Source organism: Colwellia sp. BRX8-5, from assembly GCF_014077325.1.
Taxonomy (GTDB): Bacteria; Pseudomonadota; Gammaproteobacteria; order Enterobacterales; family Alteromonadaceae; genus Colwellia_A.
Window position 1 is genome coordinate 1 of sequence record NZ_JACGVR010000011.1, and the last position, 115,343, is coordinate 115,343.

The following is a 115,343-nucleotide window of genomic DNA, read 5'->3' on the forward strand; positions in this document are numbered from 1 at the left end:
CACACGGTAAAGCAAATGCCCAAGCTTGTTTGAATAGCGCGTAAACATAGCTACATTCAAAAACAGCAAGAAAAATACAGCTACCTTGGGGGAGAAGTAAAGCTTGCCTGAAATTCACTCATTTAGTCAATATCTATAAAAATCGATATACAAAGGCTTACAAGATGAAGTACATGCATTGTTGTTGGCCAATGGATAGCATTGTTTCAGAGCATTATTACTGCGGAGAATTATCATGGGTGGCATGGTAATAATCATTCAGGATAACGCACGGCTAAGACATCACATTTTGCCCCATGTAAAATAGCATTGCAGGTAGATCCTAGTAGTAATTGCAAGCCATGTACACCATGACTTCCGGTGATAATTAAATCAACGTTTTCTTTCTCTGCAAAAGCAAAGACTTCGCCACTAATATGTCCTATTGGTATATGCAAATCTTGCTCTAGAATATTGAACCTTTTAGCCAAAGGCTGAAGTATCTCTTTGGCACGCTCTGCTAGTGCTCTAGTAGTTCCTATACTATCTATGGGGTCCAAACCCTGCATAGTACCGTATACACCAGCATAGTAAGCGTTTGGTATAGGCTCAACTACATGAATAACACTCAGTTTTGCCTGAGTGAGTTCTTGTAGTTGCGTGACTTTATCTTCGATATAACTCTTCGTCTCATTAAGTTCTGCGGCAAATAAAATATGCTTATACATTAATTTCTCCTTTATTTTAAATAATAATATTTTGCTTATAGCTTGCTTGCGTAACATCAACTTGATATTGATGTTTTAATTTTTGCGCAAGTATATCCATGGCTTCTACTTCCCCATGTACGAGAACTACAGGTGGTTTGTTTTCGAAGCCTTGATACCACTCAAGTAAGCCTTGTTGGTCAGCATGTGCAGAGAATCCGCCAACGGTGTGAATATTTGCTTTAACTTGTACCTTTTCTCCCCACAACTTTATGTGTTCACAGCCATCAACAAGCGATCGACCTAATGTTCCTCTAGCTTGAAAGCCAACAATAAGCACATGAGCATTCTCACGCCAAATATTATGTTTGAAATGGTGTTTAATTCGCCCCCCTGTACACATGCCGCTACCCGCTATAATAATGGCGCCTGAAGATATTTGATTTATTTTCATCGAATATTCAGTTGTTTCTGACATATGCAAGTTAGGTAAATTAAATATCCCATTATCTTGTAGTTGGACATCAATTGCTTCCTTATCGTAAACTTCGCGGTGCTTGGCATAAACATTAGTAGCTTTTATTCCCATAGGACTATCGAGAAAAATTTGCCAATCGCCTAATTGCCACTCCTCAAAATGTTGCTTAAATTCATAAAGTAACTCTTGTGTTCTGCCAACGGTAAAAGCAGGAATTAATATGTTTCCTTTACTACTTTTAGCATTAGCAATAATATTACCCATTTCTTGCCAAGTATCCTGCCAACTACGATGTAATCTGTCACCATATGTACTTTCCATAATAACCAAGTCAGCATGTTTAATCGTGAACGGATCACGTAAAATAGGGGCGTTTTTATGGCCTAAATCGCCACTAAAGACAATCTTTTTACTAACGCCGTTTTCAGTGAGTGCTAATTCAACAATAGCCGAACCAATAATATGACCCGCATCTCTAAGGGTTAGTTTAACGCCTTGGCATACTTCTAACTCGGCATCATAGGTAAGTCCTTTAAAATACTGACAGGTTGTCTCCGCTTCTGCTCTCGTATAAAGGGGGTCTACTAATGCTAAACCTTTACGCTCACGTTTTTTATTTTCCCAGCGGGCTTCCTTTTCGTGAATATAGCCTGAGTCTAGGAGCATAATTTTACATAAATCTACCGTGGTATTATGAGTATAGATACAACCATGAAAACCTTCTTTTATGAGCATGGGTAATCGACCTGTGTGGTCAAGGTGTGCGTGACTGACGATCACCGCATCTAGCTCACTAACATCAAAAGGGAAGGGGTCGTGATTGTGTTTTTCATGCTCATGAGAGCCCTGAAACATCCCACATTCAATAAGTATATTTTTGTTGTTTACTTGCACCAAATAGCAAGAACCCGTGACTTCACGAGTGGCACCGAAAAATTTAATATTCATTTTAGCTCCCATAAGGATTAGTGTGGGTAATACGGATATCTGGTTTGTTGATAAGGTTTTAATGTGTAATTTGGCTGTAAAAAGGACACCAAATCAATAAGCTCGGTCACGGTCATAACATCGTTAAAGACCTTCATCTTTGATTTTCCTTCAGGTGTTCTTAGCTTAGGCGAATGCGGGTTGGAGAATTTATGAGATGGATTAATTATTGAAGTAACTAATTCAGCGTAAGTTATGATTTTAGTTTTCTCACCCCCAAGGGAAACAGAGATATCTTGTTGTTTTACAATACTGGAGTCCTCAACACCTTTTAGTGTGTGGCACGCTAAACATTGGTACTTTAAGAAAACTGTTTTACCTGTTTCAATATTACCTTTAGGCAGGCTAAATCCTCGTGGGGAATCAACCCCTTTATCACAACTGAATAGCGTTAATGACAAAACGATAAGTAAAGTGAATAGAATGTATTTCATTGTTATTCCTTAATTACTTTTTTAAGTTGAATTAATTAAAGCGCTGATCAAAACCATGAGTAAAGTCACACTAGTATTAGAATTTTTTCTTGCTTATTGATATCTACAAATTGTATAGATAAGCATTTTTCTGGTGATATCAAAGACTCTTCTGGGATAGCAGTACAAGTTAAAAAGCAGATGATTCCAAAAAAATTACACATAGCGCTTTCCACTATTAGGTTGATTTTTAGTCTAGTTGTTCTTACTTGAGGATTCTATTTTTTCTTGGAAGGACGTTGATATAGATCAATGATGTAGACGTTAATGAAAAACTAACAGCTTATGAATAAAGTAGGTAAATAACTTTGTCTATCCGATAACACTGAATAAATCATTCAGTGCGCAGCGCTTTTATGGGGGCTAATTTAGCGGCACTTTTTGCCGGGTGAATGCCAGCTAACAAACCAATAAGTGCAGAAAAGCTTAACGAACCTTTAATACATAAATATTAAGGTCAACTGATAGCGCAGGCTGTGTGAAAACTATTTTGAACTTGCGTAATTTGAAAATATCAACGACAAAAGGCTCTGTAGATTTAAATCTGTAGTAAGTTTGGTGTCAAACTACCTTTGAATTTACATAGCGTTGCATAAAAATTGTAAGCTGAGTGTTTTCACACAGCCTGAGCGAACAGTCTACCTAAAGAAAAACCAAAAGCTAACTTCTGCAATACTTATCAAAGTAAGCTTTAATTATTAGATGATGAACGACCGCTGTGGTGGCTAAGCGGACTACTTATTAAAATTAAGATAGGTCGTCTTTGTAGTAAAAGTGATCTGAAGAGATCAATATCAGACATTATGCGTGTAACACATGAAAGCTCGATTTTAGGTTGTCATTTCGCCATGCTGATACTGAAATGAATTCAGCATGACGGAGTTGGTATCAACATGACGTAGTTGTTATCAACATGACGTAGTTGGTATCAACATGGCTGAGTTATTACCAATCAATACCTTTTTGTGCTTTTATATTATTATCAAAAGCATGTTTAATCGATTGCACTTCACTAACCGTATCAGCTAATTCTAAGAGTGAACGATGTGCGCCACGGCCTGTGGCTATTACATGTTGCATCGGCGGGCGATTAGCGATGGCGTCTAGTACTTCATCAAGATCAAGGTATTTAAACGACAGCATGTAAGTCAGTTCATCAAGTAGCACAACATCAATGGTTTCGTCAGCTAATAGTTTCTTTGCTTCTTTCCAAACAAGTTGAGCAGCCGCAATATCGGTTGACTTATCTTGTGTATTCCAAGTAAACCCTGTTGCCATCACGTGAAAAGGTACGCCGAGCTTTTCTAGGACATTTCTTTCGCCACAAGCCCAAGTGCCTTTTATAAACTGAATGGCTGCTGCGTTTAGACCGTGTCCTACTGCGCGAGTTAGCGTGCCAAATCCTGATGTTGACTTACCCTTACCGTTACCTGTAATTACAATTAATATACCGCGTTCATCAGTGGCAGCATCAACTCTTGCATCAACTTTATCTTTTACTTTTTGCATGCGTGCTTGGTGTTTTTCACTTTTTTGTGTTTCGTCAACCATGAGTATTCCTATGGGTAATTATAGTTTTTTTAAAGAGGAGAAAAGGCAAGGCTAACGTTAAGGGGGTCCCTTAAAAAATAGCAATTTACCGTGTATTCCCGCACGATTTTATTGATGTTAATGGTGGTGATTTTATTGTGGATAGGTATGCTGACTCATTGGCAACTCTTAAGTCACTACAATTTACAGTTGCGGGAACAGTCAAGGTTTCTCACCTTATTCCCTAAACACGTTTACGTTGCGTTAGTTTACGAGATTTTTAATTATTTACAATATCTAGCGGCATTAAACATCATTGATTTTATGTTTTTGATAAATAGAATCTAAGGCAAGGAATTTTCAGTAATAAAAATGCCAACAATAGTTGTTGGCATTTTAGTGTTTTCTAATAATAACGTTATTTAACTAAGCCATTGGCTTACCAAATTTTTACACGTTTCTCAGGGGCGATATACATAGCATCACCTTCTTTAACGTTAAACGCTTTGTAGAATTCAGGCATGTTAGATAAAGAGCCTAATGCACGGAACTCACCAGGTGAATGAGGGTCAGTTGCTACTTGATTACGTAATGATTTCTCAACCTTTTTTCCACGCCATACTTGAGCAAAGCCCATGAAGAAACGTTGATCGCCAGTTAGTCCGTCAATTACCGGTGCTTCTTTACCATTTAATGAAGCAATATAAGCTTTATACGCGATAGTTACCCCTGATAAATCACCAATATTCTCGCCCAGTGTTAAAGAACCGTTTACATTTAAGTCTTCAAATACTGAATAGCCATCGTATTGTTTTACCAAGTCATCGGTGCGAACTTTAAAGGCCGCTAAATCTGCTTCAGTCCACCAGTTACGCATGTTACCGTCGCCATCATACTTACTCCCTTGGTCGTCAAATCCGTGACCCATTTCATGACCGATAACCGCGCCAATACCGCCATAGTTAACCGCATCGTCAGCAGCTAAGTTGAAAAATGGTGGCTGTAATATGGCTGCAGGGAAAACAATTTCATTCTTAGTTGGATTGTAATAAGCATTAACAGTTTGCGGCGTCATGCCCCATTCTTGCTTATCAATTGGACCACCTAACTTAGCGACTTCTTTTTGATGAGAAACACTACCAGAACGCATTTTATTGCCAACTAAGTCATCACCTTTAATAACAAGTGCGGAGTAATCTTCCCACTTATTTGGGTAACCAATTTTAGGATCAAAGCTTGCTAGTTTTACATGGGCAGCTTTTTTAGTTGAATCAGACATCCACTCTAGTTCATCAATACTTGCACCATATGCTCCGCGTAAGTTTTCAACAAGTTGTGTCATACGGGTTTTAGCTTCAGGCTTAAAGTGACGGCTCACATAAACTTTACCAATAACCTCACCTAAATTGCTGTTAACTACGCCAACACCACGCTTCCACATTGGACGTTGTTCTTTTTGTCCTCTTAACTGCTGAGAATAAAAGTCAAAATTTTCATTATCTAAATCAGCGGTTAAAGAACCAGCAAAGTTACTTAAGGTATGGAAAGTTAAGTAAGTTTGCCAATCAGCTAATGAGGTTGCTGCAAATATTTCGCCAAAACCTTTAACAAATGAAGGTTGGTTAATAATGATGTCTTTTTGGGCTGATACGCCTTGAGCAGCAAGGTAAGCATTCCAGTTAAATGCATCAGTAACTGTGTTTAAGTCAGCGACATCGAATTTATTGTAAGTTTTACTGCTGTCACGAGTTTCAACTTTTGTCCAATGAAAACCTGCTAATTTAGTTTCAATTGCCATGACCGTTTTCGCAGCAGCTTTACCGTTCTTCAAACCAGCTAAGTTGAACATATTTTCAATATGAGCAACATAACCTTTACGTAATGCGGCAAAACGTTCGGTTTCATCAAAGTAGTAATCTCTGTCGGGTAAGCCTAAACCTGTTTGCCAAATATGAGTGGCATAGCGAGTTGAGTCTTTACCGTCAACGCTGATATAAAACGCTAATGGGCTACCGACACCATTTTTTTGATTTTTACCAAAAAATGTCGCAAGTTCATTCTTGTCTTTTAAACCATTGATGCTATCAAATAATGGTTGGATAGGAGCCGTACCTGCAGTATTACGTGCATCCATGTTCATATATGAACGGAATAAGTCAGCTACTTTTTGCTCGTCGCTGCCCATTTTTAAATTTTCTGTTGCTGCTAATTCTTCAATGATTACTTTTACATTGTCATCAGCTTCGTCACGTAAGTCATAAAAGGCACCAATTGACGTTTTATCTCCAGGGATTTCATTAGCGTTCAACCAAGCACCGTTTACATAACGATAAAAGTTGTCTTGTGGACGAACGGATAAGTCCATTGTTGCTTTGTCGATACCTGAAGCTAATGCAGTTTTTTGCATGATAGGCATTTCTTGCTTAGTTGTCTCAGTGCTTTCTGGATTGTCGTTGCAAGCGGCAAGCAACAATAACGAAGAACAGACTGCACCTGTTATTATTTTTTTCATGGTAATCTCATTATTATTAAGTAAAGAATATGGTTATAAAATGGTAAACGCATTGATACTAAAGGGTTACAGGGCTTTTTACTAGATTTGGACATGAATTTTTACATAATGTATCAGCAGTGCCGTATTTTATTTTGTACATTAAGCCTGATGATTTTTTTATTTTTTTATTTAACTAATTGAAAATAATCGTAATATTTTTCACTTTGATTTTTATCAATATTAATTATTGGCTTTTTTGCTGCCAAATAAAACATTGACTGTGCTATGCTGTGGCTACTTATAGAGTAATCGTTCTCTTACTGAATAACATAAGATGAAGTTTAATTAATGTTTCAACCCGTCAGTTTTTTCATTGGGCTACGCTATAGTCGTAGCCGTAAAAGTTCTGGATTTGTATCCTTTATCACTTTTTTCTCCATTGTCGGTATCGTCCTGGGTGTCGCATCATTGATCACAGTTGTTTCCGTTATGGACGGTTTAGAAGGTGAACAAAAACGGAGAATATTGGGTCTAGTTCCCCATATTGTCGTCGCCAATCAACCTCAGCAAAACAAAAACAATGCTTTACCTACATGGCAAATCCTACGTGAACAATTATTACTTACGCCTAAAGTTAAAGAAGTTACTCCTTTGTTGGAAAGTGAAGCACTCATACAAGCTAATTCTGGCGCATTACGCGGTGTACTCATTCAAGGAATCATGCCTGAATTCGAGCAGCACAATATTGTTAACAACTCTATGGTATCAGGACATTTAGATAATCTATCGACACAGAGCTTTGCCATTGTTATCGGACAGTCGCTAGCAAGGCAACTTGATGTCGATTTGGGTGATAAAATACGTTTAACACTGCCTAATAAAACCGTCTTTACCCCAATGGGGAGAATTCCGGTGCAACGCACCTTTACCATCGCTGGTATTTTTAGTGTTGGCTCACAAGTTGATGAAGGACTGGTCTATATTCACAGTAAAGATGGCGCAAAACTTCATCGACAAAGAGGTGATGGCGTTGAAAAACTTCGTTTGTATCTTGATGATGCTTTTGCTGCTGATCAAGTGGTCAAACGTTTAAAACAACAATATCCACAGTATGATTTTACGACATGGCGCGATACTCAAGGCGCTTTATTTTCTGCTGTGCGCATGGAGAAAAATATGATGTGGTTGATGTTGAGCTTAATTATTGCCGTTGCCGCGTTTAATATTGTTTCCGCTTTAGTGATGGTTGTTATCGAAAAAAAGGGTGAAATTAGTATTTTACAAACACTTGGGCTAGATCGTCTTGGCGTGGTAAAAATATTTATTACTCAAGGTTTAGTTAATGGTTTTTGGGGCGTCACTATCGGTACTGTGGTTGGCGCCATACTAACCTTAAATTTAAACACTATATTTACCCTTCTCGGTGTTAATTTATTGGGAGCAGGGCAGTCTTTGCCCGTCGAACTATCAGTGAACAATGTGTTTAGTATTGTTTTATCAGCGTTAGCGATGAGTTTTATTGCTACATTATATCCCGCTTATCAGGCTTCTTTAACAGAGCCTGCCGAGGTTTTACGAAATGAGTAAAGGTTTACTTTGTCAGCAATTATCAAAGTCATATTATCAAGGTAGCATTGAAACCAAAGTCTTAGACGGGCTTGATTTGTCAGTAGATGCGGGTGAACTTGTTGCTATAGTGGGCAGCTCTGGTTGTGGTAAAAGTACTTTTTTACATATAGCTGGAGCACTAGATTCTCCGTCTTCAGGGCAGGTCTTTATTAGCGGTGTTGATATCCACCAGTTATCTGACAAGCAACGTGCTAAATTTCGCAATAAACATATTGGTTTTATTTATCAATTCCATCATTTAATGATGGAGTTTTCAGCACAAGAAAACGTGGCAATGCCTTTACTGATTCGCGGGGATTCACCTAAATCGGCCCTAGCTGCCGCACAAGAAATGCTCACACAGGTTGGGTTAAGTCACCGCTTTGAGCACCGGCCCTCCGCGCTTTCTGGTGGTGAGCGTCAACGTGTCGCTATTGCTCGGGCATTAGTGACTAAACCTTCATTAATATTAGCTGATGAACCAACAGGTAATTTAGACTTTGATACCGCAGAGCAAATATATCAGTTATTACGTGACCTTAATAAAACGGTAAACACCAGTTTTGTTATTGTTACCCATGACTTAATACTTGCTGCCAGAATGGATCGTCAACTACGTTTATCGCACGGCCGGTTAGCGCCCCTTGAAAGTTAAGGCTTTTAAATGACCAAATCATTAAGTTTATTTTTAGGTTTACGTTATGTGCGTAGCCGAAACGGTAATGGCTTCTCTTCGTTTATTTCAGCATCTTCCACTATCGGTATTGCGCTTGGTGTAATGGTATTGATTATAGTGCTCTCAGCAATGAACGGTTTCGAGCGAGCATTAGCGCAACATTTGCTGTCGGTTATTCCTCACGGTGAGCTAATTGCTATTAATACGCCGATAGATAACTGGCAAAAACACGTGGCGAAAGCACAACAACATCCACAAGTGATAGCCGCTGCACCTGTGATAAAACTTACCGGTATGATGCAACATGGCAGTGAACTCAAAGCCGTTGCTGTGCGTGGTGTCGATGTAAAGTTAGAACAGCAAGTTTCTACCATTGCCGATTATATGATTGCCGGCAGCTGGCAAGCGATCGTTGATAATGAAAATACCGAAAACCCTACGGTTAGTGTTGTTATCGGTTCGGGAGTTGCAAAAAAATTACAACTTGAATTAGGCGACTCACTACAATTGTTACTATCGAGTGTTATTGCCCAAAAAAATAACCAGCAAGCGAGTGCTAAATTTCCTGTGCCGGTTAAGCACCAAGTAAAAGTTGTTGGCATTTTTAAATTTGGCGGTACGATTGACGAAAACTCTGTATATCTTTCACTTGAGCATGCCGAAAAAATGGTTAATCTCGCGAAGGGGCAAGTTCAGGGAATTCGCATAAAAGTAGCTGATGTTTTTCAAGCGCCCCAGGTAACACGTGATGTTGCTTATAGCTTTGATGATACTTATGTTGCCATTTATGATTGGACACGAAGTCACGGCCATATTTTTAATGATATACAACTTGTACGATTAGTGATGTTTATTGTTTTAATATTAGTCATAGCGGTAGCAAGTTTTAATATTGTTTCAACGCTTATTATGGCAGTCAATGAGAAAAAAGGTGATATCGCTATTTTAAAAACTATGGGAGCACCGGCGAGCGTTATAATGATGACCTTTATGTTTCAAGGACTGGTTAATGGAGTCGTGGGTTGTCTAGTGGGGACAGTGTTAGGTATTGTTATCTCATTAAATTTAACTGATATTGTTACTGCAGTAGAAACACTTCTTAACGTAAAAGTGTTATCAGGTGATATCTATTTTATCGACTTTCTTCCCACTCACTTAAGCCAAGCTGACGTTGTAATTACTGTTTTTACTGCTTTACTGATGAGTCTACTGGCGACTATTTACCCCGCATGGCAAGCAACTAAAGTTGAGCCAGCGCAGGTGTTAGGACAAATGTAGCGGGTTTCACTTTTATATTATTAACCGATAATTTTTATCACCTACGCGAGACTAGAGCAGATTTTTACTTTCTACTTTTACGTTTATTCCATTGTTTGATAACAGAATATCGCCATAGACCATGTATGGCAAAATAACCTATTAGCGAGAAAAGTACCGCTAGCACGCCACAGCCAAGTAAAAATGCTGGTCCAATAGTTGATAAACTATCAACCAGCCATTGCCAATTCGCTTCAAATACAAATTCTTTTTCAGATCGGCCTAGTAGCCAGATGCCAACCATATAACAGCCATAAAAAATTGCGGGTATTGTGAGCGGATTAGTTATCCAAACGAGTGCAACAGAAAGTGGCAAATTCGAATGTACTATAATAGCAACACCAGCAGCTAAAACCATTTGAAAAGGTACCGGGATAAAGGCAAAAAATAAACCTACGGCAAAAGCTTTTGCGACAGAATTACGGTTTAAATGCCATAAGTTGGGGTTATGCAATGACGCACCAAAAATTTTTAAATGTTTATTATTTTTTATGGTGTGGTGATCCGGCATATAACGCTTGAAGAGTTTTTTAGGCATATACTTACTTATATTATCTAGGCTTTATTTATCGATTAGACAGATACGGAAATTAATCACTATGGAACGGTGGCTATTTACATTTTTTATCGGTGCTATTTTGTCACTATTCTTACCGATAGTACCAGACATTTCGCAAGTTTATATTTGTTTTTGTTTTGCTGTCATTTTTTGTCTCATCAAAAGGTTACGGAGTTATAGTGGGCTCTTTTTTGGCTGTGCTTGGTTACTCTATGCTGGCTTCGTTTATCAAAATATATGGCAAGTTAATAGCCTAATTACAGATGATTTTTTCGGTACAACCTTAACGGTAAGAGGTGTGGTTGCTAATATTCCAAAGTCATTAACGCGTAAAACAAACAAGGATGAAAGGGTTAAACAAGTATCACGTTTTAATTTTGTTGTTGAAGAAGTCAATCAACAAAAACTTCAATCAAAGATAAATATTCGTCTGCGTTGGGATCATAAGTCTGTTAAACCGGATCACTTAAAAAAAGTTACTAAGATTAACCAAGGCCAGAAATGGCAACTTACGGTGCGAGTAAAACCTGCCCATGGTTTTGCAAATATTGGCGGTTTTAGCTATCAAACATGGTTAAGACAAAAGGAACTCCATGCTACTGGCTATGTAAAACATTCAGCAAAAAATAAATTAATAGCAGCGCAGCCTAGTTATCGTCAACAATTGTACCTGCAACTCAATGCATTAATAGACTCATTGACTTTAACAAACGAGCTGCACCATTTTATTTTTGCTCTTACCTTTGGCGAGCGTGGCAAAATTACGGCTGAGCAATGGCAAGTTTTACAAGCAACAGGAACACAGCATTTAATGGCTATTTCTGGCTTACACTTAGGCTTAATTGCCAGTGGTGCTTTTGGATTCATCTTGATGTTTTTTCGCTATAGTCCGTTTTACTTACTGTTAACTCAAAAAGGCAAGTTATGGTTGGTAAAAAAGAACAGCCGTATCGTGGCTTTCGCTTTTAGTAGCTTAGTCGCACTATTTTATGCTTATCTGGCCGGCTTTTCTTTACCCACATTACGTGCCTTGATCATGATGCAAATATTTATTTGCGCTAAGCTCGTGGGGGTTAAATTAACAATAATACGTTGGTTATTACTGAGTATCGTTTTCATTATATTAATATCACCCTTTAGTCTATTTAGTGTCAGTTTTTGGCTAAGCGTTTATGCGGTATCACTGATATTATTGGTTATCTGGCGATGTCGAAAGTTACTCTTAACATCAGGTGATGGTCAAGTTGACAAAATAAAAGCCTGGCTCCACTCTCTAATTATTATACAGCTAGGTTTAACATTATTTATGTTGCCCGTGGCGGCTTTATTGAATCATCAACTGCCTCTTTCTGCATTACTTGCTAATATTATTGCCGTGCCTTGGATGAGCTTTACCGCTATTCCGTTATGTTTATTGGCTGTGGTTGCTATGCCTTTTAGTGAAACGCTGGCTATGTTTTTTCTTGAGTTATCGTTAATATCATTAACGTTTATTTGGCAGTGGCTAAGTTACTTATCGAGCCAACAATGGCTGTTTATCGACGTTAGCCATCAGACATTAATGATTATTTTGATAATCAGCGGTTTATGCTTCATCAGTTATTTTTTAGCCTTACCCAAAAAAGTACTGGCTGTTGCGCTATTACTGACTTTTTTATTCAGTTATATGTTTTTTAATGGCCAACAAAAAAATGATGATTGGCAAGTAAATGTCCTTGATGTTGGGCAAGGTTTAGCGGTTGTTATTGAAAGGCATGGGCAGGCTATTTTATACGATACTGGGGCAAGTTACCCCAGTGGATTTAACTTGGCAGAAAGTGTGGTTTTTCCTTATTTACAGTATCAAGGTTTGACCACTCTTGACTATTTACTGTTAAGTCATGCAGATAACGACCATGCTGGTGGCTTGGCTTTTATCGATAAAAAAATGGCGCTAAATAAAATTATCGTTAAGCACATCAAATATAATCAACCGGTAGAAGATGTTGGCAGGTATAGTTTTGTTAACATGTACAGTTGTAAACAAGGCGATGACTTTACTTGGCAAGGTCTCACTTTTTCTGTGTTGTGGCCGGTGGTTCTTGAAGATAAAGAAAATGATAATTCGTGCGTGATCCATATTTCTGATGGTAAATATAAGGTGCTATTAACGGGTGATATTCCTCATAAAGTTGAAAAAATACTGGTCGCTAATACTGAAATCGCTAATCAGTTAAAAGCTGATGTTATTGTTGCGCCGCACCATGGCTCTAAAACCTCATCAAGTACGCGTTTTATTAAAGCGGTTTCACCCGAGGCCGTTATCTTTAGTGCGGGTTTTATGAATCGATGGAAGATGCCTAATAAAGCGGTACTTAAACGTTATCATCAGCTTAATGTAACGCCGTATGCAACTGCTGAGCATGGAATGATCCGCATAAACATTACCGAACAAGCCCTTGAAATTCAATCTTATCGTCTGCATATCAAGCCATATTGGTTTGCTAATTAACGTTGTAAATATTATTAGTTGGTTGCAACTAAGAAATAACGCTAAAATGGCTTGGATATGAATAATTAATCGCGAAGTCACAGAGAGACTGAATGTTAGCAAGTAAAAGCAAAGTAGCCGCACAAGCCACAACGTGGCAAAATTTTAAACGCTTAATGAGTTATGCCAAACCTTACAAAGCAGGGTTTGTCATCGCTATATTAGGGATGCTTGGCTATGCCGGTATCGACACTTTATTTTTCTCGCAGTTACAGCCATTAATCGATGATGGTTTAACTGATGCTAATCCTAACTTTATGAAGTGGGCCCCACTTTTTGTTATTGTTTGTTTTATTATCCGAGGTATCTGCCATTTTTTTGGTAATTATTGTTTAGCTTGGGTGGGTAATAATGTCGTTACCGATTTAAGACAAAATTTATTCGAACACATTATGGCGCTACCGGTGACTTTTCATGATAAAGAGTCTACTGGAACGTTAATCTCTAAACTGACCTTTGATACTGAGCAAGTCCTTAATGCAACCAGTAAAGCGTTGCTTACCTTAGTACAACAAGGTGCTATGGTGATTGGCTTTCTCGCGGTTATGTTTTACAACAGTTGGCAGTTATCAGCAATATTCCTCCTTATAACTCCTATTATCGCTATTATTGTTACTGTGGTTTCGAAACGTTTTCGCCAAGTTAGTAAAAAAATTCAAAATGCGATGGGAGAAGTCACTTCTGCTGCCGAGCAGACCTTTAACGCGCATAAGGTTGTCTTAACCTTTGGCGGGCAAGAACGTGAATTCGAACGTTTTGGTCAGATAAATAAACATAATCGCCAACAGCGCATGAAAATGGTGGCCACTAAATCTTTCAGCGTACCCTTAATACAAATTATCGCTTCTTTTGCGTTAGCGTTTGTACTTTACGTTGCTAATTTAGAAAGTATGAAAGCAAGCTTAACGCCAGGGATTTTCATAACGGTGATTACTTGTATGACTATGCTACTGAGACCTTTAAAGTTACTAACTACGGTTAACAGCGACTTTCAAAATGGTATGGCGGCTTGTGTTAGTATTTTTGCGGTGCTTGACCAAGAAAATGAAAAAGACACGGGCCAACAATCTCTTGAGAAAGCCAAAGGAACACTTGCTTTTGAACAAGTTGATTTTTCTTATACTAATGACGAAAAATTAGCGCTTACTCAACTAAGCTTTACCGCGAATGCTGGCGAAACAGTGGCTTTGGTTGGTCGCTCGGGGAGTGGAAAATCAACCGCCAGTGCAATTTTACTGCGCTTCTATGATGCAACAGCGGGTAAAGTATTAATTGATGGAAAAGACATTACCTCATACAAGTTGAAAGACTTACGTGCTCAGTTTGCTTATGTTTCTCAGCAAGTGGTGTTATTCAATGACTCTATCGCTAATAATATTGCCTATGGTAAACCCAGTGCCAGTCGTGACGAAGTTTTAGCTGCGGCTAAAAGTGCTCATGTGCTTGAGTTTGCAGAAAATATGGTTGATGGAATAGATACTAATATTGGTGATAATGGTGCTTTACTTTCTGGTGGACAACGCCAACGTGTTGCTATCGCTCGAGCATTATTGTGTGATGCTCCTTTTTTAATTCTTGATGAAGCAACCAGTGCTTTAGATACCGAGTCAGAACGTCATATTCAAGATGCTTTGCAAGTTTTACAAAAAGATCGTACCTGTATTGTTATTGCTCATCGCTTGTCTACCATTGAAAATGCCGATAAAATTATTGTTATGGAACAAGGGAAAATTCTTGAACAGGGCGATCATCAAACGTTATTAGCAAAAGAAGGTGCTTATGCAAAATTACACAACTTTCAATTTAGCGAATAAAGTGACGGTTGAGATTTTGCTATGCGCTTAATTGAAAAGGTTTGGTTTTTTCAACACCCAGCAAAATGGCTGCTCGTGCCGTTATTGTTACCGTTAACCGTTATTTTTTGGTTACTATCCGCGTTGCGACGAAAATGCTATCAACTGTATTTTTTTAAATCTTTTGGTATCGATATCCCTGTGGTGGTGGTGGGTAATATTGGTATTGGTGGTAACGGAAAAACACCGATGGTTTTGTATTTAATTAAGCAATGCTTAGCACAAAACATGAAAGTTGGCGTTATTAGTCGAGGTTATGGCGGACAAGCACCGCACTATCCCTATTTACTCAATGCAAGCAGTAGTGCAGCTGAAACAGGCGATGAGCCTTTATTAATTTATCAACGCCATGGTATTCCTGTTGTGGTTGGCGGCGATCGAGTGGCGAGTGCCAGGTTGTTAATGCAGCAAGGCTGCGACCTTATTATTGCTGATGATGGTTTACAACACTATCGCTTAGAACGAGATTTTGAGCTTATTGTTATTGACGGTAAACGCGTGTTTGGAAATGGCTTGTTATTACCCGCAGGGCCATTACGTGAAGGTTTATGGCGTTTAAAAACAGTCGACGCGCTTATCTTTAATGGCGCAACGCCAACCGATAATAAAGTCTATCCAGTCGGTATACCACAAATAACAATGACTTTAATGGCAAAAATGGTGGTCAATGTTAAAACCAAGCAGGAACTATCATTAACTGATTTTTATCAACAGTTTAATGATAACGAAAGTAACACTAAGTGTATCAATGCTATCGCCGGTATTGGTGACCCTAGCCGTTTTTTTAAAACCTTAGTTGATAGTGGTTTTAGTCTTGAAGCATCGGTAGGTTTCAAAGATCATCAGCATTATAATGAAGCACAATTTGTCAGTTTTTCTGACGATATTCCACTTTTGATGACAGAAAAAGACGCGGTAAAATGTACGTCTTTTGCTAAAAATAACTGGTGGTATTTACCGGTTGATGCCCATATTGAAAATAAACAAATAACGCCATTTTTAGATGCGCTATTTGACAAAGTAAAAGCAGATAAACTGAGCCGTATTAAGGCTAGATTCACGCTAAGTTAACTAATAAATAAACTGATAAATAAGAGAATAAACATGGCATTTGATGTAAAACTAATGGAAATATTAGCTTGTCCAGCATGCAAGGGCAAACTTGATTACAATAAAGAACAACAAGAATTGATCTGTAGATTCGACCGCCTTGCTTACGCTATTGAAAAAGGTATTCCGGTCTTGTTAGAAAGTGAAGCGCGCCGTATTACTGAAAATGACTAATTAAATATATTTGGAGAATTAAATGTCTTTTATTGTTGTAATACCTGCTCGGTTTGAGTCGTCTCGTTTACCGGGAAAAGTGTTAGCCGATATTAATGGTAAGCCGATGATCCAATGGGTTGTTGAAAAAGCCCAGCAAAGCGGTGCTAGCCAAGTGATTGTAGCCACTGATAATAAGCAGGTTGAAGAAGCGGTATTAGCATTTGGTGGCGAGGTTTGTAAAACTCGTGCCGATCATCAATCGGGTACCGAACGTTTAGCCGAAGTGATGAACATTTATAACTTTGACGATGATCAGGTTATCGTTAATGTTCAGGGGGATGAGCCTTTTATTCCCGCTGAAAATATTGCTCAAGTTGCCAGAAATCTAGCGGACCAGCAAAGAACAAACCAGCAACAAGCTAGAATGGCGACACTTGCTGTGCATATCCACGACGTTGAAGAGGCTTTTAATCCTAACGCGGTTAAAGTGTTAACAGATAAACACGGTTATGCGATGTACTTTAGCCGTTCGACGATCCCTTATGACCGAGACCGCTTTCTTAATGAGGAAAGTGTCGCTGCTATTGGCGATTTTTATTTACGCCATATTGGTATCTACGCCTATCGTGCTGGGTTCATTAAAGATTACGTGCAATGGCCGGCCAGTCAATTAGAGCAAATTGAGTCTTTAGAACAACTGCGCGTATTATGGCAAGGTGAAAAAATTCATGTTGCGGTAGCAGAAACTCGTTTAGCTGTTGAAGGGGTTGATACGCCAGAAGACCTAGAAAAAGCTAGAGCTTACGCTTTAACGCTTTAATTTTTTATAAAATTAAATAAAATAAAAAAAGGCCTTATGTTTTCACATAAGGCCTTTTTATTACGCTAACGAAATATTATTTTAATAGTTCAAGCGCTTTAACACAGCGACCAATTTGTTGATGGCTAGCTTTGACTGTCTTTAACACTTGTGGCTTCATACCACTGTAGTCTTTAATCAGTTGCGCTAATTCTGCTTCACTGACTGCATTACATTGTGTCGGCAACATGCTACCGGCAAAAGACTCTAATAAACCTAAATCACTTCCTTCATTTAATTTAGGAATGTGTGCGAGAATTTTAGCTTTATAAGGCGCTTCTAAAGCTTGTTGCTCACCAGGGAATAAACCCCACATAATATAACGAAGGGTAGAAAGTTTTAGTTTGTCAGGGTTATTAATAACGATGTTAAACCATTTTTCTTTAACTTCAGCCTCAGGTCGAATAACTTCTGCATAAATAGCACTTTTAACACCTGAATCGGTAATGTCTTTTTTGGCTTCAGTGTTCAATAATGCTTGGTAATTACCATGTTGGTAACGGTTCATTTTAGCAATTAATGTCCAGCGCTTGTCTTGATCTATGGTAATACCATCAAAACTTTTTTCACCGTTCAAAATGTTTTGTAAGCGATTTAAATGCTTAGTTGTTTTCGTTACACTAACATAACGGCCATACCAAAGTTTTTGGAAATCTGAACCCGCTTCGGCATTTTCTAATAAACGTAAGTATAAGTTTTCAACGTCCATATAAAGCGCTGTATAATCTTTTTGCTCTAAGCGTGTTGCAACAGTTAGAAAGCCTAAAGCCGAGGTTAAGGTACTCGCAATTTTACGTGATACGTTATAATCGCTTTCACCTTCAATATTAGCCATGGCAAACGTTACCAACTGGTCAGCGGCTAAATTTGCATCGTTGACGCTGTCAGACAAACTCTGCCATAGCATTAAGCGCATAGTGGGGTTATCAATCGCATTAATGTGTTGTTGTGCTGATGCCAATGACTTTTCATCAAGATCTACTTTTACGTAACCCCAATCGGCTTCGTTTGGATAAACCAAATCAGGACATGCTTGACCTATCACGGCCTTAATCTCAGTGGTCGCACCTTTATACATAATAGGTGTTGCAGAGGTTAAGTTCATCGCATTACCATCAGCACTAACATTGTATAAACCTATTTGAACACGTTGTTCACGTAATGTTGGGTAACCTTCTGGTGCTGTTTGGTTTATTGCAAACGCGCTAATCTTATCGTCACTACATTGGTAATTAACTTTGATGGTGTTTAAGCCTGCATTATATAACCAGTCTTGTGTCCACTGGGTCATATCTTTACCTGCAGCTTTGCCTAATTCACCGATAAAATCTTCTAAATCAGTATTTTGGTAAGAAAACTTTTTCAAGTAATTGCTGACACCAATACGGAAATTTTCTTCACCTAAATAATAAGGCAACTGCTTTAATACTGATGCGCCTTTACCGTAGGTAATACCGTCAAAATTTGACAAAGCAACACCCGTAGAAGCAACAGGTAGTTCTATCGCATGAGTGTTCACTGAGTCATCAGTGCGGTAAGCCCATTGTTTAGTACCAGAGTAGAATACATCCCAGTTGTTCTCAAAGTCGCTGGCTTCTGCAATAGCTAAGTTGGCCATATAAGTAGCAAAACTTTCATTTAACCATAAGCCGTTCCACCAGCGCATGGTGACTAAATCACCAAACCACATGTGTGCCATTTCATGAGCAATAACATTAGCAAGACTCATACGAGCACTAGTTGATTTCTCTCCACGTGCAATATAGCCTTCATTGAATGTAACCGCAGCAACGTTTTCCATAGCACCGGCATTAAAGTCAGGTGCGACAATTTGGTCATATTTGCCAAAAGGGTATTGCACATCAAAGTACTTATTGAAGAAGGCAAAACTTTGTTTGGTTGGAATAAACCATTCGTCAGTTTTAACGTATTCGGCTAAACTTTGACGAGCAAATAAACGCAATTTCATCCCTTCAAAATCATCTTCCCATACAGCGTAATTACCCGCATGAAGAGAGAAAACATAAGAAGAGAATCTTGCTGAAGCAGGGAATGACCATACTTTGTTATCACCGCTTTCGCTAATAGTTGTTTCGCGAGTGGCGCTAATTATTTGCCAATGAGCGGGAGCGGTCACTTGTATTTCGTAGCTGGCTTTTAAATCAGGTTGATCAAAGTGAGGAAATAATCGGTTCGCGTCATAAGGTTCAAAATCGGTGTATAAGTAAACTTCACCATTTTTAGGGTCAACAAAACGATGGAAACCAGAGCCGTCAGTAGAGTAAGGACGCTGGTAATCTATAGTAATACTTTGCTTACCCGCAGTTAACTCGCTAGCAGGAATAGTGATAAACCATTTTTCATAGCTAAACTTAACTACTTTGCCATTAACTTTTAATGACTTTATAGTACCTTCATCAAAATCTATGGTTAAATCATTTTGATTGTTCTCTACTAAGTCAAAGAGTAATTCGGTAGAGCCAGAAAAACTTTCGCTTTTATTATCAATCGTCACACTTAATTTATAGCTAACGTTGCTGACTTGTTTAGCACGCATCTCAGCATAAACTGCTTCAAGTGATTCACTTTGAGTGCGTAATAAACTTGTTTGTTGTTGTACGGTTTCAGCGACTGCTGAGTCGCTTGCTGTGTCTGCTTTTTCACAGCCCATCAGTGCAACACTTGAGCCAATAATAGCAATGGACAGCGCCTTAGCTATTTGAGATTTATTTAATATCATTTACCCAGATCCTACTTTATTATTTTTAAGATTTCCTAGTGGAAACACTTTTCATTGTAAATACCTCAGTATTTATATCATATAAGCGGGGGAAATTTACTTCAGTCATCGCGTAAATAATGGAGTTGATCGAATTTCAACTGATTTTTAACAAAGCTTGCTTTTTATCAACTTATTTTTATCTACTTTTTTAATTAAAACAGAGTGGTATTAGTATTTTCTTAGTATTTATTCATGTCAAATAAGTGTTGTTTGTTGTTCACTTTTTATTGTTTCTGTTTGCTGCTTTATGTCAAAAGTTAATTGTGCTGAGTAATATTGATCAACGCGATGAGCATTTATTGTAATAAGGAGATTAAAATGCCGACGTTCATCTTATTTTCTATCTGTTCAAACGAATAAACCTTGTAAGGGGACGTTACTTCTCTTTATTATAATCAGGAGCCATTAATCAAAAGAAATAATAATGAACATAAAAAGAACCCTAACAAGCATCGCAATAATAAGTACTATGGCCCTTTCTGGTCATAGTTATGCAGATACCGCTGAAAAAGATCAAGCAAAGAAAGTTTCACCATCAACCTGGCTAAATTTATCTGAAAGTGAGTTAGTTGCCGTTGAAAAATATGCGACCGATTACAAAACTTTTATTTATCAAACACCAACAGAATTAACCTTTGTTACAGAAACTATAAAACGTGCTGAGAAACAAGGTTTTAAGCGTTTGTCTGAAAAAAGTAACTTAAAGCCAGGTGCTCGTTTTTATGACGTCAATCGTGACCGTACTATTTCATTAATTGTTATTGGTAAAAAAGGCCTTGAGCAAGGTACTCGTATTGTTGGCGCTCATATTGATTCACCTCGCCTAGAACTTAAAGGACGACCGCTTTATGAAAAAGAGAAGTTTGCTATGCTGCAGACTTATGTTCATGGTGGTATTAAAACCTATCAATGGGTCAATATCCCTTTAGCACTGGTTGGCCGCGTTGACAAAAAAGATGGGACAGTTGTTAATATCTCTGTTGGCTTTGATGAAAACGATCCCATCTTTATGGTACCTGATTTAGCCCCGCATGTTGATCATCCAAACAGGGATCGTAAAAGTCGTGATGTGATCAAGAAAGAAGAACTTGATGTTATTATCGCAGCTAAGCCTGACTTAGATAAATCAATAAAAGAATTGATCACCGATTTCTTAAAAACAGAGTATGACATTTCAGTCGAAGACTTAGTGTCTGCTGAATTAGCCTTAGTACCAGCAACTAAACCTCGCGATGTTGGCTTTGATCGCAGCATGATCGCTGCTTATGGCCAAGATGATAAGGCAAGCTCTATTGCCGCTGTTACTGCCATCTTTGAACAGAAAATTCCAGAGTATACCTCGGTTGCCTTTTTAGTGGATAACGAAGAAGTGGGCAATATTAATAATACCGGGGCAAGCTCAACTTATCTTGTTGATATGTTAAGTGGCTTGTTATACAACCAAATGGGTGACGATTATAACGATTACCAGTTACGTAAAGTTTTGCGTAATACCAAAGTTATTTCAGCGGATGTTAACCCGGGTGTTAATCCTAATTGGGCTGGTGTTTGGGAATTAGGCAATGCGCCACGTTTAGGTAACGGTATTAACTTGAAACTTTACGGTGGTGGTTTTAATGCTAATTCAGAGTACATGGCATGGACACGTAATTACTTAGATAATAATAAAATCAAATGGCAAACATCGACTTATAAAGGTAAAGCTTCTGGCGGAACTATTGGTAGCGATTTGTCTAATGACAATATGGAAGTAATTGATTTTGGTGTACCCATTTTGTCAATTCACTCTCCTTATGCGGTAGGTTCAAAAGTTGACTTATATTCATTATATAAAGCTATGTCGGCTTTCTATCAGCAAAAATAAACTTAACACGTTAATTTAAATATCAAAAGATCAGCATTTGCTGATCTTTTTTCTTTATATAAAGCTAAAATATCATTTTTTATAATGAATACAAGACTCGATGATATTAGTGCTTTAAGTCTTAGTGGTGATTACTTTATAATTACTGTAATGGATCGCTAAACTTAGGAAGAATTCTTGATATGCTATTAAAATTATTTCAGCTACAAAACCGCCCAATAAACTCATTGTTAAACAACTATAAAAAAACACTTTTATTACTGCCTATCTTTTTGGGTATACAAGCATGTGGAGGAGGTGGTGGCAGCGATAATACGACCCCAACAGCGCCAAAAAGTTATGCTTTTTCATTAACGTCTACACTGACCAATAAATGTGGCGAAAAACTACCGTTTGTTGATGTTGAGTTGTTTATTCAAAATAATGATTGGAGTGTTGTTACAAAGTTACAGCCAAACGATGATGGACTTTTTAGTTTTTTATCAGACAATGAACTCATCAATTACACACTTGTTGCTAAAACTCAGCAAGTAGGAAAAGTGGAAGGTTTAGATTTTGTTAGTTTTCATCAGGTAAAAGCAACAACGCCCGCTATTTATCAGGCAGAACATATCAGTAAAGTTGTTGATGCTAATTGTGAATGTATTACTCGAAATGTTGAAGTATCGCATACCCCTATCTCTGATATAACTCAAGTAACCAGCTCAGCAACATTTACCAGCACTGAAGCTGTAGACTCACAACGCACTGACTTTATTAATGTTGAAGCTTGCCGAGCAATTGATGGCGCTTGGCCACTACATTCTTTCTCGCTTGTTGGTACTGGAAATAACAGTAACGTTTTGGGTGCTGCTGGCTTTATTGATGATTTTAGTCAAACAGCCGTTAATAGCGACAATCAAGCTGTATGGCAACTTTCAGCTTTTGCCGCTATTGAACAAATTGGCTTAAATAAAAATCATCAGCCTTTTACAACACAACAGTTATTTTTGGGGCAGGCGCATTTTGCAACAAGAGTTCTTGAAGATGATAACTCAGTTGATTTATTTAATAGCCATCTTTACGTTTCAGAAACTGTTTATCAATCAAATGCTGAGGTTATTTTATCTGAAACTGATTCTGCCTTTGGTCAAATAAAAATATCGAGCCAGCACCAAGTTATTTCTTCAGCTTTTAACACTAGTTTTGCCTTAGCGGCTGCAACGAAAAAGCCAGATGTTGATGATATTTATTTCTCAGAAATCAAATCAGACTGGAGTTATGATTACAGTAATGTTGCTAATTATCCTTTGGCTATAATTACCGTCAATTATCAAGCTTACCACCCCGAAAATAATACACCTATGCCAGCTAAATGGACAAGTTATGGGCGAATTACTGGTCAATTACCCGTAACTACAGCTTTACCTGGTTATGAAGGTATTATTAATGATGAGACCCTTGTATTGGGTACCAGTACAGATTTGGTACAAAGTGAAGATACTGATAAATATGAAAATTATTTATTGTATTATCAAAATGAAAATAATAACTCTTTTGCTAATAATGTAAAAAATTATCACATATCAATAAAAAAATAAGGTTATCTTTATATGAAAACGGCGCTATAAAGCGCCGTTTTTTATTAATACACGTTACTGTTAGCCATTAATCTACTGCTTGTTTCGCTCTAACAGGATTTGCATACATAGTTAATAACCAATGCTGCTGCTGTTCAGTTAAATCAGACATCCTGCTATTTAACTGATTCATTACGCTTTGCTTAATGTCATCTTGCTGGTGAAGCTGGGCATAAGCCGTTAAGTTGCTGTCATATAATTTATAGTTACTGATAATCTCTTTATCAATAGCTTTTGCAACGGCTTTACTATCGGCATAGTCGCCTTTAATCGCGTGGCAGAACTCAACATGAACACGACCTTTTTTCCCCATTAACCCTTGTGTAATACTATTTAAGTCTTCGTTTTCTTTCTTTTTATAACACCCCGTTGCTTCTCGTTCTGCAAGTTCGATGGCTTTATCTCTATCACAGGGATCAAATTCATACGAAATTGAAACAGGTACAATATTAATTTCATTTAAATAGTCTGCAAGCGGCGTTTGCTTGTCTTTGTTTAGTAATAACATTGAAATTAAAGCCGAGTTGGTTTTGTCTATCCCGTCTTTAGCACGACCTTCTCGCTGCGCTATCCAGATGTTTTGTTGGCGCTCATAAACTGTATGGTGAATATAGGCTGATAATTGCTTTGACGCATTGAGCATGGCACGTTTTGACTCTTCACTGCGTTTAACAATGAAGCTTTTGTTAATACGCATTAAGTCAGCAACCCAAGGTTGATGCAATAAGTTGTCGCCAACTGCTGCCTCAACGGTATTAATGCCACTGTTGTACAATGCCCAATTAATTAATGCGACATCAAGTACTATGTCTCTATGATTACTGATAAACAGCATAGGTTTACTTGTATCAATTTTCTCTAAGCCATGAAAAGTAAAACCATCGGTACTTTTTTTTACGAGGTGATGCAAGTACTTTGCTACTTCACGTTGAATGTCTTCGATGTTATGAAACTTACTCACGCGTAACTTTAACGTCCATTTTACCACTGAGCGACAAATTACCGGTAGAAGCTTGTACAGTCGAGGCATTTTAAAACTAGCAATAGAAGAAAGTAGCCCTTGGTCATTAATCAGTTTTCGGATCACAGTTGCAACCTCATCATCACGATAAGGGCGAATATCATCAAACATGTAAGGTCTCTTTACTGCTTAACAGCGATTAATTAACTTAAAAATTGGCGGATATTATAACCGCTTTTTAAATGAAAAGACTCCTATTGTTTATGCTTTACTTTTTTAAATAATATAATTTCATTAGCTTAGGGGTAAATAATAATATTAATATAAAAAATGAAGCAAAATCCAAATAAAATGTATAATTTTTGCTACAGTTAATTGTGTAAGCTCTTTTATGAATTAATTTATATTTTTTTCATACTAAGGCCTTGCGTTTTTCGACTTTACCCTCAAGTCTTAAATAGAGCAATAAACAAAAGGAATACCTATGAAAATAAATCTTTCAGGTCACCACGTAGATGTTACCGATGGTGTAAAAGAACATATCGATGAAAAATTCTTAAAAATTTCTAACCATTTTCCAACGCTGATCTCATTAGACATTATTCTTTCAAAAGAGCATGGAAAATATGGAGCAGAAATAACAACAAATTATGAAGGTGGTCGTATTGCTGTATCAGCAGAAGACGATGTCATGTTTCCCGCAATTGCTAGTGTAGCCAAAAAGCTTGATGCCGCACTTAAACATAGAAAAGGCCAATTAAAAGCAAATTTACACAGTAAGCCTGTTTCAGTTACGCCTGAAATTGCCCATGAGAAAGTTCAAGAAATGAATTTGAACTAATTTCAAAGTAGTTATACTTAAATGTTTACGGGAGCTATTGCTCCCGTTTTAGTTTCTAGCTTATTATTCTCATTATGAATGGTATACTTAACGTGTGAATAAATAAGGTAGTAGAAGTAAAATATGTTGGCCCTTTCAAATAATGTCTGGTTAGATCAAAATGAACTCGAGTTAACCGCTATTCGTGCACAAGGGGCGGGTGGTCAAAATGTCAATAAAGTATCATCAGCGATTCATTTACGCTTTGATATTAAGGCATCGTCTTTACCTGATTTTTATAAAGAACGTTTATTAGCGTTAAAAGATAAACGTATCACTAAAGAGGGAATTTTAGTTCTCAAGGCGCAACAGTATAGAACACAAGAGAAAAATCGTGAATCTGCGCTTGAGCGTGTTGTTGAAGTGATTAAATCAGCAATGGTTATTCAAAAGGTTCGAAGAGAAACTAAACCATCAAAAAATTCCAAAAAAAGACGCTTAGCGGGTAAATCTCACCGCGGCAATGTAAAAGCACTCCGCGGCAAGGTCACTGACTAGTTAACATTGGTTAAGATATTTTTATTTTACGTCGTAAGCCGACTAAAGATAATGCCAGTAATGCAAAGTAGGATAAGCTACCGCCACCGCTACTATCACTTGAACTGCTCTCCTGATTAATCAGCGTATTTTTTACCGGAGATAGGCTTTCAGCCGTTGTGGTTGAACTATTTGAAATGGTAACAGTACGAATGGTTACAAAATTTTCATTTGCAGGTACAAAATTACTATTAGAACATTGCTCGTCGGTATAGTCTGGCATTGGTATACTTTGACAAATGGGTAACTGGGCTATTTTATCAATATTATCCATACCTTCAATAACTTCACCAAACACCGTGAAACCACCATTTTGTATATCTAAGTTAGCGCTATTATCTTTATAATTAATAAACCACTGACTGGTTGCACTATTAGGACTGTTTCCTACTTTTGCCATCGCGACAGTTGCTCTAACATTTGAATACAAGGGTTCATTTTCTACGGAACTATCGACATCAATGGCCGTTAATGGAAAGTTTCCGTTAAATTCAAAGCCTCCCGCTTGCATAATAAAGTTAGGCACTAAACGATGAACAACAGTATTGTTGAAATCCCCGTCGTTAATGTACTTTAAAAAATTTTCTACTGTTTTAGGTGTGGTTTGATCGTGTAAGTTAATTTTGAAATTCCCTTGAGAAGTTTCAAATTCAACAATTGTCGCATTACTCGATACTGATAATAATGTCGCAATAGAAAATGCACCCGCTAGTACGAGTGATTTAGGAGAATTTTTATACATAGTAACCTTAAATTTATTAGGGATAATAATAGTTGAATACAATGCTAGAGATACTAAAAGTATTAGTCTAAAACAACAAGAGCTTTTCTTACCTGTAAATTTGATTTTGTGGTTGTAGCATTTTTTTTCAGCATATCAATGAGGCTATAAAAGAGGTGAGAACTGATAACGTATATCGTTATTAACGACATACGTTAAATAAATACCGGAATCATCGTCAGAAAAAGTATACCTTTTAAGCTGATGAACGTTATTACCTTAACAGCCCTCAATAGGTATTTTACTCAGTAGTCACTGGCAATACATTTAATGCATAGGCTTTAACTTGCTCATTTTTAAGTTGTTGGCAAGCGAGTTCATATTGCTCTTGATTGATTTTTTTATAACTATATAAACTTTGCAATTTACTGATAAAGCTCGCTTCTTCAATGAGCGTGGCTAAAGGGGATTTTATCAGTTGTTTATTTTCTTGCTGTTTAATAGTCTCAATGATCATTGGCGGTAAATTCCATTTTGAAACAATCGCGGCGGTTAAGCTAATCGAGTGATATGAAATTAAGGCTTTAAAGGTTTGAGAACTAGGTGTCGCGGATGGGTCAACATGATGAAACGCTTCAACCATTAAGTCGAAGATAATCATTTCGCCTAAATTCCTTAATAAGCCAATCAAATAGGCGGCAGAAGCATTATCTATATTAGAACTTTTGTCAGCTAAGTCTTTTGATATTAGAGCTGTTTGTAAAGCATGTTGCCAAATTTTAGTGCCAAAATATTTGAAATATGGCGTGTTTTTTGGGCTAAAATTATTAATAAACACATAAACAACGCCTTCTAGTAATCTTTGTGACCCCATCACCATAAAAGCTGACTTTAAACTGACTATCGGCACATCACTTCGACGGTATTTAGCCGTATTAGCGAGTTTTATCATGCTGGCCGCCATACTGGGTTCTTTCGCAATGATGTTTAAAATTTCATTAACATTAAAATTTTTGTTATTTATTGCTGTTAATACAGCATCAACAGAAGCTGGCATAACGGGAAGTTCAGAAATTAAATTTTGTGGGCGTAACAGTAAGTCATTTATTTGGTCAGCTACATAATCACTAAGAGGATCAATTTTATTGATATACTGAGTGTCGTCATCCCCAAACAATAAATCAAAAAACAACTTATCGTAATCTATTTCTTGATGATCCTTTATTTGACCAGCTAAGTTATCTATTTGTGAAAGAAACGGTTCCTGAGAGACTGATATATTAGCTGTGTTATTACTTTCTCCTTCACTTTTTAGCAGATGAAAATATTCATAGTTAGGTGTAGTTTTCTTAACAAAAGCTGAAGGAAAAATAGCTCTAAGAAGCGATCTAAACATGAAGGGGAATACCTTTATCAATTCACTGAATATATATATAAGTTTAGGTATAAATTCGTTTATTATCGAGATTAAAATAAAAAAGTCGTCTGAATTTACCTAATGTGATTTAAAATCTGAGCAAAAGGTACCAGTAGTTAACAAACATTTAAAGTGAATGAAAAAAACGATTAGTGCGTGGTAAAAAGTTATTATTATAATCTAGAGAAAAAGCGACTTGACTAGATTTGCCAACAATTTCCTTCCTTGGCACTAAGCCAATTACCCGTGAATCTGCACTATTATCTCGGTTGTCGCCCAGAACTAGATACTGACCAGTAGGCACTATAACTTGGTTGAAGTTATCCAATTGTGACGCCAACTTACTGGTTCGAATAAAATGTGGCTGGCCATTGATCGTCTCAATCTTGTCGTGATAATTGTTCGATGGCAGGTTTGTTGTTGATTCTTTTTTGTAGCTAATCACTTGGTTGTTTATAATTAATTTATTGTTTCTCATAGTAACTGTATCACCTGGAACACCAATTACACGTTTTACTAAACGTTTATCTGAGACCACTGAATCAAAAATAATGATGTCATTGGTTTGTGGTTCGGAAAGTGTAACAAGAGAAATATGAGTGAAAGGTAAGCGAATATCATAAGCCATTTTATTAATAAAAATTCTATCGCCTTCAACAATTGTTGGTTTCATTGAACCTGTAGGTACGTCACTCCAGTCAGCGACAGCGCTACGAAAAACTAACATTAAACCAATAAAAATAAATAATAACTTATTTTCTTTCCATAGTTTTTTGAGACTATTTTTCATTTTCTTTCCTTTTAAATATTGATGACACAGGTATAGTTATTAACAGAAAATCTTAGTTTATTATGACCATTATTTTTTGATTTGTTGCTTATGAAATGTAACGGATTATGACAACTGTACTGTTTAACAAGGAAAGAGCTCATGAATAATGCGTTAATAATAGCTTTGTATAATTTTTAAAAAGTAAACTTCGTTGGTCACTTCACTTGCTAGTGTGAAATTTATTTAGTGTTCATATCACTATAGGTTTCGAGCTTAAACTATGGGTCGCTAAGGTAGAATAGATAAAATCAAACGTTAACTTGAGAACAAATAAAAAATTATTATTTACTTGAATTTTTTATTAAAGCTAAGGAGAATTCCTGTAGAATTTACCTGTATTTGTAAAGTAACTAACCAAAACGATTATATTAATGACTAAAAAGATAAAAGTACCGTTAAAACATAAAAACGCTGAATCAGCTGAGATAACCTTAGGTTTAACCGATCCTAAAAGCCCAAGTAATGTCGGTGCTGTAATGCGCGCAGCAGGATGTTATCAAGTTGATAGCGTACTCTACAGTGGTGTTAGGTATGCAAGAGCCGCGAAATTTCATACCGACACACAAAGTGCCAGTAAAAAAATACCTTTAATTGGTGTTGAATCTTTGGTGGAAAGTTTACCCGAAGGGAGCAAGCTAATATGTGTTGATTTAATTGAAGGAGCGGTGCCATTGCCGGCCTTCATTCACCCTAAAAATGCTATGTATGTGTTTGGCCCTGAAGATGGCACTATTAGTCAGGCTGTTATCGATAAAGCTGATGCTGTGGTATATATTCCAACGAATGGTTGTATGAATTTGGCAGCAACAGTAAATGTTTTACTTTATGACCGCTTAGCAAAGTCTGCAATAGCTATTGGTGACGATGAACTTATCCGAAAAAGTAGAGATACAAATAACACGGTAAAAGTGAAACAGTAAAATGGCTTGTTGATAGTGTTAATCTAACGGTTTGTTCATAAAACAAACAAAAGAATTAATAAAGTCGATAAAAAACTTGACTCTTTCTGTCAACGATATACAATGCACGCAGCTAGAAAGTACTACCTATATTTATGTACCAAGTTTCGAAGTTATGTTAGTAGCTCGTCCTGTTTAATAAGTCATAGCAACACTCTCAGCATCATCGTTTTAGTGAATTAAATTTATTTAATGGCTAAAACAAAATTAAGATTAATTATATTAAACAAATAGGATACTATTATGTCTACAACTACTGGTACAGTAAAATGGTTCAACGAGTCTAAAGGTTTTGGTTTCATCGAGCAAGAATCTGGTCCTGACGTTTTCGCACATTTTTCTGCAATCTCTGGCGACGGTTTCAAAACTCTAGCTGAAGGCCAAAAAGTACAGTTTACTGTAACTCAAGGTCAGAAAGGTCCTCAAGCTGAGAACATTCAAGCTCTTTAATTTTGTATCTTGAGCTAACTTAGGTTACCTCATACAAATAAATTGCTAAAAAGGGTAAGACTTATGTCTCACCCTTTTTTTGTGGGAAAAATTTAGTTTCAACGTTTAAAACTTAAGATATGCTTTCAGCTTACCAAGCTCTATCTACTTCGAATAATTTTAAATACGATTATGCACAAGTTAATGCCGTTGCCAAACTTGATGATCTTTCTGAACAAATCTATCAACATGAGCATAAATCTTGGCTTGCTAAACGACTGAAAAAATCGTCTGCTATTCGTGGGATTTATCTTTATGGGAGAGTCGGTCGTGGTAAAACCATGCTTATGGATCTCTTCTTTCAAAATTTAGCCGTTACTGCTAAAAAACGTATTCACTTTCATCGCTTTATTGAAGAAGTACATCAACAATTAAATTTATGTACAGGACAAAGTGATCCATTAACGTTTATTGCTAAGCAATGGGCTAAAAAGATCAAAGTACTGTGTTTTGATGAGTTTTATGTTTCAGATATTGGTGACGCTATGTTGCTTTCTGGCTTATTTCAGGCGTTCTTTCAACAAGATATTATTTTAATCGCTACCTCTAACTGTCGACCCGAAGAACTTTATCGTAATGGGTTACAGCGCGAAAGATTTATGCCTACCATAGATTTAATTAACGATTATTGCCAAGTATTATCGGTTGATGGTGCTGTAGATCATCGCTTAGACCGTTATGATGAAACCGCAATCGCATATCGTGATTATACTTACCCATTAAATAACAAAACGCTTAGACAAAGGTTTTTAGATATTACGGGTATTGTAGGCACTTCAGGTAATATAACCGTTAATCACCGTAAAATCCCTTTTCAAGCGAAAACAGATACTATTATACTTTTTGATTTTTATGCACTATGTTCTGGTCCTAGAAGTCAGCGAGACTACATTAGCCTAGCTGATCATTTTAAATTAGTATTGCTTGACCAAGTTCCTCAATTTGATGGAGAGCGCATAACGTCTGTTATATCAGGCGTAGAAGATGACTATCAACGCGACGGTAAATTGTTAAGCCAACTTCGCCACTTAGATGATGAAGCTCGGCGCTTTATTGCTGTTGTTGATGAATTTTATGATAGAAATATACGACTTATTATTAATGCTGAAGTTGATATTATTGAGCTTTACCAAGGACAGCAATTAAGTTTTGAGTTTGCTCGCTGCCAATCCCGTCTCATTGAAATGCAACAATTAGCATATTAGCCACAAATGTGTTTATTTCACTAATAAATGGTATTTAATTTTCATTTTATTTTATGTTTATTTTGTATCTTATTGAATTTTATTGGTTTTACTAGTTGGCACTAGTTTTGTAATGTCTATATTAAGTTAGGCATTATTTAATCGATAACAATCGAAGGGCATAATATGAAAACACTCATCGCAACAGCACTTATATTGGCAAGCAGCAGTACGTTCGCTTCCACCGCATCTTTTACAAATGACTCATGCAATGCAACAATATCTGGTGGTATTAAAATTACGCCAACCGCTATTGAATTCTCTAAAAGTAAACTGCCACTCTATAAAATTGTTGATAATGAACGATTATATGTCAATGGTGTTCAAGTTGACTTAACAGATAATCAGCAATCCTTGGTTCATGATTATTCGTCTGGCATTAGGGCTGCAGTTCCACAAGTAAAAAGTGTTGCATTAGATGCTATTGATCTTGCGAATGACGGCATTAATTTAGCGTTTAATGAGTTACTCGGTCAAGATAATACGCTGAGTGCTGAAATTACTAGTCAACTTTCAGAGATACGTAAAGAAGTTGATCTGGGCTTAACCAGTGATAATGACATTTATTTTGACGAGGATGGTTTTTCAGGAGAAAACTTTTTCAACGAAGATTTTGAGCAACGTATTGAAAGTGCAATAGAAAAGACGGTGCAAAATTCGATTGGTAGTTTAATGATAGCGGTAGGGCAACAGATGCTTTTCTCTGGTGGCGATATGAACGCTTTTGAATCTCGTATGGAGGATTTCGGTGAAAAAATGGAAAACGAAATGGAATCTCGTGGCGAACAAATTAAAAAAAATAGTGAAGTACTTTGTCAATCTGTTGTCGACATCGATGCACTTGAAGACAGGTTAACTAACGAAATAATAGTGTTAAAAGACTTTAATTTATTAACCACTACTGTTTCATCTAAAAACACTAAAGAACTTATGTAATTTTAACTAAATATAGATAAAATTCTGTATCGCCTATTATAACATGGGCGCGTTACTCTCTAATCATTGACAATAAAAACAAGTAAATAATTCAGTTACTTGTTTTTTGTCAATCGAACCATTGACTTAATTAACTGCCATTTGTCATCTGTGACTGCTCGTCAGCCCAAGAAAGTGCTTGGTTGTAATCTCTAATGACTTTTTCCTTTTCTATACCTAACTTCTTCATAACAATAGTGGTTTCATCCCATTGTGCATGTTCAATGTACTCTAATAACTGGATTAATTCAGCCAATACGCCTTTCTTAGTGAGTAAAGAAATCTTTATCTCTTGCGCAAGTGGTAACTTTTCTAAAACAGTTTCAAGTTTTTCATCTAAAATGGCATCAATTAATGATAATAAGCCCGTTAAGAAAGCAATAGATGAATCTATTGGAGCATTTATATCCTTTGAGACAAGTTCACAAAATTTAGCACGAGCCATCGCTGAATTAATTAACTCTGAAGGTTTGTCAGGGTTAACATTTATAGCAAACATCAAACCTAAAAATCGCTTTAATTCTTGTGACCCTAGTGTTACAAGTGCTTGTTTTATTGTTGATATTTCATTGCGTCTGCGAAATATTGCCGAGTTAACATATCTTAATAGTTTATAAGAAAGCGTTACATCGCGTTCAAAGACTGAAGTAATACTGATTAAATCTAATTCGGGTTTTGATGTTTCATAAAGTAACTCAGCCATGGCAATCTGTGATGGAGAGAGACTTTTAGTTTTTATCATCTCAGGCTTAGCAAAGAAAAAGCCTTGGAATAGTTCAAAGCCTAATTCTAGTGCTTGATTATACTCGTCGTAAGTTTCAACTTTTTCTGCAAGCAATTTAATATCAGGGAAATTAATAATCGCTTGTTTAACTTCTTTGATTTCTTCAATAGTGGATATTTTCCAATCTATTTTTATTATTTTGATATAAGGGAAAAAATGTATCCACACTTTTTGATGTTCATAATCATCTAGCGCTAGTGTATAACCTTGTTCATAAAGATCTTTGCAAATAGCTAATAGCTTTTTACCCGGCTTAACGGTTTCAAGAATTTCAACGACGACTTCATCAGTGGTCAGCATATTTGCGTAACCAAGACTTAATGTTTCAAGGGTAAAATTAATAAAGGCGGGCTTATTACCAGTAAATTCTCCTATACCTAAGTTAAATTTACTTGCTTCAATCATTTTTGTGGTGGCTTCATCGCCATCGATATCAGGAAAAACGTTGTCAATGCTGTCTCTAAATAGCAATTCATAGGCAAAAAGATTTTTGTCTTTATCTAGAATGGGTTGCCTGGCGGCATAAAAATACATAAAAATTCCTGATATTTTCGTAACTATATTGAATATATTGGAAAAAGGATAAATTAGCATCAACTATTTTTATATATTAGTTGCTGGCATAAAAATATTACATGGATAATACCTTTAATATAGTTGAAAACAATAAAAGTATAGTAATAGCAAAATATCTAGTCATACTAGCTTAATCTATTTTTTGCTTAGTAACAGAAGTTTTTAACATTTTTTTTACTTAGTAAAAATATAATAATACTTTCGGAGGTTAATTTGGCATTTGGTACATTATTTTCTTTAGGTTTATATTTTATTGTTATGATCGGTATAGGTTTATATGCCTTTAAAAAATCGACCAGTGACGCAGCAGGTTATATGCTAGGAGGGCGTAATCTAAGTCCTTCAGTGACGGCTCTTTCCGCTGGGGCTTCTGACATGAGTGGTTGGATGCTAATGGGCATACCAGGTGCTATGTATGTGACAGGTTTAAGCAGTATTTGGATCGCCGTAGGTTTAGTAATTGGTGCTTATTTTAATTATTTAATTGTTGCGCCTCGTTTGAGAACTTATACCGAAGTAGCAAATGATTCGATAACTTTACCTGATTTCTTTGAAAACCGTTTTAATGATAAGCGCCATTTGCTACGCGTAGTTTCATCAATTGTTATTATTGTCTTTTTCACGCTTTATACTTCATCAGGTATCGTTGCTGGTGGTAAATTGTTTGAAAGCTCTTTCGGATTAGATTATGAAGTTGGGCTCTACGTTACCGCAGGTGTTGTTGTACTTTATACTATGTTTGGTGGTTTTTTAGCCGTAAGCTTAACCGATTTTGTGCAAGGGTGTATTATGTTCGTAGCGCTTGTGCTGGTACCTTTTGTGGTTATAAGCGATATTGGTGGCGTACAAACAATGAATGATGTTATTCATTCTATTGATGCTGAAAAGTTTAATATGTTTAATGGTGTTAGTGCGCTGGCGATTATTTCAGCGATGGCTTGGGGCTTAGGTTATTTTGGCCAGCCACATATCATTGTGCGCTTTATGGCAATCCGGTCAGTTAAAGATTTACCTGCTGCTCGTCGTATTGGTATGACTTGGATGATCGTTTCTATTTGTGGTGCTATGGCAACTGGTTTTGCTGGTATTGCTTATGTGGCGAAAACGGGTACAGAATTAACCGATCCAGAAACTATTTTTGTATTATTTTCTCAGGTTTTATTTCACCCTCTCATTTCTGGCTTTTTATTAGCCGCTATTTTAGCTGCTATAATGAGCACCATTTCTTCTCAATTATTAGTGACATCAAGCTCATTAACCGGTGACTTTTATCAAGCGTTTCTAAATAAAGATGCTACTGATAAACAGCTTGTTTTTGTTGGCCGTTTATCTGTACTTCTAGTTGCTATTGTTGCGATATCTTTAGCTTATGACCGAAATAGCTCTATTTTAAGTTTGGTTAGTAATGCTTGGGCAGGATTTGGCGCAGCATTTGGACCACTAGTTATCTTAAGTCTCTACTGGAAAAAAATGAACAAACAAGGCGCTTTAGCAGGTATGTTAACGGGCGCTATAACCGTTCTTATTTGGATTTATGCTCCGATAACTGTCGGTGGTGAACTATTGAGTTCAGTGATGTATGAAATTGTTCCTGGTTTTATACTTTCAACAATAGCGATTGTTGTGGTGAGTAACTTTACCGCGGCACCTGATGAATCTGTTGAAAAGATGTTTGATGAGATGATAGAGCAGCACAATATCGATTAATGGTATTGTAAACTCGCTTAAATAAAGCCCGTTATTGATGTTCAATAACGGGCTTTTTATGTTCTGGATGAACGGTATAGCGTGGTGCCAAGGATGGCAAGGAACGTATATGTTCAGGATGAACGGTCATGATTTTTGTTCCTGACAAATCATAAGCACCTCCATCCCTGGAGGCAATAGCGTGGTGCCAAGGATGGCAAGGAACGTATATGTTATTTTAATCTCTATTTTATTGAGGTCAGTACTAGATACTGAAACGAGTTCAGCATGACGATTATGGTATCTGTGGTTTGAATTGAGGGGATTAAGAACGTCGTCGCCATGGTTTCATGTGCGACGACGTTAACAGTAAAATATTATTTTTATGACTTAAATAGACCAGCTAATATTTCTATCGATGGCTGTTTGCCACTGCGTAAGCGATTCACTTTTGTCAGCAACTACAATAATATTACTGTTTTTAAAGTGTTGGGATTTTCCTATTAATTTATCTGTTGCAAAATCAGCGGTAAATTCAAGCTCTTCATTATTGGGCACAATAAAAACAGTGACCATGCTTGTTGCACCTTGAAAAACTAAGTGGAGGCTTTTCATGCCATCAAACCGGCAATAATTGGCAAACATTAATTTGCCTATGCTATCTGTAAAACTGCCATTAAACGTCGCCATTTTATCGTTAAGAGAGGCTAAGCTCACATTTGCAGTTGAAGTGTTAGAAAAATGTCCTTCTTCATGGGCAATATGAGCTATCGCATAATCTCCTAGGTTGTTATAGGCATTAGAAAACTGCATAAAATTAATCGTTAAACCCATAACAAAGGCAACAGACGCAGCTAAAGCTAAACGCACACGACTTTTACGCTTTTGCTGCTGATGACTGGCCATTGTTTGACGTAAAATAAGTTTATCGCTTAAGCCTTTAGGTACTTCAATATTTAACGCTTGAAAGAGTTTACTGTCTAAACTTTCAAGTTCTTGTGTAAAACTTTGCTTGGCAGGGTCACTGTGAATTGCAGCAAGCATATCTTCATCACGTGTATTTGGATCTGCATAAATACGACGTCTAAATTGCAAATCATCCATTGTATTGACCTCTAACTTTGGGAGTATTATCTAAAGCTTCTTTTAATTGATTACGCGCTCTAAACAACCTTGTCATCACGGTATTCTTATTTAAATCGAGCTGTTTAGCTATTTCTTCACCTGAAAAACCACCAATAATTTGTAAAACTAATGGCTCTCGGTATTCTTCTGGCATTTGTGCTATTTTTTCACGCAGCCAATAGTTTTCAATTTCTTGCTCGCTACTTGTTGATTTAGTATCGGTAATAGTGGCTTCTTCATATTCACTCATATCAAATCGTTTACGTTCGAAACGACGAGCATTCTCTCGTCGTAAAATTGTGATCAACCATGACTTAGCTGCTTTTTCATCTTTTAATGAATCTAAAGCTCGCCATGCCCGTAAAAATGTCTCTTGCACTAAGTCTTCAGCCACATGTTTATCGTGACATAGCCAATAAGCATAACGGAATAAATCGCCATGCAAAGCTTTAACTAGTGCTTCATATCTAACTTGTTTTGTTGCCATGTTGTAAGAGACCTGAGCTGACATTATTTTATTTCGCTTTTAAAAATATATTTCATTTTTATCTTGGATTCAGAGTTAAAACCTTAGCTTCATTAACTTTTAATCCTTGCTTATTAATAGCTTGAATTAAGATTGTTAAGGCCTTTCCTTGCCATTTTTTTTGCTCTTTCCCATAATAACATTGCTGTAACAACTCAATTTCCTCCTGAAATTTATTATCATTAATTTCGATTAACGCATCATCAAGTGTTGCTGTTATTTTGTTACCTGCTTTTGCTTGTAAGGTATTTATCCATGGCGATATTAAAGCGAGCACTTCTAAGCCCTGATTTTTTTTACAGGCGGCTAATAAAGATAAGTAAGGATTATTATTTCTATTATCAATCTTCGTTGTTTTTACTGTCAATGGTTTAGAGCGTTTTGCACTGATAAACCACGCTAAAGCAGTAAGTAGCCATAAGGTTAAAAATAGCCATTGTAGCCAGGATGCTTGAGTAACAACAATTGTCTCCGTTGGAATAAGTACTTTGTTTTGCTGATTTTTCATGACAGCTGGAGCTGTGTTAAGCTCGCTATTAGGTAAAACTGTAATTTTTTGAGCAGCAATTGTAGCGATTTGATAACGGTTAGTGACGGTGTTCCACCACGGAATACTTATCTCCGGTAGCTGATATTCGCCAGGCTTACTGGCAACAATGGCAAAATTTCTAACTTTTTGGCTAACCAAATGGCCACTGCTCATGCCGGTATGTAATTGAGCTTGGTCTGGATAGACTTTCAGGCCTTTGGGCACCGTCATCTCTAAAAGTGGCAATTGTTCTTCGGATAAACCTGCTGCAGTTAAGGTAATGATGCGCGTAATCGGCTCGCCTACTTTGAACGTTGTTAAATCAGGTTGCCAGTCTTGATGAATAGCCAGTAAATTACTCGGTAACCACGTGCCTTGAAATGTTTCAGGGATAGGACGAACTAGCAGTTGAATTTCATCGCCAATGACACTAACAGGTTTAGTTTCTGAAAAGCTAAACATGTTATTTCTTCGCGTTGATGGCACTAATATTTCGCCAGAGAATAGCGGTGACTTTAACGTAAATTCACCACTATTTTTAGGACTTATTGCATAGGTTCTTTCAATAACTCGATAGCGACGGCCATTAATAATAGTATCTTCTTCTTTATCTTTTCCTATTTGAGTAATGCTGGCGCTTTCTAAGGTTGGTTCGCTTAAGCTGCCACGCTTCAATTCTGCAGCAAAGTGCAGCTTTACTGTTAAGGTTAATTGTTGTTGAACATAGACTTCTTTGGCCGATATTTCAGTGGTAATAAAAATGTCTTGTTGTTTGTCAGCAAGCGGATCATTTTCAGCTAATATTTGTACTTTTATGGCTTGAGAGTTTATGCCCGCAATGGTGAAAGGAGGAATAATAAAATCGCCTGCTGATTTGCCTATTAGTAAAGTAGTCCAGGTTGTTGTTTGTGTCGTTTTAAAATTAACCATACTGGTTTGAGAACTCACCGATGTTCTACCAACGACAAAGTCTTTTAATAACGCGGAGGTATTTAAAGCGTTGGTGTCGACATCGTCATCTATGGTGATTTTTAAAATAAAAGACTCATTAACCACGATAGGATTCTTATCAATAGTTGTACTAATTTGAGTTGCCGCAAACGCATTAGAGGTAAAAAGCGTATTACTGAGCAAAATAGTTAATAGGGCTATTATTGTTTGGGTCATTATTTTTACCATTGTTTTTTTCCTTTTGCGCGACTACTTCGACTATTACGGCGCTTTTGATATTCGAGCTGCATTTTGTTTCTCAGTAACATATAAGGATCATCAGTTACTTTGTTGAGTAATTGTTGGTGTTTTTGTTCGGTCTCTTCTGCTAATTGTTCGGCGGCACGAAGCTGAGCAGGTGTTTGCTCGGGTTGGCTTGGGTCGTCTTCTTTACCTTCCTCTTCTTTAGCTCGTTTTTCTTGCTCGGCTTTATCTTTTTGTTCTTGTTGAGACTTTTCTTGTTCGGTCTGCTCTTTGTCAGTCGCTTCTTTTTGATCATCTTGTTGCTCAGATTCACTTGGCTGAGCTGGATCTTCACTGTTTTTCTGCTCTTGATCTTTCCCCTGATTTTCTTGCTCGTTTTGTTCTTGCTGTTCTTGATTTTTGTCGTTGTTTTCTTCGTTGTTCTGTTCTTGGTTTTCTTGTTGCTGCTCTTGTTGTTTTTTTAACTCTTCAAGGTAAGCTTTATTAGCTTTTGCATCTTGATGCTGTGGCTCTTTTAGTAACGCTTGTTCATACGCTTTAATTGCTTCATCAATACGTTTTAATTGCGCTAGAGAATTACCTTGGTTATAAAGAGCTTCGGCAGTGTCTTGGCGTTGAAATGCTTTTAATGCTTGCTCGTAATTTCCTGAGCGATAATAAGAGCTCCCCTGCCAAGATGAATCTTCAAAACTAGTGGCTGCCTGCTCAAAAGCTTCACTGTTGAATTGTTGTTGTCCTTGTTGGTCTTTGGTTTGCCATAAATTTTTCCAAAAATCATCAGTCACCTGTTTGTCTGGGACTGATTCTTTTGTTAGCACTGCATTGGGTTTTGTAGTGCTTGGTAATGTTGTGCTTTGCGCGTAGCTTTTATCAACGGGTGACATTAATAATATTAATGGCAATATCGCTAATAAACGGCCTCGGCGAAAGTAGGGCAATAACAAGGCTAAGACTAAAAATAATAGATAGGGACCCGCTTCTTGCCATTGATCACCCGTATTTGAAGATTCTTTTTGTTGTTGATCTTCAATATCACTGGGTTGTCGAAGTAACGCTTCAATATCACTATTATTGTTAGCGAGTGTTGCATAATAACCACTGCCTCTTTTTGCTGCGCCTGTTAAGGCTGATATTGATAATTTAGGGACGATAATAGAACCACTCGTATCTTTCATCAGTTCACCATTATTAAGCTTTATTGGCGCTCCAGTTGTTGTGCCTATGCCTAAAATATTCAATCGATGATTATTGCTTCTACTCCAATCGGTGATGTCTTGAATGTCATAATTATCGATACCATCAGTAAACCAATATATATCACCTTTGCTATGACCAGCATTAACCAGCATATCGTGAGCGAGCGTTAGCGCAGCTAAAGGGTTACTACCAAGTTCTGGCATTAATTCAGGGGACAAAGATGGCAATAACAATTTAATATTATTAATGTCGGCTGTCAGAGGGCTAATCGTAAAAGCATCACCAGCATAGGCGATTAAGCCTATTTCACCTTCATTTAATTGTTCGAGTAAATCAATCGCTTTGTATCGCGATCTTGTTAATCGATTAGGCGCAATATCAGTAGCATACATAGAATACGACATGTCCATGATCAACACCGACCCGCGTGCTATTTGATAAACGGGTTGTGGCAGTTTTTTCCACGTAGGTCCGGCTAAAGCAACAATTGCTAATAAACCTATGATAAAAGGGAAAGTAAGCGACAACTTTTGCCGACTGTCTTGCTTATCAACCAAGACGCTTGCTAAATGTTTTGGAAGCAATTGTTGCCAGCCAGATTGGCTCAACCGGTATTTTTTGAGGAGTTTTAACGCAAAAAATAAGGCGATGATAGCTAATAACAACCAAGGACGAATAAAGTGAAAGTCAGCCATTTTAATTATTCGCTCCTTTTAATGTGATAGTGGGTAGGTTCAGCCAAATTAGATAAAAAAATGATAATAATAATGCTATAGATAATGGCCAATAAAATAATGCTGTAAGTGGACGCATTTGTTGTTGGTCTTGCTCTATCGGTTCTAGCGCATCGAGTAATTGATATATCTCACTCATATCTTTACTGTCACGGGCACGAAAATAATAACCACCCGTTTCGCTAGCCAATTGTTGCAATGACTCTTCATCTAATTCGCTAGATGGGTTAATGCGACGTTTGCCAAAAATTGAATCTTGAATCATTACATCAGCGCCAATGCCTACTGAATAAATGGTAATATTTTTTGCAACTGCGAGTTCTAATGCTTGTTCTGGGGTTATTTTACCCGCCGTATTTTGACCATCGGTTAACAGTAATAACACACGATTTGATTGTTTTTTTGCATCAAAGCGTTTTACTGCCAAGGCAATAGCATCTCCAATTGCGGTTTGTTTACCGACTAAACCTAATACGGCTTCATCAAGCATCTGCTGCACTGTTTTTCTATCAAAGGTCATTGGTGTTTGCATATAGGCATCATCACCAAAGAGAATAAGACCTAAACGATCACCGGTGCGACGTTCAATAAACTCACCTAATAATACTTTTAACATATCTAGGCGGTTAACGGTGCTGCCATTTATTTGCATGTCTTCAACTTGCATACTGCCAGACAGATCTACAGCTATCATCATTTCGCGCCCTTCGGTGGGTACATTTACTGCTTCGCCGAGCCATTGCGGCTGACTGGCAGATAGAACAATTAAGCTCCAAATCAGTAAAAATAAAATACGTGGAGACTTTTTAGTTTTAGCTGAAAAACGTTCACTAGAGGTATTTTGAATTAGTATTGGCATTTTTAATGCTGCCGCTTGGTTTTGATTCTTTGCTGGTAATAGATACATTAATAATGGTATCGGCAGCGCTAACAATACCCATGGTAGTAGTAGATTAATCATGACTGTTTCTCATGTTTTGTTACCGAATTTTGCTTTAGTAACTGCGGCGGAAGCGCTTGACTGAGCCAAAGATGAGCGGCTTCCTTCAACGTTTCATTTTCTGAATTTTCAGTAAGCTGATATTTATGACTAAATTGCTGTTCAGATAAGGTTAGAAATTTTTCTTGGTGCTTAATTGCTAACGTGTTCTTGAAAAAATCTTTTAATCGTTCGCCATGTAACGAGGCAATTTCATTTCGTGGAAAATACTGAAATGCAGCCCATTTTAATAAAGTGATTATTTCGTCATTATTATCGGTGCTTTGAAGTTTTGATAATGCTAATTTTTTAGCATGAGATAATTTTCGGCGTCTTTGCCATTTTACAACAACGAAAATAAGCGCTATTAATATGGACGCAAGTAATATCCACCAGCCATAAGCGAATGGGTAATTATGAACCTGCTCTGGTAAGTGAATATCTTTTAATTGAGCTAATTGCTCAGACGGTTGTTTTAACGCTTCCATGAGGCGACTCCGTCAGTTAATTGTTGCTCTAAAGTTTGACCTGATGAGAAGTGCAATACTCGGGCGCCTGCTTTAAGTAATAAATCTTTTTTCAATTGAACTCGTTCATTGGCTTGTTGATGATAATTCTTAGTCGCCTTTTCATCACCAATCAATAATTGCTGTCGCGAGTTTCCGTCGGTCACCGTAACGTTCATTTTATGTTTACTATCAGGTAAGTCGTGCTCAAGCGGATCACTTATCAAACAGACAACTAGTTCACAATGACGACTAATATGGGATAAGTGGCGGATAGTTTCTTGGCTAATATAATTACCATCGGTGATTAAATAAACCAAACTTCCAGGGCGAGCAAGTTGTCTTAGTCGTGCACAATTCTCTTCAAAAGCAGCATTAGCAGAATTATGCTGTTGTTCAATAGATAAATGTTCTTCGTGTTTTTGCTGTTCGATAGATAACGTATGTTGATGAGTTTCTACTAAACTGTATAAATAATGAAGCACGCCTTGTTTGCGACTGCGCGGTTTTAATTCACTATGTTTATGTTGATTAAAAACAATACCGCCGACTCTATCGCCTCGGCCTTTAGCATGCCAAGTCACTAATGCCGCTAAGTGTGCAGCTTGTACTGATTTAAATAAAAGCTGACTACCAAACAACATTGAATTACTGAGGTCGGTTACTACGAGTACTGGACGTTCAACTTCTTCACGAAAAATTTTAGTATGGGTTTTACCTGTTCGTGCTGTTACTCGCCAGTCGATGGCACGTATATCATCACCATTTTGATAATGACGTACTTCGTCAAACTCCATACCTCGCCCTTTACTACGAGATAAGTAATTACCTGACATTTGACCATGCTGACTTTTACGCGCAGCGAGATCAATGAGTTTAGTTTTGTTTTGGTATTGAATTAATTCATCGATTGATAATTCAATACCATTACTTAAAACACTACTAAGCAGATTTGCAACGTCTTGCTGGTTTTGTTCTTTTTTTTGATTAAGCCACATAAATTTACTTACAAGATTGATCGTTCATTATTTGATGTTGTTAAAGCGATTAATGCTATTTAAGCAACAGCGACTAAGCTTAGTAAGTGATCAAGAAGTTGATTACTGTTAATACCTTCAGCTTCAGCCTGGTAAGTCAGCAAAATGCGGTGACGTAATACATTATGGAATACGGCTTGTACATCTTCAGGGCTAACAAAATCACGGTTATGTAACCAAGCTCTAGCACGTGAACATCGGTCAAGTGCAATAGTTGCTCGGGGACTTGCGCCATAAGCGAGCCATTTTTTTAATTGGTCATCATATTTTTCTGGAGTACGCGTCGCCATAATTAAATCAACAATATAATTTTCAATGGCCGGTGCCATATGAATTTCCATCACTTGGTCGCGAGCAGCAAAAATATCACTTTGCGATATTTCTTTTACCGGTTTTTTACTTTCTTTGCCATGTTGAAGTGCTTCACCGCGGTTGAGCTTTAAAATAGCTAATTCACTTACAGCATCAGGATAATCAATTTCAATGTGCATTAAGAAGCGATCTAATTGTGCTTCAGGAAGAGGGTAAGTACCTTCTTGTTCAATAGGATTCTGTGTTGCCATCACTAAGAATAAGTCAGGAAGAGGATAAGTATTACGTCCAACCGTAATTTGTCCCTCTGCCATCGCCTCCAATAAAGCGGATTGTACTTTTGCTGGCGCGCGGTTGATTTCATCAGCGAGTACTAAATTTCTAAAAAGAGGACCCGGCTGAAAAACAAAAGTGCCATCTTCAGGGCGATAAATATCGGTGCCGGTTAAATCAGCAGGTAATAAATCGGGGGTAAATTGCACGCGGTGAAAATCAGCTTCAATACCTTCAGCTAATGCATTTACGGCACGAGTTTTTGCTAAGCCGGGAGGACCTTCTACAATTAGGTGACCATTGGCAAGCAATGCAATAAGTAAATTTTCAACAAGGGCGTGTTGACCTATAATTTGTTGAGATAAGTATTCTTTTAGGGATGAAAAATGTTCAATTGCCATGCTAACTACCACTTACTTGTTTTTATTGTTAAACCTGTGGGTATATATATAAGGTTCAGGTACCATAAAACAAGGATTTTTTACAATTTGACATGATTTTTAACAATTTATTTTCGAATGAATAGCTCACGTTTTAGCTGGGAGTTGTATTTATTTCATTTGAGGTTAGAATAAAGCAATCAACAAGTGGTCAGACCTCTTGGTTTGAAGACGATAAAATTAGATATTACGATAGAAGGGTAAAACATGACGAAAATGAATTTAACGACTCGAAACGGAGAACGCATCGCTGTAGTGGCTGGGTTGCGAACACCTTTTGCAAAACAAGCCACTGCTTTTCATGGTGTACCAGCAGTAGATTTAGGAAAAATTGTCGTTAATGAATTGCTAAAAAAGCATGATATTGACCCTACTATTATTGATCAATTAGTTTTTGGCCAAGTGGTACAAATGCCTGAAGCGCCAAACATTGCCCGCGAAATTGTTTTGGGTACTGGCATGAATGTAAATACCGACGCCTATAGTGTCTCAAGGGCTTGTGCAACAAGCTTCCAATCAACGGTTAATGTAACAGAAGCTATTATGGCAGGTTATGTTGATGTGGGTATTGCTGGTGGTGCTGATTCTTCATCAGTTGCGCCTATTGGTGTGTCAAAAAAGTTTGCACGTATCTTACTTGATTTAAGTAAAGCGAGAAGCTTGGGGCAAAAAATATCACTTATTCGTCAGTTGGGCCTAAAAGATATTATGCCTGTTCCACCAGCTGTTGCTGAATACTCTACGGGTATATCGATGGGGCAGACTGCAGAGCAGATGGCAAAAACCCATAATATCTCTCGTGAAGCTCAAGATGAATTAGCACATCGTTCGCATACTTTAGCCACAAAAAGTTGGCAAGAAGGTAAGTTAGCCGGTGAGGTGATGACCGCCTACAGTGAACCTTATAAAAGTTTTATTGAAAAAGATAACTGTATTCGTGAAAACTCAGAACTTGCCAGTTATAAAAAATTACGTCCTTGTTTTGATAGAAAACACGGCACAGTGACTGCAGCAACAAGTACACCATTAACAGATGGTGCCTCTGCCATTATTTTAATGCGTGAAGGGCGTGCAAAAGAATTAGGTTATAAACCGCTTGGTTATATCAAAAGTTATGCTTTTGCTGCCATCGATGTTTGGCAAGATATGCTTATGGGGCCAAGTTATGCGACGCCATTAGCACTTAAGCGTGCAGGTATGGAATTAAAAGATTTAGATTTAATTGAAATGCATGAAGCCTTTGCAGCACAAGCGCTTGCTAATATGAAAATGTTTGCCAGTACAAAATTTGCCCGTGAGCAATTAGGTCAAGATAAAGCGATTGGCGATATTGATATGGCTAAATTTAACGTGATGGGTGGTTCGTTAGCTTATGGTCATCCTTTTGCTGCAACAGGTACCCGTTTAATTGTACAAACCCTTAATGAGTTAAATCGTCGAGGTGGAGGTACCGGTTTAACTACCGCATGTGCCGCTGGTGGTTTAGGCGCTGCAATGATAGTGGAGACTGACTAATGACTGCACCTAATAACACTCAAGCAAACGATGAAGCGCTTAAACAAGAGAGTAACAATATGAGTACGTTTACATTAATTCGCCAAGACAATGGTATTGCTCATTTAGTGATGGACGTGATTGGCGAATCCATGAATACCTTGAAAGCTGAGTTTTCTGAAGAAATTGATACGGTATTAAAAGAAATACGTAATGACAATACGCTTAAAGGTGTTGTCTTAATCAGTGGCAAAAAAGATTCTTTTGTTGCTGGCGCAGATATTAATATGCTGGCGAGCTGTCAAAGTGCGAGTGAAGCAACGGCTCTTTCTCGCAATGGGCAAATGATTTTTGATCAAATTGAAAACCTCTCAATTCCTGTTGTTGCTGCTATTAATGGTGCTTGTCTAGGCGGCGGACTTGAACTTGCTATGGCGTGTCATGCTCGTATTTGTAGTGATAATGGCAAAACAGCCTTGGGATTACCTGAAGTACAGTTAGGCCTATTACCGGGGAGCGGTGGTACGCAGCGTTTACCAAAATTAGTTGGTATTCAAAAAGCATTAGATATGATGCTAACAGGTAAACAATTACGCGCGAAACAAGCCTTGAAGATGGGCTTGGTTGTTGACGTTGTGCCGAACAGTATTTTAATTTCTGCTGCTGAAAACTTAGTGCTAGCGGCACAAGGCAAAGCGAGTAAGATTAAAAAGAGTCAACGCAAAATCAGTGTTTTAGATAAGGCACTTGAAGGAAATGCGGTCGGCCGTAAAATAATTTTCAATCAGGCGACTAAATCTGTCTTGGCTAAAACCAAAGGCAATTACCCTTCACCCCTTAAAATTATTGACAGTGTACGCAGTGGTATCGAAAAATCATCGGTCAGTGGTTACCAAACTGAAGCCGACCATTTTGGTGAACTTGTTATGTCACCAGAATCAGCTCAATTAAGACAAATCTTTTTTGCTACTACCGACATGAAAAAAGAGCAGGGCATTGAAGGTGTTAATGCTAAGCCGATTAGCCAAATTGGCGTTTTAGGTGGCGGCTTAATGGGCGGTGGTATTGCTTTTGTCAGTGCAACTAAAGCAAATGTTGATGTACGTATTAAAGATATTGCGCCGCAAGGTATCAGCCATGCGATGAAATATGGTTACGACATACTCAACAAAAAAGTTAAACGTCGCTTTATGTTGAAAAGTGAAATGCAAAAGCAATTGGCTAAAATTACGGGTTGTGTTGATTATAGCGGCTTTAAAAACGTTGATATGGTTATAGAAGCTGTTTTTGAAGACTTGTCATTAAAGCAAAAAATGGTTGATGACATGGAAAGTATTTGTGCTGAAGACACTATTTTTGCGAGTAATACCTCAAGTTTACCTATCGGACAAATAGCAGCAAAAGCTTTGCGCCCTGAAAATGTCATTGGACTGCATTATTTTTCTCCGGTAGATAAAATGCCGTTAGCCGAAATTATTGCACATTCAAAAACTTCTGATCAAACTATTTCAACGACAGTTGCTTTTGCTAAAAAACAAGGCAAAACGCCGATAGTTGTTAAAGACAAAGCGGGTTTCTATGTTAATCGTATATTAGCGCCTTATATGAATGAAGCCGCCTTATTATTACTCGAAGGCGAATCGATTGGTAAGTTAGATAAAGCACTGGTTAAGTTTGGCTTTCCTGTCGGACCCATACAATTACTAGATGAAGTCGGTATTGATATAGGTGCTAAAATTGGTCCTATTTTACAAGCTGAATTAGGCGAGCGATTTGCTGCACCAGAAGCATTTAATAAACTTATTGCCGATAAACGTTTAGGTAAAAAAGTTCAGAAAGGTTTTTACCTCTATAAAGATAAAAATGGTAAAAAAGTCACCAAAAAACTTGTTGATGAATCTGTCTATCCATTATTAAATATCATCATTAAAGATCAAAAAACAAATGATGAACTTGTTCAGCGTTGTGTTTTTATGATGTTGAATGAGGCTGCTAGGTGTTTAGATGAAGGTATTATTCGTAATGCTAGAGACGGTGATATCGGCGCTATCTTCGGTATCGGATTTCCACCATTTTTAGGTGGACCATTCCATTATATCGATACGTTAGGTGCAGAGGTAATTGTTAATAAGTTGAACCTGTGGAGCAGTGAACTAGGCGAACGCTTCAAGCCTTGCCAGGCATTAATTACCATGGCCGAAACAGGTAATAAATATTATTAGTAACAGGCAATGTTATGCCACCTCGGTGGCAATTTAACGAAAAAGAGGCAATTTAATGCCTCTTTTTTTTATGCTTTTTACCCTTTAAAATAAGTTGAATAAATACTCTAAATTAGTTATATTTCGCCTATAAAGTTTTAGCCATTCTTTTAGTCAGTTTAGCGGTAAATATTATGTTGTTATTTTTAGCGGTTGTCAGTGTTGTTTGTTCGATGTTCTTTTACTGCCAGGCATTACGTAGTGGTTTAGGTTTGAAGCGCTGGGCATGTGCAGGATTAGTTTTTGGGCCTTTTATTTGGCCAATGTTCTGTATGAAGAAACGGATGAAAATGAATAAGATGTTTGGCTTTAATACACTAATTTTAAAAGCTTAGAAGTTTTTAAAATTAATTTTTCTTTATCACTCTAGATAAAATAAGACAGCTACATTCCTTGTAGCAAACAGTGTCTTTCTTCAAACTAACCATTGATAATAGTGACTCAATGATTATTACTTCCACCACTTACTGGCTGGCATTTCTTTAATTTCAATGCTAGCAGCTATAGGGTTTGCTGAGGTCTTTGTTAAAAATAGAGTTTTAAACAAGTTAATCATATTTGAACTCCTAGATACGAACGCCTTTACGACCTGTATTTTCTATTTTTAATTTATGGTCAATTCTAACGCCTTTACGGCCAGTTTTTTCGATTTTCAATTGATTATTAATTCTAACGCCCTTACGGCCAGTTTGAATTATATCTAGAGTATTACTCTCTATTACCGGTGCTGGTGACGCTGACATTGCTAGTGATAAAATAAGTGAGCTAAGCATTCATATTTCCTTAATTGTTATTATTAATTTCATGAATGTTAAAGCATATAGTGTGCCAAAAATTAAAAGCCTTATTTAATAAGGCTTTTAGAGAGGGGGGGGAGTGGAATTGTATTTTTGTCAAAATTTTGTCAAGATTTTGTTAAAGACATTGCCGTTGTTTAGTCACTTTATTTACAAAGTGACATTAACGTGACGTTTTGCCAAAATTAGTCGATTTGTTAGTTATTTGGTGCGAAAGGAGATATTTCTGAAAGTCATTTTCTGGCAAGGGTTTACTATAGAGATAACCCTGTAATTGCTCACAGCGTAAACCAGAGAGGAAGTTGAGCTGTTGATTGGTTTCTACACCCTCTGCGACTACTTGCATGCCTAAGTTGTGCGCAATTGTAACTATAGTCGCAACCATGTTACGTCCTTGTTCAGACTCTTCGATGTCATCCACAAAAGCTTTATCTATTTTTAAGGTGTTCAATGGAAATTTTTTCAGATAAGCGAGCGACGAATAACCCGTGCCAAAATCATCTAACGATAAATGAATACCCATCGCTCGAATTTGCAACATAATATCAATGGCTTTTTGTGGAGAGTCCATTACCGTACCTTCCGTTATTTCTAATTCAAGGTACTTAGCCGGTAATTGACTTTCTTTGAGAATGTCAGCAATCATGCCAACCAAATTAGGCTGGGTAAATTGCACCGCTGATAAATTGACAGCTACCCGACCACTAAACAGCCCAGCATCAACCCATTTTTTAGTCGCAAAACATGATTTTCTTAAAACCACTTCGCCAATGTCAATTATTTGGCCTGTTTCCTCAGAGATAGGGATAAAAGTTACCGGACTGATAATGCCTTTTTTAGGGGTTTCAAAACGCACTAAGGCTTCCATACCCGCAACTTTACCAGTAGAAATTTCAATTTTAGGTTGATAGAAGACTGAGAAAGAATCTTCTTTTAAACCATGGCGTATTAAGCTTTCAACTTGTAAGCGCTTTACGGCTGCCTTATTCATCGAATCACTAAAGAACTGATACTTATTACCACCATTGTTTTTGGCGTGGTACATGGCCGTATCAGCATTTTTCAGTAGCTCTTGCGGGGATATGCCATCTTCAGGATAAAGTACAATACCTAAGCTACTAAAAAGAACTACTTCTTGATTTCTCAGTTTCAGCGGCTGAGCAATAGTAGTTAACACATCTTTAGCAATACTGGTGATCGTATGAATATCGTTGGTGTTTTCAATAATAATACTAAATTCGTCACCACCTAAGCGGTAAACTGTATCTTGCTTTCTACCAACAGCTTGCATTCTCTTTGCTACCTGACATAGAAGTACGTCTCCTACTTCGTGTCCCATAGAGTCATTAATCTTTTTAAAATTATCTAAATCAAAAACCAATAGAGCATGAGGGGCTTTTTTATTAACTAGCAGAGTTTGATTAGCTTGAAAATATGAACGATTAGGTAGGCCTGTTAATGTATCGCTATTGGCGAGTTTTCGCAGTTCGGCTTCTGTTTCTTTGCGTTTAGTTATATCAGAAAACACACCAACAAAATGAGAAATACTTTTATTCTCATCAAGTATCACATCGATATTAAGGTCGGTTAAATACTCCTCGCCATTATCACGTTTACTTTCTATTTCATCGTGCCAACTGCCTTTGGTTATTAAGTGCTTTTTTACATCTCTCGTAAAACTCTTTGGGTATTGGGCAAAATCTAACGTTATGCCAAGCATCTCTTTACGCGTTTTTTGGGTAATGCGTTGGTAAGATTTATTGACATCAACAATATTAAAAGCACGATCGTATATAACAACCGCATCTGAAATATTTTCAATACACTTGGCAAATAACTTTAAACGTTCGTCAGCTTTTTTTATGCGGCTTATATCTTTTAAAGTACCTGTCATACGGGTTGGGGTACCTTTTTCATCGCGTTCAACTATTTTTCCACGGTCAAGTACCCATATCCATTTATCATCTTTATTTTTAACGCGATAGGTCGCTTCAAAATGGTCGGTATCATTATCGAAATGGTCGTTTATTGCATCACGAACTCGCGCGATATCATGTTCGTTAATATTGGTTTTATCAGAGCCGACATTACGCTTTCCATCTTGAGGAAATTCTAAAATCCCCCATATGTTTGAGCGATATATCTTTCCGGTTACTATATTCCAATCCCACATTTCATCACCACTTCCCCATAAGGAAAGCTTCAAACGTTCTTCACTTTTTTGAATTTGTAAGTGAAATAAACGCTTATGGCGCATTTGCTGAACAAAATAAGTAATGACTAATAAGACAAGTAGGGCATAAACACTTATCGCGCTTTTTGATAACCACCAAGGAGCCAGTATATGAATGTTTAAGGTACTTTTTTGACTTGGAACAGTACCTAGTAAATCATAGACTTCAACTTCAAAAATATAGTCACCGTGACTCAGGTTGGTATAGGTCGCTCGGTAGTTATTTTTTCCGGCTTCTATCCAGCCTTTATCTAAACCTTTCAATTGATAACGATAAGCTACTTGATTTGGAAACTTTGTGTTTGGAGAAATAAACTCAATACTAAAGGGGGACTGTTCATGCTTCAAAGTTAATTTTTGTAACTGACTTAAATTTTTTGTCAACGAAAATTCATTTATTTTATGAGTTGAAGTAGATGATAATTTACTGTTGATATCGATACGATTGTTGGCAATGCGTAATTGAGTAAATGTCGGAGGATTAATAGTTTGTGTCATCTTTATGATATTTGATGGGGATAGTTTTAAATATCCATTTTTTATACCAAAATAGATACTATTATCTGATGTTTTAATTGACGAATTTGAATAGAAATCATTGTCTGATATGTAAAAATCTTTACCAAATTCCTTTATTTTCTTAGATTTAGGGGTGATTTGGTTAATCACGCCATTAGATGACAACCATGCGTTTTCTTTACTATCTAGAGTTATTGAATATGTTGAGTTATTTGATAAGCCATTATTTTCATTGAAGTATGTTGTGGTTTTCTTGTCTTTATCATAAAGTAAAATTCCTTGTTCGGAACTTAACCATACCCATGAATTTGAAGATATAATATTACTAATATCAAAATCTGGTACAGCTTTAAATGTTGAAAGTTTAGAGTAAACAAAACTATCTTTTATATTATTGGTTTGAGATAAATCAATACTGATTAATTGGTTGTCTGTTGAAAAGCTCCAAAGAGTTTGGTTGTCATCTATATATATGCCTTTAAGTTTCTCACTGTTGTTGGCTTGTACTCTAAAGAATTTTTTGGAAGTAATATTATAATTTACTAACTTCCCATCATTATCAATGAACCAAATTAACTCACCCATAATTTGAAACTGATAACTCCTATTATACATAGATTTTTTATGCCAATCCTTTAGTTCCTCAGCTACATTTGTGGATGTATCATAAATATAGAGTTTATCAGTTAAGGTATATAACCAAATGTTGTTTTTATTATCTGGAATAGCTTGAAAAATATCTTCATCTTCTAGTACAGCTTTACTATTCGAATCAATTTCACTTTTTATTGGAGAGAGTCCTGATTTTCCCGAGTATACCCATAATTTTTTATCAGCCGAAATTACAAATAATTCTATTGATACATTTGAATCAGATAAAAAATGCTGGAAGTGCTGACTACCGCTAATGAAGAAATTAAGTCCTTTTCCATACGTACCTATCCAGATGTTATCTGAATTATCTTTAAATATTGTTAATAACTCGTTTGTTGAAATACTTTTATTTTGTGAGCTATTTTGTACAGTTTCTATATTGTTAGTATTTAAATTTACAATATTCAAGCCATTTTCTGTAGCAATCCATACTGTTGATAAATCTGTGAGAACTATGCTTCTAATTCTGTTCGAAATTATTTTATTGGTTGGGTGAGTTTTATGGTAACGATCAATTAAATTATAATTTTCATCTAATACGTAAACACCGTTATCAGTGGCTAGCCAATAATTACCATTTATTTCTTTTATATCAAACATTGAGTTAGCAAAAATAGTTATATGCCATTTGTTGTTTTTCTTTTGTAGTGACTCTGCGTAATTTAGGTTTTCATTAACTAAGAAAATACCTTTGTCGTAACTGCCAAACCAAAAGTTTCCTTTTAAATCTTGATAAATAGTCTTTATTTCTTTTAATCGACCTTCAAGTCCGTGAATTTTTATTTGTTTAAAATTATTATTTGCTTCGTTAAATTTATGAATACCGTTTGTGGTAGATACCCAAATATTATTGTCTTTATCTTGATATATATCCCAAACCATATCATCTTGTAAACTTTCATTATTTCCTTCTTGATGATAATAATTCTCAAAGTTATCAAGTAGTACATTATATTTACTTAAACCTTTCCGGGTACCAGCCCACAGCACTCCATCTTTATCAATAAATACTTTACGGATAAAGTTATTGGCTATGGAGTTAGGTTCTTCTAAGTTTTTACGATAATGTACGAAATTTTTTCCATCATATCTATTGAGGCCATCTTCTGTCGCTATCCATATAAAACCATCGAGATCTTGAGCAATATCAAAGACGTTATTATGGCTTAAGCCATTAGAAGTTAATAAATGCTTAAACTTTAAAGCGGCTTGGCTGGATAGTGAGGTGTTTTCTGCAATAAGGTTTTCTGTTGTTGCTGTTGTTTGTTCAGCCAAAGCACTTTGGATACCAAATATTAATGTGATCGTGAGTAAGCATAAAATGCGGAAGAACTGTTGGTATTTTATCAGATAAGTCTTTGGAAAAAAATTAAGCACAAATACAACCTTGGATAGAAGCTTCAATTAGGCTTATTTACACCACTCATAATATAAAATAGAAGAAAAATATTTATAATGAATTATTTGACCGTTTGAACGGTATAAATTAAGCAAGCAATTTTATTATTTTTGTTATTTATATTGCATCAAGCCACATTAAAAATCATGGCTAGAGCTAAGTCAACTTATTTACCCTTATATGAATTAGATACTCAGATAAGTTAATATCATTAGCCCTAATATTTTATCGGCAGGATTAGTATTTTCTTTGACAATTTTTTAATTTTTTTTCAATACTTTCATTGTGCTGCAATGTTTTTTCATCATTTTCTGCAATGTTTTCTTGGTAACTTGCTAAGGTTATCCTGTCGGTATTGTTGTTAAATAAAAGTTGTTGAGTAAAGAAGCGACTAATATCATCAATCGTCAATGATAAAATAACGTTGATCAATTGTTGTTTCTCATCGAAATTCGTTTCTTTATTACAAATAGCGGCCCAAAATCGTTGGCTCTTTATTCGCAAACTAGAGTCTTTTTCTTGTAATTGACTCGCCAAACCTTGTTGAATATGTTGCCAATCTTGCTCAGATAACAGTGTTAAATTGTCCTGTGCTCTATTAATAAACTCGTTTATTTCTTTTACTAAAACAATAGCGTCAACGTGCGGTGACTGTATATAGAAAGCGATACCAGGATAACGATTAATAGGAATGAAGCCAACTCCTACCAGATAACCAAATTGTTTTTCAGTCCGCATTTCTTGAAAAAATAGGGGTGACAATATTTGGCTGGCGATCATAGTTATCGCTATTGTTGTTAAATCTTTTCCTACGAACGGGTAATACACCACGGCAGCATGATCATGTTCTGGTAAATGCAAAGGAAGGTGAATGTCACCTTGGTCTTCAATATCAAGAACAGGTACATTAACGGCATACTTATCTGAATAATGATGACTAAATGCTGCTTTTAATTGTTCACTAAATTTCAATGCATGTTCAGGTAACCAGTTGCCATGCATTAACGCCTCAATAGTTATCTCATCAAACAAGTGTTTTCTAAAGGCGACAAACTCTTCGAAAGAAGTATTTTCTAGCGCGTTAGCGAGTGAACTACTTGTTGGGTTTTTAGGTTGCATTGTTGAGCTAAGAATCGAAAATAATTGCGAAATAGATTTACTGGTTTGCGCGTTATGCCAGTGGTTAATTAATTGTTTTTTAAATAACTCAAACTTTTCTTCAATGAAATTCTCAGTGACTAGACTTATCAATAACTGTTCGAGTAACTTGTCTTGTTTAGTACTAACCCCTGATAGTTGTAGAGTAATACCACCTTGGTGCGAAAATAAATGGTAATGAATTCCAGCTAATTCAGCATCATAATGCTGTTCAATAACAGCATCGCTATACAAATCAACAAATAACCGTGTCATTGCAATATGTTTGCTGTCTTTTATCGTTAGGGGGGCATCAATACCTATGTAAATATAGCCCTTGGGGACAATAAAAGTACTGTCTTGTTTAAACCATACAGATAAACCATCAATTTTTTCAATTAATTTGGGGGTTTTATTACCCTGCTTAGCAACAGGTTGACACGGATATATTTTGGGCTCTTCGACAATATAAGGATTACTTAGCGGCAAAGAAATATTAGCGGTTAATGCTTCATTTTCCCAAGTGTTAATTTGCAGTTGAGTTATTTTTTCAATACTGAAAGGGACTTGGTACCAAAAACTATTTTTATCAAATTCATTTTGCGCACTAATATGAATAATGCGCATATTGCTTGCTGATAAATAGCCCAACAAGACATTGATTTCTTGTTGTTGCATACCATCCATTATGTAGTCACCGTAAATATAATCTTCGGGTCCGTAATGCTGCATGTTAATAACTAACTGACAAACAGAATCTAATGGTTTTAGTTTTTCTTGGTAATTAAACGCTAAATTAGCGATTGCCTGCTTTTCTTGATAATAAAACTCATCAACAGGTTTGCTCTTCATTAAATTTAGGTAAGAAAAAATACTGCTAATGATTTCGTTAATATGCTGCTCACCTAATTCAGTAAGCGAAATACTTAAATTGAAATCTTTAAAGTTTGAACCATTTACTCCTGAACCAGCGGTTAAGCTAAGTGCCCAACGCTGTTTTTTAAGATAAGACAATATACTGCCTTTACCCTCATGACCCAGTAAATAGGTCAAAATAGATTCTGGTTTGTTACGGTAGTAGGGATCAATGCTGGGCATTGCAAAACTAACAATAAGTTGCCTGTCATTCTTCACCGGTTTTACATTAATTTTTATTTGTTGGTGTTCAGGTAAATAAAGCGGTATATCTATTATTTTGGGGCTTGAGGTTGCGGCTTTTATATCGGTAAATTTATTCTTTGCTAATTGTGATAACTCATCAAGTGACTGTGGGCCCTCTAATACAAGTGTCATTATGTTGGCACGATAATGCTGTTGAAAAAAATCACGTATTTCGGTTGTCAGATCGCTTTCTTTTCTGTCGGCTAGTGTATCAATTGAACCAACCGAGAATTTTGAAAAAGGATGGGCTTGATTAATAGTCTCTTTGTGAACATCGTATAGACGACGAATATCGTCTTTAAGTTTAAGTTTAAATTCAGCATCAACATTCTGGCGTTCTTTTTCAACAAACTCTTGTGAGAGTAACGGACTGATAAAGAATTGGCTAAAACGATCTAAAGCGAAAGTAAAATGTTGATGTTGGATATCAAAGAAAAAACAGGTGTGCTCAGTTGCTGTCCATGCATTATTACTGCCGCCATGTTGACTAATATATTTTTGATATTCACTGCCGTCTGGATAAGATTTAGTGCCTAAAAATAGCATGTGTTCTAGAAAATGGGCTAAACCTTCACGGTTGCTGGGGTCACTAAAGTGGCCAATATTTACTGCCAATGCTGCAGCTGATTTATTGGTTTGTTCGTTGTGAACTAATAGAACACGCAAGCCATTAGCTAATGTTAAGGTTTTATATTGCTTGTTGTCATTTGGGCTTTGTTTCAATATCGGCTCCGGCAAACACTGCAGCAACCTCATTTGTGACGAACACTGGAAAGGTAAGCGTTTGTTTCTAAGATTATTTTAATTATCTAGTTAAATTACCTGAAGCACCAACTAGAGTCTATTGTATTCTTAATTTATCTATTAATTATCTATACTATAGACCGAAATAAGCGCTAAAATGCCATCGATTTGAAAAAATGATGTTATTTGGAAAATTTATGCGAATATTTGTAATGCGACATGGTCAAGCTCAAGCAATGGCTCCTTCTGATAAAGGTCGTGAATTAACTGCCGTTGGTCAACGTGAAGCTGAAGTGATGGCAAAGAAATTGGTCCATCAAAAAGAGCACTTTGATGCTATTTTTGTTAGCCCTTATGTTCGCGCTCAACAAACCGCAAAAATTGTAAAAAACATCTTAGCAACAACAACTCTAACCACGCTTGAATTTATAACGCCAGAAGACTCAGCTCAACAAATGCATAATTATATTGATGTCACTTTCATCGATAATGCCCAGGCAAATGTACTTATTGTTTCACATATGCCTTTGGTCTGTTATTTAGTGGAAGAGTTTACCTGTGGTCAACATGCGCCGTTATTTGAAACCGCCTCTATTGCGGTTATTGATTATGATATAAGTACCGCGCAAGGGCGGTTAGTTTCGCATACGACACCCAACAGTCTTTAGTGCTCTGGTTAGATAATATCAGCGAAGCGATCATTAAGTTCAACTAAAACCAATAATGCGCCATTACCACCCCACTCAAGTGGTGCTTGATGAAAAGCCATTACGTCAGGGTGCTGTACCAGCCAATGTGGGACTTTATTCTTTAGTACCTGTGAACCCAAGCCATGTACAATACAAACACACTTCGCATGCTCTTTTTTACAAGCAAACATTAGCGCGGCAATTTCTAACTTGGCTGTTTTCTGATCTAAACCATGTAAATCTAAAATTAAATCGGGTGCGTACTGACCGCGCCTTAAATTTTTAGCCTCAAAGCTGTCAACATCTTCACGCACATATTTCATCGGCCCTTGCTGATTCAGATTTGGTTCAAACTCATCAGAAAAGTAGAACTCAGCATGTTGTTTTTTCTTCGCATCTGCTTTGTTTTTTCCAAGATGTAAAGATTGATTTTGGCTTTGCTTTTTTATAGGCGCAATTTTATCTTGCACAATTGGCTTTACTTTACCAATAGCCTGCATAAATAAATCTTTCTCATCGGGTGTCAATGCGTCTTTAAATTTCATCTTGGAAACTACATTCTTACTTTAAGAGGGAAAACAATTCAAATTCTAAAAACATCTGTGGGCAATAACAAGCAAAAGGTTATAATACCGAGTAAATTAACTCAATGATCAATGTTAATGCTCTAAATATCCAAAAACAGCGTTGCTTTTAATCCCAATAGCCAGCTATTAGTCAATCAATCGTCTTGTTCTTGAAAATTTATCTTCATTTAAATTTGCACCATGAATTAATTTAATTGTTATAGTACCCCTTATAAAACTTGTTAAATAAAGAGAGTAAATGTGAACGAAGTTGATTTTTCACCGATTAAGGATGAACTGTTTACCATAGGTGATTATCTACGGTTTGCCACCAGTGAATTTAATCAAGCCGAGCTTTTTTTTGGTCACGGTACTAATAATGCGTGGCATGAAGCTATAACTTTAGTGATGTTCGCTTTAAACTTGCCAGTAGAGTTAAATGAACAAGTGTTTAATTGTCGTTTAACATCAACTGAAAAATCAGCGGTATTGGCCTTAATTGAACGACGTATCGTCGAACAACTGCCGGCTGCATATTTAACCAATCATGCCCAGTTTGTTGGCTTACCCTTTTATGTCGATGAGCGGGTTTTAGTGCCACGCTCCCCTATTGGTGAATTAATAGAGCAACACTTTTCGCCAAATTTTTCACCCGAAAATCCACCTAAACGTATTCTTGATTTATGTACGGGAAGCGGCTGTATTGCCATTGCTTGTGCGGTAGCGTTCCCTGAATCCGAGGTTGATGCGCTCGACTTATCAATTGATGCATTAAATGTTGCACAAATTAATATTGAAAATCATGGTTTAACAGAACAAGTTATTCCAATTCAATCTGACGTTTTTTCTGGGGTTGAGGGGCTAAGTTATGATTTAATCGTAACCAACCCACCTTATGTTGATCAAGAAGACGTTGACGCATTACCGCAAGAATACTTGCATGAACCTGAAATGGGCTTAGGTTCGGGTGTCGATGGCTTAGATATTGTTCGTGAAATTCTTGCTCAAGCGGCGAGTCATTTAAATGAGAACGGTGTGTTAATTTGTGAAGTAGGTAACTCTCAAATTCATGTTGAGCATGTTTATCCACAGGTGCCTTTTACGTGGTTAACCTTTAAAAATGGTGGTCATGGTGTGTTTATGTTGACTAAAGAACAGTTAACAAGCCATCAGAACAGTTTAACGCAAGCATTTGAACAAAAGTAATTTAGCTTATTTACCGTAATCGTGTATTCAAATAATAGAGAGAAGATATATTCATGTCAGGCAATACCTTTGGAAAATTATTTACCGTAACATCATTTGGTGAAAGCCATGGTTTAGGCTTAGGTGCAATTATTGATGGTTGTCCGCCAGGACTCGCCTTATCAGAAGCTGACTTACAAGATGATCTTGACCGTCGTCGTCCTGGCACTTCTCGTTATACTACGGCACGTCGTGAAGCCGATCAGGTTAAAATAATGTCGGGTGTTTTTGAAGGCAAAACCACAGGAACGCCTATTGGGCTGTTAATTGAAAATACCGATCAACGTTCAAAAGATTATGGAAATATCGCGCAAAGCTTTCGTCCAGGTCATGCCGATTATACCTATTGGCAAAAATATGGTATTCGTGACTATCGTGGCGGCGGAAGATCGTCAGCACGTGAAACCGCTATGCGAGTCGCCGCAGGCGCCGTAGCTAAAAAGTACTTAAAAGAAAAATTTAACGTTGAAATTCAAGGGTGTGTTACCCAAATAGGTGATGTTTGCGCAACTAATATTGATTGGGATATTGTAGAAAATAATCCATTTTTCTTTCCTGACGAAACTAAACTTGAAGCCTTAGACGAATTATTGCGTGGTATTATTCGTGAAAAGGATTCTATTGGCGCTAAAATTATGGTGCGAGCCACTAACGTTCCTGTTGGTTTAGGTGAACCTATCTTTGATCGAATGGACGCAGATATCGCTCATGCGCTTATGGGCATAAATGCTGTTAAAGGTGTTGAGATTGGTGATGGTTTTGCTGTCGTCAATCAAAGAGGCTCTGAGCACCGCGATGAGTTAACGCCTGAGGGTTTTGCAAGTAACCACAGTGGAGGCATTTTAGGCGGAATTTCATCAGGACAAAGTATTGTTGCAAATATTGCGATGAAACCAACTTCAAGTATTGGTGTTAGTGGTAAAACCATTGATTTAGATGGTAAAGCGACTGACTTAGTGACTAAAGGTCGCCACGACCCTTGTGTGGGTATTCGTGCGGTTCCTATTGCTGAAGCTATGTTAGCACTAACCTTGATGGATCATTTTTTACGTCATCGTGGACAAAATGCTGATGTCGTTTGTGTAACACCTGATATAGAAGCCTAAGTCGTCTTTATTATTAAATACCAAAAGTGATGACATCAGTTAAGTTCGTCAGACTGTCTTCGAGTTACTTTTGGTATTTTGCTATATTAGGCTTGATCATTCCCTTCCTACCTGTTTTTCTTGATGCCAAAAGCTTTAGCTCAATTGAAATAGGTGAAATTCTGGCTATTATTACAGCCACTAAAATCATTGGTCCAACCTTTTGGGCTTTTGCCGCCGATAAATCAGGTAAACAATTAGCCATTATTCGCAGTGGTGCCTTGTTGGCATTATTGAGTTTTTCATTACTTTTTTGGCTAAACGGTTATTGGCCTGTTGTTTTTTGTTTAGCGATTTTTAGCTTGTTCTGGACCGCTGTTTTACCTCAGCTTGAAGTGCTTACTCTTAATTCTATTAGACGTAGTGCTAAAATTTATGCGCGTATACGCTTATGGGGTAGTATCGGTTTTATTTTCTTGGCTGTGATAGCTGGGGATTTAATTGAACGATATTCCGCAGATGCTTTTACTTATTTAGGTGTCATTGTGCTAGCGGGATTATTTCTTTCAAGCATGAAACTCACCCCTGCAAAAAAGGCTAAAAATCCTGTGCAGCAGATCGAAAAAATCAGCGATAAAATATTCAGTCGTTCATTTATATTCTTTTTTCTTGCTGGCCTGATGTTACAAATGAGTTTTGGTCCTTATTATGGTTTTTTTGCGCTTTACCTTCGAGAGCTCGCTTATCCGGGATTTGCGGTTGGTATCTTCATTACCATCTCGGTATTGGCTGAAATTCTTATTTTTATCTATGCGAGTATATTCTTTCGATACTTCCGACTAAAAACTTTGCTGGCCATCAGTATATTACTTACCTCGTTACGTTGGTTTATGACGGGTAGTTTTGCCGATGTCATTTGGGTACTTGTTTTAGTACAGTGCATACATGCGCTGAGTTTTGGTTTGTACCATAGTGTTTCTATCCAATTTATCCATCAACATTTTAATCACGACCAACAAAATCGTGGCCAAGCTATTTATATCGGTGGTGTTTATGGTCTAGGTGGTGCGATTGGCGCTTATATTGCCGGTATCGTTTGGCAAGGAGGGCAAGGCAGTGAACTTGCCTATAATCTAGCGGCCTCTGCGGCATTTATTGGCTTTGTGTTAGTGTTATTCATGCAAGATAGGCAACAAATCAATATCAGTGGTTAAGCCTTAAACTCGCTGTCACCCTTTATATCTTTTTGTACTCAATATATTTGTCAGCCTAGTGGTTAATCACTAGGCTGACATTCATCTTTCTTAATTAATTAATTAACATTTAAAAGAATCGGCTCTCCTAACCCTAATCCTTTTAAACGTGGTAGTTGTGATTTTGCATCACCTACCACTAAGTAAATCATTTGTTGATGATGTAAATGTTGATTGGCTAAAGACTTGACGTTAGCCAGAGTTAAGCTTTCAACTGATTTTGCTCGTGCTAATACATAGTTTATCGGCAAGTTGTATTGGCTAATATTTTCTAACATGGTCAGTTTAGCGTTATATGTTTCGAATTTTCTCGCATTACTCTTTAAATAATAGCTTTGAGTGGTTGCTAAATCTTGCTCAGTAAAATCAGTTTGATAATTTTCTACCAGCGATTTTATTAATGCCATAGCCTCTAATGTGACATTGGTGCGCACACCACTGCTAATGATAAACTCGCCACTTGATTTACTGCCGCTAAAACTTGAACGCACGCCGTAGGTATAACCTTTTCCTTCACGTAATTCTTGGGTGAGTTTTGAAGCGAAACTACCACCGCCTAAAATATAATTCATCACTTGAGCACTATAGAAATCTTTATGCATAGCATTTAAGGCTGGGAAGCCAATTCTCAACTGTGATTGCTTAGCATCGGGCACATCATAGAAATATAGGGTTGATGTTGTGGGCAGCGCTGCCGGTAACATCTTAGGCAAAACAGCCTTAGTATTAAGCCAATTTTTTTCTAATTGTTTAAAAGCCGTTAATACGCTTGTTTCATCGATATCGCCAACAATATGAATATCCGTTAAATTTGGCGACAGTTTTGTTTGATAAAATATTTTTAAATCAGCTAAAGTGATTTCCTCAACGGACTGTAAAGTTCCTAATAAGTTATTCGATAAAATATCAGTTTTATCATAAAGTAATTTATTCATTTGGTTATTAGCCAACTGGTTGGGGTTAGTTTGCTGCTGTATTATTTGACTAATAATATCTTGTTTGGTGAGAGTAAACTCTTTTTCATCCCAGCGAGGCGCTAAGAGCATTTCTGTGATCAAGTCGACAGTTGCTTGATAGTTTCTTGCTAAAGTACTGGCTGACAGTTTTATTGACTCTTGAGTCGCATAAATACTAATGGTAGCGCCAAGTTTATTAATCGCTTCTTCTAGTTGTTGAGGACTTTTATACTTAGTCCCTTTATTCATCATTTCAGCGACCAAGTTGGCGACACCGACTTTTTGTATATCATCAAATAATAAGCCACCAGCAAACGTTATCTCAAGCTGTACTAAAGGGACTTCGCTATTTTTTATCCCGTAAAAATGTAGCCCATTGCTTAACTGACTTTGCCAAACGGTAGGTACCGATAGCGTTGGGGCTTCACCATATTTAGGTTCACTGGCTCGATCGAAACTTGAACGCGTATTTACATAACGTGATTGCTGGTCAACATCAAAACTTTGCTCGGCATTAGCGACAATTTTTTCTTCAATAATTTGTGCTTTTATAGAGTTTTTTAATGCCAAGTTTTTTTGGCCTTTCGGTACAAAGCTGGTGGCAACAAAACTTTTGTCTTTAATATATTGATGATAAACACGTAAAACATCTGCTTTGTTGACGGCTAAAATATTTTTAGCTTCTTGGTTAATAAAACCAGGATCTTGAGTAAAGATATTATATTGTGCTAATTTAAAGCCCTTACCTAATACACTTGAAAGCCCACGATAGAAGGCTGTTTCTTGACCTGCCTTAATCGTAGCAAGATCTTCATCACTAAAACCTTTTGTTTCAAACTCGTTAAGTGCTTGACTAATTGCTTGGTCAATCTGGTTTAAATCAGTTTTCTCAAAGCCTCTTACCTTTACCATTAATTGGCCAGCCAACTCTGATTGGTAGTGATACATGGTTACTCGAGAGGTCAAGGTTAATTCATCAATTAGCTTTTTATTGAGTAAGGCTTTCTTGCCCTCACTTAGCAATTGAACTAAAACATTTAATGCGTAACTGTCTGAGTGATATTGTGGGACTGTTGGCCAAGTTAGGCTGAGTTCGGGTAACTTAGCAAAATTATCTTCATGATAAATTTTCTTGGTTATTGTTAGATTTGCCGCTTGCTTGGCAAGGGGCGTTATTTCATTACCCGCCTTAATCTCATCAAAATACTGATGTACCCAAGCTTTTGCTTGTGCTTCATCAAAGTCACCGGCAATAACCAAGGTAACATTATTGGGAACATACCAGCTTCTAAAGAAATCTTTAACATCTTGAAGTGTTGAGTTTTGTAAATCAGATAATGAACCAATCACTTGCCAGTTGTAAGGGTGACTCTCTGGATAAAGATTTTTATCAATAACATACTGTGTATGACCATAAGGTCGGTTGTCATAACTTTGTCTTTTTTCATTTTTAACCACTTGTTTTTCTTTGGCGAGTACTTCTTCGGTCACCGTATTGATAAAAAAACCTAGTTTGTCAGCTTCAGCCCAGATCATTTTTTCTAAAGCATCATTGGGGACAGTTTGATAGTAATTTGTTCTATCGCGGCTAGTGGAGCCGTTTGCACCCGAGCCGCCAATACGGGCACTCATTTTGTCTAATCCACCTTTACCCAGGTTTTCAGACTCAAGAAAGAGCAAATGTTCAAATAAATGAGCAAAGCCTGTTCGTCCTTGTGTTTCACGAGCGGATCCAACATGTGCCGTTAATGCAACAGCAACAACTGGGTCTGAGCGGTCTATATGAAGTACAACTTCTAAGCCGTTAGCTAAGACGAACTTGCTATATTCAATATTGATGGCGTTATCAACCACATTGGTCTGATCAGATTGTTGGCTGATTTTTACTGAATTAATTGATTTTTCTGCTGTATTACAGCCAGTGTTCGCAAGAACGGTTAATAATGAAAAGCTTAGCGCTGCCCACTTCATGAGAGAAACCTTATTTTAATGATTAAATAATATTGCTGATATTGTGCCTTTTATTTATCCAAACACCAATAAAAGTAACGTTACAAAGTAAATTTAATGTTAATAAGTATCACCAAGATATAAAAAAAGCGCCGTAAGCGCTTCTTTCAAATCTGTTTATCTAAACGGTGACTATTTATTTAACGCTTCACCTAAGTGAGGGCGGATATCTTTTAGAATAGTTTTTAATAAACGTGGACAAGCAGCAACAATATTACCTGAAACTGTATGGTTGTGATCGCCAACGAAATCAGTGACTAAACCACCGGCTTCAATAATTAATAATTCACCAGCAGCAGATTCCCAAGGTTTTAAACCAATTTGGAAATATCCATCAACACGTCCGGCAGCGACATAAGCTAAATCTAAAGCTGGAGAGCCCGAGCTGCGAAGATCTGATGATTTAGTAAATAATGTTTTAAACATTTCTAAGTAAGCGTTGCTGTGTTGCTTGTGCTTAAATGGGAAACCTGTGGCAACAATTGCACCAGAGAGTTCTTTATGTTGTTTTACGCGAATACGAAAGCCATTGAGTTGTGCGCCTTTACCACGACTAGCAGTAAAAAGTTCACCGCGAGAAGGATCAAAGATGATGGCTTGATCTAATTTACCTTTGACTTTCAAAGCAATAGACACTGAAAAATGTGGAATGCCTTTAATAAAGTTCGTTGTACCGTTTATTGGATCAATAACCCACTGGAAGTCGTCATCTTTTCCTTTAATCACACCACATTCTTCACCAATAATTGTATGGTTAGGGTATGATTTTTTTAATGTTTCAATAATGGCTTCTTCAGCGCTTAGGTCAGCACTAGTGACAAAATCATTTGTCCCTTTTGCTTGAACTTCAACTTTATCTAACTGTTCGATGGCACGAACAATAACTTTACCTGCGTTACGCGCAGCGCGAATACCAATATTAAGCATAGGATGCATATAGAGACTACCTTTTACATATTTGTAAATAGAATTAAACAGTATAACAACTTTTATAAAGAACGAGGCTTGCCGCCGAGCGGATTTTCAAGCGCGAAAATTATAGCAAAGTTATCAGTAATTAGCGACATTGTTTTTTATATAAAATATCAAAGAAAAAATTTCATAGATGTTTAATAACTAACACATAATTTTTCGCACTAACCATTTTCAATAAATTTGATGATTTTTTCTCAGCACAAGGTTAATGTTCTATGATAATATTATTGTTAATTTTAGCCATCTAGATAGTTAATACCAGTAGGTATAATTTATTTTATAAATTAACTATAAATTGAGTAATTTAAGATAATGTCAGAGCAATCATCACTTTTAAGTAATGTTCGGATTGTATTAGTTAATACTTCCGATTGTCGTAATATTGGTTCAGCCGCACGCGCTATGAAAACAATGGGGTTAAGTGAACTTATATTAGTTGATCCTATTGAAATGCCAAATGGTCAAGCACAAGCTTTAGCTGCAGGGGCTACTGATGTATTAAAAAATGCCAAGGTAGTTGCTACTTTAGCGGAAGCTATTAGTGATTGTGGTTTAGTTGTTGGCACCAGCGCACGTTCTCGTACTTTACCTTGGCCAATGTTGGAGCCAAGAGGCTGTGGAGAAAAACTTGTCGAAGAAGCCTATAACTTTCCAGTTGCTTTAGTTTTTGGTCGTGAAAGCAGTGGTTTAACTAACGACGAATTACAACTTTGTCATTTTCATGTGCAGATCCCAGCCAATCCTGATTACAGTTCATTGAACTTAGCGATGGCGGTTCAAACCTTAAGTTATGAAGTGCGGACCAGTTTTTTAATTGATCAACAAAAAGCATTTCAAACAAAAGGCGAAAATTTAAGTAAAAATTTACCCAAAAAGACGCTTGATGAAGACGAATATCCGATTATGGACGAAACTGAGCGCTTTTATCAACATTTTGAAGATGCTTTAAAAGAAACCGGCTTTATTACACCGAGTCATCCAGGCCTAGTGATGACTAAGTTACGCCGCTTATTTAATCGTGCCCGTCCCGATGTTAAAGAAGTCAAAATGATGCGTGGAATCTTAGCTTCAGTGCAAAGAGCCGCTAAAGCTAATGATAAAGAAGCAAACAAAGAATAATAAAAGTAAGCAATCGTACCCGTTTCGATGCAAAATGCCTTCTAAATTCTGCATTTTGACCGATAACGGGTATATATTGGTACTTGCCTTAACCAATATATAGAAGGATAGAAATATGTTCAGCCGTATCAGAGAAGATATTAAAAGTGTCTTTGATAGAGATCCCGCCGCTCGAAATACGCTAGAAGTTCTCACCAATTATCCTGGTATGCATGCCATTTGGATCCATCGCTTGAGCCATAAGTTGTGGAAAAATAACTGGTATTTACTTGCGCGTAGCTTATCAACATTTTCACGTTGGTTAACCGGTGTTGAAATTCATCCAGGAGCAACACTTGGACGTCGCTTTTTTATTGACCATGGCATGGGGATTGTTATTGGTGAAACCGCTGAGATTGGCAACGATGTTACCTTGTATCACGGTGTTACTCTAGGAGGCACAAGCTGGAATGCCGGTAAACGTCATCCAACATTAGAAGACAACGTGGTTATCGGTGCAGGAGCTCAGGTCCTTGGCCCCATTACTATCGGTAAAGGCGGTAAAGTTGGCTCAAACTCTGTGGTGGTGAAAGATGTGCCTGCTAATGCAACAGCTGTTGGTATTCCGGCACGTATTGTTAATGAAAAAAGCCAGTCAGAAAAAGAACAACGTGACCAAGTGGCTAAAAAGTTTGGTTTCGACGCCTATGCGGTTTCTGCGGATAATCCTGATCCTGTCGCTAAAGCTATTGGGCGAGTCCTTGACCATATGCACTTAATGGATAAAAAAGTTGCTGACTTATGTAAAGAAGTCAATCATCTTGGTGGTGAAGTGTGTCAAGAGGATCTACCTGAACTTCGAGTTGGCGAATTTATTGACGATGAAATAGCGGCAGCTAAACGTCGAGAAAAACGTGTGGAGTCATTTGATCCCGAAATTTAATAGAAAATAATTGATGAGTTACCCGATGTTTGATCCCTATCAAACTAAGGTATTGGCTATTAATTGCTTATTTTTACAACAGGTGTAGAATACTTGAGTAAAACAGTCGGGTATTTAGTTGACTATTTTATAAGGTTATGTAGAATTGCTAACGATTCGATAGGGGCACACAATGAAACTGACTTCAAAAGGGCGTTACGCCGTAACTGCTATGTTAGATGTAGCAATACATGCAGTAACTGGACCCGTACCTTTAGCCGATATTTCAGAGCGACAGGGGATCTCGTTGTCATATTTAGAACAACTATTCTCTCGGTTAAGAAAATATGGCTTAGTAAATAGTATTAGAGGTCCTGGCGGAGGTTATCGCTTAGGGATGTGTTCTGCAAAAATTTCGATTGCTGATGTTATCAATGCTGTTGATGAATCTATTAAAGCGACGAGATGTGACGGTAAAGGTAATTGCCAAAACGGTGACGAATGCTTAACCCATACATTGTGGGAAGGTTTAAGTGACCGAATCGAAGATTTTTTAAAAAACATAACGTTGGCCGAACTTGTCGAGCAACGCAATGTGAAATTAGTGTCTAGACGACAAGACAAAGCGCATGCGCGAGCAAACAAAGTTATGCCGTCATTAGAAACATTAATTAAAACCAAGAATATTATGCACGACATGCACTAAATGCGTGTTGTCAAACTGGAGAACGTTAGCGAATGAAGCTTCCTATTTATTTTGATTACTCAGCTACAACACCTGTAGACAAACGTGTTGCAGAAAAAATGATGCAGTATATGACTACTGACGGTTTTTACGGTAACCCTGCATCTCGTTCACACAAATTTGGCTGGCAAGCTGAAGAAGCGGTTGATATTGCACGAAATCAAGTCGCAGAGCTTCTTAATGCCGACCCTCGTGAGATTGTTTTTACCTCAGGAGCTACCGAGTCAAATAACTTAGCCATTAAAGGCGCTGCCAACTTTTATCGTAAAAAAGGTAAGCATGTTATCACCTGTAAAACAGAACATAAGGCTGTTTTAGATACTTGTCGCGAACTAGAGCGTCAAGGTTTTGAGGTGACTTATTTAGATCCTGAGAGCAATGGCTTGATTGACCTTGATAAATTAGCAGCTGCTATGCGTGATGACACTGTATTAGTGAGCATTATGCATGTTAATAACGAAATTGGTGTTATTCAAGACGTTGCTGCAATCGGCGAAATGTGTCGTGCACGTAAAATTGTTTTCCATGTTGATGGCGCACAAAGTGTTGGCAAAATCGAAGTAGACATGGAAAAGTTGAAAATTGATTTAATGTCAATTTCAGCACATAAATTCTATGGTCCAAAAGGTATGGGCGCTATGTATGTGCGTCGTAAGCCTCGTATTCGTCTTGAAGCTCAAATGCATGGCGGCGGACACGAACGCGGTATGCGTAGTGGAACATTACCAACGCATCAAATCGTTGGTTTAGGTGAAGCTTGTCGCATTGCCAAAGAAGAAATTACTCAAGACATCGCTCACGTAACTGAAATGCGCGATCGTTTATGGGCTGGCTTGAACACAATGGAACAAGTTTTTGTTAACGGAGATTTTGATAATCGCTATCCGGGTAACTTAAACGTAAGTTTTAATTTTGTTGAAGGTGAGTCTTTGATTATGGCGCTTAAAGATTTAGCGGTTTCTTCTGGCTCTGCATGTACTTCAGCTAGTTTAGAGCCTTCGTATGTTCTACGTGCTTTAGGTTTAAATGACGAAATGGCACATAGTTCAATTCGTTTTAGCTTTGGCCGTTTTACCACGACTGAAGAAGTAGACTACGCGATTACACTTATTCAAAAATCAATTGGGCATTTACGTGATATGTCACCACTTTGGGAAATGTTCCAAGACGGTATTGATCTAGACTCAATTGAATGGGCTGCTCACTAAGCATCCCCACTAAAAACTTTACTGATGAGCGGGCATTTTGTTTCGTTCATCGTTATTAGGAGAGAAATCATGGCTTATTCAGAAAAAGTAATTGATCACTATGAAAACCCACGTAATGTTGGCTCAATGGATAAAAATGATCCACAAGTAGCAACAGGAATGGTTGGCGCACCGGCATGTGGTGACGTAATGAAGTTACAACTAAAAATCAACGCTGACGGTATTATTGAAGACGCTAAGTTTAAAACTTATGGTTGTGGTTCTGCGATTGCCTCAAGTTCATTAGTGACTGAATGGGTAAAAGGTAAGTCAATCGACGAAGCAGGGAAAATTAAAAATACTGCTATTGCCGAAGAGCTTGCTTTACCGCCTGTAAAAATTCATTGCTCTATTTTAGCTGAAGATGCTATCAAAGCAGCGATTGAAGATTACCGCAGTAAAACTGCTTAAACATCGGAGTTATTTATGAGTGTTACAATGACGAAAGACGCAGCAGACCGTGTTCAGTCATTTATTACCAATCGAGGCAAAGGTCTCGGTTTACGTCTTGGTATTAAAACAACGGGATGTTCTGGTTTAGCTTATGTGATGGAATTTGTTGATGAGTTAAATGAAGATGATACGTTGTTTTCAATCTCTGATGTGAATATCATTATCGATGGAAAAAGTTTAGTTTACCTTGATGGTATTGAAGTTGATTTTGTTAAGGAAGGTCTAAACGAAGGTTTTAAATTCACAAACCCGAATGCCAAAGGCGAGTGTGGTTGTGGTGAAAGCTTTAACGTTTAATACCAAGTCTCTAAGCCTTTTAAATATTGCTGAGTAGCAAGTAACTTAGTCGCAGTGGTATATATTTTGTGAACGACTTAATGTTAAGTCGTTCGCTGGAGTTTTTGTGAATTATTTTCAGATTTTCGGTTTTACAGAGCAATATGAACTCGATGTTCATAAATTAGCTGATATTTACCAAACACTACAAAAAAAAGTACATCCAGACAAGTTCGCTCATGCTTCTAGTCAAGAGCAATTAGTCGCGGTTAAAAGATCAACCTTAATTAATGATGCCTATCAAACACTAAAACACCCCTTGAAACGTGCACAATATCTATTAACATTGCGAGAAAGTGATCAGCCAAATGAACAAGCTTCATTTAGTGATAACAGTTTTTTAATGCGCCAAATGGAATTACATGAAATGCTTGACGATGTTAAGCATGCTGACGACCATGAAGCTGCCATTCTAAATTATGCTGCAGTATTAAATACCGGCTTTGAAGAACTCGCTTTAGAGATGCATACCTTGCTTGATGAAAACTCCATCCAGTCAAACTTATTGGCAGGTGATAAATTACGAAAGTTAAAGTTTTATCAAAAGTTACGCGTCGATCTCGATAAATTAGAAGATCAACTTTTCAATGACGACTGATCGTTAGTTCATATGAATTTTAGTTTAATAAAATAACAGCAAATCGATGTTTTTTTATTTACAATGAAATATCATACCGCCCGTTAATCGTAATCGAATATAAAAGAGTCTAAAAATGGCGTTATTACAAATAGCTGAACCTGGCCAAAGCACGGTTCCTCATGAACATCGCCTCGCCGCAGGTATTGATTTAGGTACAACTAACTCTCTTATCGCCAGCGTTAAAAGTGGTTTATCTGAAACCTTAGTTGATGGCGAAGGTCGAGATATATTACCCTCAGTGGTGAGTTACCAAGCGAATGAAGTATTAGTAGGCCATGCCGCTAAAGCACATTCGGTGAGTGATCCAGAAAATACTATTGTTTCAGCTAAGCGCCTTATTGGTCGTTCATTAGCTGATATTCGTAAAAAATACCCTTCACTGCCATATTCTTTTTCAGGTGATGAAAGTCATCCAAGCATCACTACACGTACTGGTGAAGTAAACCCAGTGCAAGTATCGGCAGAGATATTAAAAAGTTTAAAACAACGTGCAGAACATGCATTAGGTGGTGAGTTGACCGGTGTTGTTATCACCGTGCCTGCTTACTTTGATGATGCCCAGCGCCACAGCACCAAAGATGCGGCAAAACTTGCTGATCTAAAAGTTTTACGTTTACTTAATGAGCCTACAGCCGCTGCGGTCGCTTATGGTTTAGACAGTGGCAAAGAAGGTATTATTGCTGTTTATGATTTAGGCGGTGGTACCTTTGATATTTCAGTATTACGTCTCAATAAAGGTGTCTTTGAAGTATTAGCGACCGGTGGTGATTCAGCGCTAGGTGGTGATGACTTTGACAATCTTCTTGTTGACCACATTATCGAACAGACGGGTTTGCAACGACCATTGTCAGCAACCATAGAGCGTCAATTGTTACAGCAAGCCTGTTACGTCAAAGAACAACTGACAGAAAATGAAGTTATTAGTTTCTCATTAACGCTAGAAAATGGTGATGAAAAACATGGCGAAGTTAATCGTGTGATGTTTGAGTCTTTAATCAATACTCTAGTAACTAAAACATTACGTGCTTGTCGACGCGCATTAAAAGATGCCGATATTAGCGTTGATGAAGTCATTGAAGTGGTGATGGTTGGTGGTTCAACGCGTGTTCCTATGGTTCGCCAACAGGTTGAAAAATATTTTAATCGCTTACCATTAACGTCTATTGATCCCGATAAAGTGGTTGCCATTGGCGCTGCGATTCAAGCCGATATTTTGGCGGGTAATAAGCCCGACAGCGATATTTTGTTACTTGATGTTATTCCTCTATCACTCGGCCTAGAAACGATGGGCGGATTGGTTGAAAAAGTTATTCCTAGAAATACGACAATTCCCGTTGCTAAAGCACAAGAGTTTACGACCTTTAAAGATGGGCAAACGGCAATGGCTGTTCACGTGTTGCAAGGTGAGCGTGAGCTTGTTGAAGATTGTCGTTCGTTAGCTCGATTTGAATTGCGTGGTATTCCAGCGATGACTGCCGGTGCTGCTCACATTCGTGTTACCTTTAAAGTTGACGCTGACGGTTTATTAGAAGTGTCAGCCATGGAAAAGTCAACAGGGATCGAAACAGGTATCACAGTGAAACCCTCATTTGGTTTAGAAGAGCAAGAAATTACTCAAATGCTCAGAGACTCAATGAGCAATGCTCAGCAAGATATACAAGCGCGTATGTTGAAAGAACAACAAGTTGAAGCCTCAAGAGTTATTGAATCAGTACAATCGGCACTGATTAATGACAGCGCATTACTAAATCATGACGAAATTACCACAATAAATAACGCAATAACCGCTTTAGCGAAGATTGCCCAAAGCACGGTTGCCGATGATATTGAAGCAGCTATTGAAATATTAAATGAAAGTACCGCTATTTTTGCTGAACGTCGTATGGATTCTTCGATAAAAACAGCACTAGCAGGACATTCAGTAGACGAAGTTTAAAAACTTTTAGGAGCTAAGAAAATGGCGAAAATTATATTCCTTCCTAACGAAGACTTATGCCCAGATGGTGCAGTGGTTGAGGCAGAAAAGGGAGAAAGTGTACTTAACGTTGCACTGCGTAATGATATTGGCGTTGAGCATGCTTGTGAAAAAGTATGTGCTTGTACCACTTGTCATATGATCATACGTGAAGGTTTTGATTCAATTGCAGAAAGTGATGAACTTGAAGATGACATGCTAGATAGAGCTTGGGGATTAGAACCTGAATCTCGTTTAGGCTGTCAAGCGCTGGTTGGCGATGAAGACTTAGTTGTTGAAATCCCAAAATATACGGTCAATATGGTTTCTGAAAACCACTAGTCATTTTTGTCAATTTGATAGATAGGGCAGTAACATGTTAATGTTACTGCCCTTTTTTGTTGTAGTACCGCTATAACTATTTTTTAGAGGAAGACTTTAGTCAACCTTTCCGTACGGCTAAATCAACTGTATTACTTAGATAAATAGACAGGACATTAAAAGTTTGCTCTACTCACCATGAATATTTATGTGTTGTAATCGCTTAATAATAGTGAATATATTTTAAAAATAACTTTAGGCATAATGAATTTGTCCGAACTATCTAAATCAGAAACGATAAAAAGCTTAACCATCACTAATCAGTTTGCGACTGATATATTGTTATTAAATACCCCAAGTGAAATTTGGCAATATTTAGCTCAAAATATTGTCGAAAAATTAGGTTTTGAAGATGCCGTTATTTACACCTTAGATTCAGGGGGGATGACGCTAAGTCGAATGTCGGGCTTTGACAAAAAAAAATCCTTCAATGATGGTGAAATCACGACTAGTTCCATAAGGGATACTTCGTCTAATTCTATCATCATACCTTTTAATGAAGGTGTTATAGGGAAAGTTGCTGCGACTAAACAACCGATATTAGTAAAAGACACTCGTGAGTTTGAAAGCTATATTGTTGAGGATGAAACGACCTTATCTGAGTTAGCTGTTCCTATTTTATTTAAGCAGCAATTATTAGGTGTTATTGATTCTGAACATGCCAGTGTTAATTTTTACACTGAGTTTCATCTGAAAACACTCACTGCGTTAGCAACAATTACCGCAATGAAAATTTCTCAAATTATTAAAGTCGATGGCCTAGAAGAGGTAATAGAAAATTTAGAGTATGCTAATAAAATTCAAGATGCACTGTTTGAAATAGCAGAAATTATCTTTAAAACTAAAAATATTGATGAGTTTTATCAATATTTGCACCAGTGTATTGGCAGACTGACCTTGGCGAAAAATTTTTTTGTTGCGCTATTAAAAAATGATGGGCAAACAATAGATTTTCCTTATGCTATTGATGAGTTTGATGATAGAGCAACGTTTACTAGTATTAACATCGATCCTAATTTTTTAAGTATTACCGGTTATGCGTTAGCTAAAGACCAGCCTTCTTTATTATATGAAGCAGATATCCAAAAGATGCTTGATGAAAAAGCCATTTATATTCGTGGTAACATACCCAAAGCTTGGTTAGGGGTGCCTTTTGGAAGTGGGATAAATAAAGGCATAGTTGTCGTACAAAGTTATAGTACTGAATTCTTATTTCAAGAAAAAGACAAACAATTGTTAATGTTTGTGGCTAAGCATATCAATAATGCCATCGAAAGAATGGAAGCTAAACAAAAGTTGCAATTTTTAGCCTTACATGATCCTTTAACCAATTTACCGAACCGTTCGCTATTCAAAGATAGAACCCAACATGCATTTTTACATTGCCAGAATAATCGCCAAGACAATATAGCGATATTATTTATTGATGTAGACAGGTTTAAGCAAATTAATGATACCTATGGTCATCACGTTGGCGACAAATTACTGATTGGTATCGCGCAAGCAATAATGACTAGGTTGAGAAATACGGATACGTTAGCTCGCTTAGGTGGCGATGAATTTGCCATACTACTTGATGGGAAAATTGATTATGAGACTATCTGTCGTATAACTGAAAGTATCCTTGTCGCTACGGCTTCTGCCTTCAATATCGACGGTTTGAATATCTTTAGCAGTGTCAGTATCGGTATAGCGACTTATAACAATTCGAGTGAAAGCGCAGAACAATTATTGATTGATGCCGATCATGCTATGTATCAAGCTAAGTTGAAAGGGCGTAATCAGTATGTTTTCTTCGAAGCGCTCGAAGAACAAAATAAATCAACCAATGTCAAAGTTGAGTATGATTTTGATAATGCGGTTAAAAATTCAGAGTTTATTGGTAATTACCAACCCTTGATTGATTTTGACAGTGGCAAGGTTATTGGTGCTGAAATACTCGTACGTTGGCAGCATCCTAAATTAGGGCTTTTGTATCCCGATTTTTTTATTCCAATTTTAGAAAAATCAGGTCAGATAGTACAGCTTGATCTTTATATGCTCAAGCTTGCGGTCAGTAAATTAAATCTATGGGCTGATTGGTTACCAAAACAATTTAAGTTGAGTGTTAACGTTTCAACATCAGGTTTTTCATCTAAAGAGTTTATTGGCTATTTACAAGACCAGCACCTAAAATCTGCAGATATTACTGATCGATTATGTGTAGAAATCACTGAAGAAAGCCTCATTCTAAACGTTGACGCGGTCAAAAACCATTTAGACATTTTGAAAAGTATTAATATCCCAGTCGCCTTAGATGATTTTGGAACTGGCTTTTCATCGCTAAGTTATTTACACCAATTTTCTTTAGACTTTTTAAAAATAGATAAAAGCTTTGTTGACGACTTAAATGCAGTCAATAGTAAGGTCTTAATACTGGAAGCTGTGGTTAATTTAGCTAAATCATTAAAGATTAAAACTACCGCAGAGGGCATTGAAACTGCGGAACAATATCAAAAGCTTAAAGAAATTGGTTGCGATTTAGGGCAAGGATATCATATTGCTAAGCCATTACTTGAGAGCGACTTTAAACGCTTCTTCTTAAACAGAGTAAGCTAAGGTTTATGTGCTAATCATCATCCACTAGTTAAACGATGTTAAGCCATAAAAGAAAGTTTGTTGTTAAATTAAAATACCCTAATTTTAAACCTCTTTGCAATTATAAATAATTTATAAAAAGATTAAACTGCCGAGTTCTTTCAATAGATACCGTTAAATAGGAAATAATATGAGTGATTTACCCTCGGCGGCTGATAAAGCAGCGGCTAAAGAAAAAAAACATATTGAACGCCAAAAGAAAATTAAAGCCAACGTTGATCAACGAATTGCTCAAGCAACAGAAGAACGCGGTGTTTTTGTAGTAATAACGGGTAATGGCAAAGGTAAAAGTACCTCTGGTTTTGGTACGGTATTGCGTGCTATTGGTCACGGCCAAAAAGCTGGCGTGGTGCAGTTTATTAAAGGCACTCAATGGGAATGTGGCGAGATGAATATTCTTAAGCAATTTGCTGTTAAGCACCATGTTATGGGAACCGGCTTTACCTGGGAAACACAAAGTACCGAAACTGATGTAGCAGCAGCAAAAGTCGCTTGGCAAAAAAGTAAAGAAATGTTGAGTGATGAAACGCTTGATATTGTTTTACTTGATGAAATGACCTACATGGTGACTTATGGCTATATTGAACTAGACGAAGTTATAGAGGCATTGAATAATAGACCTAAAATGCAGCATGTACTTATAACCGGACGCGCTTGCCATCGCCGTTTAATCGAGTTGGCTGATACCGTATCTGAAGTTCAACCGATTAAGCACGCTTTTAAAGCTGGCGTTAAAGCACAAAAAGGACTTGACTGGTAAAGTAGGTAATCTACTAAAAGCACGGGTCTTGTTATATTATCGACTCAATTAGAAGCTATATGGAAACAATGAATCACGCTTTAGCGACTTAATCTGTTCACGAAACCCCTGTAGTATTATTAACAGTAAACTAAATAGTAATATGCTAATGAACATCGAAATTAACATCAAAAACACCACAAAGCACTATGGCTGGGTCAGTATCTTTTTACACTGGTTCGTTGCGTTAACCGTTATTGGACTCTTTGCTTTAGGTTACTGGATGGTTGATCTCGATTATTACAATCCTTGGAATAAACAAGGGCCTGATCTTCATAAAAGTATTGGTATACTTTTATTCTTTGTAATGATTTTTCGTTTGATTTGGCGCAGCGCTCAGATAAAACCAAAAGCGCTTAAAACACATAGCGATACAGAAAAAAAACTTGGACATTTTATGCATTTATTTTTGTATACTGCACTGTTTATTTTAATGATCTGTGGTTATTTAATTTCTACGGCTGATGGACGTGCAATCGAAGTTTTTCAGTTGATATCAATAATGAGTTTTGGTGAGCTGTTTACTAATCAAGAAGATATTGCCGGTGCGGTGCATAAATATCTTGCTTACCTATTGATGTGTTCTGTTGTTTTACATGCATTAGCGGCGCTAAAGCATCATTTTATCGATAAAGATAACACCTTAACTAGAATGCTTGGTTATCAGCGTTTAAACAATAAATAGACTTTATTCATACGATTAAAAAAAAGGACTCACATGAAAAAATTATTACTTGCCTCAATATTGCCAACGCTACTTATGACATCTGCTTTCACTCCAACAGTTAATGCAGCAGACTACATCGTAGATTACAAAGGCGCGCATGCCTCCGTTAACTTCAAAATTAAGCATTTGGGTTACAGTTGGTTAACGGGACGTTTTGATAAATTTAGTGGCAGTTTTAGTTATGATGCAGCTGATTTATCTACGGCTAAAATTGAAATGTTGGTGGATACCACCAGCTTAAATACTAACCATGGCGAACGTGATAAGCATGTCCGTAGTGATGACTTTCTTGATGTGGATAAGTTTGGTAGTGCAAAATTTGTTAGCACTAGCATTACTGATAATGGTCAAAATAAATTAGCAATTAACGGCACTTTAACCTTACACGGTGTTAGTAAAGCCATTATTATTGACGCGATAAAAATTGGTGAGGGTAAAGATCCTTGGGGTGGTTACCGTGTTGGCTTTAGTGGAACAACAAAAATTGGTTTAGCTGATTTTGGTATTCCAGACACGTTAGGACCTGCTTCATCACATGTTGAATTAGAGCTCCATATTGAAGGTATAAAGAAGTAATAAGTGATTGTCTGGCTTACCAAACTGGTTAATGTCGATTCATATCGTCCCAGTCTCTACTGATAAACTAAAGCCAGCACTGATGCTGGCTTTTTTATAACAATATCTTTATTTTAGAGGGGGAACTGTGAGAAATAGTCGTCGTCTAATGGTGTTATCTCATTAAGTCTGGTTTAGCTCTATGGGTAAACATTATATAAATTTAGCTAAAATTACGTTTAGCTGTTAGAATTCGCGCGAATTTTTTAATGGCTGATTATTCGGCACTCACATTCAATTAAGGTGCTTTTATGTCTAAATTTTTTTATCGCGGTACTCCTGATGTTATGGGCACTCACGGCAGTGCAGGTTATAAACCTAATCGCGGCGTTAAGCTCGGTAGTGCAGCAAAACCATTAATGCTCGTTGTTGCATCAAAAGAAAGGCAGCAAGAAGTTATCGCTATTGTTACTGAGCACAATTTTATTGCTAACATTGAAATTAATACTGATGTAAAAGAAAATATTGTTGAGCTAGAAGCGGCATTAAATGTCCCTAAAACACAGCGTTTTGATAAAACACCGAACAGAAACGATCCTTGTTCTTGTGGAAGTACTAAAAAATATAAAAAATGCTGTGGATAAATGAGTCATAGTTTTAATAAAAAAGGCTGAGAAATTATTTCTCGGCCTTTTTTATTAAAGCAATTATGGTAAAAAGAGTAAAATTGACAGATACTTACCCCTCAGTTGTTGTTAATAGGAGAGGATCATTAAGTGAAAAAAATCAGCTTAACGCAAGATGAAAATTTATCATTTAAAGTTAGCCAGCAATTATCACCACAAGAATCACAACGTTTTGATCTTTATTTTTCTATTCCCGAAGAAATGGGCATTAATGCTATTACCCTCAGTGAAGATAATTACTTTCACAGCAGTATCCGAAGCCATAGTGCTTACTTTTCTCGCCAAGTGCATTTACCTTTAGTTCGCAGCCGATTTATAAGTCAAAAAAAGGGTGATCAGGGCGACTATCGCAGTAACTTAAATTTATTTTCTTATCAATTTAGGGTCGCACTCGAAACAGATATCAAGCAAGCCCTACAAGAAAAAGATATCGAAATTTTTTATCAATATGCACTTGAATTGGTTGATCAAACACAAAGCTTGTTAAAAAAACTGCGCCGCTATACCCCTTTAGATCAAAAACTAAGTTCTTACTTTGAAAATGTAGATAATTACCTAAGCTGGTATACCGAGCAGTCATTTCTTAATTTGCTTGCCAATGGACCAAAAAGCTCAGAGCATTCAGAAACCCGAGAGGTGTTGTTTACCTTGTGTCGCCAAGAAAATAATTACCGAACAGAGCGCCAGTATAATTCAAAAATTACGCTAGCAGACCCAAATCGTATCACTAACAAAATGCGCTTGTTGCAGCGATTAAGTGAATTTGGTGTGGTCTTTAAAAGAACCACTCATGACCTAGACAATAATCTAAGACGCTTAGTTCGTGGTAGTATTACCGCTGTCGTTATGGCGTTCGTGATGTCAATTGTGCTCAACGCTCGCTCAGCATTTAACGAAGTAACTTTAGTACTGATCACTTTTTTAGGAGTGATTTATGGTGTCCGTGAAATATTTAAGGATGATCTCACACGCTATCTTTGGCGAAAAATTCAGCGAGGACGCCCTAAGTGGCAGCATGTATTTACCGATAGTATGTCTAAAAATAAAATGTCTATGCAAACCCTATGGCTTGATTATATTAAGAACAAAGACTTACCTGATATTGTTAATAAACATTTTCAACAACGCCGTCAACAAAACAAGCAAGCGGCACAACTCTTACATTTTCGCTGTAATTCAAAAGTTATTGCTAAAGAGTTTATCCCTGGCTTTAAAGAGATTCAGCACCAGATGTTTTTTAATTTAACGCCTTTTGTACGTTTTTTGAAAAAAGGAGAAGGGCGTTTATATGCACTTGATGGAAGTAAGATATCTAATCAAGGTGTTGAACGACGTTATCAGATAAATTTAGCGGTTGTGCAAGAGCAAAAAATACAGGGTAATAAAACAAAACAATACATTCAGCGTTTTAAAATAACAATGAATCGTTCGAAAATTATTAATATTGAAGGGATGAAATCAGAACAAAATTTTGAAGGTAACCCACAATAGCATAAGTTGGCCAGCTCATTTGCAAATATGTTATTTGTCATTGAACTGGCCGTAACAAAGTTACCGGTTAATCAATCGCTAAACTATCGAATTATCGGCCTTATAAACATCAAAATTAATCGTCTCTATTTTAATCGTTCTAAGCATACCGCCAATACCAACAAAGGCGATAACTTGAAAGTAGATACTGTTAATAATAATCTCCATATAACCTAGTTCATAAACATCAACTGCTGTGTTTGCCATTAAAAATAAGCTTAAGAAAATACTCACAGAGCCCATTGATTGTAAAGCAAATTGAGTTTGGCTACTTCTGTCCTTCACTGCTTGGTGGGGATCTAAACGTTTGCCGGTAAGGTGCCAAATGGCTAAACCAATAAAGAGTGCATGTACCAAACTCAGTGTCACTATTTTAATAATTAAGTCGCTGGTAATCGCAAAATTATGAATATATAAATCAAATAAAATATAAGAAAATAATAACACCACAGCTGAAATAACCAATAAAGGTGAAACATAATTGAACAAGTGACGTGGTGTCAAATCTGCGGTGCGATTGGTACGCTTATTGGCTTTTCTCATCAGTTTAAATTGTCTACACCCAGAGACTTCTAATAACATATAGGGGATAAACTGCACCATACCAAACATTAAGGGTAATCCTTCTGCAAATTTTTGCTTATCACTATAATCTTTTGACATCAAAACATAGAACCCCAGTAATATCAGACCAATAACCAGTATTATTTGATTTAGGAATCGATAACGTACCTTCGCTACATTTAGTTGATCAGTTGACTCAGGGTAAAGTTTTGGATAACTCTCCGGCGGAAAGTTTGTTAAAACCCCATCAATTTTTTTAATTATTTGCTTAGGGTAATAGTATGAAATGAGTATAATTTGGCTTAAAAATAATGTGTAAAATAAAATGTTAATAGACATCTTCTGCTCCTTAATTGTTTTTACTGTTCATTGCACTACTAAAAGCAATACGTATTTCTGAGTCGGTTACCCCTGCCGTTTTACAGGCAGAAATAGCATTATCTAACTGTGCTAAAACATCAGCATTTAAATCCATCTTACTATTTACTATTGCATCAGGGTGAACAAAGGTCCCTCGATAACCTTTGCTTTGAATGACTAAGTCTCGTTCTAATAATTTGTAAGCTTTAGCAACAGTTTTACTGTTGAGCTCTAAATCATTAGCCAATTGTCTAATCGAAGGAAGTGGGTCTCCTGGTCTAACCTTATCGCTAATAACCGCTGATTTTATTTGTTCAACGAGTTGTGTAAATAACGGCATCGGATCTTCTATATTAATGGTAATTTCCATATTTCTTTGTCTGCTCCAGTTGTTCCGTGTGTGGTAATGGTACAACTATAACCTGGATCAAGGCAAGTAAAAATAGTTTGTTTTTTGAACTATTGAGGTATTAAGAAAAGTGGTTGTGATTTAATTTAATAAAATCAATTTCTTGCGTGGATGTGTTGGTACAGAGGTCGCATACAATAAAGCCTGAATATTTCGATGATATGAGTGATATCGAGATATTCAGGCTTTAGGTTATTTGCAAGGGGGATTACTTAACTTCTTCTCCTGCGGCTTGTTTATCAGCATGGTAGCTTGAACGCACTAAAGGCCCACAGGCTGCATGGTTAAAGCCCATCTTAATCGCTTCAGCTTGATACATATCGAAAACATCAGGGTGAACGTAGCGTTCTACCGGTAAATGATGTTTACTCGGTTGTAAATACTGACCAATTGTAAGCATAGTCACGCCATGGCTTCTGAGGTCGCGCATAACTTGTAAAATTTCTTCGTCTGTTTCACCTAGGCCAACCATTAAACCTGACTTTGTCGGTACTGCAGGATTGGCTTCACCAAATTTTTTCAGTAAATCTAACGACCATTGGTAGTTAGCGCCTGGACGTGCTTTGGTATAAAGACGCGGTGCGGTTTCTAAATTATGATTAAAGACATGTGGAGGATTAGCATTTAAAATTTCTAAGGCACGGTCCATGCGACCACGAAAATCAGGGACTAAAATCTCAACTTTAGTATTTGGTGCATGTATGGCTATTTCACTAATACAATCAGCAAACTGTTGAGCGCCACCATCACGTAAATCATCACGGTCAACCGAAGTGATCACCACGTATTTCAGTTTCATATCTTTAAGTGTTAGTGCTAACTTTTTAGCCTCATCAACTTTAGGGGCTAAAGGACGACCGTGGCCAACATCACAAAAAGGGCAACGGCGTGTACAGATATCACCTAAGATCATAAAAGTGGCGGTACCGTGGTTAAAACACTCGGATAAGTTTGGGCAAGAAGCCTCTTCACAGACTGAATGTAAGTCATGTTTACGTAGCGCTGCTTTTATACTGTCAATCCGTTCTGTCGTACGAGGTAGTTTAATACGTAACCATTTAGGCTTTCTAAGCATGGTTTCACGCTCTGAGGGCACAATTTGAATAGGGATATGCGCCATTTTTTCTGCATCACGCATTTTTGTGCCAGGGATAACTCGAGTTGTTTTAGTGGTCATTCATTTCGTCCCAACCAGTTTTATAACTGATATTATTGGTATTTAATAATTTAGCGAGGTGTTTTACTAAGGATTCACCTGCTTGAGCAGTATCTGTTAATTGACTGATATCGGCTGTTTGCACCATTTCTAGTCCTTGATAACCACAAGGATTTATCCGAAGAAAGGGCGATAAGTCCATATTTACATTCAGTGCCAAACCGTGAAAAGAGCAACCTTTACGCACTCGTAAACCTAACGATGCAATTTTCTTTTCGCCAACATAAACCCCTGGTGCGTCAGGTCTAGCTTTGGCGATAATGTTAAAATCAGCTAATGCGGCAATTAAGCCATTTTCAAGTAGCGTTACTAAATCACGCACGCCCATTTTTCGGCGACGTAAATTGATCATAAAGTAGATAACTTGTTGACCAGGGCCGTGATAAGTCACTTGTCCGCCACGATCTACTTTTACTACTTCTATATCACCCGGCATTAGCAAGTGTTCTTCTTTACCTGCTTGCCCTTGTGTGAAAACGGCTGGATGCTCGACTAACCAAAGTTCATCTTGAGTGTCTTCGTTACGATCATCGGTAAATTTTTGCATCCCTTGCCAAACCTTGGTGTAGTCCATAGTGGCAAGTTGTCGAATGATTAACGAATTTTTCAAGTTTATACTTCACTTAATTCTATTGATGCCGATTATATCCAAATAATAATAGGAATACACCGGACAAATACTAAGGTTATTATCGTTACGCTAAAGCGTAATTTTTTTAAAGAACGTAGCGGACGATATCAATAGCCGTTAATTCTGTATAAATTGTTTCTATATGCTCTTTACTGGTAACCGTCACCGCAATTGAAAGCGAATGGTAAGTCCCTTTCGAACTGGCTTTAATTTTAGGAGAGTAATCACCGGGTGCATGCTTTTGTAGTTCATTAATCACTAAATCAGGTAATTCGTCGCAAGCAACGCCCATAACTTTAAAGTTAAGTACGGTCGGAAATTCTAATAATTCATCAAACTTGGTTTTCATTTTCTCTCTCTAAATAGTACTTGGTCAATAGTCAATCTGGGGGTATTTTATCATTAATCAAATAAAATGTGATCATTGTATTTACCGCTTTTATTATTAATCACAATTTTGTCTTAATAATAAAAAACTCGGCATGAGCCGAGTTTAAAATTACAAGGTTTTTTATTTGCTAACTAGTTCACAAATTGTAGTTTCACATAGTCGACTAACTTGCTAAACATGCCACCTTCATTAACTTCTTGCAAAGTTACTAACGGGTATTCTGCGATGTCTTCACCGTCTAAGCGTAAAAATAGTTTACCAACAACGGTTCCCTTGGCTAACGGCGCTTTTAATTGTTGGTCAAGTTCAATACTGGCGGCTAAATTTTTACGTTGACCACGCGGGACTGTAATAGGGGTATCTAGTAAAATACCCAAGTCGACTTCTTTTACATCGCCCATCCAAACACGATTGGTAGCAAACTTATCACCCGCTTTATAAGGGGTATAGGTTTCGAAGAAACGAAAGCCATAATTAAGTAACTTTTTACTCTCAACTTTTCTTGCTCGTTCGCTTTCCGTACCCATAACAACACTGACTAAGCGCATTCCACCTTTAGTAGCGGATGAAACTAAACTGTAACCTGCCTGAGCGGTATGACCGGTTTTTAAACCGTCAACATTCATGCTTTTATCCCATAATAAATTATTACGGTTGTATTGTTTAATATTGTTATAACTAAAGACTTTTTGGCTGTAAATTTTATATTCTTCAGGTACATCTCGAATAAGTGCCATTGCCAGTGTTGCCATATCCCGAGGTGTTGTCTTGTGTTCTTGGCTGTCTAAACCGTGACTGTTTTCAAAGTAACTACTACTCATCCCTAGTTGTGCGGCATGACCATTCATTAACTGAGCAAATGCACCTTCGCTACCGGCAATATGTTCAGCCATAGCAACACAAGCATCATTACCTGAAGCGACAATAATCCCTTGATTTAATAACTCTACAGAAACTTCGGTACCAACTTCAATAAACATAAGCGATGAACCAGGGAAGTTCTTTGCCCAAGCTTTTTCACTGACTTTGACTAAGTCAGTGTTGTTGATATTACCACTTGCTAATTCTTTACCTATGATATAACTGGTCATCATCTTTGTTAAGCTGGCTGGCGCTAACAAAGCATCGGCATTACTCTCTGCAAGAACTTTACCGGTATTGAAGTCAATAAGGATATGACCTTTTGCTTTAACTTCTGGTGGTGATGGAATAATGGTTAACGCTTGGGAAAAAGATGAAAAAGTTAAAGAAATTGCGCCTAAAAGGCAGAGAAGTTTTGTTGAGGTTTTAGCCGTCTTTTTAGCTAATGGGTAAGTCATAATATTCCTACGAAACTGAATGATAAAAGAAGAATTTTTCAGCAGTATACCATCTTTGTTACTGATTGCTATGGTGCTATCGTGGCAAATTGTTACGAATGATTACTTCAGACTGAATGCTTTTGGATAACCTGATTTTTTTAAACTGGTCAATAGGGTGTTTAACGCCTCTTCATCGTTGATTGGGCCGATTTGTACACGAAAAAGGCCATCGTTCATTGGGATTATGGTATTTATTTGATATAAATTCTCTAGGGCTTGGGCTGTTTTATTGGCAAGTACTTCATTCTTAGTGGCGAAAACTTGAATATATTTACGTTGTTCGCTATCTGTAGGTAAGTTATTTTCAGTCAGTTTTTGTTTTATCTCAGTAACAGCAAAATCAGTAATGGCAGTGATCGTGACATTAGCCACGCCTGTTTTCATCATACCTAGTTTATAAGCCGCGCTGTACGATAAATCAATAATACGGTTTTGATGAAATGGTCCACGGTCATTTACTCTAACAATTACTGATTGACTATTGGCGTTGTTAGTTACTTTTAAGTAAGTGGGTAGGGGTAAATTTTTATGAGCCGCACTCATAGCGTACATATTATAAATTTCACCATTTGAGGTTAAATGACCATGGAATTTTTCGCCATACCAAGAAGCAATACCCGTTTGGCTAAAATTTTCAGCACTTTTTAATACTGAATAAGTTTTACCACGCACCTGATATTGGCTTTTATTCCCCCCTCTACTATGGGGCTCTGCTCTTGGCGTAATATTAATAAGCTCACTTGCCGTAGGCGCTCGGCTGGGCATACTATCTTTGTGTTGTTGATAGCGTCCGGTATTGACACTGCAGGCAGAAATCGAGACTAAAAGCGTCATCATTAATAGTTGTATTTTCACTGGCAGATTCTTTTTATGTTGTTAATCAATTTAAGCAATAAAACGCTTATGGGTGCTAATCGCCATCAGCATGCCAAAACCTGCAAGTAATGTCACCATTGATGTTCCGCCGTAACTGACTAAGGGCAAAGGAACGCCAACAACAGGCAATAAGCCTGACACCATACCTATGTTCACAAAGACATAAACGAAAAAGGTTAAAGTTATACTACCGGCTAATAGTTTTGTGAATGCATGGTCGGCATGGACAGCAATCCATAAGCCTCGCATCACTATCATTAAATAGACACTGAGCAGTACTGCGACACCTACAAAGCCAAATTCTTCACTAAACACCGCAAAAATAAAGTCGGTATGGCGTTCAGGTAAAAATTCCAGTTGTGACTGTGTACCTTGTAACCAACCTTTGCCATGCAAACCACCTGAACCAATGGCTATTTTTGATTGAATAATATGATATCCAGAGCCAAGTGGGTCTTGCTCTGGGTCAAGAAAAGTTAATACACGCTGCTTCTGATAGGGCTTCATCAAAAACATCCAAAGAACGGGTGCAAATGCTGATGCTAAGCCAATACAAGCGATAATTAGTTTCCAGCTTGCTCCGGCAAGAAAAATCACAAAAACACCTGAACTGGCGATTAACAGTGACGTACCTAAATCAGGTTGCTTAGCAATTAATAAGGTTGGCAATAACACTAAAATAAATGCAATGGTGATGGTAGATATTTTAGCGGGTAAGTCATATTGGCTAACGTACCAAGCGATCATAATGGGGACAATCAGTTTCATTATCTCAGAAGGCTGAAATTTCATAAAACCCAAGTCTAACCAACGCTGTGCGCCTTTACCTATATGACCGAATAAGAGTACGGCGATTAAGAGCAGCAAACCTAAAATAAATACTGGCACCGCCCATTTTTGATAGGAAAGGGGCGGGATTTGAGCAACGGCGAACATCACCAATAATGCTATACCTAAGCGGGTTATTTGACGGTAAACAATGGCTGTTTCTTGGCCACCTGCACTATAAACAACAAATAGCCCTAAGGTCATTAATGCTAAAATACCCAACAAAAGAGGCAAGTCAATATGAATTCTTTGCCAGAAACTTCGCTGTTTTTGTTGGTCATGACCAATATTACGCACTAGTTACGTCCTGTGTTTTTGTCAACACCATAAACATTATTGTGTTGTGGATGCTTACTTTTATCGGTACTAATAATGACTCTATCACCAAAATATTGATCCATAACTTGGCGTGCTACCGGCGCAGCATTAAAACCACCACCACCTTCCAAAACATTTTCAACGACAACCGCAACCACTATTTCTGGATTCTCATAAGGAGCAAAAGCCACAAACATAGCATTGTTTCGCTGCTTTTCTTTAGTGGCTTCTGCATCATATTTCTCATCTTGTTTTTTTGCAATAAGTTGTGCTGTACCCGACTTTCCTGCGGCGTCATAGCGAGCACCTTTAAATGCAGGATATTTCTTTTGTGCCGTGTTATGCATAGCATCAAGCACTAAACTCCAGTGCTTACTGTCTTTTAAAACAATAGGGGGTTTATCATCATATTCTGCCATTTTAGTGACCATTTTATTGATAATATTAACATTACCCTCAGTCTCAGCGGTGGTGATTTCCTCATTGATTTTAACTTCTTCTGCGACTAACTCTGCAGTAGCACGTAAAAAATGTGGGATTTTTATGTCGCCTTTATTCGTTAAAATAGAAAAAGCTTGAGCTAGCTGTAACGGTGTTACTGTCCAGTAGCCTTGACCAATACCAACAGCGATTGTATCGCCGGTATACCAAGGTTTATTGTATCGACTACGCTTGGTTTCTCTACCAGGCAAAATAGCGCGTTTATCTTCCCAGATATCAACACCCGTAAGATCGCCAAAACCAAATTTTTCCATCATGTCGGTAATCGTATCAATATCTAATTGATACGCTAAATTATAAAAGAATACATTACATGAATGTTCAATAGCTTGATTAAGATCTACCCAGCCATGGCCGGGGGCCCACCAATCTCGGTATTTACGTTCAAGACCTTTTAGCTGAAACCAGCCAGGGTCGTAGAAGCGTGATTCATTGGTAATTACACCTGCTTCTAATCCTGTTAATCCGAGCAAAGGTTTGACTGTCGAGGCGGGTGGATAACCTTGTACACTTCGATTAAGTAATGGTCTGTCGTTTTTAGGATTAAGTAATTTACGATAGTTTTTACTACTAATGCCGTGAACAAATAAGTTTCCATCATAACTTGGGTTTGAATACATGGCCAATATTTCACCACTTCGTGGATCAATTGCTACTACCGCGCCACGCTTGCCTGCTAAGGCACGTTTAGCAATCATTTGTAATTCAATATCAATACTCAGGGTTAAGTTTTTTCCTGATATTGGGGGCGCATAATCAAGCGTTCTTATAATGCGACCTTGATTATTTATTTCAACTTCTTGATGACCAATAGTGCCATGAAGTATATTTTCATAATATTTTTCTAAACCAAGCTTACCTATATTACGCGTTGCTGCATAATCTTCATCTAAATTTTCTTCGGCCAAACGAATTGAATCTTTAAGGTTAATGCGGGCAACATAACCCAAGGAGTGGGTCGTTAAATCACCAAATGGGTAATATCTTTTAAGACGAGCATCAATAAAAAAACCAGGGAATTTGTGTTGATTGACAGAAAATAATGCAACTTGTTGTGCGCTTAACCGCGAGTGCAGTTCTACTGGTTTAAAACGTCGTTTGCTTTTTAGCGCTTCAAAAAGTTTTTGCTGCTTTTCTTCACTGATATCAAGCAACTCACTGACTTCTACAATGTGTTTCTTCAAATCAACCGTTTGCTCAGCAATAACCTCAAGCGAATAAACGGGTTTGTTATCAGCAAGTAGAATGCCATTACGATCGTAAATTAATCCGCGATTAGGTGCAACGGGAAGGAGTTTGATTCGATTGGAATTAGAGCGAGTTTGATATTTTTCATAAGAATTAATTTCTAACTCGTAGATATTGCTAATTAAGGTTAACAATAAAGCGAGTATACCGATAAAGGCAATAAATGTTCTGCGCGCAAATAAATTAGCTTCTGCCGAATGGTTTCGAATAGCAACACGTTTGTTCGATGCCATTATTACTCTCGGTGATACGGGTGATTATTGTTAATGCTCCAAGCTCGATACAGACTTTCAGCAACAACAATACGCACCATTGGATGTGGCAAGGTTAATGGCGATAAAGACCATTTTTGTTCTGAAGCTTTAATACAAGCGGGGGCTAAACCTTCGGGGCCACCAATAAGTAAAGCAACATCGCGGCTGTCTAATTGCCAACGCTTAAGTTGTTGGGCAAGCTGTGGTGTTGTCCACGGTTTACCTTCCACTTCAAGCGTAACAATACGGTTACCTTTTGGAATTGCGTTTAGTAATAATTCGCCTTCTTTTTCTAGAATGCGAGCTATATCGGCGTTTTTACCACGCTTACCTGGCGGGATTTCTACTAAATGAAACGACATGTCGCGCGGAAATCGACGACAATATTCGTTAAAGCCTTGAGTAACCCATGCTGGCATTTTATTGCCAACAGCATATAAGGTAAGTCGCATAATAGTTTAGTTAACCTTCACTATTAGCTTAGTTCCACAATTCTTCTAACTGGTAACGGTCACGAATTTCGTCTGTCATTACGTGAACAATTAAATTGCCTAAATCAACTAACGCCCATTCGCCAACATCATTACCTTCAATACCTAACGGCTCAATACCTTTAGCGCGGCATTCGATGGCAACTGATTGTGCAATAGATTTAACATGGCGATTCGAGTTACCTGAACAGACAACCATATAATCAGCAAAGCCTGATTTTTTTCCGATGTCTAAAGTCGTGATGTCACGACCTTTCATTTCTTCGATTTTTTCAATAACAAATGCGTTTAACGCTTCAACTTGCAAGGGAATTACTCTTAGTGTAAATAATAATGCGCTATAATATCATCATTTTTTCTGCAGGTTAACTAGCAAATTATTTTTGATAGAGTTTTTTTTCAATAATGTAATGATGTACGCATTCTGTTAAGTGATTATTGTGTTTATTATTGCTTAAAAGTTGTTGGCGTATTTCACTTGAAGAAATATTAAGCGACTGGTTTTGATGGAAAATAATGCCGCCGGCATCTTGTTGCTTTATTTCTGCTAGGTCATCTATTTGATGGTTTTTTAATAGTTCTTGGGTGGCGGTATTAATTTGATTTAATTGATAGCCAGGTCGAATATTGACGACAATATGGCATAGTGACAAAATAGTTTGCCATTGATGCCATAGGGTAAAGTTAAGGAACGAGTCCATACCTATGATAAAGAAAACCCGACTGTTGGGTTGTTCTTGTTTTATTTCACGTAGACTTGTTACGGTATAAGAAGCGCTATGTCGTTTTAGTTCGCGATTATCAAGCTGAAATAATGGCTGCTGTTGGCAAACAAGGTTCACCATAGCTGTTCGGTGCTTAGCGCTGGCTGTTGTGGTGTTTTTATGAGGTGGCAAATGCGCAGGTAAAAAGAAGAGTTGTTCAAAATTAAGCCATGCTGCTGTTTCTTTAGCTGTTTCAATATGGCCATTATGAATAGGGTCAAACGTTCCCCCCATTATGGCAATATTTTTCTTAATTTCGCTTACTTGTTTAGCCGAATTCATAATCTAAATTGAATTTTTTGGTGGTTTGTCCGTGATAGAGACTTATACAAACATCTGCCAATAATATAAAATGGTTAAAGTCACTACTGGTTTTACTGATCAAATCAGTTTGTGCTAAACGCGCTTGAGCTTGGTAAATATTGTCACGACTAATATGGTTAAGGGCATACTGATACAGAGGTTTCTTTTTATCCCAAATCCGGTGTTTTTTATAAATACTATCGATACTCTCACCTTGTTCAATTTGCTCTAGCATAGTTGATAATTGCGTTATCTCTTTGTGAATAAACCAAATAAGCTGACCGATTGCAGCCCCTTCGTGTTGCAGTTGATCTAACATGCCAATGCACTTTGGCAGGTCACCACTAAGTAAGGTATCAACCACCTGAAAAGGATTGAATTTTGCTTGTTTAATCAGTAATTTTTCTGCGTCTTCAGCAATAATTAGTTGTGTACCAAACAGCAATGAAAATTTTTGTAACTCTTGCTCTAAAGCCGGTAAGTTACCTTCAAAAAGCTCTATCATCAATGGGGTAACATCGTGATGAATATTTAATTTATGCTGTTTGATTTGTTGATTTAACCACTGTTGTAATTGACGACCTTCAATATCATAAAGGGGGACAAAACAACCTAACTGTTCTAATGATTTAAACCATTTTCGTTTTTGACCCGCACTGTCAATTTTAGGACCATGAAAGATTAGCTGTACATCAGGATGAAAGTTTTCACTGAGTTTAAGTAGTATTTTACTGCCGGCGTCAGCTATTTTTCCGGTGACTAGTTCTATTTCAATGATGCGCTGTGCTGAAAATAAGCTCATCGCTTGATACTCTTCAACCAAAAGGTTCCAGTCAAATTTATCGTCAGCACTAAAACGGATAACTTCACTAAATCCCTGTTGCTGACAGTGCTGTTTTATTGTGGTTAAGCTGTTGTTCTTTTGCCAAGGCTCATCACCAAAAACTAACCAAACAGGCTTAAAGCCCTGATTGAGGGTATTAGATAGCTGGTTATGATAGATCCGCATTAGATTTTAATCGTAGAGAGGTCGCGTAAGATTTTATTAGCCGCTTCTTTGCGCATTTCGCTTAACATTAATTCCAGTTCCCGACTTTTAGCAAGCGCAATATTGGGATCATCTTGATAATCGCGATTAAGTTCAAAAACAAAAGAGCGAACATCCTTTTGTGAAAGTACTAGCTGATATCTAACGGTATAAATCAATTCGTATTCTGCCACTTGCCCATTTGGAAATACGGATAAGGTGCGACGGTTTAGGCTGTCTTTTGAAAGTTTAAGTTGCGGGACATTCTCTGTAGCTTGGCTCAGCAACTTTATTTTATTTATCGTTAAGTGCTGCTTAACTTGGCGAGTAAGCTCTCCAAATTTATCAGCGGAACTTAAGTGCAAAGTTTGCAGTTGCGGCGATAATAAATAATCACCGCGTAAAGCAAAGCCACAGCTTGATAAAAACAAGGTGAATAACACCAAAGTAGCCGCGGCTACCCGTGTTTGGTGTTTTGTCGTTTTTTTGTGCATATGGCTCATTTTTATTACCTTTGTAGGACTTTTTCGCGATTAGTTAGCAACAATGTTTAAAAGTTTACCCGGTATATAGATAACTTTACGAATTGTCTTATCATCAATAAAGCGGACCACTGTTTCATCACTTAAACCTAAGGCTTCAACTTCTTCTTTGTTGGCGTTGGCTGAAACGGTAATTTTTGCACGTACCTTACCGTTAACTTGCACAATAATTAACTTCTGGTCTTCAACCAAAGCACTCTCATCAACGATAGGCCAAGATGCTTCTTCAATCGAAGCATTATCGTTATTAGCGCCGCCTAATGTTTTCCAAATTTCATGACACATATGTGGTGTAATTGGTGTCAACATTATAATGACCGCGCGAACGGCTTCTTGCATAACCGCTCTGTCTTCAACACTGACTAAACTTGCTTTCGATAAATGGTTCATTAATTCCATAATTGAAGCTATAGCTGTATTAAAGGTGTTTCTTCGGCCAATATCATCACTGACTTTTGCTATAGTTTTGTGTAACTCGCGGCGTAATGTTTTCTGCGCTGCATTCAAGGTTAATGTGCTCAATAAAGCCACTTCGCCATGTTCTTTTACTTGTTCGCTAAAATCAAAGGCGAGTTTCCAAACACGCTTTAAGAAACGGTGTGCACCTTCAACACCTGAATCAGACCATTCAAGGGTTTGCTCTGGTGGTGAAGTAAACATAATAAATAAACGTACAGTATCTGCGCCATATTTGCCGATAACTTCTTGTGGGTCGATGCCGTTATTTTTTGACTTTGACATTTTACTCATACCAGCAGAAATAACTGGTTTGCCATCAAGCTTGCTAACAGCCGAAGTAACTTGTCCTTTTTCATCACGCTCAACGTCTACATCTGTTGGTGAAATCCAATCTTGACCACCATTATCTGCCTCGCGGTAATATGTATCTGCTAGAACCATGCCCTGACATAATAACTTTTTAAACGGTTCATCACAGTTTACTAAACCTGCGTCACGCAATAACTTGTGGAAAAAACGTGCGTAAAGTAAATGCAAAATAGCATGCTCAATCCCGCCGATGTATTGATCAACCGGTAGCCAATAATTTGCTTTGGCGGGGTCAATCATTTGTGTATCATCGTTCGGTGAACAGTAACGTGCGTAATACCAAGAGGATTCCATAAACGTATCAAAGGTATCAGTTTCACGGAATGCTTCTTCACCGTTATAAGTGGTTTTTGCCCACTCAGGATTGTCTTTAATCGGTGATGTAACGCCATTCATGATGACATCTTCAGGCAATTCAACGGGTAACTGGTCAAGAGGTACCGCGACAGATTCACCATTTGCTAGGTGCATCATAGGAATGGGAGTACCCCAATAACGCTGACGAGAAACACCCCAGTCACGCAATCGGTAGTTAACTTTTACAGAGCCTTTATTTTCACTGATTAATTTTTCTGATATCGCTTTAAAGGCCGCTTCAAAGTCTAAACCGTCGTATTCGCCTGAATTAATTAATAATCCCTTTTCAGTAATTGCTGTCTTACTGAAATCGTCGTCTTTGCTACCAGCAATAACTTGGGTAATCTCCAAGCCGTATTTAGTGGCAAATTCGAAGTCACGTTGGTCGTGGCCAGGAACAGACATTACCGCACCTGAACCGTAATCCATTAAGACAAAGTTTGCTGCCCAAACTGGAACGATGTTACCGGTTAGTGGGTGAATCGCTTTAAGACCGGTATCGGCACCTTTTTTCTCCATCGTTGCCATATCGGCTTCGGTAGATTTATTGGTTTTGCATTCAGTGATAAAGTCGTTCAATGCAGGGTTGTTTTTTGCTGCAGCTAAAGCCAGTGGATGCTGCGCAGCAAGTGCTACGTAAGTAACTCCCATGAGTGTATCTGGACGTGTGGTGTAGATGTCAAAGCTTTCATCTGAATCTGCAACTTGGAAGGTCATTTCAATACCTTCGCTGCGGCCAATCCAATTACGTTGCATAGTCTTAACTTGTTCAGGCCATTCAGTAAGTTGGTCTAAATCTGTAAGTAACTCTTCAGCGTAATCAGTAATTTTAATAAACCACTGTGGAATTTCTTTACGTTCAACCGGTGCGCCTGAACGCCAACCACGTCCGTCAATAACCTGCTCGTTTGCCAATACTGTTTGATCAACGGGATCCCAGTTGACCGTAGCATTTTTCTTATAAACTAAACCTTTTTCGTAAAGTTGCGTAAAGAACCATTGTTCCCATTTGTAATAGTCTTTTTTACAAGTCGCTAATTCACGGCTCCAGTCGTAAGCAAAACCCAGTGATTGTAATTGGTTACGCATGTAATCAATATTTTCATAGGTCCATTTAGCCGGCGCTGTTTTGTTTTTAATTGCCGCATTTTCTGCAGGCAAACCAAATGCGTCCCAACCCATAGGTTGCATAACATTTTTGCCTTGCAGGCGCTGATAGCGAGAGATAACATCGCCTAAACTATAATTACGCACATGCCCCATATGTAAACGTCCACTTGGATAAGGGAACATAGCAAGACAGTAATATTTTTCTTGGCCGGGCTTTTCTTCGGCTTTAAAGGTATTGTTATCAGTCCAAAATTTTTGAACTTGCGCTTCGATAGCTTGGGGATTGTAAATGGATTCCATTAAAGATTTCTCAAACACTTTAGAATGTGGTGTTCATTAGCCAATCAATAGTAAATTGACCGCGATCATGAACGCATAAAAATAATGGCGATAGAATACCTTATATACCTGTCTCACATCAAGATACTGTTTTGAGCATATTGAAGTAAAGTAAGGATATGTTATAGTTTTTAGAAGTTTATTTGATTTGTTTTTCTATAAAGCTATGACTAGCTATACTTAATCTATAAGTCGTCGAGGAATGTGTTATGAAATCAAAAAATAGTGTTTTTCAAGAGCTTTATCAAGCTTTAGTTACATGGGCTGAAGATGTTAACCAGCATGAGATAACTGATATCGTTAACAAAGTAGAGCAAAGTAAGCTTTACTTGCAAGCGGCAGAAAAATTACCCGAAGAGAAAGTTAAGCAGTTTGTTGATAATTTACGTTTTGATATCAACGAATTTATTATTCAAAATGAAGCACAAGCCAAACATTCCCTTTATTTAGGCTTACTCAATGAGTCTTTCTGGAAAAATATGCAAGCGATCACTGATAAGTCACAAGTGGAGTGGTCAGAGCTTGATGAAGATATTAAGCATCGTGGTCTATATAAAACGGGCGACTTTATTGGTTTTGGTTTGTTAGAGTGCCAGCATTGCCAAGAAAAAATAACATACAGTCATGCGGCGGATGTTGCTGATTGTTTTAATTGCGGCGGTAGTTCTTTTATAAGGTTACCCTTTGCTCCTTAAAACGAAGCTGGGACGCCACTAAAATTTACTAATTATTTAAAATGAGGGTACACTGGCAGTATTAAATTTATTAATTATTATACGCTTGTTTTTTAAGCGTTATCAGTGAGATATTGCATGCCTTCATCCGTTAAGTTAACTTCTTCAATTACTCGGTTACCTGTTGAAAAATTAACTGCTCAATTATCTGCTGAGCAGTTTTCTAATGCTGAAGTCACTCCTGATGTAGAGCAAATTATTATCGGTCATGCTCGCGCTAAAGAGGCGCTTGAATTTGGTTTGTCTATGGAGGCTCCCGGTTTTAATGTTTTTGCTATGGGAGAGCATGGTACGGGTAGACAAACCTTAATTAAACAAATGTTAGCGACAACCGCTGGCAATCAAGAAACACCTTATGAATGGTGTTATATCAATAATTTTGATGATGTTCATGCACCGCACAACCTCTATTTAAGTCCCGGAGATGGTAAACAATTATTGGCACGTATCAATACTTTTATTGATGAATTATTAGACTTATTTCCTGAGATTTTTGATAACCCAAGTTATCAACGACAAAAGTCGGCGGTTGATCGCGCATTTAATAAAAAATATGATCAAGCCATCGCTGAAGTCGAAGAAAGTGCTTTAAAAGATAATGTTTTATTGTTTGAAGAAAATGGAGAGATTGGTTTTTCACCGCTGGTTGAGGGAAAACCTTTAAATGATAAAGAATTTGCCGGTTTAGATGAAGGTAAACGTGCTGATTTTTATCTGTTGCTAGATAAATTAGAAAATTTCCTCTCTGAAAAATTGATTGAATTACCACAATGGAAACGCATCTCATCTGATAAATTACGTAAATTAAAAAATGAGACTGCAGAACAAGCTATTCGGCCGTTTCTAGAAGAATTAGAGCATGAGTTTGCCAGTAATATTGGCGTGTTAAAGTACTTGTCAAAAGTAAAAACCCATGTAGTTGATACTGTTTTAGAAATTCTTGTTGATGAAAGTGTTGAGAACAGAAACGATAAAGATGCGCGTAAACTTATGGTTGAACAATTTTTACCTAATTTACTCGTTTCTCAAAAACCTGATGCTGGCGCTCCTGTTATATATGAGCAAAACCCAACTTTTCAAAACTTATTTGGCCATGTTGATTTCGCGAGCTTTCAAGGAAGCACCTATACCAGTTATCGATTAATTAGACCTGGAGCGTTACATAAGGCTAATGGCGGTTATTTAATTTTAGAGGCAGACAAGCTACTCAATCAACCCCTTGTCTGGGCACGTTTAAAATTAGCGCTTAAATCACAAGAAATTACCATTGAAAATCCTTACTCTGAATATAGTCAACCGGGCTCATTTAGCTTACAACCTGAAAAAATTCCATTAAACGTTAAAGTGATATTGCTCGGCGACCCCGAAATTTATTACATGTTGCAAGACTATGATCAAGAGTTCACCGAATTATTTAGGGTCTTAGCAGACTTTGATCAGTATCTTGAAAGTAACGAAGAAAATCTTAATGATTACGCTCATTTGATTCGCCAGCGTGCACATAAATACAACTATCCACATGTCAGTAATGAAGCTGTGTTAGAGCTAGTGCGCTATGCATTGAGACGTGCAGAGCATCAACATAAAATTTCGGCTAATATTGTTCAAGTAAACGACTTACTTGATGAAGCTTTTTATTTGTGGAAGAAAACAGACAACAAAGGTCATTTAACTGCCAGCCATGTTGCTTTAGCGCTTGCAGCTAAACAGCGAAGAACTGGCCGAATGAGTGAGGCATGGTTAGGTGAAATAAAAGAAAAACAAGTATTGATTGACACCCAAGGGCACCATATCGGTAAAGTAAATGGTTTAACTGTCTTAGAAATAGGGGACAGTGTTTTTGGAACGCCTGCGCGCATCACAGCAACCGTTTATGCGGGAAGTGAAGGCGTCACCGATATAGAAAGAGAAGTAGACTTAGGTAAGTCTATTCACTCCAAAGGTGTGCTGTTATTAACCGGGTATTTAGGACATAAATACGGGCAAGGTTTTCCAGTGTCAATTTCTGCCAACCTTGCAATAGAACAGTCTTACGGACATATTGATGGTGACAGCGCGTCTATGGCGGAACTTTGTGCGCTTATTTCTGCTATTTCTTTACTGCCAATTAAACAAGGCTTTGCCATTACTGGTTCGATTAATCAGCACGGAGGTGTGCAATCAATTGGTGGCGTTAATGAAAAAATTGAAGGTTTTTATCGTTTATGTAAAGACGAAGGCTTAACGGGAAAGCAAGGGGTTATTATTCCGCGCACCAATGTTAATAATCTGATGTTAGCGGACGATGTTATTGAAGCGGTTAAAAACAACCAATTTGCCATTCACGCTGTTGAAGACATTGATCAAGCATTAGAGTTGCTGATGAATGAACCCGCTGGAGAAATTAGTCGAACGGGGCGCTACCCAAGAAAATCTATTCATGGTTTAGTTTTAAATAAACTTTCACTTTTTTCTGATTTGTTAACGGGTGCTGACGAGTAATTAAAATATTATCTACGTTTAACTGATTTTAATATAGGTCAGGCATATATAAGCGTCTGGCCTTTTTTATATCAATGTCTACATAAAATGACCGATATAGCTCAGGCCACAGAGGATTACTTGTCAGTATTTGTAATTTAACCATAGCCGTTTCTTTTTCACGGCCAATCTCATTACCCCTGTTATTTATCTTTATTGGTATTAAATACATTTTTCTGATTGTTTTTTGAACAAAATGATTTATATACCTTGAATAATAAATAAATGTCAGTATAATGCGCGCCTCGATAACAGTGATTCTGACTTGAATATTTTCTTTCACACTGGTTATACGAAATGAGTGGGGTTTTCCGCCCAATAGACTTCTTAGCTAATATTCTTTATTAGCCCTATGTTCTTTAGTGAACGTGCCTTAAGTCTTCCTGGTGGTTTCCTCGTATATAACGCGGAATGTTTTGGTTACTTTTAACCTATTCCGCCACAAGAGAAGACAAAATTTATGACTACTTCTAACGATGCTCCTGTGAGCTTTGACTCTTTAGGCTTGCCTGAAACTTTATTATCTGCTGTAAAATCTATCGGTTTCGAAAACTCAACTGATATTCAAGCAAAAACTATTCCGCCATTATTAGCGGGTAAAGATGTTTTAGGTGAAGCACAAACAGGTACAGGTAAAACTGCTGCCTTTGGTTTACCTGCATTGGCTAAAATTGATGTTTCATTGAAAAAGCCACAGTTAATGGTGTTAGCACCAACACGTGAATTAGCGATGCAAGTTGCTGAAGCAATTGAAAGCTTCGGTAAAAATATGAAAGGTTTATTGGTTGCTACTTTATACGGTGGTCAATCATACCAGCCACAATTTCAACAATTAGAGCGTGGCGCTCAAGTTGTTGTTGGCACACCTGGTCGTTTAATGGATCACTTACGTCGTAAGAGTCTAAAACTAGGTAACTTATCTTTTTGTGTACTTGATGAAGCTGATGAAATGCTTAACATGGGTTTCCTTGAAGACATTCAGTGGATACTTGACCATTTACCAGAAACGACGCAAATGGCTTTGTTCTCTGCAACTATGCCACCAGCAATTCGTAAAATTGCTAACCGTTTCTTAAAAGATCCAGAACATATTAAAATTGCTGCTGTTAAACAGTCAAAAGCAAATATTTCTCAATTTGCTTGGAAAGTTAGTGGCATTCGTAAAATTACCGCTTTAGAGCGTATAGCTGAAATCGTTGATTACGATGCGATGATAGTTTTCGTACGTACTCGTAGCGACACGGTAGAAGTTGCAGAACAATTAGAGCGAGCTGGTTACCCAGCATTAGCTTTAAACGGCGACATGAACCAAGCACAGCGTGAACGTTGTATCGAACAAATGAAATCAGGTAAGTCATCTATATTAGTGGCAACTGATGTTGTTGCTCGTGGTTTAGATATTCCACGTATTTCATTAGTGGTTAACTATGATTTACCAGGCGACAATGAAGCTTATGTTCACCGTATCGGTCGTACAGGTCGTGCAGGTCGTGAAGGTATGTCAATTGCATTTGTTCGTCCTCGCGAAATGCACTCTCTACGTCATTACGAACGTTTAACTTCAGGTGTTATTAACACTTATGAATTACCAAATATTGAAGAAATTGGTAAAAAACGTATTGAACGTACACGTGTTGAAATGGCACAAATTGTTGCAGATAAAGATTTAGTAAACATGCGTGAAATTGTTGAAGCAATGGCCAATGAATCAGAGCTTTCTATGACTGATTTAGCTGCAGCTTTATTGTTCCAAAAACAATTAAACCAGCCATTACAACCAAAAGAAGATCCTAAGCCTCGTCGTGAAACGCGTGAGCGTAGTGACCGTGATTCTAGAAGTGAGCGTGGTGGTCGTAACGAAAGTCGTGGCGGCAGAAATGAACGTGGTGGTGAACGTGGCGCTGAGCGTGGTGGCGAACGTGCTCCTCGTAAAGTTAAAGTTAACCGTACCGACGTTGATTGGCAGACATACCGTTTAGAAGTAGGTAAAGAGCATGGTGCACGTCCTGGTGATATCGTTGGCGCAATCGCTAACGAAATTTCGTTAGATAGTAGCTACATTGGTGCAATTAACTTACATGATAAACATACTTATGTTCAGTTACCAAAAGGCATGCCAGAGAAATCATTTGAGCAATTAAAGCGTGTTAAAATTCGTCGTCAATCATTAGAAATTACGGTTTCAGATGTTAAAACGGTTGAATCAACACCAACAACTGATCGTCCTCGTAAACGTCAAGAGCGTTCTAATCGTCCTAGCTAGTCGATACATAAATAATAAAAAGGTACGTATATCGTACCTTTTTTTATGCCTGTAATTTACCAAAAAGCATGAATACTTTAGCGTTAATTAGTCATGTAAACATAACTGAACAGCTGTTGGCTAAGCACTATATGGCTTGTCTCGACGTCGAATACATTCCGCACAGATAGCACGTACATTTTCTGTTACGCTGCGATGTTTTATTAGATTTGCTTTGCGCTATCTCTTCATTGAAAACCTAGTAATAATGCACCCATTGATTCTTTAAGAGAGATAAACATGACTGATGTAAAAAATCCACTTAACCTTCGTGGTATAGAATTCACTGAATATGCGACACCCGATTCAGATTTTATGGAAAACGCTTTTTATGGTTTTGGTTTTTCAAAAACGAAAAAGTTTAAAGGTCGTGATATCGATTACTTTAATCAAAATGATATTCATTTTTTATTAAACAATGAAAAAGCAGGCTTTTCAAAAGAATTTGCTAAAAGCCATGGTCCTGCTATTTGCTCTATGGGCTGGCGTGTAGACGATGCTGATTTTGCTTTTGAAGAAGCGATTAAGCGTGGTGCTAAATCTGCGGCTAACGAAGACAACAAATTACCCTATCCAGCTATTTTTGGTATTGGTGACAGTTTAATTTATTTTATTGAGAAGTTTGCAGCATCAACGACTAATCCGGGTTCTATCTACGAAGATGACTTTGAAGCGATTGACGCTCCGGTTATTAACGAAGATAAAGGTTTTTTACGTGTTGATCATTTAACGAACAATGTTCATCAAGGTACGATGGAGCATTGGGCTAATTTCTATAAAGATATTTTTGGCTTTACCGATGTGCGCTACTTTGATATTAAAGGTGAGAAAACTGCACTAATTTCATACGCGTTAGCATCGCCTTGTGGCACTTTCTGCTTACCAATTAATGAAGGTAAGGGTAAGAAGAATAACCAAATCGATGAGTACTTAGATGAGTATAACGGTCCTGGTGTTCAGCATTTAGCCTTTATCAGTGATGACTTAGTTGGTTCTTTAGACAAGTTAGATAAAAATATTATTGATACCCTTGATATCGTCCCTGAGTATTATGATGACGTATTTAAACGCATTCCTTGGGTTAAAGAAGATCATAAACGCATTCAAGATCATCAAATTCTTGTCGATAGCCAAAAAGAAAACTCGTATTTATTACAAATTTTCACTAAAAATATTTTTGGTCCAATCTTTATCGAAATGATTCAGCGTGTTGACGACCAAGGTTTTGGAGAAGGCAATTTTACCGCTTTGTTTAAATCTATTGAGCTTAACCAAATGGAAAAAGGTACCGTTTAATTTTTATAAATTAGCGGTATAATGATCAAAGGTCTGCTTATGCAGGCCTTTTTTGTTGCTATTTTTCGTTTGTTTAATTGGCTTAGTTGCTTGATTTTTAAAGAATAAACTTAGATGTAATACAAATCAATCAAGATTTATTTTAAGGTTTTCTTAGCTAGGTTGTAAGGGAAGAGTATTGTTCAATAATACGGTTAATCGTTTGTTTCTCATTATCTTTTGCGGCCAGTAACATACGCTTATAATGGCCAATGGTTTTCGCTAAATATTGTTGATGTGATTTAATCGACAAATCCCACATTTTATCACCGGTAGGTGATATTTTATTTAAAGGGTTATCAATGTCGGCAGATGCACCAAACTGTTTTTTGACATGGATAATTTCATAGCAACGTTTGTTTTCAGTAACGATACATTCATCCAGTAAAATAAAATTATGAGCTATTAGGGTTTGTCTTACAGGGTAGTTGTAATGCACGGGGCAAACGATAAACTCTATTTCGCTTGTTGGGGGAACGAGCGAGTTTTGCTGAAAATTAGTGATGATACTTTCAATAAAACTAATGAGTAGCTCTCCACCAACGCCAGCAATAATAACTAACTGTTTATCTTGTATTGCCAACGGTAGCTTTGCGACATCAATACAATGGACCTGCCAAGCTTGAATATAGTCGTCTGCACTAAAGTGCTTTTGTAATAATGATTCAAGATGCGTGGTTAATGAGGGAACAATATCGACAAAATGCACGGTGTCAGCTGTTTGGCGCTTTAATAATGTTAGTCCCAGTAAACCATGATCACAGCAACAATCCCAAATGCTTTGATAGTGAGTACTGACCATATTATCTATTTTTTGCAATCGTTGACTAATGTTTCTCATCTGCGTGCTTAAACCAAATTAAACCAAATTAAACCAATTTTTTTGCTGGCTTTCATCGAGAAAACTCCAAGCAATAAAACGACTGATTTTTTGTCCTTGCGCCATATCTATAACTTTTATTTGTTTGGCTTTCGACTTATTAAGCGTCTGCTTTAGTTGGCTAATGTGGTCTTTTTTTGACACTAAGCAGGTAAACCATAGCACTTGTTTTTGGATAGATTTACTTTCTTTTATCATCTGATTAATAAAGGCAAGCTCGCCACCTTCGCACCATAATTCCGCATTTTGACCGCCAAAATTTAACGGTACACTGGGACTGGTTGTTAGCGAGGGGTTGAACGTTTTTTTATTTGCCGCTAAATTTTTGACTTTCCGAGCTGACCCTTTTGTTGCCTCAGCCAATGAACGATGAAAAGGAGGGTTACACATGGTTAATTCAAAGCGATCATCTTCTTCAATGATGCCATTAAATATTTGTGATGAATTCGGCTGTAAGCGACAAGTAATCGATTTTTTAAACGACTTGTCAGCAGAGATTATTTGCTTGGCAACTTTAATGGACGTCGGATCTATATCGGTGCAAGTAAACTGCCATTGATATTCACGTTGACCTAAAATAGCATAAATACAACTTGCCCCAGCGCCTATATCAAGCACTGATACTTTGCTTTCCTTTAAGGTTGAATTTGCAGGGAGTGATATTGCTAATAAATCAGCAAGATAATGAATATAGTCGACTCTGCCAGGGATAGGTGGACATAAATACCCCGTAGGTATATCCCATTGATTTACTTGATAGTGATATTTCAATAATGCCTGATTAAGTGCTTTTACCGCCTTTGCATTGGCAAAATCAATAGATAAGTTCTGATATTTATTGGTATGAACAAAGGGTTTTAATGTCGGTAACGACTGGCACAGTGCTAAAAAATCATAACCGTTGTTATGGCGGTTGCTTGGATGAAGGTTTTGTTTTAATGGCACGAATTTTCTCTACAAATAAATATCCCTAACATTTTAACATTTCCTTTATAGCCATGCCACATGATAATAAATGATAAGTTTGTCGTATATAAAGGTTATACGACAAACGTCAATAGCATCATCTTTACTTGAATGGTTTAAAGGTCATAACCTAGGTGCTGGTGTAAACGGATGACTAATTCTTCTTTCGAATTAACATAGCCTAGTTTTTCAGCAGTTGAACGCAGTGCTTGTTCAGCTAAATTAAGGAATTTACCATAGCCTTGACTCGTTTTATGATCTTCTGTTGCTATGATAACAAATTGTATGGAATCAACTAAGCAATCGCCAGCAAAATGTAAGGTGAAGTTATTATTAGGTTCAAATGGGTTGAAGCTTAATTTTTGTAACTCACCTGCAGCTTTATGCTTTTCTTCCAAACGACTTCTGACGATAGGTATTAAACCATTAGCTAAAATAGCACCTTCGAATAAATGTTGCTTATTAGCCGACTCAATAAAAGCATGGCTGATTAAATCATAGAGTGGTTGATAAGGTTGCTCTTTTGATTTATCAATATTAAGTAGTTCTTTGATGCGGCGGTTAATAGGTAAATCAGCCACTACATAAGTAAGTACATCTCTTTTGTCTGGCAAGCTAATATCATCAGCGGCATAGCGATTTTTTAAAGTACGTAATTTATGGGTTTGTGTACCCGTAACGCCTTTATCTTTAGAGAATAAATCATAAGTAAAATGTTGGTGATCACAGACTCTTACTGTTGATTTATTAATGTGGTTAACGTCAATAAACTCATTTAAAGCGAGCAGAACATTCTTATGAAACTCTGCTGAGGTTTGGCGAACATCGTCACCATTAGCTAAAAATACCAGTGTAATAACTCGCACGCGCTTTTTGCCATTAATGTAAGTGTTTTGGCTGTAATGGTTGCGTGGACTGTACAAAAAAAGAATTTCTTCATCAGTTTGTACGGTTAATTTTTCTGGGCTATAACGGATACGAGCAAATTTTCCGTTAGCAATAAATTGTCCACTTTCTATGTCTAATTTATTATTCACGTCAAAGAAACTGTCAGCTAAATGTTGATATAGACGCTGGTAGGGCTGCTCACTAGTTCGATCAATTAATTGATTATTTAGGCTGATTAACTCGTCAGTCAGTGGGAATTTAACTAACAAGTAGTGATTAGTACGCGCAGATGACGGAATGTATACTTTATGCTGATTATTACGAGAACGTGAGATAGGCATTTTATTTCCTTATTAAATAGAGTCATAAATCTTAAAGGCATTATAACAAGAAGCGTCTGTATTCACATGATCTAAAACAAAAATTTGGAGTATGATCACTTTATCCTCACGTTTAAAAATTTTCGAGGGTAAATAAATATCAGCAAGTTAGTGAACTAATAGCCATTTTATTATTAGAGCATACCCCGATGAAAATACTAAAAAGTAAATGTACTATTAAGCTCATTTTTTTTATTAAGTAGCGCATTTTGCAAATGAGCACCTAATGCGCAGGACTTAGTGGGTAAAACATACGGTGTGGCACATTTATATCCACTGAGAAAAATATATTTTGATAGTCGTAATAATCATGTTCAAAAGAGACAGTTAATTAACTAAGGCGTTTTTAAACAAAAGTATTAGATAAATAAAGTTATTTTTAATTGTACTGAAGATTATTATTTAATGTCATTGGTACCAACTGAATAAAATGTAAATACCTGCGTTATTAAACCGATTACATCACTGAAATTTATTAATGAGTTGAAAATTATTCACTTGCCCAGTATGCTACGCGACCCCTTTTAGACTCAGTGGTATAAATAAACAATGATAGGTTTTGATTACGGTACTTCAAATTGTGCTGTCGCAGTAATGGAAAGTGGCCAGCCGAAGATATTATCTTTAGGCGAACATGGTAAGTATATTCCTTCAACACTATACGCACCAAGTCGAGACATTATTTCTCATTGGTTATGTCAACAATTAAGTGAAGAGCAACAGCTCCTGTTCAAACAACAACGAGTTGGTCCGTTACAAAGGGGTCAGAATGTATTACGAGAGCTAAAGCTCGATGGCATCCCTAGTGAATTATCGTTTGGCCAAGCGGCGCTGAATCTATACTTAGAAGATCCTGAAGAAGGTTATTACATTAAGTCACCAAAATCCTTTTTAGGGGCGAGTGGTTTGGTTGATAGCCAAATTAACTTGTTTGAAGATATTGTTGCTGCAATGATGAGCAACATAAAAACATTGGCTGAAGAAAACCAGCAAAAAGAAATAACGCAGACTGTTATTGGCAGACCGATTAATTTTCAAGGCTTAAAAGGTGAAGAAAGTAATCGTCAAGCGTTAACGATATTAACTAATGCAGCTAAACGCGTCGGTTATAAGAGTGTAGAATTTCAATATGAGCCAGTTGCCGCTGGTTTTGAATATGAAGCAAGTTTGCAAGAAGAAACGAAAGTTTTGGTTGTTGATATAGGTGGTGGTACTACTGATTGCTCAATGTTATTGATGGGACCACAATTTAAAAGCAGTACTTCAAGAGAGCAACACTTGCTTGCGCACACCGGTGTTCGTATTGGTGGTAATGATTTCGATATTCAATTAGCGCTCAAGGGAATAATGCCAAGCCTAGGGATGAATGATACGTTAAAAACGGGTAAACCTATGCCTGTTAATAGTTTTAATCAAGCTGTGGCCATTAATAATATTAACGAGCAAACTAATTTTTACAGTCAAGCCAATTATCGTTATTTGCAAACGCTGCAACGCGATGCTAAACAGCCTGAGGTATTCTCACGTTTGTTAAAGGTTCACCAGCAAAAATTAAGTCATCTTATTGTTAATGGTGCAGAGCAAGCAAAAATAGGCTTAACCGAACAAGACTCTCAGCCAATATACCTAGATGAATTAGCTGATAATTTAAAAGTAGAAGTTAATCGTGCCTTGATGTTGAAAGCAAGCTCTTCACAATTGAAGCAAATTGCTCAATTGATGAATGAATGTGTGGTGCAAGCTAATTGCCAACCTGATGTGATTTTTGTTACTGGAGGCTCAGCAAAGTCACCGGTGTTAAACCAATTTTTACGTGAGCAAATGCCAAATACGCCGGTGATTGCTGGCGATCACTTTGGCAGTGTAACCGTTGGCTTAGCGCGCTGGGCTGAAAAAGTATTTCAATAGCATGATTATTTCACTGCAATTATCTTGTAATAGTAGTGTCAACAATGTTAAAAACAATACTGTGGAGTTGTGACTGGTTTTACATTTAAAAAGGAATTGATATGTGTATTAAAACATTAAGTTTTATTTGTTTTATTTATAGTTTTTTCACCTTCAGTGGCTTAGCTAATAATTATCAACCGATAGTTGTTGGCGTTAATGAGAGCATTGCCGGTAAATCACTTGATCAATATGCGAATACTTGGTGGCAATGGACCCAAACAATGAGTGATAGAAGCTCTCCGGTGCGTGATAGTACGGGAGAGTTTTGCGGTGTTAATCAAAAAGGGAATGTTTGGTTTTTAGCCGGTGGTTATGGCACCTCGAAAATAAAGCGGCATTGCATTATTCCTTATGGTAAACATATCTTCTTTCCTATTATTAATATGGCGTATTGGCCAGAACAAAATGTCAGTAAAACCTGTGATGAAGTAAAACAAGAAGCGGCATTAAACAATGGAGAGTTGTATTTTGTTTATGCTGAACTCGATGGCCAATCTATTCCCAATATCCGTAATAATCGAATAAAATCAAAAGAGTGTTTTGATTTACACGCATTACTTGCGAAAACACAAGCAACAGAAAAAGTTTATCCTTCTGCTACTGATGGCTATTGGTTAATGTTGCGCCCCTTAGCTAAAGGTGTTCATACGTTAAAGTTTAATGCCCAGTACCATCATGATAATTCGGTACATGGACATATGATGCAGGATATTGAATATAAGATTGAAGTCATTTAAATGCGTTAAGCCTTTGAAGCGTTATCTTGATTGAATTGAATTGAAATAGACATTGAACATATTTAAGCAGCATTTTACAATGGTTTATGTTTACTTTCATATTGCTTAATTATGTCCTCTGATACCTTAGGCGCAAGCCTCAATTACAAAGCCAAAGAAAAGGGTTATCGTGACCGTGCCCTCAAATTATTTCCTTGGGTCTGTGGCCGCTGTGCTCGTGAGTTTGTTTATTCAAACCTTATGGAGTTAACTGTGCATCATGTTGATCACGACCATACTAATAATCCAAATGATGGAAGTAATTGGGAACTGTTATGTATTTACTGTCACGATAACGAGCACGCTAAATATACAGATCACGCTAAATATAAAACAGAAGTTATTGCCGGTGATACTAATCAAGATACGGCAACCTATAATCCATTTGCTGACTTGAAATCAATGCTTAAGAAATAATTTATTTATATTTCAATATGGTTACAATTTTTTTTCATTTTTTTACAAAATTACCATTGTGTTTTACCGAGATAACCCCGAGTATATTAAGTGAAGACAATTTTCTCTTAGTAAAAGGTAACATTATGAAAATAAATATTTCCGGTCACCATGTTGAAATTACTGAAGGTATCCAGCAGTCAATTGAGGACAAGTTTAAAAAAGTTGCTAAGCATTACCCAAGTCTCACTTCTATTAGCGCAATTATTACCGTCGAGCCTCATCAACAAAAATTAGAAGTTTCTACTCACTATGAAGGTAATGAGATCTCCGTAACGGCATCAGGAAAAGAGTTGTACGCTGCTATTGCAAGTGCCGCTAAAAAGATGGAAGCAGCCCTCGCTCACCGCAAAGGTGTCTTAGCTGCAAAATTACATAAAAAATATGAAGTTGAACAATCAGATGCATTTTTACCTGTGGAATAAATGTAATCGAATTAGTTTATTATCTTAACAAAGGTTGCTATGAGCAGCCTTTTTTATGTTCAGGAAAATGTTGATAACAGCTTTAGGCATCCTAGTCTTTGCTGCAATAGTGCTTGTTGCACGTTATTTTAGCTGCCGACAAATTTAGACCTTCCATTGTGGATGGTAAATAACGATGATGTCTATAACTGGCAGCGTAAACAGGGAGAAACCATTGGCCGGATCAAGTTTATTAACCTTACTCGATGATATTGCAACAGTACTTGATGATGTCGCTATCTTATCAAAAGTCGCAGCAAAGAAAACAGCTGGCGTATTAGGGGATGATTTAGCACTGAATGCTGAGCAGGTCTCAGGAGTTAAAGCTGAACGTGAATTACCGGTAGTTTGGGCTGTTGCTAAAGGGTCGCTGTTAAACAAACTTATCATTGTGCCTACCGCTTTAGTTATTAGTGCTTTTGCGCCGCCCTTAATTACTCTCTTGCTTGTTATTGGCGGGCTGTTTTTATGCTTTGAAGGTTTTGAAAAGGTCTTCCATAAATTCTTCCAACATAATGATAATTCATCTCAAGATCAAAAAGAGGCACATCAAAAAAAGTTGTTAGCTTTAGCCGATGAAAACGTAGATTTAGTCGCCTTTGAAGAGAAAAAAATTAAAGGTGCCATCCGCACTGATTTTATATTATCAGCAGAAATTGTTGTTATTGCTTTAGGCACAGTTCAAGAGGCTGCCTTTGAAGTTCAAGTTGCGGTCGTTTCTGGACTTGCCCTAGCAATAACCTTTGGTGTTTATGGGCTTGTTGCCGCTATCGTTAAACTTGACGACTTAGGCTTATACTTATTAAGAAAGTCTGTTTCGGGGCGCTTTAATGCCATTCAACGAGCTTTAGGGCGCGGTTTACTTATTTTTGCCCCGGCATTAATGAAAACGCTGACAGTGGTTGGTACTATTGCAATGTTCTTGGTAGGCGGTGGTATTTTGGTCCATAGTTTTTCATGGTTGCATAAGCAGGTACATCATCTGGTTGAATTTCCGGCGAACACTTTTGGGGCGATCGCTGAAATTATAGTACCGATATTAACCGAAGGTATCATAGGTATTATTGCCGGAGGCTTAGTGTTATTAGTCGTAACATTAGTAAAGTCACTTAAAAAAGCCCATTAATATGTTTTCTGTGGTTAGTTTAATGTAGCTGATGTTTAAAAATATTCAGCTACATGCTTGATTACTGATTACTGATTACTGATTAAACCTTTCATATGTTCAACGACACTTCGTCCTAAAGCACTTAAAGCATAGCCCCCTTCAAGCATTGATATTATTCGACCTTCGCTGTACTTATCAGCAATGGTCTTAAGTTCATCCGTTACCCAACGGTAATCACACTCAGTCAGGCTAATTTGCGACATTTCATCTTCGATATGAGCGTCAAAACCAGCAGAAATGAAAATAATTTGCGGTTTAAATTTCTCTAAAGCCGGCAACCAATGCTTACTTATCGCCGCTCTAAACTCAGGGCCTTTGCAAGTGGCAGGTAAGGGGGTGTTGATAATAGGTGGCGTATCACTTTCTTGCATTTCAAAAGGATAAAAAGGGTACTGGTAGCTTGAACAAAATAAGTAACCTTGTTCTTTGCCATTAGCGGTGGCTCTTTTAATAATATCTTCGGTGCCATTACCATGATGTACGTCAAAATCTACGATCGCGACACGTTCTAGTTTATATTTTTTCTTTGCGTAAGCGGCTGCGATAGCAATATTATTAAAAAAACAAAACCCCATACCTTTATCATATTCAGCATGATGCCCAGGAGGGCGCGTAGCACAAAAAGCGGCCGTTAAGGTTTTATCCATCACTAAATCAACGGCATTAATCGCTGCACCAGCCGATAATAAGGCAGCTGGTAAGGTATCAGCATTCATGCTGGTATCATCATCAAGGCGAAAAATGGCATCTTGATCGCTTTTTTTTGGAGCATTATCAAAAATATATTGGATATACTTATCATCGTGAGCAAGTGAAATGAGATCTCGGTCGATAGGTGTAGCATCATATTGGCGGATAACATATTCAAGACCACTGCGGATCAACTGATCTTGAATCGCCCCCAGTCTTTTTGGGCTTTCTGGATGATAATCCCCCATACTGTGCCCATTACATTTATGATGACCAATTACACCTACTGTCATGATTGTTCCTCTATTTCTGCTATTGTTGATGCTGTTAATTGTAATTCTAAATTGAGTTCGTCCATCTCTTCAGAATATTTCCGAAGAAATCCTGCTTTTTCAAAGACCTTTAACATTGGCGCATTATCTCGTCTTACACAGGCAATGAGCTTGTCTAGCTTACGTAGGGTAGCAATTTTTATTATTTCATCTAATAAGGTTTTTGCCATTCCTTTACCACGTTTATGCTCGCTGATAACGAAAGCTACTTCACCACAATTATGACTTTCGATGAAGTAGTAGCGACCAACGGCATGGATAACATCAGCTAAATTAGTGCGCTGAGTAAAGCACAAGGCTAAATCTTTATGTTGGTCGACACTGACTAACTTACAAGCGTTTTCACGGGTCATTTGTGTGGCATGATGGTTATAACGCATGATCAAGGTTTCTTTGGTATGCGAATAGAAAAACTCCTGTAAACGACGTTCGTCAGCGGGAGCTAAGGGGCGTAAATAATAATTAATGTCTTCAAAGGTAAATTTTTTGAGTTCTATTTCGCCTAATTCAGGTACTGAGGTTGGCGAGCTCTCTTGATATTCTGGCACCCAATAGTTTTTCCTGACATCTTTTAAAAGTTGCTCGCGAAATTTTGGATGAGCAATACGAATAAGTTCTAATGCTCGTTCACGGATACTTTTCCCTAATAATGAAGCAATGCCATATTCAGTAACAACATAAGAGACATGACCGCGAGAAGTGACCACACCACCACCTTCGGTAATATGGGCAACAATACGAGAGGTTTTTCCATCTTTAGTTGTCGAGGGCAGCGCAATAATGGGTTTACCACCTTTACTCAATGACGCGCCACGTACAAAATCGACTTGACCACCAATACCACTATAAAATTGATAACCAATAGAATCTGAAACGACCTGACCAGTCAAATCTACTTCTATAGCGCTATTAATAGAAACCATATTATCATTTTTAGCAATATTTACCGGAGAGTTAACATGCTCTGAAGGATAGAATTCAACATGGGGGTTACCATCAACAAAATCGTAGAGTCGCTGCGTTCCCATACAAAAAGTTAACACGGCTTTTCCTTTGTGGAAGGTCTTTTTACGGTTGTTAATAACACCCGAACGTATTAAGTCGATTACGCCATCAGAGATCATCTCACTATGAATACCTAAATCTTTATGGTTCGCTAAATAGCGTAAGACCGCTTCAGGAATTTTTCCTATACCTATTTGCAGGGTTGAGCCATCTTCAATGAGCATAGAAACATATTGACCTACTTGCTCTGCCACTCGGTCAATACTCGGTTGTGCTAAAACAGGAAGAGTTTGATCTGCCTCTAACCAAGCATGAATTTGATTAACATGAACAAAACTATGTCCATTCGTTCGTGGCATTTTTGAATTGATTTGTGCAATAACATATTTTGCTGATTTTACTGCCGACGACACTATGTCTACGCTCACGCCAAGTGAACAATAACCATATTCATCTGGCGGACTAACCATAATTAATGCCGCATCAAGTGGTAAAACATTTTCACGAAATAAACGGGGAATATCAGAAATAAAGCTCGGTGTATAGTCAGCTCTGCCTTCTGCGATGGCTTCGCGAATATTTTTACCACCAATAAATAGCGCATTTACTTTGAATAAATCTTTGTGCTCAGGTGTTGCCCACTTATTATCTGAAAGCGTTAATATATGAACCGTTTCAATGTCATGCAATTTTGCACTGTTGGCAATTAAATCGTCGATTAAGGCGTTTGGTACAGCGGCATTAGAGCCAATGAAAATGCGATTACCTGATTTTAAGAATTGTTCCCATTTTACTGTTTTCTTATCTTGGTCGAATAATGACATAGTAAGTGACTCTCATTAATGATGATAAATAAAGTATGCCGCAACAGCTAAAGGCTTTATTGATTAAAATCAAGGCAATTGAGTATAACGTAACGTTATTGTCTATGGTCTTATACCTTAGTCTTAACGTGTGAATATTTTGTTGTTTATACTTAAATAAAAATTAAAGGGTTTTAACATTGAGATAGATACTTTTTGGTTATAAAAGTAATCAATTTATTTATCATCATTGACTGAAAAGAATAAAACCAATCCAGCTGATGACTAAAAGCAACCAAGGTAAGTAAAGTGCCCTTTTAGGTGGTATCTCTTGAGGGCAAGCTTCAGTGCTTTTTTCTTGATTGTTCTTTTCTCTCAGTAATGATTTTTTGGCCTTATCACGTATGCGAGATCTTTTACTCTGCTGCTTCTTATATTCAGCAATACCTTTCTCAATACCTTGGGCAATAAGTTTAGTCTGCTCCTTCGTTTGTTTAGGCTTTTGTATGCTTTTAGCTATTTTTATTGCTTGTTCTTGTACTTCAGGAGAGTGTTTATCTAACATTTTATTTATTATCGTCTAATATTAATATCATAAGGATGAATCTATAAGAACCTCACCTGTTGAGCAAGGCTTATCTTAACTTTTAAAAAGTGATAAACCATGCGTATGCCAGCGAAGGTATTTGTTGAACTTTGAATGAAGATTTTTTAATTGTATGACCTTATTATTTAAAAGAGAATTACTTGTCTTACTTATCTTTATTAATGTCGATAGTTACGCATCTAATGAAAATCAAGTAAAAACCTTCAAGCAGGAGTCACCTGGCATTCAGGTTGTATCTGAAATTTATCCACCTTACCAAGTTATCAATGAAAATGGTGAGCTTAGTGGGCTGTCTGCTGATAAAGTAAAATTGCTCTTTCATCATTCCTCTATTGATTATCAGATAAAGATATATCCGTGGGCACGGGCTTATCAACTAGCGTTAACGCAACCCAATATTTTTATATTTTCGCTGTTAAGGACACAAGAGAGGGAGTCTTTATTTCGGTGGGTAGCACCATTATGTTCGATAGAATTTTCATTTTATCGCTTAAAAACTAGGCCTGATATTCAAGTTAATTCATTAGCAGAAGCAAAAAATTATCTTATTGCTGCACAAAAAGGGCAAGCTTCAGCCGAGTATTTATTAAGACTAGGTTTTGAACCTGAAAAAAATCTATCCATTTCATATAATAACGATAATTTTATTCAAATGTTAGCCTTCGACCGTGTTGAGTTGGTCGTTCTCTCATCAACATACTTTGCATCGCTCATTGAAAGCAATTCACCCTATGCGGACAAGATAGAACCTATTTTTCCTATTGATTACTTAACGCGTAATTTATATTTAGCGAGTAGCCTTAATACCTCCTCCGATTTGATAAATAGACTTAATATATCCTATGATGAGTTAGCAGCAAAATTTGGCCATGACTGTAAAGAATAAACCTTGTTATTGCTTGATGGGTTGGTTGAATTACATGGATATTGGTTAAAAATACTAAATCATCATGTTTTATCTGTCTATTTATTACCGTGGATATGTAGGGTGTTGTAATTTAACATTATTATTAATGGTCTGTTTATTGCTTTCATTTTAATAATATTTTAACTGTTTAAAGGAATAATAATATGGCCGTTAACATTGCAGATAGACCTACCGACAAAGTAAGAGAAGAGGTGGTTGACCAATTAGTGATGAACTATAGTCACGGTGAACTTTCACATGAAGCTTTTGAAAGGCGATTAGATCAAGCAATGGCTTTTGAATCTAATGAAGACCTTGTTTCACTTGTTGCTGATTTAGACTTAAAAGTTGACGAAGAATATATCGAGAAGAAAAAAGAAGACTTTCGCTTTAATTATTCTTCAACGCCAACAGATGACAGTGATTTACTTATTAATATCTTTAGCGGAAGTGGCCGCAGTGGTGAATGGCGAGTCGCTAAAGAAATTAAATCAATAAGTGTCTTTGGTGGTTGTGATATTGACTTTAGTGAGGCTATTTTTACTCAGCGTGAAGTTACGGTGAAAGTTTTTTGTTTGTTTGGCGGAATTGATATATTCGTACCTGAAAATGTTAAAGTTGTTTCGAAAGCTTTTTGTATTTTTGGTGGCATTGACAATAAAGCGCCATCAACTGATTATATTGATGCACCAACAATATATGTTGAAGGTTTAGTTTTATTTGGTGCACTAGATATCAAGCTGAAACGTACCTTAAAAGAACGTTTCACCGCTTTTGCTAATGGGTTAAAAGATATATTTTATTAGCCTAGATGATGTTTTTCAACGCTAAATTAACGGCTTTATTCCTCAAGGAAAGTAAATTTAATTTTGGTAGAGAAACGTTTAATAAAGGCACTTGCGATAATCTCCTAATAGATAAATAAAAACGCTGGCACATTACGTGTCAGCGTTTTTTTATTCGCTAATAAAATAGTTAGTCTGTAAAGGTAATTCTTGGTTTAGCACCCTTAGTAGAGTCTATTTTTGGTGAGCAAAGTAACAGCCTAGAAGAGGCGATGCCGTGTTCTTTTACCATATA

At 37.2% G+C, this 115,343-nt stretch carries 98 protein-coding genes and 1 riboswitch (1 of these 99 running past the window's edge); of the genes, 50 read left to right on the forward strand and 48 right to left on the reverse strand.

The features are described 5' to 3' along the window. Positions 1 to 254 precede the first annotated feature (254 nt). From H4J62_RS09310 to H4J62_RS09330, 5 genes are all read right to left on the reverse strand, one after another. Entirely contained in the window at positions 255 to 707 is a 453-nt protein-coding gene (locus tag H4J62_RS09310) for a universal stress protein (protein WP_182215107.1), read from the reverse strand. A 16-nt stretch (positions 708 to 723) separates the two neighbouring features. Next, positions 724 to 2,112, reverse strand: a complete 1,389-nt coding sequence (locus H4J62_RS09315) for an MBL fold metallo-hydrolase RNA specificity domain-containing protein (protein ID WP_182215105.1) — start codon at positions 2,110 to 2,112, stop codon at positions 724 to 726. 17 nt (positions 2,113 to 2,129) lie between these two features. Next, complete coding sequence (locus H4J62_RS09320) at positions 2,130 to 2,585, reverse strand: c-type cytochrome (protein ID WP_182215103.1); 456 nt, start codon at positions 2,583 to 2,585, stop codon at positions 2,130 to 2,132. Between the two features lie 984 nt (positions 2,586 to 3,569). After that, a complete protein-coding gene (cobO, locus tag H4J62_RS09325; RefSeq protein ID WP_182215101.1) occupies positions 3,570 to 4,175 on the reverse strand; it encodes a cob(I)yrinic acid a,c-diamide adenosyltransferase in 606 nt (201 codons plus the stop codon). A gap of 122 nt (positions 4,176 to 4,297) precedes the next feature. Beyond that, a riboswitch (cobalamin riboswitch) is annotated at positions 4,298 to 4,442 on the reverse strand. A 151-nt stretch (positions 4,443 to 4,593) separates the two neighbouring features. Continuing rightward, on the reverse strand, positions 4,594 to 6,666 hold the full coding sequence (locus H4J62_RS09330) for a M13 family metallopeptidase (protein ID WP_182215099.1): 2,073 nt from the start codon (positions 6,664 to 6,666) through the stop codon (positions 4,594 to 4,596). A 330-nt stretch (positions 6,667 to 6,996) separates the two neighbouring features. Between H4J62_RS09330 and H4J62_RS09335 the strand changes: the two genes are divergently transcribed. Genes H4J62_RS09335 through lolE form a run of 3 tightly spaced genes read left to right on the forward strand, consistent with a single transcriptional unit; the run spans position 6,997 to position 10,210 of the window. Then, a complete protein-coding gene (locus tag H4J62_RS09335; protein WP_182215097.1) occupies positions 6,997 to 8,235 on the forward strand; it encodes a lipoprotein-releasing ABC transporter permease subunit in 1,239 nt (412 codons plus the stop codon). Beyond that, a complete protein-coding gene (gene lolD, locus H4J62_RS09340) occupies positions 8,228 to 8,911 on the forward strand; it encodes a lipoprotein-releasing ABC transporter ATP-binding protein LolD (RefSeq protein WP_182215095.1) in 684 nt (227 codons plus the stop codon). The genes H4J62_RS09335 and lolD overlap by 8 nt, the downstream gene beginning before the upstream one ends. Positions 8,912 to 8,920: 9 nt before the next feature. Next, positions 8,921 to 10,210 (forward strand): lipoprotein-releasing ABC transporter permease subunit LolE, encoded by a 1,290-nt coding sequence (gene lolE, locus H4J62_RS09345; RefSeq protein ID WP_182215093.1) that lies wholly within the window; start codon positions 8,921 to 8,923, stop codon positions 10,208 to 10,210. A gap of 64 nt (positions 10,211 to 10,274) precedes the next feature. On the opposite strand, the gene H4J62_RS09350 is transcribed toward lolE, so the two are convergent. Beyond that, entirely contained in the window at positions 10,275 to 10,787 is a 513-nt protein-coding gene (locus H4J62_RS09350; protein ID WP_182215091.1) for a DUF2062 domain-containing protein, read from the reverse strand. A 61-nt stretch (positions 10,788 to 10,848) separates the two neighbouring features. Here H4J62_RS09350 and H4J62_RS09355 point away from each other — a divergent pair, with 61 nt between their 5' ends. The 5 genes from H4J62_RS09355 to kdsB all read left to right on the forward strand — a co-directional run bounded on the left by H4J62_RS09355 (position 10,849) and on the right by kdsB (position 17,277). Next, positions 10,849 to 13,299, forward strand: coding sequence for a DNA internalization-related competence protein ComEC/Rec2 (locus H4J62_RS09355; RefSeq protein WP_182215089.1), 2,451 nt, complete (start codon positions 10,849 to 10,851; stop codon positions 13,297 to 13,299). Between the two features lie 92 nt (positions 13,300 to 13,391). Next, a complete protein-coding gene (gene msbA, locus H4J62_RS09360) occupies positions 13,392 to 15,152 on the forward strand; it encodes a lipid A export permease/ATP-binding protein MsbA (protein ID WP_182215087.1) in 1,761 nt (586 codons plus the stop codon). Between the two features lie 21 nt (positions 15,153 to 15,173). Then, on the forward strand, positions 15,174 to 16,262 hold the full coding sequence (lpxK, locus tag H4J62_RS09365) for a tetraacyldisaccharide 4'-kinase (protein ID WP_182215085.1): 1,089 nt from the start codon (positions 15,174 to 15,176) through the stop codon (positions 16,260 to 16,262). Positions 16,263 to 16,295: 33 nt separating this feature from the next. Beyond that, positions 16,296 to 16,475: a Trm112 family protein gene (locus H4J62_RS09370; protein ID WP_070376055.1), complete on the forward strand. Its 180-nt coding sequence runs from the start codon at positions 16,296 to 16,298 to the stop codon at positions 16,473 to 16,475. A gap of 22 nt (positions 16,476 to 16,497) precedes the next feature. Further along, entirely contained in the window at positions 16,498 to 17,277 is a 780-nt protein-coding gene (gene kdsB, locus H4J62_RS09375; RefSeq protein ID WP_146798336.1) for a 3-deoxy-manno-octulosonate cytidylyltransferase, read from the forward strand. A 76-nt stretch (positions 17,278 to 17,353) separates the two neighbouring features. On the opposite strand, the gene pepN is transcribed toward kdsB, so the two are convergent. After that, a complete protein-coding gene (pepN, locus tag H4J62_RS09380) occupies positions 17,354 to 20,056 on the reverse strand; it encodes an aminopeptidase N (RefSeq protein WP_182215083.1) in 2,703 nt (900 codons plus the stop codon). A gap of 466 nt (positions 20,057 to 20,522) precedes the next feature. On the opposite strand from pepN, the gene H4J62_RS09385 reads away from it, so the two are divergent. Then, the gene (locus H4J62_RS09385) at positions 20,523 to 21,962 is read left to right on the forward strand and encodes a hypothetical protein (RefSeq protein ID WP_220470075.1); all 1,440 of its coding nucleotides are present in this window, start codon (positions 20,523 to 20,525) and stop codon (positions 21,960 to 21,962) included. Positions 21,963 to 22,144: 182 nt separating this feature from the next. Next, positions 22,145 to 23,542 carry a hypothetical protein gene (locus H4J62_RS09390; RefSeq protein ID WP_182215081.1) on the forward strand — a complete coding sequence of 466 codons (1,398 nt, stop codon included), beginning with the start codon at positions 22,145 to 22,147 and terminating at the stop codon, positions 23,540 to 23,542. 67 nt (positions 23,543 to 23,609) lie between these two features. Here the strand turns inward: H4J62_RS09390 and H4J62_RS09395 are convergent, their stop codons facing one another. Then, positions 23,610 to 24,713 carry a 1-acyl-sn-glycerol-3-phosphate acyltransferase gene (locus H4J62_RS09395; protein ID WP_182215079.1) on the reverse strand — a complete coding sequence of 368 codons (1,104 nt, stop codon included), beginning with the start codon at positions 24,711 to 24,713 and terminating at the stop codon, positions 23,610 to 23,612. Positions 24,714 to 25,026: 313 nt separating this feature from the next. Between H4J62_RS09395 and hpf (H4J62_RS09400) the strand changes: the two genes are divergently transcribed. Together hpf (H4J62_RS09400) and arfB are read left to right on the forward strand one after the other, a co-directional pair. Beyond that, positions 25,027 to 25,383: a ribosome hibernation-promoting factor, HPF/YfiA family gene (hpf, locus tag H4J62_RS09400; RefSeq protein ID WP_070376060.1), complete on the forward strand. Its 357-nt coding sequence runs from the start codon at positions 25,027 to 25,029 to the stop codon at positions 25,381 to 25,383. A gap of 123 nt (positions 25,384 to 25,506) precedes the next feature. After that, positions 25,507 to 25,920 (forward strand): alternative ribosome rescue aminoacyl-tRNA hydrolase ArfB, encoded by a 414-nt coding sequence (gene arfB, locus H4J62_RS09405; RefSeq protein ID WP_070376061.1) that lies wholly within the window; start codon positions 25,507 to 25,509, stop codon positions 25,918 to 25,920. 10 nt (positions 25,921 to 25,930) lie between these two features. Here the strand turns inward: arfB and H4J62_RS09410 are convergent, their stop codons facing one another. The 3 genes from H4J62_RS09410 to lepB all read right to left on the reverse strand — a co-directional run bounded on the left by H4J62_RS09410 (position 25,931) and on the right by lepB (position 28,887). Then, positions 25,931 to 26,701: a peptidylprolyl isomerase gene (locus tag H4J62_RS09410; protein ID WP_182215077.1), complete on the reverse strand. Its 771-nt coding sequence runs from the start codon at positions 26,699 to 26,701 to the stop codon at positions 25,931 to 25,933. A gap of 280 nt (positions 26,702 to 26,981) precedes the next feature. Continuing rightward, complete coding sequence (locus H4J62_RS09415) at positions 26,982 to 28,076, reverse strand: HDOD domain-containing protein (protein WP_182215075.1); 1,095 nt, start codon at positions 28,074 to 28,076, stop codon at positions 26,982 to 26,984. 148 nt (positions 28,077 to 28,224) lie between these two features. Next, complete coding sequence (gene lepB, locus H4J62_RS09420) at positions 28,225 to 28,887, reverse strand: signal peptidase I (protein WP_182215073.1); 663 nt, start codon at positions 28,885 to 28,887, stop codon at positions 28,225 to 28,227. A gap of 413 nt (positions 28,888 to 29,300) precedes the next feature. Between lepB and H4J62_RS09425 the strand changes: the two genes are divergently transcribed. The 4 genes from H4J62_RS09425 (at position 29,301) to H4J62_RS09440 (ending at position 32,557) form a co-directional block, all read left to right on the forward strand. Then, positions 29,301 to 29,849: an RNA methyltransferase gene (locus H4J62_RS09425; RefSeq protein WP_182215072.1), complete on the forward strand. Its 549-nt coding sequence runs from the start codon at positions 29,301 to 29,303 to the stop codon at positions 29,847 to 29,849. A 282-nt stretch (positions 29,850 to 30,131) separates the two neighbouring features. Continuing rightward, positions 30,132 to 30,338: a cold-shock protein gene (locus H4J62_RS09430; protein ID WP_070376065.1), complete on the forward strand. Its 207-nt coding sequence runs from the start codon at positions 30,132 to 30,134 to the stop codon at positions 30,336 to 30,338. A gap of 119 nt (positions 30,339 to 30,457) precedes the next feature. Then, the gene (gene zapE / locus H4J62_RS09435; RefSeq protein WP_182215070.1) at positions 30,458 to 31,582 is read left to right on the forward strand and encodes a cell division protein ZapE; all 1,125 of its coding nucleotides are present in this window, start codon (positions 30,458 to 30,460) and stop codon (positions 31,580 to 31,582) included. A 165-nt stretch (positions 31,583 to 31,747) separates the two neighbouring features. Continuing rightward, the gene (locus tag H4J62_RS09440) at positions 31,748 to 32,557 is read left to right on the forward strand and encodes a DUF2884 family protein (RefSeq protein WP_182215068.1); all 810 of its coding nucleotides are present in this window, start codon (positions 31,748 to 31,750) and stop codon (positions 32,555 to 32,557) included. 130 nt (positions 32,558 to 32,687) lie between these two features. Here the strand turns inward: H4J62_RS09440 and H4J62_RS09445 are convergent, their stop codons facing one another. Continuing rightward, positions 32,688 to 33,914 (reverse strand): EAL and HDOD domain-containing protein, encoded by a 1,227-nt coding sequence (locus tag H4J62_RS09445; protein WP_182215066.1) that lies wholly within the window; start codon positions 33,912 to 33,914, stop codon positions 32,688 to 32,690. Between the two features lie 255 nt (positions 33,915 to 34,169). Between H4J62_RS09445 and putP the strand changes: the two genes are divergently transcribed. After that, positions 34,170 to 35,663: a sodium/proline symporter PutP gene (gene putP, locus H4J62_RS09450; protein ID WP_182215064.1), complete on the forward strand. Its 1,494-nt coding sequence runs from the start codon at positions 34,170 to 34,172 to the stop codon at positions 35,661 to 35,663. Positions 35,664 to 36,032: 369 nt separating this feature from the next. Here putP and H4J62_RS09455 read toward each other — a convergent pair whose 3' ends face one another. From H4J62_RS09455 to H4J62_RS09490, 8 genes are read right to left on the reverse strand one after another with little or no spacing between them, the layout of a single operon-like run. Further along, entirely contained in the window at positions 36,033 to 36,746 is a 714-nt protein-coding gene (locus tag H4J62_RS09455) for a DUF3379 family protein (RefSeq protein WP_182215062.1), read from the reverse strand. Next, on the reverse strand, positions 36,739 to 37,254 hold the full coding sequence (locus H4J62_RS09460; RefSeq protein ID WP_070377194.1) for a sigma-70 family RNA polymerase sigma factor: 516 nt from the start codon (positions 37,252 to 37,254) through the stop codon (positions 36,739 to 36,741). The genes H4J62_RS09455 and H4J62_RS09460 overlap by 8 nt, the downstream gene beginning before the upstream one ends. A 58-nt stretch (positions 37,255 to 37,312) precedes the next feature. Further along, entirely contained in the window at positions 37,313 to 38,989 is a 1,677-nt protein-coding gene (locus tag H4J62_RS09465) for a BatD family protein (RefSeq protein WP_182215060.1), read from the reverse strand. A 5-nt stretch (positions 38,990 to 38,994) separates the two neighbouring features. Beyond that, the gene (locus H4J62_RS09470; protein ID WP_182215059.1) at positions 38,995 to 40,908 is read right to left on the reverse strand and encodes a VWA domain-containing protein; all 1,914 of its coding nucleotides are present in this window, start codon (positions 40,906 to 40,908) and stop codon (positions 38,995 to 38,997) included. 1 nt (position 40,909) lies between these two features. Next, entirely contained in the window at positions 40,910 to 41,908 is a 999-nt protein-coding gene (locus H4J62_RS09475) for a VWA domain-containing protein (protein WP_182215057.1), read from the reverse strand. Then, positions 41,905 to 42,414, reverse strand: coding sequence for a DUF4381 domain-containing protein (locus H4J62_RS09480; RefSeq protein ID WP_182215055.1), 510 nt, complete (start codon positions 42,412 to 42,414; stop codon positions 41,905 to 41,907). Before H4J62_RS09480 ends, H4J62_RS09475 begins: the two co-directional genes overlap by 4 nt. Beyond that, positions 42,402 to 43,430, reverse strand: a complete 1,029-nt coding sequence (locus H4J62_RS09485) for a DUF58 domain-containing protein (RefSeq protein ID WP_182215054.1) — start codon at positions 43,428 to 43,430, stop codon at positions 42,402 to 42,404. The genes H4J62_RS09480 and H4J62_RS09485 overlap by 13 nt, the downstream gene beginning before the upstream one ends. A gap of 59 nt (positions 43,431 to 43,489) precedes the next feature. Beyond that, positions 43,490 to 44,455, reverse strand: coding sequence for a MoxR family ATPase (locus H4J62_RS09490; RefSeq protein WP_070376075.1), 966 nt, complete (start codon positions 44,453 to 44,455; stop codon positions 43,490 to 43,492). 246 nt (positions 44,456 to 44,701) lie between these two features. Here H4J62_RS09490 and fadI point away from each other — a divergent pair, with 246 nt between their 5' ends. From fadI to H4J62_RS09505, 3 genes are all read left to right on the forward strand, one after another. Next, the gene (gene fadI / locus H4J62_RS09495) at positions 44,702 to 46,009 is read left to right on the forward strand and encodes an acetyl-CoA C-acyltransferase FadI (protein ID WP_070376076.1); all 1,308 of its coding nucleotides are present in this window, start codon (positions 44,702 to 44,704) and stop codon (positions 46,007 to 46,009) included. Between the two features lie 59 nt (positions 46,010 to 46,068). Beyond that, positions 46,069 to 48,210, forward strand: a complete 2,142-nt coding sequence (gene fadJ / locus H4J62_RS09500) for a fatty acid oxidation complex subunit alpha FadJ (protein ID WP_259364939.1) — start codon at positions 46,069 to 46,071, stop codon at positions 48,208 to 48,210. A gap of 173 nt (positions 48,211 to 48,383) precedes the next feature. Beyond that, the gene (locus H4J62_RS09505; RefSeq protein ID WP_182215051.1) at positions 48,384 to 48,584 is read left to right on the forward strand and encodes a hypothetical protein; all 201 of its coding nucleotides are present in this window, start codon (positions 48,384 to 48,386) and stop codon (positions 48,582 to 48,584) included. 231 nt (positions 48,585 to 48,815) lie between these two features. Here the strand turns inward: H4J62_RS09505 and H4J62_RS09510 are convergent, their stop codons facing one another. The 3 genes from H4J62_RS09510 to H4J62_RS09520 form a co-directional block, all read right to left on the reverse strand. Further along, positions 48,816 to 49,022 (reverse strand): hypothetical protein, encoded by a 207-nt coding sequence (locus tag H4J62_RS09510; protein WP_182215049.1) that lies wholly within the window; start codon positions 49,020 to 49,022, stop codon positions 48,816 to 48,818. Between the two features lie 187 nt (positions 49,023 to 49,209). Continuing rightward, on the reverse strand, positions 49,210 to 53,829 hold the full coding sequence (locus tag H4J62_RS09515) for an EAL domain-containing protein (RefSeq protein WP_182215047.1): 4,620 nt from the start codon (positions 53,827 to 53,829) through the stop codon (positions 49,210 to 49,212). Between the two features lie 259 nt (positions 53,830 to 54,088). Then, complete coding sequence (locus tag H4J62_RS09520) at positions 54,089 to 56,872, reverse strand: insulinase family protein (RefSeq protein WP_182215045.1); 2,784 nt, start codon at positions 56,870 to 56,872, stop codon at positions 54,089 to 54,091. A gap of 218 nt (positions 56,873 to 57,090) precedes the next feature. Here H4J62_RS09520 and sixA point away from each other — a divergent pair, with 218 nt between their 5' ends. Continuing rightward, positions 57,091 to 57,561 (forward strand): phosphohistidine phosphatase SixA, encoded by a 471-nt coding sequence (sixA, locus tag H4J62_RS09525; protein ID WP_182215043.1) that lies wholly within the window; start codon positions 57,091 to 57,093, stop codon positions 57,559 to 57,561. An 8-nt stretch (positions 57,562 to 57,569) separates the two neighbouring features. Here sixA and smrB read toward each other — a convergent pair whose 3' ends face one another. Next, positions 57,570 to 58,127, reverse strand: a complete 558-nt coding sequence (gene smrB, locus H4J62_RS09530; RefSeq protein WP_182215041.1) for an endonuclease SmrB — start codon at positions 58,125 to 58,127, stop codon at positions 57,570 to 57,572. A gap of 282 nt (positions 58,128 to 58,409) precedes the next feature. On the opposite strand from smrB, the gene prmB reads away from it, so the two are divergent. The 3 genes from prmB to H4J62_RS09545 are packed head-to-tail and all read left to right on the forward strand — an operon-like array spanning position 58,410 to position 61,692. Further along, on the forward strand, positions 58,410 to 59,354 hold the full coding sequence (gene prmB / locus H4J62_RS09535) for a 50S ribosomal protein L3 N(5)-glutamine methyltransferase (RefSeq protein ID WP_182215039.1): 945 nt from the start codon (positions 58,410 to 58,412) through the stop codon (positions 59,352 to 59,354). A gap of 53 nt (positions 59,355 to 59,407) precedes the next feature. Beyond that, positions 59,408 to 60,499: a chorismate synthase gene (aroC, locus tag H4J62_RS09540; RefSeq protein ID WP_070376082.1), complete on the forward strand. Its 1,092-nt coding sequence runs from the start codon at positions 59,408 to 59,410 to the stop codon at positions 60,497 to 60,499. 29 nt (positions 60,500 to 60,528) lie between these two features. After that, positions 60,529 to 61,692 carry an MFS transporter gene (locus H4J62_RS09545; RefSeq protein ID WP_182215037.1) on the forward strand — a complete coding sequence of 388 codons (1,164 nt, stop codon included), beginning with the start codon at positions 60,529 to 60,531 and terminating at the stop codon, positions 61,690 to 61,692. A 98-nt stretch (positions 61,693 to 61,790) separates the two neighbouring features. Here H4J62_RS09545 and H4J62_RS09550 read toward each other — a convergent pair whose 3' ends face one another. Together H4J62_RS09550 and suhB are read right to left on the reverse strand one after the other, a co-directional pair. After that, positions 61,791 to 64,658 (reverse strand): pitrilysin family protein, encoded by a 2,868-nt coding sequence (locus H4J62_RS09550; protein WP_182215035.1) that lies wholly within the window; start codon positions 64,656 to 64,658, stop codon positions 61,791 to 61,793. A 171-nt stretch (positions 64,659 to 64,829) separates the two neighbouring features. Beyond that, entirely contained in the window at positions 64,830 to 65,633 is an 804-nt protein-coding gene (gene suhB / locus H4J62_RS09555) for an inositol-1-monophosphatase (protein WP_070376083.1), read from the reverse strand. A 351-nt stretch (positions 65,634 to 65,984) separates the two neighbouring features. Between suhB and trmJ the strand changes: the two genes are divergently transcribed. The 15 genes from trmJ (at position 65,985) to H4J62_RS09630 (ending at position 80,343) form a co-directional block, all read left to right on the forward strand. Then, positions 65,985 to 66,791 carry a tRNA (cytosine(32)/uridine(32)-2'-O)-methyltransferase TrmJ gene (trmJ, locus tag H4J62_RS09560; RefSeq protein ID WP_182215033.1) on the forward strand — a complete coding sequence of 269 codons (807 nt, stop codon included), beginning with the start codon at positions 65,985 to 65,987 and terminating at the stop codon, positions 66,789 to 66,791. A gap of 115 nt (positions 66,792 to 66,906) precedes the next feature. Then, positions 66,907 to 67,713 carry a serine O-acetyltransferase gene (gene cysE / locus H4J62_RS09565; protein WP_182215031.1) on the forward strand — a complete coding sequence of 269 codons (807 nt, stop codon included), beginning with the start codon at positions 66,907 to 66,909 and terminating at the stop codon, positions 67,711 to 67,713. Between the two features lie 172 nt (positions 67,714 to 67,885). Then, entirely contained in the window at positions 67,886 to 68,398 is a 513-nt protein-coding gene (iscR, locus tag H4J62_RS09570) for a Fe-S cluster assembly transcriptional regulator IscR (RefSeq protein WP_070376086.1), read from the forward strand. Between the two features lie 32 nt (positions 68,399 to 68,430). After that, a complete protein-coding gene (locus H4J62_RS09575) occupies positions 68,431 to 69,645 on the forward strand; it encodes an IscS subfamily cysteine desulfurase (RefSeq protein WP_070376087.1) in 1,215 nt (404 codons plus the stop codon). A gap of 69 nt (positions 69,646 to 69,714) precedes the next feature. Then, positions 69,715 to 70,095 carry a Fe-S cluster assembly scaffold IscU gene (iscU, locus tag H4J62_RS09580; protein ID WP_070376088.1) on the forward strand — a complete coding sequence of 127 codons (381 nt, stop codon included), beginning with the start codon at positions 69,715 to 69,717 and terminating at the stop codon, positions 70,093 to 70,095. A 15-nt stretch (positions 70,096 to 70,110) separates the two neighbouring features. Then, positions 70,111 to 70,434, forward strand: a complete 324-nt coding sequence (iscA, locus tag H4J62_RS09585; RefSeq protein WP_070376089.1) for an iron-sulfur cluster assembly protein IscA — start codon at positions 70,111 to 70,113, stop codon at positions 70,432 to 70,434. A 106-nt stretch (positions 70,435 to 70,540) separates the two neighbouring features. Then, the gene (hscB, locus tag H4J62_RS09590; RefSeq protein WP_182215029.1) at positions 70,541 to 71,071 is read left to right on the forward strand and encodes a co-chaperone HscB; all 531 of its coding nucleotides are present in this window, start codon (positions 70,541 to 70,543) and stop codon (positions 71,069 to 71,071) included. 115 nt (positions 71,072 to 71,186) lie between these two features. Then, the gene (gene hscA, locus H4J62_RS09595; RefSeq protein ID WP_182215027.1) at positions 71,187 to 73,049 is read left to right on the forward strand and encodes a Fe-S protein assembly chaperone HscA; all 1,863 of its coding nucleotides are present in this window, start codon (positions 71,187 to 71,189) and stop codon (positions 73,047 to 73,049) included. A 21-nt stretch (positions 73,050 to 73,070) separates the two neighbouring features. Continuing rightward, on the forward strand, positions 73,071 to 73,409 hold the full coding sequence (gene fdx, locus H4J62_RS09600; RefSeq protein ID WP_070376092.1) for an ISC system 2Fe-2S type ferredoxin: 339 nt from the start codon (positions 73,071 to 73,073) through the stop codon (positions 73,407 to 73,409). Between the two features lie 249 nt (positions 73,410 to 73,658). Next, positions 73,659 to 76,046 (forward strand): EAL domain-containing protein, encoded by a 2,388-nt coding sequence (locus tag H4J62_RS09605; RefSeq protein WP_182215025.1) that lies wholly within the window; start codon positions 73,659 to 73,661, stop codon positions 76,044 to 76,046. A 169-nt stretch (positions 76,047 to 76,215) separates the two neighbouring features. Continuing rightward, entirely contained in the window at positions 76,216 to 76,845 is a 630-nt protein-coding gene (gene cobO, locus H4J62_RS09610) for a cob(I)yrinic acid a,c-diamide adenosyltransferase (protein ID WP_070376094.1), read from the forward strand. 160 nt (positions 76,846 to 77,005) lie between these two features. Further along, the gene (locus H4J62_RS09615) at positions 77,006 to 77,569 is read left to right on the forward strand and encodes a cytochrome b (protein WP_182215112.1); all 564 of its coding nucleotides are present in this window, start codon (positions 77,006 to 77,008) and stop codon (positions 77,567 to 77,569) included. 33 nt (positions 77,570 to 77,602) lie between these two features. Next, positions 77,603 to 78,187 (forward strand): YceI family protein, encoded by a 585-nt coding sequence (locus H4J62_RS09620; protein ID WP_182215024.1) that lies wholly within the window; start codon positions 77,603 to 77,605, stop codon positions 78,185 to 78,187. 290 nt (positions 78,188 to 78,477) lie between these two features. Then, complete coding sequence (locus H4J62_RS09625) at positions 78,478 to 78,810, forward strand: PBPRA1643 family SWIM/SEC-C metal-binding motif protein (RefSeq protein WP_182215022.1); 333 nt, start codon at positions 78,478 to 78,480, stop codon at positions 78,808 to 78,810. Positions 78,811 to 78,942: 132 nt separating this feature from the next. Beyond that, positions 78,943 to 80,343, forward strand: coding sequence for a hypothetical protein (locus H4J62_RS09630; RefSeq protein WP_182215021.1), 1,401 nt, complete (start codon positions 78,943 to 78,945; stop codon positions 80,341 to 80,343). 78 nt (positions 80,344 to 80,421) lie between these two features. On the opposite strand, the gene H4J62_RS09635 is transcribed toward H4J62_RS09630, so the two are convergent. The 15 genes from H4J62_RS09635 to leuS form a co-directional block, all read right to left on the reverse strand. After that, a complete protein-coding gene (locus tag H4J62_RS09635; RefSeq protein WP_182215019.1) occupies positions 80,422 to 81,285 on the reverse strand; it encodes a hypothetical protein in 864 nt (287 codons plus the stop codon). 10 nt (positions 81,286 to 81,295) lie between these two features. Then, positions 81,296 to 81,676: a GntR family transcriptional regulator gene (locus tag H4J62_RS09640; protein ID WP_070376099.1), complete on the reverse strand. Its 381-nt coding sequence runs from the start codon at positions 81,674 to 81,676 to the stop codon at positions 81,296 to 81,298. Between the two features lie 247 nt (positions 81,677 to 81,923). After that, the gene (gene lipA, locus H4J62_RS09645; protein ID WP_182215017.1) at positions 81,924 to 82,892 is read right to left on the reverse strand and encodes a lipoyl synthase; all 969 of its coding nucleotides are present in this window, start codon (positions 82,890 to 82,892) and stop codon (positions 81,924 to 81,926) included. Beyond that, positions 82,882 to 83,505 (reverse strand): lipoyl(octanoyl) transferase LipB, encoded by a 624-nt coding sequence (gene lipB, locus H4J62_RS09650; protein ID WP_220463210.1) that lies wholly within the window; start codon positions 83,503 to 83,505, stop codon positions 82,882 to 82,884. Before lipB ends, lipA begins: the two co-directional genes overlap by 11 nt. Before the next feature lie 142 nt (positions 83,506 to 83,647). Next, entirely contained in the window at positions 83,648 to 83,911 is a 264-nt protein-coding gene (ybeD, locus tag H4J62_RS09655; RefSeq protein ID WP_070376102.1) for a DUF493 family protein YbeD, read from the reverse strand. A 173-nt stretch (positions 83,912 to 84,084) separates the two neighbouring features. Next, complete coding sequence (locus H4J62_RS09660; RefSeq protein ID WP_182215016.1) at positions 84,085 to 85,272, reverse strand: serine hydrolase; 1,188 nt, start codon at positions 85,270 to 85,272, stop codon at positions 84,085 to 84,087. Positions 85,273 to 85,374: 102 nt separating this feature from the next. Then, on the reverse strand, positions 85,375 to 86,169 hold the full coding sequence (locus tag H4J62_RS09665; protein ID WP_310733545.1) for a septal ring lytic transglycosylase RlpA family protein: 795 nt from the start codon (positions 86,167 to 86,169) through the stop codon (positions 85,375 to 85,377). A gap of 30 nt (positions 86,170 to 86,199) precedes the next feature. Next, positions 86,200 to 87,315: a rod shape-determining protein RodA gene (gene rodA / locus H4J62_RS09670; protein WP_182215014.1), complete on the reverse strand. Its 1,116-nt coding sequence runs from the start codon at positions 87,313 to 87,315 to the stop codon at positions 86,200 to 86,202. After that, the gene (mrdA, locus tag H4J62_RS09675; protein WP_182215013.1) at positions 87,315 to 89,318 is read right to left on the reverse strand and encodes a penicillin-binding protein 2; all 2,004 of its coding nucleotides are present in this window, start codon (positions 89,316 to 89,318) and stop codon (positions 87,315 to 87,317) included. Before mrdA ends, rodA begins: the two co-directional genes overlap by 1 nt. 2 nt (positions 89,319 to 89,320) lie before the next feature. Beyond that, entirely contained in the window at positions 89,321 to 89,791 is a 471-nt protein-coding gene (rlmH, locus tag H4J62_RS09680) for a 23S rRNA (pseudouridine(1915)-N(3))-methyltransferase RlmH (RefSeq protein WP_070376105.1), read from the reverse strand. Between the two features lie 28 nt (positions 89,792 to 89,819). Beyond that, positions 89,820 to 90,137 (reverse strand): ribosome silencing factor, encoded by a 318-nt coding sequence (rsfS, locus tag H4J62_RS09685; protein WP_070376106.1) that lies wholly within the window; start codon positions 90,135 to 90,137, stop codon positions 89,820 to 89,822. Positions 90,138 to 90,207: 70 nt separating this feature from the next. Beyond that, positions 90,208 to 90,876: a nicotinate-nucleotide adenylyltransferase gene (gene nadD / locus H4J62_RS09690; RefSeq protein WP_182215011.1), complete on the reverse strand. Its 669-nt coding sequence runs from the start codon at positions 90,874 to 90,876 to the stop codon at positions 90,208 to 90,210. Further along, positions 90,863 to 91,906 carry a DNA polymerase III subunit delta gene (holA, locus tag H4J62_RS09695; protein ID WP_182215009.1) on the reverse strand — a complete coding sequence of 348 codons (1,044 nt, stop codon included), beginning with the start codon at positions 91,904 to 91,906 and terminating at the stop codon, positions 90,863 to 90,865. Before holA ends, nadD begins: the two co-directional genes overlap by 14 nt. Further along, complete coding sequence (gene lptE / locus H4J62_RS09700; RefSeq protein WP_259364662.1) at positions 91,906 to 92,427, reverse strand: LPS assembly lipoprotein LptE; 522 nt, start codon at positions 92,425 to 92,427, stop codon at positions 91,906 to 91,908. Before lptE ends, holA begins: the two co-directional genes overlap by 1 nt. Before the next feature lie 30 nt (positions 92,428 to 92,457). Next, a complete protein-coding gene (leuS, locus tag H4J62_RS09705) occupies positions 92,458 to 95,061 on the reverse strand; it encodes a leucine--tRNA ligase (RefSeq protein WP_182215007.1) in 2,604 nt (867 codons plus the stop codon). Between the two features lie 248 nt (positions 95,062 to 95,309). Here leuS and H4J62_RS09710 point away from each other — a divergent pair, with 248 nt between their 5' ends. The 4 genes from H4J62_RS09710 (at position 95,310) to hppD (ending at position 101,952) form a co-directional block, all read left to right on the forward strand. Next, positions 95,310 to 95,795: a zinc ribbon-containing protein gene (locus H4J62_RS09710; protein WP_182215005.1), complete on the forward strand. Its 486-nt coding sequence runs from the start codon at positions 95,310 to 95,312 to the stop codon at positions 95,793 to 95,795. 117 nt (positions 95,796 to 95,912) lie between these two features. Then, positions 95,913 to 98,315, forward strand: coding sequence for an ATP-binding protein (locus H4J62_RS09715; RefSeq protein ID WP_182215003.1), 2,403 nt, complete (start codon positions 95,913 to 95,915; stop codon positions 98,313 to 98,315). Positions 98,316 to 98,814: 499 nt separating this feature from the next. Further along, on the forward strand, positions 98,815 to 100,617 hold the full coding sequence (locus H4J62_RS09720) for a DEAD/DEAH box helicase (RefSeq protein WP_070376112.1): 1,803 nt from the start codon (positions 98,815 to 98,817) through the stop codon (positions 100,615 to 100,617). Positions 100,618 to 100,896: 279 nt separating this feature from the next. After that, complete coding sequence (gene hppD, locus H4J62_RS09725) at positions 100,897 to 101,952, forward strand: 4-hydroxyphenylpyruvate dioxygenase (RefSeq protein ID WP_070376113.1); 1,056 nt, start codon at positions 100,897 to 100,899, stop codon at positions 101,950 to 101,952. A gap of 157 nt (positions 101,953 to 102,109) precedes the next feature. Here the strand turns inward: hppD and H4J62_RS09730 are convergent, their stop codons facing one another. The 3 genes from H4J62_RS09730 to H4J62_RS09740 form a co-directional block, all read right to left on the reverse strand. Then, positions 102,110 to 102,832, reverse strand: a complete 723-nt coding sequence (locus H4J62_RS09730; protein WP_182215002.1) for a tRNA (adenine(22)-N(1))-methyltransferase TrmK — start codon at positions 102,830 to 102,832, stop codon at positions 102,110 to 102,112. A gap of 18 nt (positions 102,833 to 102,850) precedes the next feature. Then, complete coding sequence (gene rlmF, locus H4J62_RS09735) at positions 102,851 to 103,816, reverse strand: 23S rRNA (adenine(1618)-N(6))-methyltransferase RlmF (RefSeq protein ID WP_182215000.1); 966 nt, start codon at positions 103,814 to 103,816, stop codon at positions 102,851 to 102,853. 137 nt (positions 103,817 to 103,953) lie between these two features. Beyond that, positions 103,954 to 105,066, reverse strand: coding sequence for a DUF3083 family protein (locus H4J62_RS09740; RefSeq protein WP_182214998.1), 1,113 nt, complete (start codon positions 105,064 to 105,066; stop codon positions 103,954 to 103,956). Positions 105,067 to 105,654: 588 nt separating this feature from the next. On the opposite strand from H4J62_RS09740, the gene yegD reads away from it, so the two are divergent. From yegD to H4J62_RS09765, 5 genes are all read left to right on the forward strand, one after another. Then, positions 105,655 to 107,013: a molecular chaperone gene (gene yegD / locus H4J62_RS09745; RefSeq protein WP_182214996.1), complete on the forward strand. Its 1,359-nt coding sequence runs from the start codon at positions 105,655 to 105,657 to the stop codon at positions 107,011 to 107,013. Positions 107,014 to 107,114: 101 nt separating this feature from the next. Beyond that, on the forward strand, positions 107,115 to 107,792 hold the full coding sequence (locus H4J62_RS09750; RefSeq protein ID WP_182171239.1) for a hypothetical protein: 678 nt from the start codon (positions 107,115 to 107,117) through the stop codon (positions 107,790 to 107,792). A 111-nt stretch (positions 107,793 to 107,903) separates the two neighbouring features. After that, positions 107,904 to 108,248 (forward strand): YajD family HNH nuclease, encoded by a 345-nt coding sequence (locus H4J62_RS09755; RefSeq protein WP_070376120.1) that lies wholly within the window; start codon positions 107,904 to 107,906, stop codon positions 108,246 to 108,248. Positions 108,249 to 108,373: 125 nt separating this feature from the next. Then, positions 108,374 to 108,712, forward strand: coding sequence for a ribosome hibernation-promoting factor, HPF/YfiA family (gene hpf, locus H4J62_RS09760; RefSeq protein ID WP_070377205.1), 339 nt, complete (start codon positions 108,374 to 108,376; stop codon positions 108,710 to 108,712). Positions 108,713 to 108,926: 214 nt separating this feature from the next. Next, positions 108,927 to 109,877 carry a DUF808 domain-containing protein gene (locus tag H4J62_RS09765; RefSeq protein WP_182214995.1) on the forward strand — a complete coding sequence of 317 codons (951 nt, stop codon included), beginning with the start codon at positions 108,927 to 108,929 and terminating at the stop codon, positions 109,875 to 109,877. Between the two features lie 68 nt (positions 109,878 to 109,945). On the opposite strand, the gene H4J62_RS09770 is transcribed toward H4J62_RS09765, so the two are convergent. The 3 genes from H4J62_RS09770 to H4J62_RS09780 all read right to left on the reverse strand — a co-directional run bounded on the left by H4J62_RS09770 (position 109,946) and on the right by H4J62_RS09780 (position 113,314). Continuing rightward, the gene (locus H4J62_RS09770; RefSeq protein ID WP_182231335.1) at positions 109,946 to 110,902 is read right to left on the reverse strand and encodes a histone deacetylase family protein; all 957 of its coding nucleotides are present in this window, start codon (positions 110,900 to 110,902) and stop codon (positions 109,946 to 109,948) included. Then, positions 110,899 to 112,770, reverse strand: a complete 1,872-nt coding sequence (locus tag H4J62_RS09775; RefSeq protein ID WP_070376122.1) for a GNAT family N-acetyltransferase — start codon at positions 112,768 to 112,770, stop codon at positions 110,899 to 110,901. The genes H4J62_RS09770 and H4J62_RS09775 overlap by 4 nt, the downstream gene beginning before the upstream one ends. A gap of 226 nt (positions 112,771 to 112,996) precedes the next feature. After that, positions 112,997 to 113,314: a DUF2956 domain-containing protein gene (locus tag H4J62_RS09780; protein WP_182214991.1), complete on the reverse strand. Its 318-nt coding sequence runs from the start codon at positions 113,312 to 113,314 to the stop codon at positions 112,997 to 112,999. A 154-nt stretch (positions 113,315 to 113,468) separates the two neighbouring features. On the opposite strand from H4J62_RS09780, the gene H4J62_RS09785 reads away from it, so the two are divergent. Further along, positions 113,469 to 114,242 carry an ABC transporter substrate-binding protein gene (locus H4J62_RS09785; protein ID WP_182214989.1) on the forward strand — a complete coding sequence of 258 codons (774 nt, stop codon included), beginning with the start codon at positions 113,469 to 113,471 and terminating at the stop codon, positions 114,240 to 114,242. A gap of 185 nt (positions 114,243 to 114,427) precedes the next feature. After that, the gene (locus H4J62_RS09790) at positions 114,428 to 115,069 is read left to right on the forward strand and encodes a LiaF domain-containing protein (RefSeq protein ID WP_070376125.1); all 642 of its coding nucleotides are present in this window, start codon (positions 114,428 to 114,430) and stop codon (positions 115,067 to 115,069) included. Between the two features lie 169 nt (positions 115,070 to 115,238). Here H4J62_RS09790 and H4J62_RS09795 read toward each other — a convergent pair whose 3' ends face one another. Then, positions 115,239 to 115,343, reverse strand: partial view of a DUF748 domain-containing protein gene (locus H4J62_RS09795; RefSeq protein ID WP_182214988.1) — the final stretch only. The gene runs 2,346 nt beyond the window's last position; only the last 105 of its 2,451 coding nucleotides appear in the window; its start codon lies off the right edge, out of view; its stop codon occupies positions 115,239 to 115,241.

What these genes read in the sequence shown, in the direction of transcription:
- H4J62_RS09310 (WP_182215107.1), bottom strand. Translation starts at nt 707, where the DNA reads ATGTATAAGCATATTTTATTTGCCGCAGAACTTAATGAGACGAAGAGT.
- H4J62_RS09315 (WP_182215105.1), bottom strand. Translation starts at nt 2,112, where the DNA reads ATGAATATTAAATTTTTCGGTGCCACTCGTGAAGTCACGGGTTCTTGC.
- H4J62_RS09320 (WP_182215103.1), bottom strand. Translation starts at nt 2,585, where the DNA reads ATGAAATACATTCTATTCACTTTACTTATCGTTTTGTCATTAACGCTA.
- cobO (WP_182215101.1), bottom strand. Translation starts at nt 4,175, where the DNA reads ATGGTTGACGAAACACAAAAAAGTGAAAAACACCAAGCACGCATGCAA.
- H4J62_RS09330 (WP_182215099.1), bottom strand. Translation starts at nt 6,666, where the DNA reads ATGAAAAAAATAATAACAGGTGCAGTCTGTTCTTCGTTATTGTTGCTT.
- H4J62_RS09335 (WP_182215097.1), top strand. Translation starts at nt 6,997, where the DNA reads ATGTTTCAACCCGTCAGTTTTTTCATTGGGCTACGCTATAGTCGTAGC.
- lolD (WP_182215095.1), top strand. Translation starts at nt 8,228, where the DNA reads ATGAGTAAAGGTTTACTTTGTCAGCAATTATCAAAGTCATATTATCAA.
- lolE (WP_182215093.1), top strand. Translation starts at nt 8,921, where the DNA reads ATGACCAAATCATTAAGTTTATTTTTAGGTTTACGTTATGTGCGTAGC.
- H4J62_RS09350 (WP_182215091.1), bottom strand. Translation starts at nt 10,787, where the DNA reads ATGCCTAAAAAACTCTTCAAGCGTTATATGCCGGATCACCACACCATA.
- H4J62_RS09355 (WP_182215089.1), top strand. Translation starts at nt 10,849, where the DNA reads ATGGAACGGTGGCTATTTACATTTTTTATCGGTGCTATTTTGTCACTA.
- msbA (WP_182215087.1), top strand. Translation starts at nt 13,392, where the DNA reads ATGTTAGCAAGTAAAAGCAAAGTAGCCGCACAAGCCACAACGTGGCAA.
- lpxK (WP_182215085.1), top strand. Translation starts at nt 15,174, where the DNA reads ATGCGCTTAATTGAAAAGGTTTGGTTTTTTCAACACCCAGCAAAATGG.
- H4J62_RS09370 (WP_070376055.1), top strand. Translation starts at nt 16,296, where the DNA reads ATGGCATTTGATGTAAAACTAATGGAAATATTAGCTTGTCCAGCATGC.
- kdsB (WP_146798336.1), top strand. Translation starts at nt 16,498, where the DNA reads ATGTCTTTTATTGTTGTAATACCTGCTCGGTTTGAGTCGTCTCGTTTA.
- pepN (WP_182215083.1), bottom strand. Translation starts at nt 20,056, where the DNA reads ATGATATTAAATAAATCTCAAATAGCTAAGGCGCTGTCCATTGCTATT.
- H4J62_RS09385 (WP_220470075.1), top strand. Translation starts at nt 20,523, where the DNA reads ATGAACATAAAAAGAACCCTAACAAGCATCGCAATAATAAGTACTATG.
- H4J62_RS09390 (WP_182215081.1), top strand. Translation starts at nt 22,145, where the DNA reads ATGCTATTAAAATTATTTCAGCTACAAAACCGCCCAATAAACTCATTG.
- H4J62_RS09395 (WP_182215079.1), bottom strand. Translation starts at nt 24,713, where the DNA reads ATGTTTGATGATATTCGCCCTTATCGTGATGATGAGGTTGCAACTGTG.
- hpf (WP_070376060.1), top strand. Translation starts at nt 25,027, where the DNA reads ATGAAAATAAATCTTTCAGGTCACCACGTAGATGTTACCGATGGTGTA.
- arfB (WP_070376061.1), top strand. Translation starts at nt 25,507, where the DNA reads ATGTTGGCCCTTTCAAATAATGTCTGGTTAGATCAAAATGAACTCGAG.
- H4J62_RS09410 (WP_182215077.1), bottom strand. Translation starts at nt 26,701, where the DNA reads ATGTATAAAAATTCTCCTAAATCACTCGTACTAGCGGGTGCATTTTCT.
- H4J62_RS09415 (WP_182215075.1), bottom strand. Translation starts at nt 28,076, where the DNA reads ATGTTTAGATCGCTTCTTAGAGCTATTTTTCCTTCAGCTTTTGTTAAG.
- lepB (WP_182215073.1), bottom strand. Translation starts at nt 28,887, where the DNA reads ATGAAAAATAGTCTCAAAAAACTATGGAAAGAAAATAAGTTATTATTT.
- H4J62_RS09425 (WP_182215072.1), top strand. Translation starts at nt 29,301, where the DNA reads ATGACTAAAAAGATAAAAGTACCGTTAAAACATAAAAACGCTGAATCA.
- H4J62_RS09430 (WP_070376065.1), top strand. Translation starts at nt 30,132, where the DNA reads ATGTCTACAACTACTGGTACAGTAAAATGGTTCAACGAGTCTAAAGGT.
- zapE (WP_182215070.1), top strand. Translation starts at nt 30,458, where the DNA reads ATGCTTTCAGCTTACCAAGCTCTATCTACTTCGAATAATTTTAAATAC.
- H4J62_RS09440 (WP_182215068.1), top strand. Translation starts at nt 31,748, where the DNA reads ATGAAAACACTCATCGCAACAGCACTTATATTGGCAAGCAGCAGTACG.
- H4J62_RS09445 (WP_182215066.1), bottom strand. Translation starts at nt 33,914, where the DNA reads ATGTATTTTTATGCCGCCAGGCAACCCATTCTAGATAAAGACAAAAAT.
- H4J62_RS09455 (WP_182215062.1), bottom strand. Translation starts at nt 36,746, where the DNA reads ATGGATGATTTGCAATTTAGACGTCGTATTTATGCAGATCCAAATACA.
- H4J62_RS09460 (WP_070377194.1), bottom strand. Translation starts at nt 37,254, where the DNA reads ATGGCAACAAAACAAGTTAGATATGAAGCACTAGTTAAAGCTTTGCAT.
- H4J62_RS09465 (WP_182215060.1), bottom strand. Translation starts at nt 38,989, where the DNA reads ATGACCCAAACAATAATAGCCCTATTAACTATTTTGCTCAGTAATACG.
- H4J62_RS09470 (WP_182215059.1), bottom strand. Translation starts at nt 40,908, where the DNA reads ATGGCTGACTTTCACTTTATTCGTCCTTGGTTGTTATTAGCTATCATC.
- H4J62_RS09475 (WP_182215057.1), bottom strand. Translation starts at nt 41,908, where the DNA reads ATGATTAATCTACTACTACCATGGGTATTGTTAGCGCTGCCGATACCA.
- H4J62_RS09480 (WP_182215055.1), bottom strand. Translation starts at nt 42,414, where the DNA reads ATGGAAGCGTTAAAACAACCGTCTGAGCAATTAGCTCAATTAAAAGAT.
- H4J62_RS09485 (WP_182215054.1), bottom strand. Translation starts at nt 43,430, where the DNA reads ATGTGGCTTAATCAAAAAAAAGAACAAAACCAGCAAGACGTTGCAAAT.
- H4J62_RS09490 (WP_070376075.1), bottom strand. Translation starts at nt 44,455, where the DNA reads ATGGCAATTGAACATTTTTCATCCCTAAAAGAATACTTATCTCAACAA.
- fadI (WP_070376076.1), top strand. Translation starts at nt 44,702, where the DNA reads ATGACGAAAATGAATTTAACGACTCGAAACGGAGAACGCATCGCTGTA.
- fadJ (WP_259364939.1), top strand. Translation starts at nt 46,069, where the DNA reads ATGAGTACGTTTACATTAATTCGCCAAGACAATGGTATTGCTCATTTA.
- H4J62_RS09505 (WP_182215051.1), top strand. Translation starts at nt 48,384, where the DNA reads ATGTTGTTATTTTTAGCGGTTGTCAGTGTTGTTTGTTCGATGTTCTTT.
- H4J62_RS09510 (WP_182215049.1), bottom strand. Translation starts at nt 49,022, where the DNA reads ATGCTTAGCTCACTTATTTTATCACTAGCAATGTCAGCGTCACCAGCA.
- sixA (WP_182215043.1), top strand. Translation starts at nt 57,091, where the DNA reads ATGCGAATATTTGTAATGCGACATGGTCAAGCTCAAGCAATGGCTCCT.
- smrB (WP_182215041.1), bottom strand. Translation starts at nt 58,127, where the DNA reads ATGAAATTTAAAGACGCATTGACACCCGATGAGAAAGATTTATTTATG.
- aroC (WP_070376082.1), top strand. Translation starts at nt 59,408, where the DNA reads ATGTCAGGCAATACCTTTGGAAAATTATTTACCGTAACATCATTTGGT.
- H4J62_RS09545 (WP_182215037.1), top strand. Translation starts at nt 60,529, where the DNA reads ATGACATCAGTTAAGTTCGTCAGACTGTCTTCGAGTTACTTTTGGTAT.
- H4J62_RS09550 (WP_182215035.1), bottom strand. Translation starts at nt 64,658, where the DNA reads ATGAAGTGGGCAGCGCTAAGCTTTTCATTATTAACCGTTCTTGCGAAC.
- suhB (WP_070376083.1), bottom strand. Translation starts at nt 65,633, where the DNA reads ATGCATCCTATGCTTAATATTGGTATTCGCGCTGCGCGTAACGCAGGT.
- trmJ (WP_182215033.1), top strand. Translation starts at nt 65,985, where the DNA reads ATGTCAGAGCAATCATCACTTTTAAGTAATGTTCGGATTGTATTAGTT.
- cysE (WP_182215031.1), top strand. Translation starts at nt 66,907, where the DNA reads ATGTTCAGCCGTATCAGAGAAGATATTAAAAGTGTCTTTGATAGAGAT.
- iscR (WP_070376086.1), top strand. Translation starts at nt 67,886, where the DNA reads ATGAAACTGACTTCAAAAGGGCGTTACGCCGTAACTGCTATGTTAGAT.
- H4J62_RS09575 (WP_070376087.1), top strand. Translation starts at nt 68,431, where the DNA reads ATGAAGCTTCCTATTTATTTTGATTACTCAGCTACAACACCTGTAGAC.
- iscU (WP_070376088.1), top strand. Translation starts at nt 69,715, where the DNA reads ATGGCTTATTCAGAAAAAGTAATTGATCACTATGAAAACCCACGTAAT.
- iscA (WP_070376089.1), top strand. Translation starts at nt 70,111, where the DNA reads ATGAGTGTTACAATGACGAAAGACGCAGCAGACCGTGTTCAGTCATTT.
- hscA (WP_182215027.1), top strand. Translation starts at nt 71,187, where the DNA reads ATGGCGTTATTACAAATAGCTGAACCTGGCCAAAGCACGGTTCCTCAT.
- fdx (WP_070376092.1), top strand. Translation starts at nt 73,071, where the DNA reads ATGGCGAAAATTATATTCCTTCCTAACGAAGACTTATGCCCAGATGGT.
- cobO (WP_070376094.1), top strand. Translation starts at nt 76,216, where the DNA reads ATGAGTGATTTACCCTCGGCGGCTGATAAAGCAGCGGCTAAAGAAAAA.
- H4J62_RS09620 (WP_182215024.1), top strand. Translation starts at nt 77,603, where the DNA reads ATGAAAAAATTATTACTTGCCTCAATATTGCCAACGCTACTTATGACA.
- H4J62_RS09625 (WP_182215022.1), top strand. Translation starts at nt 78,478, where the DNA reads ATGTCTAAATTTTTTTATCGCGGTACTCCTGATGTTATGGGCACTCAC.
- H4J62_RS09635 (WP_182215019.1), bottom strand. Translation starts at nt 81,285, where the DNA reads ATGTCTATTAACATTTTATTTTACACATTATTTTTAAGCCAAATTATA.
- H4J62_RS09640 (WP_070376099.1), bottom strand. Translation starts at nt 81,676, where the DNA reads ATGGAAATTACCATTAATATAGAAGATCCGATGCCGTTATTTACACAA.
- lipA (WP_182215017.1), bottom strand. Translation starts at nt 82,892, where the DNA reads ATGACCACTAAAACAACTCGAGTTATCCCTGGCACAAAAATGCGTGAT.
- lipB (WP_220463210.1), bottom strand. Translation starts at nt 83,505, where the DNA reads ATGGACTACACCAAGGTTTGGCAAGGGATGCAAAAATTTACCGATGAT.
- ybeD (WP_070376102.1), bottom strand. Translation starts at nt 83,911, where the DNA reads ATGAAAACCAAGTTTGATGAATTATTAGAATTTCCGACCGTACTTAAC.
- H4J62_RS09660 (WP_182215016.1), bottom strand. Translation starts at nt 85,272, where the DNA reads ATGACTTACCCATTAGCTAAAAAGACGGCTAAAACCTCAACAAAACTT.
- mrdA (WP_182215013.1), bottom strand. Translation starts at nt 89,318, where the DNA reads ATGGCATCGAACAAACGTGTTGCTATTCGAAACCATTCGGCAGAAGCT.
- rlmH (WP_070376105.1), bottom strand. Translation starts at nt 89,791, where the DNA reads ATGCGACTTACCTTATATGCTGTTGGCAATAAAATGCCAGCATGGGTT.
- nadD (WP_182215011.1), bottom strand. Translation starts at nt 90,876, where the DNA reads ATGAATTCGGCTAAACAAGTAAGCGAAATTAAGAAAAATATTGCCATA.
- holA (WP_182215009.1), bottom strand. Translation starts at nt 91,906, where the DNA reads ATGCGGATCTATCATAACCAGCTATCTAATACCCTCAATCAGGGCTTT.
- lptE (WP_259364662.1), bottom strand. Translation starts at nt 92,427, where the DNA reads ATGAGCCATATGCACAAAAAAACGACAAAACACCAAACACGGGTAGCC.
- leuS (WP_182215007.1), bottom strand. Translation starts at nt 95,061, where the DNA reads ATGGAATCCATTTACAATCCCCAAGCTATCGAAGCGCAAGTTCAAAAA.
- H4J62_RS09710 (WP_182215005.1), top strand. Translation starts at nt 95,310, where the DNA reads ATGAAATCAAAAAATAGTGTTTTTCAAGAGCTTTATCAAGCTTTAGTT.
- H4J62_RS09715 (WP_182215003.1), top strand. Translation starts at nt 95,913, where the DNA reads ATGCCTTCATCCGTTAAGTTAACTTCTTCAATTACTCGGTTACCTGTT.
- H4J62_RS09720 (WP_070376112.1), top strand. Translation starts at nt 98,815, where the DNA reads ATGACTACTTCTAACGATGCTCCTGTGAGCTTTGACTCTTTAGGCTTG.
- hppD (WP_070376113.1), top strand. Translation starts at nt 100,897, where the DNA reads ATGACTGATGTAAAAAATCCACTTAACCTTCGTGGTATAGAATTCACT.
- H4J62_RS09730 (WP_182215002.1), bottom strand. Translation starts at nt 102,832, where the DNA reads ATGAGAAACATTAGTCAACGATTGCAAAAAATAGATAATATGGTCAGT.
- H4J62_RS09740 (WP_182214998.1), bottom strand. Translation starts at nt 105,066, where the DNA reads ATGCCTATCTCACGTTCTCGTAATAATCAGCATAAAGTATACATTCCG.
- yegD (WP_182214996.1), top strand. Translation starts at nt 105,655, where the DNA reads ATGATAGGTTTTGATTACGGTACTTCAAATTGTGCTGTCGCAGTAATG.
- H4J62_RS09750 (WP_182171239.1), top strand. Translation starts at nt 107,115, where the DNA reads ATGTGTATTAAAACATTAAGTTTTATTTGTTTTATTTATAGTTTTTTC.
- H4J62_RS09755 (WP_070376120.1), top strand. Translation starts at nt 107,904, where the DNA reads ATGTCCTCTGATACCTTAGGCGCAAGCCTCAATTACAAAGCCAAAGAA.
- hpf (WP_070377205.1), top strand. Translation starts at nt 108,374, where the DNA reads ATGAAAATAAATATTTCCGGTCACCATGTTGAAATTACTGAAGGTATC.
- H4J62_RS09770 (WP_182231335.1), bottom strand. Translation starts at nt 110,902, where the DNA reads ATGACAGTAGGTGTAATTGGTCATCATAAATGTAATGGGCACAGTATG.
- H4J62_RS09775 (WP_070376122.1), bottom strand. Translation starts at nt 112,770, where the DNA reads ATGTCATTATTCGACCAAGATAAGAAAACAGTAAAATGGGAACAATTC.
- H4J62_RS09780 (WP_182214991.1), bottom strand. Translation starts at nt 113,314, where the DNA reads ATGTTAGATAAACACTCTCCTGAAGTACAAGAACAAGCAATAAAAATA.
- H4J62_RS09785 (WP_182214989.1), top strand. Translation starts at nt 113,469, where the DNA reads ATGACCTTATTATTTAAAAGAGAATTACTTGTCTTACTTATCTTTATT.
- H4J62_RS09790 (WP_070376125.1), top strand. Translation starts at nt 114,428, where the DNA reads ATGGCCGTTAACATTGCAGATAGACCTACCGACAAAGTAAGAGAAGAG.